The organism is Nonomuraea guangzhouensis, from assembly GCF_019396345.1.
Classification (GTDB): domain Bacteria; phylum Actinomycetota; class Actinomycetes; order Streptosporangiales; family Streptosporangiaceae; genus Nonomuraea; species Nonomuraea guangzhouensis.
This window is the reverse complement of the sequence record NZ_JAHKRM010000038.1, coordinates 1-113,627: the sequence shown is the minus strand read 5'-3', so window position 1 is coordinate 113,627 and position 113,627 is coordinate 1. Positions and strand designations below refer to the sequence as shown.

General features: G+C 70.3%; 104 protein-coding genes and 1 riboswitch (1 of these 105 running past the window's edge). Of the genes, 49 read left to right on the top strand and 55 right to left on the bottom strand.

All coding sequences use genetic code 11. The features are described from left to right. A protein-coding gene (locus KME78_RS52510; RefSeq protein ID WP_308127459.1) for an ABC transporter substrate-binding protein crosses the window boundary here: on the bottom strand, window positions 1–545 show its 5' portion. Its footprint begins 496 nt before the window's first position; only the first 545 of its 1,041 coding nucleotides appear in the window; it begins with the start codon at window positions 543–545; its stop codon lies off the left edge, out of view. 222 nt (window positions 546–767) lie between these two features. Between KME78_RS52510 and KME78_RS52505 the strand changes: the two genes are divergently transcribed. The 3 genes from KME78_RS52505 to KME78_RS52495 all read left to right on the top strand — a co-directional run bounded on the left by KME78_RS52505 (window position 768) and on the right by KME78_RS52495 (window position 5,468). Further along, window positions 768–1,514: a GntR family transcriptional regulator gene (locus KME78_RS52505; protein WP_219537548.1), complete on the top strand. Its 747-nt coding sequence runs from the start codon at window positions 768–770 to the stop codon at window positions 1,512–1,514. Window positions 1,515–1,593: 79 nt separating this feature from the next. After that, a complete protein-coding gene (locus KME78_RS52500; protein WP_219537547.1) occupies window positions 1,594–1,860 on the top strand; it encodes a DUF6504 family protein in 267 nt (88 codons plus the stop codon). Then, window positions 1,860–5,468, top strand: a complete 3,609-nt coding sequence (locus KME78_RS52495; RefSeq protein WP_219537568.1) for a DNA polymerase III subunit alpha — start codon at window positions 1,860–1,862, stop codon at window positions 5,466–5,468. Before KME78_RS52500 ends, KME78_RS52495 begins: the two co-directional genes overlap by 1 nt. A 134-nt stretch (window positions 5,469–5,602) precedes the next feature. Here the strand turns inward: KME78_RS52495 and KME78_RS52490 are convergent, their stop codons facing one another. Next, window positions 5,603–6,325 (bottom strand): DUF4328 domain-containing protein, encoded by a 723-nt coding sequence (locus KME78_RS52490; protein WP_219537546.1) that lies wholly within the window; start codon window positions 6,323–6,325, stop codon window positions 5,603–5,605. 46 nt (window positions 6,326–6,371) lie between these two features. Then, on the bottom strand, window positions 6,372–7,022 hold the full coding sequence (locus tag KME78_RS52485) for a response regulator (protein ID WP_219537545.1): 651 nt from the start codon (window positions 7,020–7,022) through the stop codon (window positions 6,372–6,374). A gap of 90 nt (window positions 7,023–7,112) precedes the next feature. On the opposite strand from KME78_RS52485, the gene KME78_RS52480 reads away from it, so the two are divergent. Both KME78_RS52480 and KME78_RS52475 read left to right on the top strand, forming a co-directional pair. Then, window positions 7,113–7,790 carry an ABC transporter ATP-binding protein gene (locus KME78_RS52480; RefSeq protein WP_219537544.1) on the top strand — a complete coding sequence of 226 codons (678 nt, stop codon included), beginning with the start codon at window positions 7,113–7,115 and terminating at the stop codon, window positions 7,788–7,790. Further along, window positions 7,787–9,721, top strand: a complete 1,935-nt coding sequence (locus tag KME78_RS52475) for an FtsX-like permease family protein (RefSeq protein ID WP_219537543.1) — start codon at window positions 7,787–7,789, stop codon at window positions 9,719–9,721. The genes KME78_RS52480 and KME78_RS52475 overlap by 4 nt, the downstream gene beginning before the upstream one ends. A 265-nt stretch (window positions 9,722–9,986) precedes the next feature. Here KME78_RS52475 and KME78_RS52470 read toward each other — a convergent pair whose 3' ends face one another. Beyond that, complete coding sequence (locus KME78_RS52470) at window positions 9,987–10,988, bottom strand: LLM class F420-dependent oxidoreductase (protein WP_219537542.1); 1,002 nt, start codon at window positions 10,986–10,988, stop codon at window positions 9,987–9,989. Between the two features lie 144 nt (window positions 10,989–11,132). On the opposite strand from KME78_RS52470, the gene KME78_RS52465 reads away from it, so the two are divergent. Further along, a complete protein-coding gene (locus tag KME78_RS52465; RefSeq protein ID WP_219537541.1) occupies window positions 11,133–12,512 on the top strand; it encodes a sulfatase family protein in 1,380 nt (459 codons plus the stop codon). On the opposite strand, the gene KME78_RS66790 is transcribed toward KME78_RS52465, so the two are convergent. Further along, window positions 12,501–13,229 (bottom strand): helix-turn-helix domain-containing protein, encoded by a 729-nt coding sequence (locus KME78_RS66790; protein ID WP_219537540.1) that lies wholly within the window; start codon window positions 13,227–13,229, stop codon window positions 12,501–12,503. The genes KME78_RS52465 and KME78_RS66790 overlap by 12 nt on opposite strands. Before the next feature lie 51 nt (window positions 13,230–13,280). Here KME78_RS66790 and KME78_RS52455 point away from each other — a divergent pair, with 51 nt between their 5' ends. Then, window positions 13,281–14,123 carry an NAD(P)H-binding protein gene (locus tag KME78_RS52455; RefSeq protein ID WP_219537539.1) on the top strand — a complete coding sequence of 281 codons (843 nt, stop codon included), beginning with the start codon at window positions 13,281–13,283 and terminating at the stop codon, window positions 14,121–14,123. Here KME78_RS52455 and KME78_RS66785 read toward each other — a convergent pair. Beyond that, a complete protein-coding gene (locus KME78_RS66785) occupies window positions 14,116–14,805 on the bottom strand; it encodes a FadR/GntR family transcriptional regulator (protein WP_308127458.1) in 690 nt (229 codons plus the stop codon). The genes KME78_RS52455 and KME78_RS66785 overlap by 8 nt on opposite strands. A 73-nt stretch (window positions 14,806–14,878) precedes the next feature. Between KME78_RS66785 and KME78_RS52445 the strand changes: the two genes are divergently transcribed. Genes KME78_RS52445 through KME78_RS52435 form a run of 3 tightly spaced genes read left to right on the top strand, consistent with a single transcriptional unit; the run spans window position 14,879 to window position 17,587 of the window. Further along, window positions 14,879–15,628 carry a (Fe-S)-binding protein gene (locus KME78_RS52445; RefSeq protein ID WP_219537537.1) on the top strand — a complete coding sequence of 250 codons (750 nt, stop codon included), beginning with the start codon at window positions 14,879–14,881 and terminating at the stop codon, window positions 15,626–15,628. Next, a complete protein-coding gene (locus KME78_RS52440) occupies window positions 15,625–17,016 on the top strand; it encodes a LutB/LldF family L-lactate oxidation iron-sulfur protein (protein WP_219537536.1) in 1,392 nt (463 codons plus the stop codon). The genes KME78_RS52445 and KME78_RS52440 overlap by 4 nt, the downstream gene beginning before the upstream one ends. After that, window positions 17,003–17,587: a LutC/YkgG family protein gene (locus tag KME78_RS52435; RefSeq protein WP_219537535.1), complete on the top strand. Its 585-nt coding sequence runs from the start codon at window positions 17,003–17,005 to the stop codon at window positions 17,585–17,587. Before KME78_RS52440 ends, KME78_RS52435 begins: the two co-directional genes overlap by 14 nt. Here KME78_RS52435 and KME78_RS52430 read toward each other — a convergent pair. Further along, entirely contained in the window at window positions 17,574–18,590 is a 1,017-nt protein-coding gene (locus tag KME78_RS52430) for a baeRF2 domain-containing protein (RefSeq protein ID WP_219537534.1), read from the bottom strand. The genes KME78_RS52435 and KME78_RS52430 overlap by 14 nt on opposite strands. Before the next feature lie 110 nt (window positions 18,591–18,700). On the opposite strand from KME78_RS52430, the gene KME78_RS52425 reads away from it, so the two are divergent. The 11 genes from KME78_RS52425 to ettA all read left to right on the top strand — a co-directional run bounded on the left by KME78_RS52425 (window position 18,701) and on the right by ettA (window position 35,360). Then, entirely contained in the window at window positions 18,701–19,765 is a 1,065-nt protein-coding gene (locus tag KME78_RS52425; RefSeq protein ID WP_219537533.1) for a GNAT family N-acetyltransferase, read from the top strand. A 98-nt stretch (window positions 19,766–19,863) separates the two neighbouring features. Beyond that, window positions 19,864–21,039: a bifunctional cobalt-precorrin-7 (C(5))-methyltransferase/cobalt-precorrin-6B (C(15))-methyltransferase gene (locus KME78_RS52420; protein WP_219537532.1), complete on the top strand. Its 1,176-nt coding sequence runs from the start codon at window positions 19,864–19,866 to the stop codon at window positions 21,037–21,039. Between the two features lie 65 nt (window positions 21,040–21,104). Beyond that, complete coding sequence (locus KME78_RS52415; protein ID WP_219537531.1) at window positions 21,105–21,947, top strand: sirohydrochlorin chelatase; 843 nt, start codon at window positions 21,105–21,107, stop codon at window positions 21,945–21,947. 20 nt (window positions 21,948–21,967) lie between these two features. Continuing rightward, window positions 21,968–23,038, top strand: a complete 1,071-nt coding sequence (cobT, locus tag KME78_RS52410; RefSeq protein WP_219537530.1) for a nicotinate-nucleotide--dimethylbenzimidazole phosphoribosyltransferase — start codon at window positions 21,968–21,970, stop codon at window positions 23,036–23,038. A gap of 10 nt (window positions 23,039–23,048) precedes the next feature. Next, window positions 23,049–24,062 (top strand): agmatinase, encoded by a 1,014-nt coding sequence (gene speB, locus KME78_RS52405; RefSeq protein WP_246654367.1) that lies wholly within the window; start codon window positions 23,049–23,051, stop codon window positions 24,060–24,062. Between the two features lie 69 nt (window positions 24,063–24,131). After that, window positions 24,132–25,364, top strand: coding sequence for a uroporphyrinogen-III C-methyltransferase (cobA, locus tag KME78_RS52400; RefSeq protein WP_219537529.1), 1,233 nt, complete (start codon window positions 24,132–24,134; stop codon window positions 25,362–25,364). Window positions 25,365–25,888: 524 nt separating this feature from the next. Then, window positions 25,889–28,183, top strand: a complete 2,295-nt coding sequence (locus tag KME78_RS52395) for a GTPase (protein WP_308127457.1) — start codon at window positions 25,889–25,891, stop codon at window positions 28,181–28,183. Then, entirely contained in the window at window positions 28,180–29,802 is a 1,623-nt protein-coding gene (locus KME78_RS52390) for a GTP-binding protein (protein ID WP_219537528.1), read from the top strand. Before KME78_RS52395 ends, KME78_RS52390 begins: the two co-directional genes overlap by 4 nt. Before the next feature lie 251 nt (window positions 29,803–30,053). Next, window positions 30,054–31,313 carry a single-stranded DNA-binding protein gene (locus KME78_RS52385; protein ID WP_219537527.1) on the top strand — a complete coding sequence of 420 codons (1,260 nt, stop codon included), beginning with the start codon at window positions 30,054–30,056 and terminating at the stop codon, window positions 31,311–31,313. Between the two features lie 384 nt (window positions 31,314–31,697). Beyond that, the gene (locus KME78_RS52380; protein ID WP_219537526.1) at window positions 31,698–32,990 is read left to right on the top strand and encodes a GGDEF domain-containing protein; all 1,293 of its coding nucleotides are present in this window, start codon (window positions 31,698–31,700) and stop codon (window positions 32,988–32,990) included. 705 nt (window positions 32,991–33,695) lie between these two features. Then, window positions 33,696–35,360 (top strand): energy-dependent translational throttle protein EttA, encoded by a 1,665-nt coding sequence (gene ettA / locus KME78_RS52375; protein WP_219537525.1) that lies wholly within the window; start codon window positions 33,696–33,698, stop codon window positions 35,358–35,360. 424 nt (window positions 35,361–35,784) lie between these two features. Here ettA and KME78_RS52370 read toward each other — a convergent pair whose 3' ends face one another. Continuing rightward, window positions 35,785–36,555: a PIG-L family deacetylase gene (locus tag KME78_RS52370; protein WP_219537524.1), complete on the bottom strand. Its 771-nt coding sequence runs from the start codon at window positions 36,553–36,555 to the stop codon at window positions 35,785–35,787. A 312-nt stretch (window positions 36,556–36,867) separates the two neighbouring features. Next, entirely contained in the window at window positions 36,868–38,184 is a 1,317-nt protein-coding gene (locus KME78_RS52365; protein WP_219537523.1) for an MFS transporter, read from the bottom strand. Window positions 38,185–38,339: 155 nt separating this feature from the next. Here KME78_RS52365 and KME78_RS52360 point away from each other — a divergent pair, with 155 nt between their 5' ends. Beyond that, on the top strand, window positions 38,340–38,849 hold the full coding sequence (locus KME78_RS52360) for a VOC family protein (RefSeq protein WP_219537522.1): 510 nt from the start codon (window positions 38,340–38,342) through the stop codon (window positions 38,847–38,849). A 264-nt stretch (window positions 38,850–39,113) separates the two neighbouring features. Here the strand turns inward: KME78_RS52360 and KME78_RS52355 are convergent, their stop codons facing one another. The 3 genes from KME78_RS52355 to KME78_RS52345 form a co-directional block, all read right to left on the bottom strand. Next, window positions 39,114–39,413: a hypothetical protein gene (locus KME78_RS52355; RefSeq protein WP_246654388.1), complete on the bottom strand. Its 300-nt coding sequence runs from the start codon at window positions 39,411–39,413 to the stop codon at window positions 39,114–39,116. Continuing rightward, entirely contained in the window at window positions 39,296–39,601 is a 306-nt protein-coding gene (locus tag KME78_RS52350; RefSeq protein WP_308127462.1) for a Rossmann-fold NAD(P)-binding domain-containing protein, read from the bottom strand. Before KME78_RS52350 ends, KME78_RS52355 begins: the two co-directional genes overlap by 118 nt. A 129-nt stretch (window positions 39,602–39,730) precedes the next feature. After that, entirely contained in the window at window positions 39,731–40,885 is a 1,155-nt protein-coding gene (locus KME78_RS52345; protein WP_219537519.1) for an acyl-CoA dehydrogenase family protein, read from the bottom strand. Between the two features lie 100 nt (window positions 40,886–40,985). On the opposite strand from KME78_RS52345, the gene KME78_RS52340 reads away from it, so the two are divergent. Beyond that, complete coding sequence (locus tag KME78_RS52340) at window positions 40,986–41,597, top strand: TetR/AcrR family transcriptional regulator (RefSeq protein WP_219537518.1); 612 nt, start codon at window positions 40,986–40,988, stop codon at window positions 41,595–41,597. 409 nt (window positions 41,598–42,006) lie between these two features. Here the strand turns inward: KME78_RS52340 and KME78_RS52335 are convergent, their stop codons facing one another. Next, a complete protein-coding gene (locus tag KME78_RS52335; protein WP_219537517.1) occupies window positions 42,007–42,312 on the bottom strand; it encodes a MaoC family protein in 306 nt (101 codons plus the stop codon). A gap of 44 nt (window positions 42,313–42,356) precedes the next feature. Next, window positions 42,357–43,253: an SDR family oxidoreductase gene (locus KME78_RS52330; RefSeq protein ID WP_219537516.1), complete on the bottom strand. Its 897-nt coding sequence runs from the start codon at window positions 43,251–43,253 to the stop codon at window positions 42,357–42,359. Between the two features lie 123 nt (window positions 43,254–43,376). Here KME78_RS52330 and KME78_RS52325 point away from each other — a divergent pair, with 123 nt between their 5' ends. Continuing rightward, window positions 43,377–43,799, top strand: coding sequence for an acyl-CoA thioesterase (locus KME78_RS52325; RefSeq protein ID WP_308127456.1), 423 nt, complete (start codon window positions 43,377–43,379; stop codon window positions 43,797–43,799). Next, on the top strand, window positions 43,796–44,995 hold the full coding sequence (locus tag KME78_RS52320; RefSeq protein WP_219537514.1) for an MFS transporter: 1,200 nt from the start codon (window positions 43,796–43,798) through the stop codon (window positions 44,993–44,995). Before KME78_RS52325 ends, KME78_RS52320 begins: the two co-directional genes overlap by 4 nt. On the opposite strand, the gene KME78_RS52315 is transcribed toward KME78_RS52320, so the two are convergent. The 3 genes from KME78_RS52315 to KME78_RS52305 are packed head-to-tail and all read right to left on the bottom strand — an operon-like array spanning window position 44,987 to window position 47,750. Beyond that, on the bottom strand, window positions 44,987–46,486 hold the full coding sequence (locus tag KME78_RS52315; protein WP_219537513.1) for a glycoside hydrolase family 13 protein: 1,500 nt from the start codon (window positions 46,484–46,486) through the stop codon (window positions 44,987–44,989). The genes KME78_RS52320 and KME78_RS52315 overlap by 9 nt on opposite strands. Window positions 46,487–46,502: 16 nt before the next feature. Then, window positions 46,503–46,883, bottom strand: coding sequence for a globin (locus KME78_RS52310; protein WP_219537512.1), 381 nt, complete (start codon window positions 46,881–46,883; stop codon window positions 46,503–46,505). A 9-nt stretch (window positions 46,884–46,892) separates the two neighbouring features. Next, a complete protein-coding gene (locus KME78_RS52305; RefSeq protein WP_308127455.1) occupies window positions 46,893–47,750 on the bottom strand; it encodes a mechanosensitive ion channel family protein in 858 nt (285 codons plus the stop codon). A gap of 1,152 nt (window positions 47,751–48,902) precedes the next feature. Between KME78_RS52305 and KME78_RS52300 the strand changes: the two genes are divergently transcribed. The 7 genes from KME78_RS52300 (at window position 48,903) to KME78_RS52270 (ending at window position 57,355) form a co-directional block, all read left to right on the top strand. After that, window positions 48,903–50,441, top strand: coding sequence for an NsdA family TPR-like regulatory protein (locus KME78_RS52300; RefSeq protein WP_246654366.1), 1,539 nt, complete (start codon window positions 48,903–48,905; stop codon window positions 50,439–50,441). Next, window positions 50,438–50,953, top strand: a complete 516-nt coding sequence (locus KME78_RS52295) for a GNAT family N-acetyltransferase (RefSeq protein ID WP_219537510.1) — start codon at window positions 50,438–50,440, stop codon at window positions 50,951–50,953. The genes KME78_RS52300 and KME78_RS52295 overlap by 4 nt, the downstream gene beginning before the upstream one ends. Before the next feature lie 307 nt (window positions 50,954–51,260). Next, on the top strand, window positions 51,261–52,469 hold the full coding sequence (locus KME78_RS52290; protein WP_219537509.1) for a DMT family transporter: 1,209 nt from the start codon (window positions 51,261–51,263) through the stop codon (window positions 52,467–52,469). Between the two features lie 197 nt (window positions 52,470–52,666). Next, the gene (locus tag KME78_RS52285; RefSeq protein ID WP_308127454.1) at window positions 52,667–54,382 is read left to right on the top strand and encodes a tetratricopeptide repeat protein; all 1,716 of its coding nucleotides are present in this window, start codon (window positions 52,667–52,669) and stop codon (window positions 54,380–54,382) included. A gap of 187 nt (window positions 54,383–54,569) precedes the next feature. After that, the gene (locus KME78_RS52280; RefSeq protein ID WP_219537508.1) at window positions 54,570–55,724 is read left to right on the top strand and encodes a pyridoxal phosphate-dependent aminotransferase; all 1,155 of its coding nucleotides are present in this window, start codon (window positions 54,570–54,572) and stop codon (window positions 55,722–55,724) included. 84 nt (window positions 55,725–55,808) lie between these two features. Next, entirely contained in the window at window positions 55,809–56,591 is a 783-nt protein-coding gene (locus KME78_RS52275) for a hypothetical protein (RefSeq protein WP_219537507.1), read from the top strand. A gap of 20 nt (window positions 56,592–56,611) precedes the next feature. Further along, window positions 56,612–57,355, top strand: coding sequence for an MBL fold metallo-hydrolase (locus KME78_RS52270; RefSeq protein WP_246654365.1), 744 nt, complete (start codon window positions 56,612–56,614; stop codon window positions 57,353–57,355). A 5-nt stretch (window positions 57,356–57,360) separates the two neighbouring features. Here KME78_RS52270 and KME78_RS52265 read toward each other — a convergent pair whose 3' ends face one another. From KME78_RS52265 to KME78_RS52255, 3 genes are read right to left on the bottom strand one after another with little or no spacing between them, the layout of a single operon-like run. After that, window positions 57,361–57,813 carry an NUDIX hydrolase gene (locus tag KME78_RS52265; protein WP_219537506.1) on the bottom strand — a complete coding sequence of 151 codons (453 nt, stop codon included), beginning with the start codon at window positions 57,811–57,813 and terminating at the stop codon, window positions 57,361–57,363. Window positions 57,814–57,832: 19 nt separating this feature from the next. Further along, window positions 57,833–58,465 (bottom strand): DUF47 domain-containing protein, encoded by a 633-nt coding sequence (locus KME78_RS52260; protein WP_219537505.1) that lies wholly within the window; start codon window positions 58,463–58,465, stop codon window positions 57,833–57,835. A gap of 19 nt (window positions 58,466–58,484) precedes the next feature. Further along, window positions 58,485–59,423: an inorganic phosphate transporter gene (locus tag KME78_RS52255; RefSeq protein WP_219537504.1), complete on the bottom strand. Its 939-nt coding sequence runs from the start codon at window positions 59,421–59,423 to the stop codon at window positions 58,485–58,487. Between the two features lie 92 nt (window positions 59,424–59,515). Here KME78_RS52255 and purU point away from each other — a divergent pair, with 92 nt between their 5' ends. Continuing rightward, window positions 59,516–60,367, top strand: coding sequence for a formyltetrahydrofolate deformylase (purU, locus tag KME78_RS52250; RefSeq protein ID WP_219537503.1), 852 nt, complete (start codon window positions 59,516–59,518; stop codon window positions 60,365–60,367). Window positions 60,368–60,377: 10 nt separating this feature from the next. On the opposite strand, the gene KME78_RS52245 is transcribed toward purU, so the two are convergent. Continuing rightward, window positions 60,378–61,370, bottom strand: coding sequence for an NADP-dependent oxidoreductase (locus KME78_RS52245; protein ID WP_219537502.1), 993 nt, complete (start codon window positions 61,368–61,370; stop codon window positions 60,378–60,380). 100 nt (window positions 61,371–61,470) lie between these two features. Between KME78_RS52245 and KME78_RS52240 the strand changes: the two genes are divergently transcribed. Further along, window positions 61,471–62,166 carry a TetR/AcrR family transcriptional regulator gene (locus tag KME78_RS52240; protein WP_219537562.1) on the top strand — a complete coding sequence of 232 codons (696 nt, stop codon included), beginning with the start codon at window positions 61,471–61,473 and terminating at the stop codon, window positions 62,164–62,166. 94 nt (window positions 62,167–62,260) lie between these two features. Here the strand turns inward: KME78_RS52240 and KME78_RS52235 are convergent, their stop codons facing one another. The 5 genes from KME78_RS52235 to KME78_RS52215 all read right to left on the bottom strand — a co-directional run bounded on the left by KME78_RS52235 (window position 62,261) and on the right by KME78_RS52215 (window position 66,664). Further along, entirely contained in the window at window positions 62,261–62,686 is a 426-nt protein-coding gene (locus tag KME78_RS52235; RefSeq protein ID WP_219537501.1) for a PPOX class F420-dependent oxidoreductase, read from the bottom strand. Then, on the bottom strand, window positions 62,683–63,372 hold the full coding sequence (locus tag KME78_RS52230) for a DsbA family oxidoreductase (RefSeq protein ID WP_219537500.1): 690 nt from the start codon (window positions 63,370–63,372) through the stop codon (window positions 62,683–62,685). The genes KME78_RS52235 and KME78_RS52230 overlap by 4 nt, the downstream gene beginning before the upstream one ends. A gap of 76 nt (window positions 63,373–63,448) precedes the next feature. Next, window positions 63,449–63,799, bottom strand: a complete 351-nt coding sequence (locus KME78_RS52225) for a VOC family protein (protein WP_219537499.1) — start codon at window positions 63,797–63,799, stop codon at window positions 63,449–63,451. Window positions 63,800–63,809: 10 nt separating this feature from the next. After that, on the bottom strand, window positions 63,810–64,595 hold the full coding sequence (locus KME78_RS52220; RefSeq protein WP_219537498.1) for a helix-turn-helix domain-containing protein: 786 nt from the start codon (window positions 64,593–64,595) through the stop codon (window positions 63,810–63,812). 8 nt (window positions 64,596–64,603) lie between these two features. Further along, a complete protein-coding gene (locus KME78_RS52215; protein ID WP_219537497.1) occupies window positions 64,604–66,664 on the bottom strand; it encodes a prolyl oligopeptidase family serine peptidase in 2,061 nt (686 codons plus the stop codon). 278 nt (window positions 66,665–66,942) lie between these two features. Here KME78_RS52215 and KME78_RS52210 point away from each other — a divergent pair, with 278 nt between their 5' ends. The 3 genes from KME78_RS52210 to KME78_RS52200 all read left to right on the top strand — a co-directional run bounded on the left by KME78_RS52210 (window position 66,943) and on the right by KME78_RS52200 (window position 68,550). Next, window positions 66,943–67,452, top strand: coding sequence for an HNH endonuclease (locus tag KME78_RS52210; protein WP_219537496.1), 510 nt, complete (start codon window positions 66,943–66,945; stop codon window positions 67,450–67,452). Between the two features lie 78 nt (window positions 67,453–67,530). Further along, on the top strand, window positions 67,531–68,343 hold the full coding sequence (locus KME78_RS52205; RefSeq protein ID WP_219537495.1) for a GNAT family N-acetyltransferase: 813 nt from the start codon (window positions 67,531–67,533) through the stop codon (window positions 68,341–68,343). Window positions 68,344–68,352: 9 nt separating this feature from the next. Further along, a complete protein-coding gene (locus tag KME78_RS52200; RefSeq protein WP_219537494.1) occupies window positions 68,353–68,550 on the top strand; it encodes an FmdB family zinc ribbon protein in 198 nt (65 codons plus the stop codon). Between the two features lie 86 nt (window positions 68,551–68,636). Here the strand turns inward: KME78_RS52200 and KME78_RS52195 are convergent, their stop codons facing one another. The 5 genes from KME78_RS52195 to KME78_RS65465 form a co-directional block, all read right to left on the bottom strand. Continuing rightward, window positions 68,637–69,572 (bottom strand): serine hydrolase, encoded by a 936-nt coding sequence (locus KME78_RS52195; protein ID WP_219537493.1) that lies wholly within the window; start codon window positions 69,570–69,572, stop codon window positions 68,637–68,639. A gap of 81 nt (window positions 69,573–69,653) precedes the next feature. After that, window positions 69,654–70,136, bottom strand: a complete 483-nt coding sequence (locus tag KME78_RS52190) for a WYL domain-containing protein (RefSeq protein WP_308127453.1) — start codon at window positions 70,134–70,136, stop codon at window positions 69,654–69,656. Between the two features lie 298 nt (window positions 70,137–70,434). After that, window positions 70,435–72,273, bottom strand: coding sequence for a dihydroxy-acid dehydratase (gene ilvD, locus KME78_RS52185; RefSeq protein WP_219537491.1), 1,839 nt, complete (start codon window positions 72,271–72,273; stop codon window positions 70,435–70,437). A gap of 26 nt (window positions 72,274–72,299) precedes the next feature. Further along, a complete protein-coding gene (locus KME78_RS52180; RefSeq protein ID WP_219537490.1) occupies window positions 72,300–72,575 on the bottom strand; it encodes a hypothetical protein in 276 nt (91 codons plus the stop codon). Between the two features lie 404 nt (window positions 72,576–72,979). Then, window positions 72,980–73,804: a nuclease-related domain-containing protein gene (locus KME78_RS65465; protein ID WP_219537489.1), complete on the bottom strand. Its 825-nt coding sequence runs from the start codon at window positions 73,802–73,804 to the stop codon at window positions 72,980–72,982. A 140-nt stretch (window positions 73,805–73,944) separates the two neighbouring features. Between KME78_RS65465 and KME78_RS52170 the strand changes: the two genes are divergently transcribed. Both KME78_RS52170 and KME78_RS52165 read left to right on the top strand, forming a co-directional pair. After that, a complete protein-coding gene (locus KME78_RS52170; protein WP_219537488.1) occupies window positions 73,945–75,351 on the top strand; it encodes an amidase in 1,407 nt (468 codons plus the stop codon). Between the two features lie 54 nt (window positions 75,352–75,405). After that, window positions 75,406–76,101, top strand: coding sequence for an FHA domain-containing protein (locus tag KME78_RS52165; RefSeq protein ID WP_219537487.1), 696 nt, complete (start codon window positions 75,406–75,408; stop codon window positions 76,099–76,101). Window positions 76,102–76,111: 10 nt separating this feature from the next. Here KME78_RS52165 and KME78_RS52160 read toward each other — a convergent pair whose 3' ends face one another. Next, window positions 76,112–77,962 (bottom strand): serine/threonine-protein kinase, encoded by a 1,851-nt coding sequence (locus KME78_RS52160; protein ID WP_219537486.1) that lies wholly within the window; start codon window positions 77,960–77,962, stop codon window positions 76,112–76,114. Window positions 77,963–78,052: 90 nt separating this feature from the next. Between KME78_RS52160 and KME78_RS52155 the strand changes: the two genes are divergently transcribed. After that, on the top strand, window positions 78,053–78,343 hold the full coding sequence (locus KME78_RS52155; RefSeq protein ID WP_219537485.1) for a hypothetical protein: 291 nt from the start codon (window positions 78,053–78,055) through the stop codon (window positions 78,341–78,343). A 5-nt stretch (window positions 78,344–78,348) separates the two neighbouring features. Further along, window positions 78,349–78,711 (top strand): DUF5130 family protein, encoded by a 363-nt coding sequence (locus KME78_RS52150; RefSeq protein ID WP_219537484.1) that lies wholly within the window; start codon window positions 78,349–78,351, stop codon window positions 78,709–78,711. Window positions 78,712–78,875: 164 nt separating this feature from the next. Here KME78_RS52150 and KME78_RS52145 read toward each other — a convergent pair whose 3' ends face one another. The 11 genes from KME78_RS52145 to pepN form a co-directional block, all read right to left on the bottom strand. Beyond that, window positions 78,876–79,823 (bottom strand): hypothetical protein, encoded by a 948-nt coding sequence (locus tag KME78_RS52145; protein ID WP_219537483.1) that lies wholly within the window; start codon window positions 79,821–79,823, stop codon window positions 78,876–78,878. A gap of 42 nt (window positions 79,824–79,865) precedes the next feature. Further along, window positions 79,866–81,287, bottom strand: a complete 1,422-nt coding sequence (locus KME78_RS52140) for a serine/threonine-protein kinase (RefSeq protein ID WP_219537482.1) — start codon at window positions 81,285–81,287, stop codon at window positions 79,866–79,868. A 49-nt stretch (window positions 81,288–81,336) separates the two neighbouring features. Next, window positions 81,337–84,165: a TIM-barrel domain-containing protein gene (locus tag KME78_RS52135; RefSeq protein WP_219537481.1), complete on the bottom strand. Its 2,829-nt coding sequence runs from the start codon at window positions 84,163–84,165 to the stop codon at window positions 81,337–81,339. Continuing rightward, window positions 84,162–87,434 (bottom strand): TIM-barrel domain-containing protein, encoded by a 3,273-nt coding sequence (locus KME78_RS52130; RefSeq protein ID WP_219537480.1) that lies wholly within the window; start codon window positions 87,432–87,434, stop codon window positions 84,162–84,164. Before KME78_RS52130 ends, KME78_RS52135 begins: the two co-directional genes overlap by 4 nt. Window positions 87,435–87,447: 13 nt before the next feature. After that, a complete protein-coding gene (locus KME78_RS52125; RefSeq protein ID WP_219537479.1) occupies window positions 87,448–89,694 on the bottom strand; it encodes a glycoside hydrolase family 31 protein in 2,247 nt (748 codons plus the stop codon). After that, window positions 89,691–90,764, bottom strand: a complete 1,074-nt coding sequence (locus KME78_RS52120; RefSeq protein ID WP_308127461.1) for a glycoside hydrolase family 15 protein — start codon at window positions 90,762–90,764, stop codon at window positions 89,691–89,693. Before KME78_RS52120 ends, KME78_RS52125 begins: the two co-directional genes overlap by 4 nt. Before the next feature lie 17 nt (window positions 90,765–90,781). After that, entirely contained in the window at window positions 90,782–92,044 is a 1,263-nt protein-coding gene (locus tag KME78_RS52115) for an ABC transporter substrate-binding protein (protein ID WP_219537477.1), read from the bottom strand. Window positions 92,045–92,054: 10 nt separating this feature from the next. Further along, window positions 92,055–92,861, bottom strand: coding sequence for a carbohydrate ABC transporter permease (locus KME78_RS52110; RefSeq protein ID WP_219537476.1), 807 nt, complete (start codon window positions 92,859–92,861; stop codon window positions 92,055–92,057). Next, window positions 92,854–93,798 carry a carbohydrate ABC transporter permease gene (locus KME78_RS52105; protein WP_219537475.1) on the bottom strand — a complete coding sequence of 315 codons (945 nt, stop codon included), beginning with the start codon at window positions 93,796–93,798 and terminating at the stop codon, window positions 92,854–92,856. Before KME78_RS52105 ends, KME78_RS52110 begins: the two co-directional genes overlap by 8 nt. After that, the gene (locus KME78_RS52100; RefSeq protein ID WP_219537474.1) at window positions 93,795–95,009 is read right to left on the bottom strand and encodes an ROK family transcriptional regulator; all 1,215 of its coding nucleotides are present in this window, start codon (window positions 95,007–95,009) and stop codon (window positions 93,795–93,797) included. The genes KME78_RS52105 and KME78_RS52100 overlap by 4 nt, the downstream gene beginning before the upstream one ends. Window positions 95,010–95,142: 133 nt before the next feature. After that, window positions 95,143–97,701: an aminopeptidase N gene (gene pepN, locus KME78_RS52095; protein WP_219537473.1), complete on the bottom strand. Its 2,559-nt coding sequence runs from the start codon at window positions 97,699–97,701 to the stop codon at window positions 95,143–95,145. Window positions 97,702–97,780: 79 nt separating this feature from the next. Between pepN and KME78_RS52090 the strand changes: the two genes are divergently transcribed. Both KME78_RS52090 and KME78_RS52085 read left to right on the top strand, forming a co-directional pair. Beyond that, window positions 97,781–98,413: a mycothiol-dependent nitroreductase Rv2466c family protein gene (locus KME78_RS52090; protein ID WP_219537472.1), complete on the top strand. Its 633-nt coding sequence runs from the start codon at window positions 97,781–97,783 to the stop codon at window positions 98,411–98,413. A 138-nt stretch (window positions 98,414–98,551) separates the two neighbouring features. Next, on the top strand, window positions 98,552–99,955 hold the full coding sequence (locus KME78_RS52085) for an aldehyde dehydrogenase family protein (protein ID WP_219537471.1): 1,404 nt from the start codon (window positions 98,552–98,554) through the stop codon (window positions 99,953–99,955). Here the strand turns inward: KME78_RS52085 and KME78_RS52080 are convergent. After that, window positions 99,952–100,680, bottom strand: coding sequence for an SDR family NAD(P)-dependent oxidoreductase (locus tag KME78_RS52080; protein ID WP_219537470.1), 729 nt, complete (start codon window positions 100,678–100,680; stop codon window positions 99,952–99,954). The two genes, KME78_RS52085 and KME78_RS52080, sit on opposite strands and share 4 nt — an antisense overlap. Window positions 100,681–100,689: 9 nt before the next feature. Next, a complete protein-coding gene (gene def / locus KME78_RS52075) occupies window positions 100,690–101,175 on the bottom strand; it encodes a peptide deformylase (protein ID WP_219537469.1) in 486 nt (161 codons plus the stop codon). Window positions 101,176–101,278: 103 nt separating this feature from the next. Between def and KME78_RS52070 the strand changes: the two genes are divergently transcribed. Continuing rightward, window positions 101,279–101,746: a ribose-5-phosphate isomerase gene (locus KME78_RS52070; RefSeq protein ID WP_219537468.1), complete on the top strand. Its 468-nt coding sequence runs from the start codon at window positions 101,279–101,281 to the stop codon at window positions 101,744–101,746. Here KME78_RS52070 and KME78_RS52065 read toward each other — a convergent pair. Together KME78_RS52065 and KME78_RS52060 are read right to left on the bottom strand one after the other, a co-directional pair. Then, a complete protein-coding gene (locus KME78_RS52065) occupies window positions 101,743–101,889 on the bottom strand; it encodes a hypothetical protein (protein WP_219537467.1) in 147 nt (48 codons plus the stop codon). The genes KME78_RS52070 and KME78_RS52065 overlap by 4 nt on opposite strands. A gap of 90 nt (window positions 101,890–101,979) precedes the next feature. Continuing rightward, window positions 101,980–103,206: a GNAT family N-acetyltransferase gene (locus KME78_RS52060; protein ID WP_219537466.1), complete on the bottom strand. Its 1,227-nt coding sequence runs from the start codon at window positions 103,204–103,206 to the stop codon at window positions 101,980–101,982. A 118-nt stretch (window positions 103,207–103,324) separates the two neighbouring features. Between KME78_RS52060 and KME78_RS52055 the strand changes: the two genes are divergently transcribed. After that, on the top strand, window positions 103,325–104,440 hold the full coding sequence (locus KME78_RS52055) for a PP2C family protein-serine/threonine phosphatase (RefSeq protein ID WP_219537465.1): 1,116 nt from the start codon (window positions 103,325–103,327) through the stop codon (window positions 104,438–104,440). A 139-nt stretch (window positions 104,441–104,579) separates the two neighbouring features. Here KME78_RS52055 and KME78_RS52050 read toward each other — a convergent pair whose 3' ends face one another. Beyond that, on the bottom strand, window positions 104,580–105,179 hold the full coding sequence (locus tag KME78_RS52050; protein WP_219537464.1) for a response regulator transcription factor: 600 nt from the start codon (window positions 105,177–105,179) through the stop codon (window positions 104,580–104,582). Between the two features lie 155 nt (window positions 105,180–105,334). Between KME78_RS52050 and KME78_RS52045 the strand changes: the two genes are divergently transcribed. Genes KME78_RS52045 through KME78_RS52035 form a run of 3 tightly spaced genes read left to right on the top strand, consistent with a single transcriptional unit; the run spans window position 105,335 to window position 107,184 of the window. After that, window positions 105,335–106,639 (top strand): M50 family metallopeptidase, encoded by a 1,305-nt coding sequence (locus KME78_RS52045; RefSeq protein WP_219537463.1) that lies wholly within the window; start codon window positions 105,335–105,337, stop codon window positions 106,637–106,639. 46 nt (window positions 106,640–106,685) lie between these two features. Beyond that, window positions 106,686–106,946 carry a M55 family metallopeptidase gene (locus KME78_RS52040; RefSeq protein WP_219537462.1) on the top strand — a complete coding sequence of 87 codons (261 nt, stop codon included), beginning with the start codon at window positions 106,686–106,688 and terminating at the stop codon, window positions 106,944–106,946. Window positions 106,947–106,992: 46 nt separating this feature from the next. Continuing rightward, a complete protein-coding gene (locus tag KME78_RS52035; protein ID WP_219537461.1) occupies window positions 106,993–107,184 on the top strand; it encodes a M55 family metallopeptidase in 192 nt (63 codons plus the stop codon). A gap of 9 nt (window positions 107,185–107,193) precedes the next feature. Here the strand turns inward: KME78_RS52035 and KME78_RS52030 are convergent, their stop codons facing one another. The 4 genes from KME78_RS52030 to KME78_RS52015 all read right to left on the bottom strand — a co-directional run bounded on the left by KME78_RS52030 (window position 107,194) and on the right by KME78_RS52015 (window position 110,860). Beyond that, window positions 107,194–107,787: a hypothetical protein gene (locus KME78_RS52030; protein WP_219537460.1), complete on the bottom strand. Its 594-nt coding sequence runs from the start codon at window positions 107,785–107,787 to the stop codon at window positions 107,194–107,196. Window positions 107,788–107,823: 36 nt separating this feature from the next. Beyond that, window positions 107,824–108,741 carry a coiled-coil domain-containing protein gene (locus tag KME78_RS52025; protein ID WP_246654364.1) on the bottom strand — a complete coding sequence of 306 codons (918 nt, stop codon included), beginning with the start codon at window positions 108,739–108,741 and terminating at the stop codon, window positions 107,824–107,826. A gap of 61 nt (window positions 108,742–108,802) precedes the next feature. Next, a riboswitch (cyclic di-AMP (ydaO/yuaA leader) is annotated at window positions 108,803–108,944 on the bottom strand. 69 nt (window positions 108,945–109,013) lie between these two features. Continuing rightward, window positions 109,014–110,084, bottom strand: coding sequence for a galactose-1-phosphate uridylyltransferase (gene galT, locus KME78_RS52020; RefSeq protein ID WP_219537458.1), 1,071 nt, complete (start codon window positions 110,082–110,084; stop codon window positions 109,014–109,016). Continuing rightward, window positions 110,081–110,860 (bottom strand): DeoR/GlpR family DNA-binding transcription regulator, encoded by a 780-nt coding sequence (locus tag KME78_RS52015; protein WP_219537457.1) that lies wholly within the window; start codon window positions 110,858–110,860, stop codon window positions 110,081–110,083. The genes galT and KME78_RS52015 overlap by 4 nt, the downstream gene beginning before the upstream one ends. A gap of 131 nt (window positions 110,861–110,991) precedes the next feature. Here KME78_RS52015 and KME78_RS68280 point away from each other — a divergent pair, with 131 nt between their 5' ends. Next, on the top strand, window positions 110,992–111,069 hold the full coding sequence (locus KME78_RS68280; protein WP_372455117.1) for a 50S ribosomal protein bL37: 78 nt from the start codon (window positions 110,992–110,994) through the stop codon (window positions 111,067–111,069). Between the two features lie 49 nt (window positions 111,070–111,118). Here KME78_RS68280 and KME78_RS52010 read toward each other — a convergent pair whose 3' ends face one another. The 3 genes from KME78_RS52010 to KME78_RS52000 are packed head-to-tail and all read right to left on the bottom strand — an operon-like array spanning window position 111,119 to window position 113,400. Next, complete coding sequence (locus tag KME78_RS52010; RefSeq protein WP_219537456.1) at window positions 111,119–112,429, bottom strand: TrpB-like pyridoxal phosphate-dependent enzyme; 1,311 nt, start codon at window positions 112,427–112,429, stop codon at window positions 111,119–111,121. Window positions 112,430–112,447: 18 nt separating this feature from the next. After that, a complete protein-coding gene (locus KME78_RS52005) occupies window positions 112,448–113,083 on the bottom strand; it encodes a nucleoside/nucleotide kinase family protein (protein ID WP_219537455.1) in 636 nt (211 codons plus the stop codon). 53 nt (window positions 113,084–113,136) lie between these two features. Continuing rightward, window positions 113,137–113,400 carry a hypothetical protein gene (locus KME78_RS52000; RefSeq protein WP_219537454.1) on the bottom strand — a complete coding sequence of 88 codons (264 nt, stop codon included), beginning with the start codon at window positions 113,398–113,400 and terminating at the stop codon, window positions 113,137–113,139. Window positions 113,401–113,627 lie beyond the last annotated feature (227 nt).

The window sequence follows — 113,627 nt, the reverse complement described above, 5'->3', positions numbered from 1 at the left end:
CCGCTCGCGATCGACGCGGCGTAGACGCCGGCGAAGGCCGAGCCGGACTTGGTCGGGTTGCCGTTCATCGCGACCTTGCCCTTGTACTCGGGCTTGAGCAGGTCGGCGAAGCTGGTCGGGCAGGTGCTGATCTTCTTGGCGTCGCAGCCGATCGAGACGTAGCCGCCGTAGTCGTTCGTCCAGAGCCCGGTCGGCTCCTTCTGCCCCTCGGGAACCTTGTCGAACGCCTGCACCTTGTAGGGCGCGAACAGGCCCTCCTTGGCGCCGCTGATCGCGAACGACTGGCCGAGGTCGAGCACGTCGGGCGCGCGGTCCTGGCCCTTGCGGGTCTTCACCGCGGTGATCTCGTCGGCGCTGGCCGCGTCGGGGTCCTCGCTCTCGATCTTGATCCCGTACTTGGCGGTGAACCCCTTGATGATCTCGCCGTAGTTGGCCCAGTCGGGCGGCAGCGCGATGACGTGGAGGTTGCCCTCCTTCTTCGCCGCCTCGACGAGTTTGTCCAGGCCACCGAACTCTGCGGCGGAGGTGGCGGTCTTCGCGTTCACCCCGCCCTCTGACGCCTTGGTCTGCTGAGTTCCTGGGGCGGCGCCGCACGCCGCCGTGGCTACGGTAAGGGCAGCGATGACGCCTGCCACACGGGCGTGAGATGCGAACACGTCGCCTCCACTCTCCTGGGGTGTTACAAGAACTTATGAGAACTTGTCCATACAAGCCAGCACAAGTAGGACGCATCAACATTGCTCTTTTATGAACACGAAGGGTCGCGGATGGTTGCGCGTTATGAACGGATCGCCGATGAGCTGCGTGACGACATCCTCACCGGCGTCCATCCGGTCGGCTCGCAGCTCCCCACGGAGGCGGAGCTGGCCGCGCGCTACCTCGCCGCCCGCGGCACGGTACGGCAGGCCATCGCGATGCTGGTCACCGAGGGTCTGGTCGGTTCCCGGCAGGGGGCCAGGCGCATCGTGCTGGGCAGGGCGCGCAGCCAGAGCTTCGCCGAACTGCACAGTTTCGCCCAGTGGGCACGCGCCAACGGCTACCGCTACGGCGGCCAGGTGATCACCCAGCGCCGCAGGGCGGCGAGCTCCGTCGAGGTCGCCAGGCTCGGCACCGACGAGGTGCTCGACGTGCTCCGGCTGCGCACACTCGAGGGCGAGCCCGTCCTGTTAGAGCGCACGGTCTACGCGAGCTGGGTGGCCGCCGCCGTCGAAGAGCTCGCGCCCGACTGTGAGTCGGTCACCGAGGCGCTGTACGACTCGATCGGGCTGGTCTTCGCCTATGGCGAGCACCTCATCGACGCCGTCTCCGCGGGCGCCCGGGACGCCCGTCTCCTGGGGGTACGGCGCGGCAGCCCGCTGCTGCGCCAGCGCCGCATCACCACCACGCACGAGGGCCGACCGGTGGAGTGGTCGGACGACCGCTACCGCGCGGGCAGCGTGGTCTTCAGCATCCGCAACTCGATCGACGCCAACCCTCTCGTACGGCAGGCGGGCGACTTGCGTTTCGGGGCCTAAGAACATATGTTCGAGTCATAAGCGCCCGCCTTCCCCCGGGTGGCTCAGCATAGGCACGAGAGCCGCGGGGAGAAGCGACTTGAGCAGACTCTATGGCGATCCGATAGAGGTGTGGACGAGGGACGGGGAGCCGACCCAGTTCGTCTGGCGCGATCGTCTCTATCTCGTCCGCCGGGTCCTCGACCACTGGGTGGTGGCCCGGGAGTGGTGGAAGACCGACGAGAACGACCCCGGTGAGCGGCAGTTCTGGCGGGTGGAGGCCAGTCCCGGGCGTGAGGTCGGTTCCTACGAGCTGCGGTTCGACACCGCCAGTGGCGGGTGGCTGCTCCTGCGGGCGTGGGACTGATGGCCCCGCCGTTCCCGCACCTGAACGTGAGCTCCGCGTACTCCATGCGCTACGGCACCGCCTTCCCCAAAGCGCTGGTGCACCGGGCGGCCGAGGACGGGATGGACATTCTCGCGCTGACCGACCGCGACGGGCTCTACGGCGCGATCAAGCACGCCCAGGCGTGCGCGGAGGCCCGGATCGCCTCGGTGTTCGGGGTCAACTTCGCGCTCGCGGGCTCCGGGTCGCGCCCGAAGACCGGGCCGGGAGCCTGGGACCAGAGCGGGCCGGGCGTTCGGAGCCGGGCCAAGGCCGGGCCGGGGGCCCAGGATCGGGTCACGGTGCTGGCCAGGGCGGGCGGCTGGGCCCAGTTGGTGCGCCTGGTCACGGCCGCCCACTACGCGGGCGAGCGCGGCGCGCCCGAGGTGACGCGTGAGCTGATCGGCTCCCTGGACGCGGGCGGGCTGTCGGTGCTGCTCGGGCCCCGTTCCGACGTGGGCCGCGCGGTGGCCGAGCGGCGTGACGAGCACGCCCGGGTGCTGCTCGACCTGTGGCTGGCCACCGTGCCCGGCGTGGTGATCGAGCTGGTCGACCAGTACGGCTTCCGCGACGCCACCACCGCCGTACGGATGCTCGCCCTGGCCGAGTCCCGGGGCGTGCCGGCCGTGCTCACCAATGCCGTCAGATACCTGGATCCCGCCGACCACCAGGTCGGCGACGTGCTCGACGCGGCGCGGCAGCTCGTCCCGCTGCACCCCCGCCACCTGGAGCGCACCACCTCGCACGCCTACCTCAAGGGCACCAAGGAGATGTGGCAGGTGGCGGCCAAGATCTGCGGGACCGACCTCGACCGCGTCGGCCGCCTCCTGCACGCCACCCGCACGCTGGCCGAGGCGTGCGCGATCGACCCGGTCGAGCTGCTCGCGCTGAAGCACGACCCACCGAACCTGCACCTGCCCGAGATCGGCCGCGACCCGGTGCCGCTGCTGCGCCACCGCGTCGAGGACGGGCTGATCTCGCGCGGGCTGGATCGCGCCGACGGCGCCAAGGAGCGCCTGCGGGCCGAGATGGACATCATCGAGCGGAAACGCCTGTCCGGATATTTCATAGCCGTGGCTGGCATCACCGACATGATCCGCGGCATGGGCATCCGCTGCGCGATCCGCGGCTCGGGGGCGGGCAGCCTGGTCAACTACCTCATCGGCATCGGCGAGGTGAACCCCCTCGAACACGGCCTGCTCATGGAGCGCTTCCTGTCGGACGGACGCGTCGGGCTGCCCGACATCGACGTGGACGTGGAGTCCGCGCGCCGGCTCGACTGCTACCGGGCCATCTTCGACAGGTACGGCGAGTCGCGGGTGGCCTGCGTCTCGATGATGGAGACCTACCGGGCACGCAGCGCGATCCGGGACGTGGCGGGGGCCATGGGGCTGCCGCCGCACGAGATCGACGCGATCGCCAAGGCGTTCCCGCACATCAGGGCCAAGCAGATCACCGCGTCGCTGAACGACCTGCCCGAGCTGCGCGACAGCCGGCTCGGCGAGGCCGGGCTGGAGCGGGTGTTCCGGCTGGCGGAGAAGCTCGACGGGCTGCCCAGGCACATCGCGCTGCACCCGTGCGGGGTCCTCATCGGCAACGCGGAGCTGCGCGACAGGACGCCGGTGGAGCGGAGCCTGCTGGAGTTCCCGATGTCGCAGTTCGACAAGGACGACGTGGAGGAGTCCGGGCTGCTCAAGCTCGACGTGCTGGGCGTGCGGATGCAGTCGGCGATGGCCTACACGCTGAGCGAGATCGAGCGGGTGGACGACGTCGTGGTCGCGCTCGACGAGCAGCACGGATCGGAGCCCGGCGTCGAGTACGTGCCCCACGACGACCAGGCCACCTACGACATGATCTGCGCCAGCCGTACGCTCGGCTGCTTCCAGATCGAGTCGCCCGGCCAGCGCGAGCTGGTCGCCAAGCTGGAGCCGCGCAAGATGCACGACCTGATCGTGGACATCTCGCTGTTCCGGCCGGGACCGGTGAACTCCGACATGGTCACCCCCTACCTGGAGGCCAGGCACGGGTGGCGCCAGCCGTACTATCCGCACGAGCGGCTGCGCGGCGCGCTGAAGGAGACGCACGGCGTCGTGGTCTTCCACGAGCAGGTGCTCAGGATCATCGAGGTGATGACGGGCCGCGACCTGTCGCACGCCGAGACGCTGCGCCGCACGCTGGCCTCGCCGGAGGGGCGCGAGCGGGTGCGCAAGCACTTCGTGCCGCTGGCCAAGTCGAACGGGTTCGGCGACGCGGCCGTGGACAAGGCGTGGAAGGTGCTCGACGCGTTCGGCGCGTTCGGGTTCTGCAAGGCGCACGCGGCGGCGTTCGCGCTGCCCACGTACCAGTCGGCCTGGCTCAAGCGGCACCACGCGGCCGCGTTCTTCGCCGGGGTGCTCACGCACGAGCCCGGCATGTACCCGCAACGCGTGATCATCGACGAGGCACGGCAGTGCGGGGTGGAGATCCTGCCGCTCGACGTGAACAGATCGGGCAAGGACTGGCGCGTGGAGCGGCTCGGCCCGCGGGTGCGGCTCAGGATCGATCCCGGCCGCTTCCAAGCTGGGGAGATCGGGAAGGGGTACGCGTTGCGCGTGCCGTTCTCCGCGATCAAGGGGGTGAGTGAGGCGGAGGTGGGGCGCATGGTGGCGGGCCAGCCGTACACCTCGCTCGCGGACTTCTGGGACCGGGCCCGGCCGTCGCGGCCCGTCATCGAGCGGATCGTCCAGGTGGGCGGCCTCGACGACCTGCACGACCTGCACCCGGGCGGGGCCCGCTGGCGTCCGGGGCGGCTGACCCGCCGCGATCTGATCGCCCAGGTCGGCGTCCTCGACCGGACCTCCGTGTCGGGCGTCAAACCGGCCACCACGAAGTCCAGGCGCTACACCCCGGCGCGTCTGGACGCCGTGCCCGCGGCGCGGACCGAGGAAGCGGCCGTGCAGCTCCCGCTGGGTTTCACCGAGCACATCGCGCCCGGCGAGCTGCCCGAGATGACCGAGACCGAGATGGTGGAGGCCGAGCTGGAGATCCTGGGCATCGACATCAGCCGCCACGTCATCAGCTTCCACGACGAGCTGCTCGACGCGATCGGGGTGGTGCGCTCGGCGGAGCTGCTGTCCCTGCGCAACGGGGCCGAGGTGCTGGTCGCGGGGGTCAAGGTGGCCACCCAGACGCCGGCCGTACGGTCGGGGCAGCGCGTCATCTTCACCACGCTGGACGACTCGACGGGGCCGATCGACCTGACGTTCTTCGAGTCGGTGCAGGGGCGGTGCGCGGCGACGGTGTTCGGGTCGTGGCTCATGGTGGCGAGGGGGGTGGTCCGGCGCACCGGGCGCCGGGCGATCTCGATGCGCGCGGTGGACTGCTGGAACCTGGTCGATCTCGACGCTCTGTGGCGATCGAGCGGGATCGAGGCGGTCAGAGAGGTTATTGCGCGAACTCCCGAGGAGTCGGCAGGGGTCGGCGGGCGGCGCATCGAATACGCCAACGGCTACAGCCTCTCTCCGTACGCGGACCTGGGGCCGGTGGTCGCGCCTCCCACCCGCCGCCTCTGGCACGCCAGCCAGGGGAGTTCGGGGCCTAGTGCGGCGTGATTTTTTCCGCTTTTACGGCACAGCCGCCCCCACCGCCACCCGCCGACCGTGGCCAGGGGTCTCCAGGAAGACGCCCGCTGACCGGCACGTGGCCGGCCGCCGTTACGGCGTTCTCCTGGCCATCTCCGGGGTCATCAACCCGTCTGCTCAAGCGGAGCGGGCTCCGTGGGTGGTGGGGTGGGGAGTTGGGTCACCGTGCCCGCGGTGCGGAGGCGGGCACGGCCCCGGCTGCGGGAAGTGGAGCACTGGATGCTGGTGATGTCGCGGACCGTGGCCGCGCACAGCAGGGCGGAGACCATCGCGCAGGTGAGCTCCGGGAGGCCGATGCCGGTCAGGCCGTCCGAGTGGCCCAGGGGGAGGCGGGTGGTCACCAGGGCGAGGGTGGCGAGCCAGGTCAGCCACCAGGCGGTCAGCAGGGTGAGCCAGCGGCGCCGGTCCTGCGGCGGGCCGGCGCCGCGCCAGACCTCGTCCACCAGGAGGAGGGGCGCGATCAGGTTGACGCCGGGGATCAGCCAGGCGGCGGCCACCGGGCCCGCGGGGGCCGAGCGGTCGTTGGCCTGCCTGGCACGGACGAGCCAGGTGACGTAGGCCGCGGCGGCGGCCATCGCCGTGCCCGCGACCAGCATCATCAGCACGGCGAACACCGTCACGGCCCCGACCACCGCGTCGGCGTCGGCGCCGTGGGGACGGCCGCCGAACGCCGCCAGCTGGGTGGCGAGGCGGCGGCCACGGCTGTGCTCGAAGATCACGAGAGCGCCCAGGGAGAGGACCTGTGCGGCAAGTGTTACGTAGACGACAGAAGCTGCCCTAGTGGGCGGTGCCTGGGCGTAGCGCACGTTGTTCTCCCCCCGGGCCATGCGCTGAGGTTCTGCTTCACTTCTATCCCGCCAGGTCACTTGTTAATCAGCTCACGACACCGGATTCCCACGCCCAAGCTGCGATTTCCACCCGATTGCGGACACGGAGCTTCCCCTGGATGCTCCCCAAATGGGTCTTTACCGTCGAAAGTGAGACAAATAGCTCGCCGGCCACTTCCTGGTTCGTCCGGCCCCTCGCCACCAGGCGTACGACGTCCAGTTCGCGATCGGTCAGCGGGTCGTTCAGCGGCGTGGCGACGCGGCGCTTGGGCTGGGCCAGGTGCTGGAGCAGTCGCACCGTCACCGAGGGCGACACCAGCGAGTCGCCGCCCGCCGCCGCCTTGACCGCCTCGATCAGCAGCGTGGGCCCGCTGTCCTTGAGCAGGAAGCCGAGGGCCCCCGCGCGCAGCGCTCCGTAGACGTACTCGTCCAGGTCGAAGGTGGTGACGATGACGACGCGCATGGGGTTCTCGACGCCGGGGCCGGCCAGGGCGCGGGTCACCTCGATGCCGTCCAGCTTGGGCATGCGGATGTCGAGCAGGCACACGTCCGGCCGGAGCCGCCTGGCCTCGGACACCGCCTCCGCGCCGTCGGCGACCGCCGCCACAACCTCCATGTCCGGTTGCGCATCTAAAATCATCTGAAATCCGGTACGGACAAGTTGCTGATCGTCGGCGATGAGTACGCGAATAGTCACGGCGACAACTCTAGGATCAGCCGTTCGGCCGAGGGGGACGGGACGTCCGGCCGATCCGCCCGATCCCTGTCCGGCGAGAGGCTCGACGGCATGAACGATGTGCTTGTTGGACGGGCCCTGGCCAAGCGGTTCGGGCAGACGGTCGCCCTGGGCGGAGTGGACCTCGCGGTCCGGGCCGGGGAGGCCGTGGCGATCATGGGCCCGAGCGGCTCCGGCAAATCAACCCTGCTGCACTGCCTGGCCGGCATCATGAAGCCCGACTCGGGCGAGGTGCACCTGCTCGGCCAGCGCATCGACAACCTGCGCGAGCGCGACCGCAGCGCGCTGCGCCGCACCCGCTTCGGCTTCGTCTTCCAGTTCGGCCAGCTCCTGCCCGAACTGCCCGCCGAGGAGAACGTGGCCCTCCCGCTGATGCTCGGCGACGTGCCGAGGGAGCGGGCCGTACGGCAGGCTCGTGACTGGTTCGGCCCCCTGGGCCTGCACGGCATGGAGACCCGGCGGCCCGGCGAGCTGTCCGGCGGCCAGGCGCAGCGCGTCGCCATCGCCAGAGCGCTGGTCAGCAAGCCCGCGGTGGTCTTCGCCGACGAGCCGACCGGCGCGCTCGACCAGACGACCGGCCAGGAGACGATGCGGCTGCTGGTCGAGGCGACCAAGCACAACGGCGCCTGCCTGATCGTGGTGACCCACGACCCCAACGTGGCCGGCTGGTGCGACCGCACGGTCGAGGTCCGCGACGGCCACCTGCTCGCCGGCGGGGTGCGCGCGTGAACCTCGACCTGACCTGGCGGCTGCTCAAGGGCGCCGGCCGCAAGGGCCTGCTGGGCACGTGGCTGACCCTGGGCGCCGTCGCCGTGTCCACGGCGCTGCTGCTGTTCGCGGTGGCCGCCAACTTCGCCTTCGAGGCCAGGGCCGACCGGAGCGCCTGGCGCAACCCGGTCGCGGCCAAGGGTGAGGCCGTGGCGATCGAGGCGGCCCGGCATGACTACGTACGTGATAAGGAGATCACCGTCATCGACCTGGCGGCGCTCGGCGCGGACGCGCCCGCGCCGCCCGGCATGGCCCGCTTCCCCGCGCCCGGCGAGGTCTGGCTCTCCCCGGCGTTGAAGGAGCTGGCCGGGCAGTTGCCCGCCGAACAGCTCGCCGGCCGCTTCCCGAGCCCCAAGGGCGTGCTCGGCGAGGAGGCGCTGCTCTACCCGGGCGAGCTCGTCGCGGTCGTCGGCCACAAGCCGGACGCGCCCGAGCTGACCAGGCCGAGGAGCGACGACTGGATCGTCGGCTACAGCCCGGTGAAGGTGGCGAGCCTGGCGGGGGAGCCGATGGACGACGCCGAGGCCTACCAGGTGCTGGCGCTCATCGCCAGTGTGCTCATGGTCGTGCCGCTGCTCGTGTTCGGGGGCGCGGCGGCCCGGCTCACCGTGGCCAGGAGGGATCAGCGCCTGGCCACGCTCAGGCTGGTCGGTGCGACGCCCGGCCAGGTGGTCGGGATGACCGTGGCCGAGGCGGTGATCGTGGCCTTCGCGGGGGCGATCACGGGCACGCTCGCCTACGCCCTGGCCGCGCCGCTGCTGGCCGGGATCCAGATCGGCGGCGGGGCGTGGTTCGTCTCCGACCTGTGGCCGAGCCCGCTGGTCCTGGGCGGGCTGCTGGTCGCGGTCCCGCTGCTGGTGGGGCTGTCGGCCGTGGTGGGGCTGCGGCGGGTCGTCGTCAGCCCGCTCGGGGTGGCCAAGCGGGAGACGCCGCCCGCCATGCGGTTCATCAGGGTCGTCGTCCTGCTCGCGGTGCTCGCCGCCGTTCCGTTCCTGAGCCGTGGCAGCGCCGTGGGCCCCATCGCGGTGGTGATCGGCCTGGCGTTCCTCTGCGTCAATCTGGTCGGCCCGTGGGTGGTCGGCATCATCGGGCGCGTCACGGCCAAGCAGGCGCGGCGGCCCGCGCGGCTGCTGGCGGGCCGCCGGCTGGTGGACGATCCGCGTTCCGCGTGGCGCACGGTGAGCGGGGTGGCCATGACCGGCTTCGTCGCCGGGTTCCTCTGCCTGCTCAGCCCGGGCGCCCTCAGTGGCTCCGCCAACGCCGGCCAGCTTCAGGTGGCCGTCCCGGCGGATCAGACGGCCACCGTGGCCGAGCAGGCGCGCACCCGGCTGAAGGCGGCGGGGATCACGGCCACGGTGAAGCCGGCGAAGAAGCTCGTCGCCGTCGCGCTCGGCACCTCGGCCGACCCCGCGACCCTCGACCGGGCCCGTACGGCCCTCGCCGGGCTCGTTCCCGGGCACACGCCCACCACGGAGGTCGACGACGAGCACTTCGGCGTCCAGATCCTGGCCGATGTCCGCGCGGGCACGGTGGTCGTGCTGTCGGTGTCGTTCCTGGTGGCCATCGCCAGTGCCGGGATCACGGCCGCCTCGTCGATCCTCGACCGCCGCCAGACGTACGGGCTGCTGCGCCTGGCGGGCACGCCGCTGGAGGTGCTCGACAAGGCGCGCAGGGCCGAGACGCTCATCCCGCTCACCGTGATGGGTGGTGGCGCGATCCTGGTCGGCGCGTTCTGCGCGGCGCCGTTCATGATCGGTGCGGTGAACGCGACCGGGGTGATCACGCTGGTGCTCTGCGTCGGGCTCGGGTTCGCCGGGGTGATCGCGGCCGGGGCGCTGAGCAGGCCGCTGCTCCAATCGGTCACCACCGACCCGGCCCCACGCCCCGACTAGCCACCTTTCCGCCCGTACCACTCCATCACCGCCACCGCGATCGCTCGCCGCCCCCGCCCCCCGGAAGGCCCCGCGCGCTCGCCGCTCCCGCTCCTCAGAGGGACCTGAGCGCTCTCGTTCCCCAGGGGGATCTCAGCGCTCCCGCCTCCCAGGGGGACCCGAGCGGTCCCGCCCCCCAGAAGGACCCCAGCGCTCCCCCTCCCCAGAAGGACCCCAGCCGAAGTACGGCGGGGAGTGCGGAAACACGGCCGTGATGACGTGCGGATCAGTTCAGTACAAGGTCACGGATGATCGTCAGCGACTTCTCGTCACGGGGCCCCATCACGAGCAGGCTGGTGACCGGGCTCTGCCGCCAGAGTTCGAGGCGTTCCTTGATCCGTCCGGGCGGCCCGACGAGCGAGATGCCGTCGGCCAGCTCGTCCGGGATCGCCCGGAACGCCTCGTCCTTCTTCCCGGCCAGGTAGAGCGCCTGGATCCGCTCGGCGGCCTCGGCGAAGCCCATCCGGCCGATGATGTCGGCGTGGAAGTTGCGGTGCCTGGCGCCCATGCCGCCGATGTAGAGCGTGAGCATCATCTTCACGCCGTCGAGCGCTGCCTGGACATCGTCGGAGATCATCACCATGACCATGGCCGCGACGTCGAAGCCGGGCGCGGCGCCCGACAGCGCCTCGCCGTACATCTCCTCGATCTTGGACGGGAAGGCGAACAGCGGGAGCCAGCCCTGACCGAGCTCGGCGGCCAGGGCCACGTTCTTGGGCCCCTCCGCGCCGAGATAGAGGGGGATGTCGGGCCGCAGCGGGTGGGTGATGAGCTTGAGCGGCTTGCCGAGGCCGTCCGGCAGGGGGAGCGGGTAGTGGGCTCCGTCGCTGGTCACCGGCTCCTCGCGGCGCCACACCTGGCGCATGATGTCGACGTACTCGCGGGTCCTGGTCAGCGGCTTGGCGAACGGCTGGCCGTACCAGCCCTCGACCACCTGGGGGCCCGAGGCGCCGATGCCGAGCAGCAGCCGTCCGCCCGTGAGATGGTCGAGCGTCATCGCGGTCATCGCCGTGGTGACCGGCGGCCGGGCCGACATCTGGGCGATCGACGTGCCGAGCTTGATGCGCGAGGTACGCGCTCCGTACCAGGCCAGGGGGGTGAAGACGTCGCTGCCGTACGCCTCCGCGGTCCATATCGAGTCGTAGCCGAGCCGTTCGGCCGTCAGGACCGTTTCGGTCGCGTCGTCCGCGTTGCGCTGCCAGTAGCCGAGCTGCAAGCCGAGCTTCATGTGACACCTCCGGAATTAAGTTCTATTACGGCTGTCGAGGTGCCGGGTGTCAATGCATGATCTTTCGGGGAAATTAGCTTCGTGGTTAACGTGCTGTGTCGTCTCGCTTGCGTTCTGCTGCTGCTGTCAGCGGCGGTGGCGCCGATGATGCGGCCGACGGTGGCCTCCGGGGCTGCCCGGCCGAACATCGTCTTCGTGGTGGCGGACGACCTGGAGAACGGGACTCTCCCGTACTTTCCCGCGATAACCCAGCAGTTGGTGCAGCAGGGCGCCTCGTTCGAGCGGTTCTTCGTGACGAACTCCTGGTGCTGCCCGTCGCGTACGTCAATCCTGCGCTCCCAGTACGTCCACAGTCATGGGGTGTGGACCAACACCGCGCCCGAAGGCGGCTTCGACCGCTTCCACACCCTGGGTCTGGAACGTTCCACGATCGGGGCCTGGATGCAGCAGGCCGGCTACCGCACGGGGCTGATGGGCAAGTTCCTCAACCACTATCCGGGCGACACCGCCGCCGAGACGTACGTGCCGCCCGGCTGGCACGAGTGGGACGTGCCCGTACGCAACCTGTACCAGGAGTACGGCTACCGACTCAACGAGAACGGGCAGCTGGTGGACCACGGCTGGGGCGAGGAGGACTACCTGGAGGACGTGCTGGCGGGCAAGGCCCGTGACTTCATCACCGCCGCCCAGCAGCCGTTCTTCCTGTACCTCGCCCCCATCGCGCCGCACAACCCGGCCAACCCCGCCATCCGGCACGTCGACGCGTTCCCCGACGCGCAGGCGCCGCGCACGCCGTCGTTCAACCAGCCGGACGTGTCGGAGGAGCCGGAGTGGCTGCGCTCGAGGCCGCCGCTCTCACGCAAGACCATCGAGGAGATCGACGAGCGCTACCGCAGGAGGCTGCGGGCCATGCTCGGCGTCGACGACCTCGTCAACTCGGTGATCGCCACCCTGCGGGCCACCGGCAAGCTCGACAACACCTACATCTTCTTCACCTCCGACAACGGCTTCCATCTCGGGACTCATCGCCTCCCGCAGGGCAAGACCACCCCGTTCGAGGAGTCCATCCACGTCCCGCTGGTGGTGCGCGGGCCGGGCATCGCGCCGGGCTCGACGATCAAGGAGCTGACGGCGACGGTGGACCTGGCGACCACCTTCGCCGCGCTCGGCGGGGCCACGGTGCCGCCGTTCGTCGAAGGGCGGTCGCTGGTGCCGCTGTTGCAGGGGCAGCACCCGTCGCCGTGGCGGCGGAACGTCCTGGTCGAGTTCAGCAGGCCGGCCGACGTGTCGTCGGCGGCGCAGACGCCGGTGCCCGGCTACGAGGCGTTGCGGACAGATACCTACACGTATGTGAGGTACGCCACCGGCGAGCTCCAGCTGTACGACCTCACCCGAGATCCGTACGAGCTGCACAACCTCGCGCGGCTCGCGGATCCGCAGCTCCTGCTGGGGCTCCAGGAACGGCTGTCGAGGATGCACGCCTGCTCGGGCGCCACCTGCCTGCAAGCCGACTCAGCCGACTGAGCAGGCGCTGGGGACGGGCAGCCGGCCCGCACGGTAGGCGTTCGGCGGCACCCCCATCACCTCACGGAACTCCGCCGTCATGTGCGACTGGTCGTAGTAGCCCGCGTCGGCGGCCAGTGACGCCGCCCCCTCGCGGAACACCCTGGACAGCACGCCACGGACCCGGTTGATGCGGGCGAACCGCTTGGGCGGGACGCCCACACCACCCGTGAACAGGTTGCGCAGGTGCCGCTCGCTCACCCCCAGCTCCCTGGCCACCTCGGTCACCGGGGGCCGGGCCGCTCCGGCCGAGAGCAGCGCCGCCGCCGCGCCCACCAGGCCGGCCCGGTCCAGGTCGGCGGACGACTGCGCGGCGAGCCGGTCGCGGAAGGCCGCCTCCAGCCGCGCCATCACCCGCTCCGCCCAGTCACCTCCCGTCACCAGGCCCGCCAGCTCGTCCGCCAGCCGGTCCGCGCGCGTCCCCCAAAGGTCCCGGAGGGGGATGATCTCGTCCACGAGCTCGCTCATCGGCGCTCCGAGCAGAGGCCGCGCGATCTCCGGGCGCAGCCGTACCGTGACACAGTGCGGCACGTCCTTGGGCGCCAGGTACGACGCCCGCGTGCGCGGCCCCATTACGTACAGGCGCCCATCCGCGTCCACCGTGCGGAAGGCCACCATCGGCGCGGTGTCGGGCTCCCGGACGTGGATCCGTCCGGCTCTCGGAAGTGCGGTGCTCATGGTGCCGATTCTTCCTATAACCGAGGGGAGGTGCGCTGTCAGCCTCGATGCATGATCCTGATCACCGGTGCCACGGGCACCATAGGCAGTCTGACCGCCCGCCTCCTCATCGAGCGCGGTGAAGCCGTTCGCTCCATGACCCGGGACCTCTCCCGCGCGCCCGGCGGCGAAGCCGTCCAGGCCGACTTCGAAGACCCGCGATCGCTGCGGCAGGCGTTCGAGGGCGTGTCGGCCGCCCTCCTGCTGACCGGATTCGGCCAGAAGCTGAAGGAACACGACCAGGCCATGATCGAGGCGGCCAGGGCGGCGGGCGTCAAGAAGGTGGTGAAGCTCTCGGCCGTCGGCACGGGCGACACCGACGACCCCGGCGACGTCAGATCGTGGCACGTGCCGGGCGAGGAGGCCATCAAGGCGAGCGGCATGTCGTGGACCATGCTCCGCCCGGCCGGCTTCGCCTCCAACTCGCTGGGCTGGGCGGAAGCCGTCAAGGCGGGCGGCCCGATCCCCAACTTCACCGGCGACGGCGCGCAGCCCATCATCGATCCGCGCGACATCGCGGCCGTGGCGGCGGCCGTTCTCACCACGAGCACGCACGACTCGCGGACCTACGAGCTCACGGGCCCGGAACTGCTCAGCGTCCCCGCCCAGGTGGCGATCCTGGCCGAGGTGCTCGGCCGCCCGCTTGCGACCGTCGAGATCCCCATCGAGACGGCCAAGGAGCAGATGCTCGCCTCGGGCGCCGACCCCACCCTGGCCGAAGTCGCGGCCACGGGCTGGACCATGCTCAAGGAGGTGGGCTGGCCGCGGGTCTCGGACGACGTCCGGTCGGTGCTGGGCCGCCCGGCCGCCTCCTACGAGTCCTGGGTCCGGGACCACCGGGCCGCTTTCAGCTGAGCGACGGGTAGGCGTGGGCCAGATGCTCGGCGACCGCGGTCGCGGCCTCGTCGGCATCGCCCGCCCGTACGGCCGCGAGGATGCGCTCGTGGTCGGCCCGCAGCACGGACGTGTCGCCGAGCCGCGTCACCGCCTCCACCGCGTAGCGCCTCATCGAGTCGCGCAGCGACCGCATGATGGCCGAGATCAGCCGGTTCCCCGACGCGTCCGCCAGCGCGCAGTGGAAGGCGGTGTCGTGCTCGACGAACTCCTCCGCCGACCGCGCCGCGTCCATGCCCGCCAGGGCGGCGACGAGGCCGGAGGTGTCGGACCCGGCCGTGGCCGCACGGGTGGCCGCCCAGCGTTCGATCATCAGCCGGGTGTCGATCACCTCGCGCAGCTCCAGGCTGGCCAGCCCCAGATGCAGCCGGAGCAGGTCGGTGAGCGCCGTGTCGGGGCGGGACGTCAGCACCGCCCCGGCGTCCGGCCCCCGCCCCACCTGCGACGACACCACGCCGAGCGTCTCCAGCACACGCATGGCCTCCCGCACCGACGAGCGGCTGACCCCCAGTTGCTCGGCCAGGCTGCGCTCGGCGGGCAGCCGGTCGCCGACGGTGAGACCGTCCTCGGCGATGCGCCGTTCGATCTGCGCGAGTACGTCCTCGAAGGTGCGGGTCCGCCGGACGGGACGCCAGTCGGTCACCGCTGTCCTCCTGGGTGTGGATTCGATATGGTCTGACCATACTGTGGTCAGACCATACATCGGAAGGAGAGTTGTGCGAGTCGCCCTGTTCATCACGTGCGTGAACGACACGCTCTTCCCCGGCACCGGCAAGGCCGTCGTGTCGCTCCTGCGCAGGCTCGGCTGCGAGGTGGACTTCCCCACCGCCCAGACGTGCTGCGGCCAGATGCACGTCAACACGGGCTACCGCGAGGAGGGCGTACGACTGGCGCGCCGCTTCACCGAGGTGTTCGCCGGATACGACGCGGTCGTCGCGCCGTCCGGATCGTGCGCCGCCATGGTGCGCGAGCAGTACCCCAAGCTGGTCCGGCCGGGCAGCAGGGGAGCGGCGGCGGTCGCCGAGGTCGCGCCCAAGGTCTACGAGCTCTCCGAGTTCCTGCTGGACGTCCTGAAAGTCGACGACGTTGGCGCATATTTCCCGCATCGGGTGACCTATCACCCGACGTGCCACTCGCTGCGCGGCCTGCACCTCGGCGACCGCCCGACCAGGCTCCTGCAGAACGTCCGGGGCCTGGAGCTGGTCCCGCTCCCGGCGGCCGACGAGTGCTGCGGCTTCGGCGGCACGTTCTCCGTCAAGAACCCGGCCGTCTCCGCCGCCATGGGCGCCGACAAGGCACGCAGCGTGCTCGACACGGGCGCCGAGGTGCTGTGCGCGGCCGACAACTCGTGCCTGATGCACATCGGCGGCACGCTCGGCCGCCAGCGGACCGGGGTCCGGGTCATGCACCTCGCCGAGATCCTCGCCTCGACCGAAGCTTCCACCAAAGGCGGCGAAGCCCAATGAGCGCGACATTCATCGGCATGCCAGGAAATTTCCCGAAGAATGCGGCGCAGGCCGTACAGAACTCTCAGCTCCGCTACAACCTCCGCAAGGCCACGCACACCATCCGGGGCAAGCGCGCGAACGTCGTCAACGAGCTCCCCGACTGGCAGGAGCTCCGCGCGGCCGGTAAGGCGATCAAGGACGACACCCTGCGCCACCTCGACCGCTACCTCGTCCAGCTGGAGGAGGCCGTGACCAGGGCGGGCGGCCACGTCCACTGGGCCCGCGACGCCGACGAGGCCAACCGCATCGTCACCCGGCTCGTCCAGGCCACCGGCGAGACCGAGGTGGTCAAGGTCAAGTCGATGGCCACCCAGGAGATCGGCCTCAACGAGGCGCTGGCCGCGCAGGGCATCACCGCCTACGAGACCGACCTGGCAGAGCTGATCGTCCAGCTCGGCGACGACTTCCCGAGCCACATCCTGGTCCCCGCGATCCACCGCAACCGGGCCGAGATCCGCGAGATCTTCCTCGACAAGATGCGCCCGGTCCCGGAGGACCTCACCGACGAGCCGCGCGCGCTGGCCGAGGCCGCCCGGCTGCACCTGCGCGAACGCTTCCTCAAGAGCAAGGTCGCCGTCTCGGGCGCCAACTTCATGATCGCCGAGACCGGCACGCTGGTGGTGCTGGAGTCCGAGGGCAACGGCCGGATGTGCCTCACGCTGCCGGAGACCCTGATCAGCGTGGTCGGCATCGAGAAGCTGCTGCCCTCCTGGCGCGACCTGGAGGTCTTCCTGCAGCTGCTGCCACGCAGCTCCACCGGCGAGCGCATGAACCCCTACACCAGCATGTGGACCGGCTCGACCGAGGGCCAGGACTTCCATCTGGTGCTGCTCGACAACGGCCGCACGGACGTGCTCGCCGACGAGGTGGGCCGCCAGGCGCTGCGCTGCATCCGCTGCTCGGCCTGCCTGAACGTCTGCCCGGTCTACGAACGCGCGGGCGGCCACGCCTACGGCTCGGTCTACCCGGGCCCGATCGGCGCGATCCTCACCCCGCAGCTCAGGGGCATGTCGTCAGAGCTCGACGCCTCGCTGCCGTACGCCTCCAGCCTCTGCGGCGCCTGCTACGAGGTGTGCCCGGTCGCGATCGACATCCCCGAGGTGCTCGTGGACCTGCGCGCCAAGGTCCGCCACGCGCCGGCCGAGCGCGCGGGCATGCGCGTGGCGGGCTGGATACTCAACGACGAGGTACGCCTGACGAAGGCGCAACGCCTGGCCACCCGCTTCCGCAAGGTGGTGCCGAAACGCCTGCCGGGCCCGCTGTCGGCCTGGACCGACACCCGGGACCTGCCGGAGATCCCGGAAGAATCGTTCAGAGACTGGTGGGAGCGTAATGAGCGCGCGTGACGAGATCCTGGCCAGGGTCCGCCGGGCCGTGGAAGGCGCGCCCGAGGTGGCGATCCCCCGCGGCTACCGCACGGCGGCGCCGGTGGAGGACCTGGTGGGGCTGTTCGCCGAGCGGGTGGACGACTACCGCGCGGTCGTGCACGTGCTGTCTTCGGCCGAGGTGCCCGGCGAGATAGCCGAGCTGGTGGCCGGCCGCCGGATGGTCGTGCCGGACGGGCTGCCGCCGGAGTGGCGGGTGCCCGGCGGCGTCGCGGGCGGCACGGTGGCCGAGCTGGACGGCGCCGACGGGGTGGTCACCGGCTGCGCGGTGGCGATCGCCGAGACCGGCACGATCGTCCTCGACGCCGGCCCCGGCCAGGGCCGCAGGGCGCAGACCCTGGTGCCCGACTATCACCTGTGCGTGGTCCGCGCGGACCAGATCGTGGCCGGCGTCCCCGAAGCGGTGGCCAGGCTCGACCCGGTCCGCCCGCTGACCTGGATCAGCGGGCCGTCGGCCACCAGCGACATCGAGCTCAACCGGGTGGAGGGCGTGCACGGGCCCAGGACGCTGGAAGTGATCATAAGTACCTGATGACCGCCGCCACGTCCGCGACCTCCGGCGTGAACCACAGCTCGGCGTCCGTCATGGTCGCGGCCCTGGCCAGCGCGGAGTCCGCGCGCTCCGGCCGCGGCTCGTCGACCCCCCAGCGGCGTAGCTCCCCGGCGTCGGGGGCCAGTTGCGTGCCGCCGCCGCCGATCCACATGGGCTGCGGCAGCTCGCCCGGCATGAGCACCGCGTGCACCCTGCCCTCCCGCAGGGCGTGCGCGACGTCGGCCCGTCCGGTGGGGCCGCCGGTCTCGCGGTGCCGGTCGAGCAGCTCCGTCCGCCGGCGCTCGAGGTAGGCGTCGAGCGCGGTCTCGGCGTCGCGGACGAACTGCCGGTGGTCGGCCCGGTTGCCGTGCTCGACCATCATCACGCGGTCCGCGGACTTGGTGCCGAGATGGTTGCAGAGCAGCGAGCGTGACTTCGGCTCGCCGGCCAGCACGATCAGTTCGACGCCGAGCCGCCGGACCTGCTCGTCGATCTCGTGCGCGACGGCCACCGCGTGCTGCTCCGGCGCCTCTTCCACGGCGCGCTCGTACCGTCTCTGCGACCAGCCGCCCTGCGCGGTCTTCGGCAGCGGCCACGAGGTGGCCTTGACAGTGGATCGGCGTGGCGAGCCGCCGTCGAAGGCGGTCAGCTCGGTCCCCGCCTGGTCGGCGATGACCCGCAGATGCGGCACGTTCTCCCCGCGCAGCATCAGCATGGGCGTGACCAGCGGCAACGGCGAGTACGCTGCCAGCGCGGCCGGCTCCTCGGCGAACGTCTCCGCCAGCACCACGTCGCCGTGGGTGGCGAACATCGCCCGCCCGGCCGCCGCTTCGATCGTCTCGGCCTCCAGGGCGTCGAGCGTTGCCGGGTCCGCCTCGCCACGGAGCCGTTGGCGCAGTCCCTGCCAGTGCCGCTCGCGGTCGCGCTGGGTGAGCCCGGCCAGATAGACCGACGCGTACGGCCCGCGGCGCTCAAAGAGCGGCCGGATGAAGTCGAGCCGCACCGCTCACCACCTCCACTTCTCCGACATCACTCCTCTCTCTTGCGCCCTACCCCCGCTTTCATGAGCAAACATCGCGAGTGTGTACCCTGCCGAGGGTGTTCGATCCCGGCGTGAGAATCATCACCGCGCGGCTCGTGCTCCGGCCTTTCAGCAGCGGGGACGCCGACCGGATCCGCTCGATCGTGCAGTCCGGTGTCCGGTTCCTGCCGCCCGGCACGCCCGCCAAGGTGTCGGGCATCGCGCAGTGGCTCAAGACCGGCGTGCACGAGCTGTACCGCTCCGGGCGGGGCGTGCACCTGGCGATGGCCGACGCCGACGACCGCGTTATCGGCGCCATCAGCCTGTTCAAGACCTCGTGGGGCGCGGGCACGACCGAGGTCGGCTACGGTGTGCACCCCCTCTACCGGGGCCGCGGCTTCGCGCCCGAAGCCGTGCGCGGGCTGGTCGACTGGGTGTTCGCCACCACCGAGCTGCGCAGGGTCGACCTGACGGCCAACCTCGACAACCTGGCCTCGCTGCGCGTCGCGCAGAAAGCGGGCTTCACCTGGGAAGGCGTGCTCCGTGACGCGGCCGTGGAGGACGACGGGCCGCACGATCTGGTGATCTTCGGCCTGCTGCGCGGCGACAGCCGTGTCCCCTTCGAAACGCTGCCCCGGACCGAGCTGCGTACCCAGCGGCTGCTGCTCAGACCGCTGGCCGAGGCGGACGTGACGGACCTGGCGGCCACGGGCGCCGACCCGCTCACCCAGGCCGAGACCGGGCTGCCGCGCGGCTACACCGCGGCGGACGCCCGCGCGTTCATCGGCGCCGCCGAGCGGTCGCGGACCAGGGGACACGGGATCGCCTTCGCCGTGGCGGAGCTGGCCGGCGGCCGTTTCGCGGCGAACGTGGACCTCAGGGACGCCGACTGGATCAACAGGACGGTGGAGGTCGGCTACATGACCGCGCCCTGGGCCCGCGGCAAGGGGTACGCGGGGGAGGCGGTGCTGGCGGTGGCCCGCTGGCTGTTCGTCACGCAGGGTTTCGGGCGGCTGCAACTGCGCGCCGCGGTCTCCAACGTGGCCTCGCAGCGCGTCGCGGAGAAGGCGGGCTTCGTCCGCGAGGGCGTCGTACGCAACGCGCTCCACGGCCGGGACCTGGTCGTCTACAGCCTCATCCCGGCCGATCTGAGCTGAGGGCTGTTTCGTGCGGACAGGCAGGCCGGACTGGCCTTCCTGCCCCTTTGTGAAAGTCCTCGGCAACAGTCACCCTTAGTGGTGAGGTGGTGAGGCGCATGATCACAGTGGTCGGGTGGGACGGATCAGAGCTGTCGGCCAGGGCGGTCGAGCGGCTGCGCGGAGCGACGCTCGTGGTGGGGCCCGACGCCATCATCGGGCAGCTCAAGCTGACCGCGCCGGTCGTGGCCGACGGATCGCTGCTCCAGACCCTCGACAGCCACTTCGAGCAGGGCGAGGGCGCCGCCGTGGTCGTCGCCGAGGGTGACCCCGGCTTCTTCGGCGTCGTACGCAGGCTGCGTGCCCACGGGCTCAAGCCCGACGTGCTCCCCGCCACCTCGCTGGTCACCCGCGCCTTCGCCCGCGCCGGGCTCAACTGGGAGGACGCCCTGGTCGTCGCCCCGGCCGGTCCGCACCAGCTCAACCGCGTGGTCAACGCCTGCAGGGCGCACCCCAAGGTGGCCCTGCTGGTCGCGCCCGGCGTCGGGCCCGGTGACATCGCCCGTGAGCTGGCGCCCACCACCCCGCGCGAGCTCATCGTCTGCGAGGACATCGGCGGGCCCGACGAGCGGATCACGCACAGCCGCATGGGTGAGGCCACCACCCGGCCGTGGAAGGACCCCGACGTGGTGCTCGTCATCGACCCCCTCCACCAGGCCAGAGAGCCCGGCTGGGTGGCGGGTGCGCAGCCGGGGCCGGCCGAGTGGGCGCTGCCGTTCGCGACCGCGATCCCGGCCGAGGTCAGGGCGTACATCCTGGCCAAGCTCGGCCCCAGGCTCGGCGACCTGGTGTGGGACGTGGGCGCCGGCTCCGGTGAGATCGCCGTCGAGTGCGCCAGGCTCGGCGCGGCCGTCGTGGCCGTCGAGCGTGACGACGCGGCCTGCGCCCGGCTGCGCGCCGCGGTGCTCGAACACGGCGTCAAGGTGGCGCTGGCCAGGGGCCAGGCGCCACCCGCGCTCGAACCGCTGCCCGATCCCGACGCGGTGTTCGTCGGCGGGGGCGGGGCCGACGTCATCGTCGCCTGCGCCGCCCGCCACCCCCGTACGCTGGTCTGCGCGCTCAAGTCGGTCGAACGGGTCGCCGCGGTGCTCGACCGGCTCCGCGAGCACGGCTATCGTGCCGAGGGCACGCAGATAATCGCCTCAAAGCTCACCATTCAGCCGGACGGATCGCATAGCCTGACCGCGGCCGACCCAGTCTTCGTCGTGCACGCGACCCCCTCGCGTGTGGCGTGACCTGTCCCAACCGGCACGCATCGGTTATCCTCGCGTGTCTTGCCTACGCACCGGAGAATCCCTCAATGAAGCCCCCGCTCCTGCTCATCGGGCAGGGCTCGAACGATGACGCCGACTCCGCAGAGTTCGGCAGGTTCGTCCACAGGCTCCGATGCCGTCTGGACCAGCGGGCCGCCGACGTCTCCGGCGGCTATCTCGAGCGCGCCACGCCACGGGTGAGCGAGTCCGTCGCCTCCCTGGTCGCCCGGGGACACCACCGCCTGGTGGCGTTGCCGCTGAGCCTCAACCGGGTGGGCACGGAGTTCCCCGCCGAGATGGCGCGGGTGCAGGAACGCCACCCGACGCTGATGTGCGACTACGGCCGCCCGCTCGGGCCCGACCCGCGCGTGCTCGCGCTGCTGGCCGAGCGGCTCAACGACGCCGCCACCGAGATGCCCAAACTGCGCCCGCTGGAGCTGGTCGGCGGCCGGCCGCGGCTGCGGTCCGTCGACTCGGCGGCCATCGAGCTGCCCGCCCACATCGAGCCGGGAGAGACCGCGGTCGTCCTGGTCGGCGAGGGTTCCACCGACCCGGCGGGCAACGCCGAGATCCACCGCGTCTCGCGGCTGTTCTGGGAGACGCACGCCTATGACTTCATGACGGTCGAGACCGCCTTCGTCTCGGTCACGCCGCCCGGGGTCCCCGGCGGGCTCGAACGCTGCCGCCGCCTGGGTGCCAAGCGCGTGATCGTCGTGCCGTACCTGCTGTTCGCGGGCGGGATGCTGGAGCGCGTGTGGGCGCAGGCGCTGGCCTATGGCGCCGGCCACCCCGAGCTCGACATCCGCTGCGCCGAGGTGATCGGTGACTGCGAGACCCTGGCCGATGTCGTCATCGACCGTTACGAGGAAGCGCTCCAACTGGTCCCCTGACCCCTACCCGGAGGTAAGCCGTGCTCGCTGAGACGCTCGCCGCGATTCGCCCCGCCGACCCGCGCGCCATCGCCGACGCCCGGGCCTACCAGGACCGTCTCACCAAGCCGCGCGGCTCGCTCGGCGCGCTGGAAGAGGTCGCGGTACGTCTGTCGGGCGCCGCGGGCGCCACCCCGCCGCCCATCCCGGAGCCGGCGGCCCTGGCCATCTTCGCCGCCGACCACGGCGTCCACGCCCGGAACGTCACCCCGTGGCCGCAGGAGGTCACGGTCCAGATGGTGGCCAACTTCCTGGCGGGCGGCGCGGTGGCCAACGCCTTCGCCAAGCAGGTGGGCGCGACGGTGACCGTGGTCGACATCGGTGTCGCGGCGGACCTGCCCGACGCGCCGGGCCTGGTCAAGCGCAAGATCGGCTACGGCACCGACGATCTGTCCGTGGGTCCGGCCATGACGGTGGATCAGGCCGTACAAGCTTTGGAAGCCGGCATCTCGGTGGCCCGCGAGCTGGTGGCGGGCGGCGCCCGCTGCCTGATCACCGGCGACATGGGCATCGCCAACACCACCGCCTCCGCCGCGCTGATCTCCGCCTTCACCGGCCGGGACCCCGTCGAGGTCACGGGCCGGGGCACCGGGATCGACGACGAGACCCACGCCCGCAAGGTGGAGGTGATCCGCGAGGCGCTCCGGGTGAACGGCGTCAACTCCGTCATGACCCTGCCCACCGACGCCCTGCGGGCGCTGGCCGCCGTGGGCGGCTTCGAACACGCGGCGCTGGTGGGCTTCATCCTCGGCGGCGCCGCGGCCCGCGTGCCGCTGATCCTCGACGGGGTCATCGCCGGGGCGGCCGCCCTCGTCGCGGCGGCGCTCGACCCCGCCGCCCTGGACCACTGCGTCGCCGGGCACCGCTCGGCCGAGGTCGGCCACACCGCCGCCCTCGAACACCTCGGCCTGCGCCCCCTGGTGGACCTGGAGCTACGGCTCGGGGAGGGCACCGGCGGGCTGCTGGCCTACCCGATCGTCTGCGCCGCCGTACGCGTCATGCACGAGGTCGCCACCTTCGACTCGGCGGGAGTGACGGAAAAACCCGTGTGATGATGGGGCTATGTCGAGATACGGCCCCATGTACGGGCCCGATATCACCTTCCTTGGCGTCGATCGGTGCGACGTCGGCGATCCGGCGACCTACGCGGGCGCCGACGTAGTGATCATCGGGGCTCCGTTCGACGGTGGGACCTCCAACCGTCCCGGGGCCAGGTTCGGCCCGATGGCCCTGCGGCAGGCCTGCTACCTGCCGCACGACGGCTCCAGGCCCAGCCTGGCGCTGCGCGTGGACGCGCTCAAGGACCTGCGCGTGCTCGACGCGGGCGACGTCGAGTGCTACTCCGGCGACGTCGAGTCCTCACTGGCCGCCATCGAGGACGCGGTCCACCGCGTCGCCGCCTCCGGTGCCGTGCCGCTCGTCCTGGGCGGCGACCACACGGTCGCGCTGCCCGACGCCAGGGGCACCTCCAGGGCGTACGAGCCGGGCCGCACCTCGATGATCCACTTCGACGCGCACGCCGACACGGGCAACATCGCCTTCGGCCACCTGTACGGCCACGGCCAGCCGATGCGCCGGCTGATCGAGTCCGGTGCCATCCGCGGTGACCGGTTCCTGCAGATCGGCCTGCGCGGCTACTGGCCAGAGCCCGAGACGCTCGGCTGGATGGCCGAGCAGCACATGCGCTCGTACGAGATGACCGAGATCGTCGCCCGGGGGCTGGAGGAGTGCCTGACCGAGGCGTTCGGCATCGCGCTCGACGAGTGCGACCAGATCTTCCTGTCCGTCGACATCGACGTCTGCGACCCCGGGCACGCGCCCGGCACCGGCACACCGGAGCCGGGCGGGCTGTCGGCCAGGCAGCTCCTCGACTCGGTCCGGCGGATCTGTTACGAACTGCCGGTGGCCGGCATGGAGGTGGTCGAGGTGGCTCCGCCGTACGATCATGCGGACATCACCGCGTTCCTCGGGAACCGGGTTATCCTTGAGGCGCTGTCAGCGATGGCCAGACGCCGGAAAGACGATAATGGCGGGCCCCGCTGGGATCCTCACCAGCCGCTTCTTGACGGCCGATAAATCTCTCGGTAAGACCCGGTAGGTTTACCTCTTAACACACCAAGCTTCGCGAACGGGAGATTCCCCAGCATGGGCCCCTACCTCCTTGGCCTGCGGCTTTCCGGGCGCCGGGTCCTCGTCGTGGGCGGCGGGCGTGTCGCCCAGCGAAGAGTTCCGGCACTGTTGGAGGCCGGTGCCGAGGTCACCGTGGTGTCCACGAGCGTCACGCCGGCTCTCGACGACCTGATCGCCACCGGCCGGATCACCTGGCACGCCCGGCCCTACGAGGTCGGCGACTGCGACGGAGCCTGGCTCGTCCAGGCCTGCACCGACGACAGGTCCGTCAACACCGCCGTCGCCGCCGAGGCCGAGGCCAAGCGGATCTGGTGCGTGCGCGCCGACGACAAGGACGCCTCCGCCGCCTGGACTCCCGCCTCCGGGCGGGTCGACGAGATCACGGTGGCGGTGACCGCCGGCGGCGACCCGCGCCGGGCGGCCGGCATCAGGGACGCGGTCGTGGGCGCGCTGCGCGACGGCACGGTCGACGCCCGCCGCAGCCGCACCAAACCCGTCGGCGTGGCCCTGGTCGGCGGCGGCCCCGGCGATCCCGGCCTGATCACCGTGCGGGGGCGGCAGCTCCTCGCGCAGGCCGACGTGGTGGTCGCCGACCGGCTCGCGCCCCGGGCCCTCCTCGACGAGCTCGCGCCCGACGTCGAGCTCATCGACGCGGCCAAGGTGCCCTATGGCAGGTCGCTCTCGCAGGAGTCCATCAACGAGTTGCTCATCGACCGGGCCAGACAGGGCAAGTTCGTGGTCCGGCTCAAGGGCGGCGACCCGTTCGTGTTCGGGCGCGGCGGCGAAGAGATGATCGCCTGTGCCCGCGCGGGCATCCCGGTCCTCGTGGTTCCCGGCATCACCAGCGCCGTGGCGGTGCCCGCCGCGGCCGGGGTTCCGGTGACGCATCGCGGGGTCAGCCAGGAGTTTCACGTGATCTCCGTGCACGTCGCGCCGGACGACCCCCAGTCGACCGTCGACTGGCCGGGGCTGGCCCGCTCGCGGGGCACGCTGGTGCTGATGATGGCCGTCGAGAGGCTGGCGAAGGTGGCCGAGGCACTCCTGAGAGATGGACGCCCTCCGGAGACTCCCGTAATGGTGGTACAGGACGGTACTCTTCCGACCCAGCGGGCGGTTGTGGCTCCACTTTCCACCGTGGCCGACCGCGTGTCCGCGGCTGGTATACGGCCGCCGGCGATCGTCATCGTCGGCGACGTCGTAAGGGTCGGCCAGGAGGTCGAGATGGTTCGAGCGGGGCGTCTGCCGTGAGCGCGGCCATGGATGACGGGCGCCAGGAGTCGCCTGGGGAGCAGACGTTGAGCTTCCGCGCCATCACGGACGAGTCCGCGGCGCCACGATCGGCCACTGCGGCCGATGATGAGCCACGATCGGCCACTGCGGCCGATGATGAGCCACGATCGGCCACTGCGGCCGATGATGAGTCCGCGCTGCCACGATCGGCCGCTGCGGCCGAAGCTGAGTCTGCGGCGTCACCATCGGTCTCTGCTGCCGAAGACGAGTCCGCGGTGCCACCGCCGGCCGCCGAGGACGAGGACGAAGACGAGTCTGCGGTGCCGCCAGCGGCCGCTGCGGCCGAGGACGAGTCTGCGGCGTCATCGTCGGACTCTGCGGCCGAGGGGGAGGCCCCGGCTTCGGCCGGAGAGTCTCCCGGCGAACCGGCGGAGCTTGAGGCGTCGTCCGAGGAGCCGTCTGACGGGCCTGAAACGTCGTCTGATGTCGGCGATGCGGACGATGCCGGAGCGTCGGACTCCGAAGAGCCGGAGGAGCTTGACGTGTCGTCCGGCGAGTCGGCGGAGCTTGAGGCATCGTCCGAAGATCCCTCTGACGGGCCTGAGGCGTCGTCTGATGTCGGCGCATCGGACCCCGAAGAGCCGGAGGCATGGGCCGAGTTGGACGATCCGGCTGACGAGGAGCCTGACGTGCGGGCGGAGCTGGAGGAGCCCGAGGCTCCGTCTGACGAGGAGCCTGCGGAATCGGCCGAGCCTGCGGAATCGGCCGAGTTGGTGGAACCGGCCGAGCCTGCGGAGTCGGCCGAGTTCGTGGAACCGGCCGAGCTCGCGGAGCTCGACGAGCCCGCGGAGCCGGCCTGGCTCAGGGAGCTCGACGAGGCGGAGGCGCGGGCGAAGCTCGCGGAGCAGCAGGCGCGGGCGGCGCTTGCGGAGGCCGACGAGCCTCAGCAACCGGCCGGGTTCCTGACACTCGATGAGCCCCAGGCGCGGGTCGAGCCCGCCGAGACCGACGAGTCCGCCGAGGACGAGCCCGAGGGATCGGCGGACGCCGCCCCGGAGCCGTCCGCCTGGCACTTCCCGGACCCGCAGCAAGACTCGGGCCCGCAGGCCGTACCTGACGCGGGGGCCGTACCCGATGAGGCTGCGGAGGCGGGAAAGCCCGCTGGTGGGAGGCCCCCCGCACCGCGGATCGAGCCGCTACCTCCCGAGATGGTCGCGGCGCTGACGGCGGCGCTCAACGCGCTTCGCGAGAGCGTGTCCGACCTGCGGTTCGGCCTGGACCTGCCGGGCGCGGCCGAGGCCAGGCAGGCCCGCGCCGACCTGCTCGCCCAGCTCCAGGACTACGTGCTCCCGAGAGTACGGACGAACACCGCGCCCGCCCTCATAGTGGTCGCGGGCTCGACCGGCGCGGGCAAGTCCACCCTGGTCAACTCCCTCGCCGAGAAGAACATCTCCCGCACCGGCGTACGGCGGCCCACCACCGGCATCCCCGTGCTGGTCTGCCACCCGGACGACCGGCAGTGGTTCACCAAGGGTGATGTGCTCGGCGGTCTGCGGCGGATCGACAAGCCGTCGCCCGAAGCCGGTCTCGGCAGCCTGGTCGTGGTCGCGACCGAGAAGCTGCCGCAGGGCGTCGCGCTGCTCGACACCCCCGACATCGACTCGGTCGTCGAGGAGCACCACGAGATCGCGCACCGCATGCTCGACGCCGCGGACCTGTGGATCTTCGTCACCACCGCCGCCCGCTACGCCGACGCCCCCGCCTGGAACCTCCTTCGCCTGGCCAAGGAACGCGGCGCCCGGCTGGCCATCGTGCTCTCGCGCGTCCAGCCCAAGGCACGTGAGGTCGTGCTGAAGCACTTCGTCCGGATGCTCACCGAATACGGCTTGGGCGAGGTCGACAGGTTCGTCATCGGCGAGGCGAAGGTGGTCGACGGCAGGCTGCCCGACCACGAGATGACCGATCTGCGCCTCTGGCTGGCCGAGCTCTCCGTCGACGAGGACCGCCGCGCGCAGGCCGTACACGAGACGCTCAACGGTGTGCTCGACAGCTTCCGCACCCGCGTCCCCGCGCTGGCCAGGCACCTGGAGGGGCAGGTCGCGTTCCGTACGGAGCTCCGCGCGGACGTGGAAGCCGCCTACATGAGCGCGCTCGCCGAGATCGACAAGGCGACCAGAAACGGCATGCTGGTCCACGGTGAGGTGCTGGCTCGCTGGCAGGACTTCGCCGGGTCCGGCGACCTCATGCGCACCATCCAGTTCCGCAAGCGGGGCAGGTCGGGCAGGCAGGCGCCCGAGCGCGTCACGGCGTTCCGAACGGCGCTGCGTGCCGGCCTGGAGTCGTTGATCGTCGCCGCCGCCAACCGCGCCGCCGAGGAGGTGGTCGCCCGCTGGCGGCACCGCTCGGAGCTGGGCGGCACGATCGGCGCCGGCCTCGACGGCCCTTCCGACGAGCTCGTACGTCATGCCGCCAGGGCCATCGCCGCCTGGCAGGAGCACGTCACGGAGCTCGTACGTACGGAGGGCGTGGCCAAGCGATCGGTGTCCAAATTCGTATCGTTTGACGCCGACTCGCTATCGTTGATCTTCATGGTCGCGATGTTCAGCGGCGGCACCGTCGAGGGCGTCCCGCACCGGCTGGTCAACGCGCTGCTCGGTGCCGAGTCGTTGCGCGGCATCGGCGCCAAGGCGCTCAGTGACCTTCGAGCCAGGATCGGCATGCTGTTCGACGAGGAATCCATGCGTTACGTGCAAGCGCTCGATTCGGCCGGGATACCGGACGAATCCATCGCGACCCGCCTCTACCAGGCGACGTACAACCTCGAGGTCGCTCGATGACCGCCGTCACCACCAGGCCGGGCCTGGCTCCGCGGCTGACCGCGCTGACCAAGATCGTCGAGCTCGGGCCCGGGCGGCTCGACCAGAAGCTGCTCTCCGAGGCGAGCACGTTGCTGACGCGGGCCGGCGACCGGCTCAAGCTGTCGTCGGAGCACACCGTCGTCGCCCTTGCCGGGGGCACCGGCAGCGGCAAGTCGTCGCTGTTCAACGCGATCTCCGGGCTGGAGCTGTCGCCCACGGGCGTGCGCCGGCCCACCACCGCCCGTACCCACGCCTGCGTGTGGGGCCTGGAGGGTGCCGCGCCGCTGCTCGACTGGCTGCAGATCCAGTGGCGCCACCGCTTCGCCCGCGCCAGCGCGCTGGACAAGGGCGAGAGCCAGCTCCACGGGCTGATCCTGCTCGACCTGCCCGACCACGACTCGATCAGGGCACTCACCGACACCGAGGCCGACCGGCTCATCGGCCTGGCCGACCTCGTGGTGTGGGTGCTCGACCCGCAGAAATACGCCGACGCCTCCACGCACCGGCGCTACGTCGCCGAACTGGCCGGGCACGAGGCGGTGACCGTGTTCGCGCTCAACCAGGCCGACCGGCTCAGCCCCGAAGAGCTCGCCGAGCTGGTCATCGACCTCAACGACCTGCTCCGCCGCGAAGGCGTCGAACATCCCAGCGTGGTGCCCACCTCAGCGGTCAGCGGCCGGGGCGTCGACAGCCTCAAGAGCGTCATCTCGAGCGCGGTCAGCCGGCGGCGGGCGGCCATCCACAAGATCGAAGCCGACCTGCGCCGACTGGAGCAGCGCCTGTCCCAGACCATGCCGGTCGGCCAGGCGCTCTCCGCGCCGGCGACGGTCGACGAGGCCCGCAGGCTCGGCCTGACGGACGCGCTCTGCGACGCCGTGGGTGTTCCGGCCGTGGGCGAGGCCATGGAGAACGTCTACGCCGAACGGTCGAGCCGCTGGGTGGGCTGGCCGTACCCGCGCTGGCTGGCCAAGTTCCGTCCGGATCCGCTCAAATCGCTACGCCTGGACGATGTCAGCGACGAGATCCGCGGCATCACCACCGGGTCGGTGAGCGCGCAGGCCGCCGAGGTGTCCAACGCCGTGCAGGCGCTGGCCGACGGGCTGACGGCCGGGATGCACCCGGTGTGGCGCACTGCCGTGCACCGCGCGGCCCGCTCCCGTTCCAGCCAGCTGCCCAAGGCGCTGACCGAGGACCTCACGGAGGTCGCGCCCGAGCTCGACCGGGTTCCTGGCTGGTGGCGGCTGCTGAAGATCTGGCAGTACTTCCTGGTCGGAGCCTTCGTCGGCGGAGTGGCCTGGCTGGCGGTGGGGCTGACCGTCCCCGGCCAGCTGCCTGCGGCTCTCCAACTGCTCGGCGACAGCGCCGCGCTGCCCTGGGTGGGGCTGATGATGGCCTCCGTACTGGGGCTGGGGGCGTTGTCAGGCATCGCGTCGCGCAACTTCGTCGTGCTCGGAGCGTCGAGGGAACGCGAACGGCTGGAGCGGGAGATGCGCCGCCGGGTGGCCGCGGTGTCGGAGAACATGGTGGTGGAGCCGGTCGAACGCGAACTCGGCCGCCACCACGCCTTCTACAGCGCCATGCGCGGCTTGTCCGGCTGACTTCGCTGCTTGTTCTGTATGTAGTCGGTTCTGTATGGAGTCGGTTCGCTGTGTGTGGTCGGCTTCTTCTCCGTAAGGGGTCGGCTTCCGCGGTGCTGTACGCGGTCGATCCGGGCGCCACCGTCCACAGGCCACCGCCCCAGCGGCGGCCTTATCCACAGAACCCCGTTCGCCTCCTCCCGCTCATGCCCTCCTGAGGCACCGTATTCCCAGGTCGCGGGCACTCCGCCCGCCACAGGGGAGGCAACGGGATGAACGACATCTACATCACGCTCACCGGCAACGTCGCAGCAGAGCCACGGCAATACAGCTTCGACGACGGGGCCAGGGTGACCTCGCTCCGCGTGCTCACCACCCACCGTTATTTCGACAAGAAGACCGGGCAGTGGGCCGACGGGGAGCGGGTGTGCTTCGCGGTCCGCTGCTGGCGCGCGCTCGGCGACAATGTCGCCAAATCTGTGCAGGTAGGGCAGCCTGTGGTCGTCTCCGGCAAGCTCCGCATCAGGGAGTTCGGCCCCGAGGGCGACCGGCGCTTCATGCCCGAGGTGGAGGCCAGCGCGGTGGGCCACGACCTGCGCTGGGGCACGGGCGTCTTCGCCAAGCCGGAGCGCGGCGGCGGCACCGTCTCGGTGAGCAAGGAGATGCGCGACCGCCTGGACGAGGAAACCCAGGACTGGGCCCTGGGCGCCAAACCCACCCCCGACCGCCACGCGGCAACCCGGCTGGACACTCGATCGGATGCCAGGGCGGATGCTCAGGCCGTTACTCAGGTGGATGCGCGGATGGATGGGCGGGCCGACGAGCGGGCGGATGCTCAGGCCGTCATTAGGGCGGACGTGCGGGCGGACGCGCGGATGGATGAAGGTGCCGTAGTTCGCGTCGCAGAGGAGCAGAAGCGCGCGCCCGACCACCTGGCGGAGACGCGAGCTCTCGCGGACGGGGTCGCGGCCTCGCCGGACCGCCCGATCTCGCAGCAGGATCGCTCGACTTCACAGACGCACACGTTCGGGGAGAGCGGCCCGGTCGGAGAAGGGCGTGCACTGGCCGGCAGCGCCAAGGAGCAGACATCCGCCAGCGTGCTCGGCACCGGCTCCCGCCGCAGCCGCACCCTCGAAGGCACCAGCGCCACCAAGCAGAGCGGCGGCACCTCAGCCACCAAGCAGCCCAGCACCAAGCGATCCGCCTCGCCGGCAACGGGTGCCGCGTCAACCGGCCCTTCGCCGACGGATGCTTCGCCAACCGGTGCCGCGCCCACCGGTCCTACGCCAATCGGTGCCGCGCCAACCAATCCTGCGCCAACCGCCTATACGCCTACGGGTGCTTCATCTACCGGTGGTCTGTCAGCCGGTCGTTCGTCGGCCGGTGGTTCGTCACAGGGGTCTCCGTCCGCAGCCACTCTCACCCACACAGACAGGAGCAGCAGCGCAACCGTACGGATCTTGGGCGCTGACGACAACGAGGCCGAGGCAGAGGACGCCGGTTGGCCGACGGAGGAGCGGGCGGCAGCGTAGCGGGCTCTGTGGCACGACGGCTCACGCATGAGCGGAGCATCGGTCGATCAAGCCGGTGCCCGCTCATGCGCCCGCAAGGAGAGAGAGCGGGAGGGAGGGGTGCACCGGCCGTACGCGGTGATGCCATGGAGCCCCGAAGGACCTGGCACCGAAACTCGGCCGATGGCGTTGCCGGTTTCAGATGACTAGAGCGTCATTCAGGTCCAGGTCACGCCCTGCACCATGGCTGCTCCTTTCCGAGCACGGTCCGCTCGCGGAGTGAGCGGTGTCATTCGCCGACTACAGCACGTATGTGGTCACAACGTCAAACGTAGTGGGTTCCCATCGCGCAACGCACACTCCGCAATTAATGTGTTACACATCGTTAGTCAGGGAGGGGACGAGATGGCGGCGACCAGTCACACCTCGGTCAAGCCTCGCAACGGTGTGTCAACACTGGCCGACCGCTGGCCGCTGCTCGGACAGCGCCGCACGCTTCTGTACTACCTGGGCGGAATTGTCATCCTCAATCTCGCCGCGACCGTCTATTTCATGACGACAACCGTGCTTCGATGGCCGGAACTACTGACGTTCGCCGCCCTCATGGGGTGCGGGGCAGTCTGCATCGAGGCCACCAGACGCCTGGGCATGCCCGCCGGTGTGTCCCGTGACCTGCTGTCAGCGTGGTGGTTGCCGGTGGCGTTGCTGCTGCCGCCGGTCTACTCCCTGTTCGCCCCGATCGTGCTCCAGGTCCTGCTGCAATGGCGGGTCCGTGCGACGGTCCTCTATCGCCGGGTGTGCAGCGCGGCGGTCATCGGGCTGGCGGCCTGCACGGCGTCCATGACGTTCCACTGGCTCGTGCCCAACTCGGCGGTGCTCTCGCGGGGCAGCGGCCCCCCGATCGCCTTCGCGGTCGCCGCCGCCACGATCTTCGCCCTGCTCAACACCATCCTCATCGCGATCGCCGCGCATACCGCCAACCCCGACATCTCCTGGCGCGAGGTGCTCTGGGACAGGGAGAGCGTGCTCCTCGACGTCGTGGAGCTCTGCCTCGGAGTCACGGTCGCGATCGCCTGCGGGCTCAACCTCGCCCTGCTGATCCTCGCCCTGCCGCCGGTCGTCCTCCTCCAGCGCAGCCTCCTGCACGCCCAGCTTCAGGCGGCGGCCCGCACCGACTCCAAGACCGGCCTGCTGAACGCCGCCGCCTGGCAGCGGGAGGCCGACACCGAGATCGTCCGCGCCCGCCGCACCGGCGAGACGCTCGCCCTCCTGATCATCGACATCGACCACTTCAAACAAGTCAACGACAAGCACGGCCACCTCGCCGGAGACCAGGTTCTCGTCGGCGTCGCGGCCACCCTCCGCAGCCAACTGCGTGACTACGACGTGGTGGGCCGCTTCGGCGGGGAGGAGTTCGTGGTCCTCCTGCCACGCGCCGACGTCCACGAGGCCCGCCGAGTGGCCGAACGCCTCCGCTACTGCATCGGCCGCATGGCCGTCCCGGCCGATGACGCGATGATCAGCGTCACCGTCTCGGCGGGCGTGGCCCTGATGAGCGTCCACGGCGACGACCTGATCGAACTCCTGGCCGCCGCCGACCTGGCCCTGTACCGGGCGAAAGAACTCGGCCGCGACCGCGTCTGCATCCCCGCCGTCCAACCATCCCCACCCGCCCTCCCCGAAGACCCCGCCGCCTGACGCCGCATCCGATTTCCTCGCTCTTGTAGAGCTTCGGCGGCCTGTGGCCGTACTTGGTTTCCGCGTCCTTGCGGAGGCTCGGCGGCCTGAGGGTGTGCCTGGTTTCCTCGTGCTCCCCGAAGACCCCGCCGCCTGATGTCGCACCCGATTTCCTCGTGTTCCCCGATGTTCGGCTGCCTGGGGTTGGCCGTACCTGGTTTTCCTGTATCTAAGGGAGGGTCGATCGTCTGGCGCCGTTCCTGATTTCGGCGTGCTCGCCGATGTTCGGCCGTCTGGGGTCCGCCGTACCTGGTTTCCCAGAACTCAACGCCGCCTTGGCCACGTCAACGACCGCTGCCAACGCCTGTACGCCAACCCACCCGACGACAGCCCTGCCGACTACGTCGAAGAACTATGAGCACGAGGCAGACGAGCGGGTCGAGAGAGGGCGCGAACCCGGCAACGGCCCTTCGACCACAGGGGCTCCAGCCGTCAGGACCGGCAACGACGAATAACGATCCCCATTCACGTCATCAAGCGGTCCACGTCACCGGAGAGGTGGCCGCCCGACGAGCCGCAGCGGGATCGTCCCACGCGACGAGACCTCCACCACCATGCCCATGCGCATCACCGTCCCCCCGCAAGACGCGCCTGTCCGGCCGGTTATATCGCAGTTGGGCGGTGGAGCGGCGGAAGCCCGGGTCGAGAGCCCCTAAGCTAGATGCCATGCCGGAGTACATCTATACGCTGCAGCGCGTGCGCAAGGCGCACGGCGACAAGGTTGTCCTTGACGACGTCACGCTGTCGTTCCTGCCGGGAGCCAAGATCGGCGTCCTCGGCCCGAACGGCACCGGAAAGTCGACGCTGCTCCGGATGATGGCCGGCCTGGAGCAGCCGTCCAATGGCGAGGCCAAGCTCATGCCGGGTTTCACCGTGGGCATGCTCCAGCAGGAGCCCCCGCTCAATGAGGAGAAGACCGTCCTCGGCAACGTGCAGGAGGGGGTCGCCGAGACGCTGGCGATGCTCGAGCGCTACAACGCGATCGCCGAGGAGATGGCCACCGACTACAGTGACGAGCTCCTCGCCGAGATGGGCAAGCTGCAGGACCAGCTTGAGCACCGTAACGCGTGGGACGTCGACAGCCAGCTCGAACAGGCCATGGACGCCCTGCGCTGCCCGCCCCCGGACGCCGACGTGACCACGCTGTCCGGTGGCGAGCGCCGCCGCGTCGCCCTGTGCAAGCTGCTGCTGGAGGCCCCCGACCTCCTGCTGCTCGACGAGCCCACCAACCACCTCGACGCCGAGAGTGTGCAGTGGCTGGAGCAGCACCTGGAGAAGTACGCGGGCACCGTTCTGGCCGTCACCCACGACCGCTACTTCCTCGACAACGTCGCCGGGTGGATCCTCGAGCTCGACCGCGGCCGCGCCTACGCCTACGAGGGCAACTACTCCACCTACCTCGAGGCCAAGACGCAGCGCCTCAAGGTCGAGGGCCAGAAGGACGTCAAGCGCAAGAAGCGCCTCGAAGACGAGCTGGAGTGGGTTCGCTCCAACCCGAAGGCCCGCCAGACCAAGAGCAAGGCGCGTCTGCAGCGCTACGAGGAGATGGCGGCCGAGGCCGACAAGCACCGCAAGCTCGACTTCGACGAGATCCAGATCCCGCCGGGCCCCCGTCTGGGCACCACGGTGATCAGGTCCGAAGACCTCACCAAGGGCTTCGAGGACCGGCTGCTCATGGAGAAGCTGACGTTCGACCTGCCGCGCAACGGCATCGTCGGCGTCATCGGCCCCAACGGCGTCGGCAAGACCACGCTGTTCCGCATGATCACCGGCGGTGAGACGCCCGACAGCGGTTCGATCACCGTCGGCGACACCGTCAAGATCTCCTACGCCGACCAGAGCCGCGGCGGCATCGACTCCAACAAGAACGTCTGGGAGGTCGTCTCCGACGGGCTCGACCACATCAAGGTCGGCAACGTCGAGATGCCGTCCCGCGCCTACATCGCGGCGTTCGGCTTCAGAGGGCCCGACCAGCAGAAGAAGGCCGGCGTCCTGTCGGGCGGCGAGCGTAACCGCCTCAACCTGGCGCTCACCCTCAAGCAGGGCGGCAACGTCCTCCTGCTCGACGAGCCCACCAACGACCTCGACACCGAGACGCTCTCCTCGCTGGAGAACGCGCTGCTCGACTTCCCGGGCTGCGCGGTCATCACCTCCCACGACCGGTGGTTCCTCGACCGCATCGCCACGCACATCCTGGCGTGGGAGGAAGGGTCGAACTGGTTCTGGTTCGAGGGCAACTTCGCCGACTACGAGAAGAACAAGATCGAGCGCCTGGGCGCGGATGCCGCTCGCCCCCACCGCATCACCTACCGCAAGCTCCACCGCGACTGATCTCCCTCGGTGGAGGCGGTTGGGCGTTTCATGTCCGTGTACGGTCGGCCGCCCTCCGTACGACAGACACCGTTGGCGAGATAGTTGAAAGCAGCGGCCCCGTGATCACGGGGCCGCTGTCGTTGTTCTTGGGAGTCGTGGGTGTCGCCGCGTTCAACAGGCTCAGACCAGATTCGGGCAGCCACCCTGGCGGTGGCTCGTCCCGAGAGGGTGGTTCGTCCCGAGGGGGTGGCTCGCCCCAAGGGGATGGCTCGCCCGGAGGGGGTGGCTCGTCCCGAGGGGATCGGCTCGCCTAAAGAGGGTGGCTCCCCCTGGGGGTGACTCCTCCCCCTGGGGGTGACTCCTCCCCCTGGGGGTAACTCCTCCCTCAGGGGGTGGCGATCTGGGCTTGGCGGTGCCTCGCCGCAAACTCAAAGAGGCAAGATCAAGGCCCTGTGAGGGTGGTCTCCCGGGTACCGGTGTAGGAGACGCGTCGATACCACTCGTTCGCCAGCATCTGGGCGCGGGCCTGCTCCGGCAGTGAAGTGAGCAAGGTCATCGACGCGCCACGTCCGACCTCGGACTCGTGCGCGTGCATGGCCGCCCACTTGCGCTCAGCCCACCGTTCGACGTCGAGGTGGGTGGTGACCTGCTCATCGGAGACGCCCGGCAGTGTCTGGCCCGCCTCTGGAGGCGTTCCGAACACCGCCTGCCAGTGTGAGATCACGACCGATCGCGGAATGGTCGCCAGATAGAGGGCACGCGGTCGCCAGGGATCGCCCGCGTCCGGGTAGAGCTGGTCGTAGCCGGCCGCTTCGACCGCGGCCATGGTCACCCGATGCACATGCACGTGGTCGGGATGTCCGGAAGACCCGTACCCATCGAAGGTGAGCACGACGTCGGGCCTGAACTCCCTGATGTGCTCGACCACCCGTCCCACCGCCTCGTCGAGGGGCACGTCCACGAAGCGGGGGCTGCCTGGCGCGGACTCGGCCTTGCCCGCGTCGGCGTAGCCGAGCAGCCGTGGTTCGCCCGCGCCGAGGATGTCCAGAGAACGCGCCAGTTCACCGGCCCGTTGGGTGCCCGCTGCCCAGGTGCAGGTGACGACGGCGGTTCTCGCCCCCTCGTCGGCGTATTTGGCCAGGGTCCCACCCGTCCAGATCGCCTCGTCGTCCGGATGCGCATGTACGCCCAGCACCCCGAAATCCACTGACATGCCCTCCTGGATGAGCTGATCAATTGGCCGCCCATCGTAGCGCCGAGCAGTGTTTCGTTGTGGCAGAGTCTCGCGAGCCGACCACCTCCGTGGAGATGGTCGGCAGCCGTGACCTGCGCATAGTTGCCCGTCTGGATGCTCAGCCCGCCATCCGGCGCGACCGGCGTATCAACGGCAGACCCTCGCGGGCACGCGCCGGTGGACGACGTCTGGGACGAAGGCGAGCATGTCGTCGATGTCGAGATGCTCCGACGCCGCGACGGAGCATCTCGACATCGACATGCTCCGACGCCGCGACGGCGGGCAGCTCGGTCACCCTTCGGCCTCCCCGAGGGCGACGGTGACAGGGGTGCGGGCGGTGCGCCGCCACGGCCCGTTGAACATGACGATCGCCGGGATGAACAGGATCAGACAGCCGAGCGCGATGAACAGCCAGGTCTGCCAGTTCGTGGCCTTGACCACGTACGGGATGACGAGCAGGCCGATCACCGCGATGCCCTTGGTGAGGAACCCGAACAGCCCCCAGGCCGTACCCTGCAGGCGCGGGTCGGCGTCCTCCGCGTCCTCGGAGTAGTTGGCCATCCAGGGCGCGTACGCCACGCCCAGCGAGCCGCCGAGCAGGGCGCCCACCAGCATGAGCGTGCCCGTCGAGACGCCTTCCTGGCCGAGCGCGACGGCGAGGTAGGCGGTGACGAGCACCGCGGCGATCGTGCCGCCCAGCGAGAACGGCTTGCGCAGTTGCGTACGGTCCGAGAGGCGCCCGGTGATGATCAGCGTGATCAGGTTCAGGCTCCAGAACGCCGCCATGATGGTGGACGCCTGGGCGGTGCTGATGCCGAGTGACTGGACGAGCATCGTCGGCCCGAACAGCGACAGCGTGAGGTAGAGCACCAGCCAGAGCGAGATGCCCACCACGTGCGCCCAGATGTTGCGCCTGGCGAACAGCGACCGGAGGCGGGCCGGCTCGCTCAGATCGACGACCTGGGTGGCGGCCTGTTCGGTGTGCTGGATCCTGGCTCGCAGTTCGGGGGAGAGGTCGGCGATGTTGACGGCGATGACGAGCGAGATCACCAGCGAGAAGCAGCCCATGATGACGAACTGCGAGCGCCACGAGTCGTTGAAGATCGGCAGTGTCCAGCCCGCGATGGCCGCGGCGAGGAAGTTGGCGCCGACCGGCCCCCAGGTCCAGAAGCCGAACGCCTGCGCCCGGCCCAGCCGCGGCGAGAAGTCGCGGACCAGGGGCGCGGTGCTGGCCATGGCGACGCCGTCCACGAACGCCAGCAGGATGCGGGCGAGCAGCAGGTCGCGCGAGCTGTGCACGAGCGTCATGGCGAAGCAGCACACGGCGGTCAGCATCATCAGGGGCACCAGCAGCCGCACCCGGCCGAGCCGGTCGGTGAGCCGGCCGCCCAGGATGGAGGCGATCGCCCCGGCGACGGCTGCGGCGCCCGACACGGCGCCGTAGGCGGCCAGCGTCATGTGCAGGTCCTTGAGCAGCAGCGGGACCACGGGGGCGATCTGCCCCTCGTACGAACCGATGAGGATGGCGAGCACGGCCATCGCGAGGATCTTCATGCGTCGGGCGCCGGTGGGGTACTCGTCGAGTTCGCGAACGTAGGACAGCCTCATGACTCGCCTTTCTCGTCGTGCAGGCCCCTCGCCACGAGTTCTAGAAGTTAGCTCTAGAATCCGTTTCCGAAATGCTGCGCCTCACAACGCCCCACGTCAAGAGTGCGGTGCGCTCCGCTAAGATTTAGAATCAGATTCTAGGAAGGGAGTCGGGTATGGACCTGGAACTGGACGGGCTAGAGGTGACCTTCGACCACACAGCCGTGGCGGCGCCCCGTATCCGGGACCTGCTGCCGCTCTATCGCGACCTGCTCGGGGGTCGGCATCTCGGCGGAGGTGGCGACAACCGGCGGAGTGGCTACCGCACCCTGCAGCTCACGTACGAGGGCGGCGGCAAGGTCGAGTTGATGGAGCCGCTGGCCGGGTCGGACTTCTTCGACAGCTTCTTCGAGCTGACCCGCGGCAGGGGCGGCGTCCACCACCTCAACTTCCACGTCAACGACCTCGACGCCGCCGTGGCCAGGCTGACCGGGCGCGGCTACCGGCTCCACGGCCTGAACGTCCGCGACCAGCGCTGGCGTGAGGTGTTCCTGCACCCCAAGGAGGCGCACGGCGTACTGATCCAGCTCGCCCAGGTGGGTCCCCGAGGCGCGGAGCCCCGGCCGTCGCTGGACGACGTGCTCGCCGGTCGCGGCCGCAACGGCAACGGAGTCCCCAGCCCCTAGGCGCGCCGACCAACACCGACTCTTCGGGCGCGGGCTGAGATTCCCCACCCGCGCCGACCAAGGCCGACCCTTCGGGCGGGCCGGGGCCGACTCGCCGCTTGCGCCGGTCGAGGCCGGCTTATTAGGCGCGCCGACCAAGATCGACTCTTCGGGCGCGGGCTGAGGAGAGGCGGGCGCCGACCGAGCCAGCGGACAGCTCCTGTCAGCCCCCCACCCGCGCCGGTCGAGGCAGGCTATCCGGGCGGCTCGGCCGACGGTGCCTCGTCAGGTGCGGCCGGCAAGGCACCAGAGGCGCGCGCCTCCAGGTCGGCGAGAGCGCGAGCGCGCGAACTCGGCCGGATCCCTGATCGTCTCCAGGGACAGCGCGATCACCTTCGTGGCGGGGTCGATGACGAGATGGTCGACCACGTCGGTGACGGTCACGACCGCCTCGTTGCCCATCGAGGTCAGCAGGCTGATGCCGACGTTGCGGGCCTGCGCGAAGCCGAGCACGGAGCCGGCCGGCGCCCCGCTCTGCAGCACGACCCCCACCGATCCGCGCAGCAGGGACTGGGGGATGGGCAGCACGTACGGAGTGATGCCGGCGGCGGCGTTGATGTAGCGTCCGCCGTGAGGATCACGTAACTCCGGATCCCCAGCTTGGCCCCCTCCCGCAGCACCCCCAGCACCGCGGACGTCGGCACCATGACGTAGGCCAGATCGACCGGCCCGGGAACGGCGGCCAGACTCCGATGGGCAGGCGAGCCGTGCACGGTCCCGCCGCGCGGGTTGACCAGGTGAACGGGCCCCGCGAAACCGGCAGGTTGACCAGCGTGCTGATCGACCACCCCGACTGGTCCAGCGCGATGGACCCCGGGTTGAACAGTGCCTCGACCGACACGTCACTCCCCGATGGTGCCCAGACGGGCGTGGCCCTTGATCAGGTTGCGGGCGATCGTGCGGCGCTGGATCTCGTCGGTGCCCTCGAAGATGCGCAGCAGGCGCAGCTCGCGATACCAGCGTTCGATCGGCAACTCCTTGGTGTAGCCCATGCCGCCGTGGATCTGCAGCACCCGGTCCACGACCTGGTTGGCCATGATCGCGCCGTTGAGCTTGGCGATCGACGCGGCGTGCCGGGCGTCCAGGCCCTCCTGCACCCGCCAGGCCGCGTACAGCGTCAGCCACTTGGCCGCCTCGATCTCCACCTGCGAGTCGGCGATCATCCACTGGATCGCCTGGTACTCGGAGATCGTCTGCCCCATCGACTTGCGGATCTTGGCGTAGTCGATGGCCATCCCCAGCATGCGCTCGGCCGAGCCGATGGCCCGCGCCGGGATCATGTAGCGACCCTGGCCGATCCACTGCATGGCCAGCTCGAAGCCCTTGCCCAACTCGCCGAGGATGTTCGCCTCCGGGACCCGGACGTTCTGGAACACCAGCGACGCCGGACCCCATTCGCCCATGGTCATGATCGGCTCGGATGTCCAGCCCATGTCGCGGTCGACGAGGAAGCAGGTCACGCCGTACGGCTCGGCCACGGCGAACACCATGACGAAGTCGGCCTCGCTGCCGCCGGTGATGAACGTCTTCTCCCCGTTGATGATCCACTCGGCGCCGTCACGTACCGCGCGGGTGCGGATGTTACGCGCGTCGGAGCCCGCGCCCGGCTCGGTGATCGCGAAGCAGGAGCGGCGCTCGCCCTCGATCGTCGGGAGCAGGTATCGCGCCTGCTGCTCGGCGGTGCCCGCGTAGAGGATGTTGTCGGCGCTGCCGCCGAACATGAACGGGACGAAACTCCTGCCCAGCTCCATGACGATGATCGCGGACATGACCGGGCCCAGCGCGGCTCCGCCGTACTCCTCGGGGGTGTTGATGCCCCAGAAGCCCATCTTCCGCGCCCTGTCCCGCAGGTCGCGGAGGACCTCCGGGGCGAGCGCCGGGCGGCCCTCGCGCTCGTTGCGCAGGACCTCGGGCTCCAGCGGCATGATCTCCTTCTGGACGAAGGAGCGGACGGTGTCGCGGATCTGACGTTCCTCGGCGCTGAGCGAGAAGTCCATGACCGCCTCCCCAATTTCTAGAACGTTCCTCTAGGAAGCCAGTCGGGGCGCGCTCTGTCAAGAATCAAATTCTAGAATTGATCCCGCTACGATGGGACGCATGGCAAGGAAGTCGTCGTGGGAGTGGAGCCGTACGGCTCAGACCCGCCAGAGCATGCTGATGGCGGCCCGCGAGGTCTTCGGCGAGCACGGTTTCGCCGAGGCCAACGTCTCCGAGGTCGTGGCCCGCGCCGGCTCCAGCGTCGGCAGCCTCTACCACCACTTCGGCGGCAAGACCGAGCTGTTCCTCGCCCTCTACGAGGACCACCAGGCGGCCCACGAGGAGGCTGCGGCCGCCAGCGTGTCGCGGGCCAAGCAGGCGGGCGTCGGCGACCCCGTCGAGCTGCTCATCGCCGGGGCGCGGGCCTACCTCGCGGGCGCGTGGGAGCGGCGCGACCTGGTCAGGCTGTTCATCGACGGCGATGGGCCGCCGGGGTTCGAGCTGGTCCGCCGCACCCGGGGCCGGGAGTGGGTACGCCAGAACGCCGTGCTGCTCGGCGCCGGCGCCGACCCCCTCGACCGGTTCACCGTCGCCGCGCTGACCAGCATCATCGGCGAGGCGGCCCGCGAGGTCGCCACCAGCGACACCGAGAACGACGCCCATGAGGTGATCGAGGCGGCGATGACGCTGATCCGCCGCCTCGACCCCCTCAGGGTGCTGGCCGAGGGCTGATCACCGCCCGACCCCTTGTCGATCACCACGGTCACCCTCGCCTTCGCGTTGGTCTGTACGCCATCCGACGCCGAGGGCTCCCGGTGCAACTCGAAAGCGTCTTCGGCTCTCTGTGTTTACCTGAGTAAAACGGACATCGGCGTAGCCTCATCGCCTGCCGACCGTGGTTGGGTGGCGATCTGGTGGAAGCCGATGCCGCGTCCGTCCGGCGAGCCGGGCGGACCGTGGTTGAGAACCGCGTTGTCGGGGCCTGACTCCGCATTCCTGGAGGGAGTGCGGCTCTTGGGCCACCGCCCCGCCGGACGCTGTCCCGTCGGTGTGGACACCAGTGGGGGCGGGGACCGAGCGCGCAGTCAGGCACCCGGCTATTACCGAACATTACCGTCTGATCACTGTAAGTCGCAGTCGATCAGCCCAGAGAAACCACGGTTCTTTGGGCAACCACAGGTTCGCACGGCGAGCGCCGGCAACAGTTCATACCCTGCTCGGCGTGGACCAGCAGGGCGGGGTCGAAGTCGCCGAGCCGCCGCCCGGACGGCGCCTGCGCGGCCAGCACCGCGAACGTCGGCAGCACCCGCTGCCCCTTCTCCGTGGTGAAGGCCAGTTCCGACACTCCCGCGCCCACGCCGAGCGCGTACAGCATGGTGTCCTTGGCCGACCACACGCGGTCGTATGGCGGGCTCTCGACGCCGATCAGGTCGTGGTCGAGCGCCATGTCAGTCCTCCTGTCCGGGGCCCAGGTCGTGGTCGAGCGCCATGTCAGTCCTCCTGTCCGGGGATCCGGCCGTTGGTCAGCGCGTTGGGCGCGGCCTTGTCGACCAGGGCCGGGATGACCGCGCCCAGCTCGGCCGGGTCCCACCGGCCGGCCTTGTCGACGCCGGGACCGGCGTGCCAGCCCTCGGCCACGCTGATCACCCCCGCTCGCACGTTGAACACCCGCCCGGTGATGCCCCTGGCCTCGGCGCTGGACAGCCAGACCACCAGCGGGGCGATGTCGTCGGGATCGGCGCCGGTGCCGCCCGGGGCGAGGTTCTCGGTCATCCGGGTGAGCGCGGCGGGGGCGATCGCGTTCACGGTCACGCCGTACCGCTCCAGCTCCTTGGCCGCGATGACCGTCAGACCCGCGATGCCGGCCTTCGCGGCGCCGTAGTTGCCCTGGCCCGGGTTGCCGTAGATGCCGGAGGAGGAGGTGGTGTTGATGATCCGCGCGTCCACCGGCTCGCCGGCCTTGGACCTGGCCCGCCAGTAGGCCGCCGCGTGGCGCAGCGGCGCGAACGTGCCGCGCAGGTGCACCCTGATGACCGCGTCCCACTCGTCGGCCGTCATGTTGACCAGCATCCGGTCGCGCAGGATGCCCGCGTTGTTGACCAGCACGTGCAGGTCGCCGAAGCGGTCGACGGCCGCCTGGACCAGCCGGGCCGCCCCGTCGAAGTCGGAGACGTCCTCGCCGTTGACGATCGCCTCTCCGCCCAGCGCCTCGATCTCCTCGACCACCGCGGCCGCCGCGTCGGACGAGCCCGTGCCGTCGACCGCGGCGCCCAGGTCGTTGACCACGACCTTCGCACCTTGCCGGGCGAACTCGAGCGCGTGGCCGCGCCCGATGCCCCTGGCCGCGCCCGTGACGATCACCACGCGACCCTCGACGATCCCGCTCATGTGGCACCTCGCTCCTCGACTGCCCTGACGATGCGAAGCGAATTCTAGTATCGAAATCTAGAAATGACAGGCCCCGACGGCCCGGAGCGAGGCCATCTGACCGGGACGGGTACGGTGGCCACCGTGGTTGAACATTCCCTGGCCCAGCGGCACATCTTCCCCCGAATGGTGAGATTTGCGGACATCGATTCTCTCGGGCATGTGAACAACGTCCGCTTCTTCGACTATCTGGAGGACGCCCGCCTGGGGATGCTCCACATCGATCCGTACAAGGCCGGTGACGCCCCCTTCAAAGGGCTCGTCGTCTCCCGTCACGAGATCGACTACCTGCGCCCGCTGGGCTTCCGCGCCGAGCCGGTCCGGGTGGAGACCTGGGTGACGGACCTCCGAGCGGTCCGGTTCACGCTGGAGCACGAGATCCGCGACGACGACGAGCTGTTCGTCCGGGCCACCTCGGTGATCGTCGCCTACGACGTGGAACGTGCCGGGCCGCGCCGCCTCGCCTCCGATGAACGCGCCTACCTACGGCGGTTCATGACGGTATGAAGCGCTGGGTGATGCTCGCTCTGGGGGTCAACGCGCACGCCAGCGTCACGCTGGGACTGTTCGGGCTGCCGCTCGTCATGCCGGACATCCAGCGCTACTTCGAGGTCTCGCTGCCCGTCGCCGGGATCATCGGCAACGCCCCCGGCATCGGCCTCCTGTTCTCCCTGGTCGCCTGGGGCATGCTGGCCGACCGGCGGGGCGAGCGGCTGGTGCTCGGCATCGGCGTCGGGCTGGCCGCCGCGCTGCTGGCCGCCGCGGCCTTCGTGACCGAGATCTGGGCGATGATCCCGCTGCTCGCCCTGGCCGGGGCCATGGGGTCCGCGGCCATGGTCGGCGGCGGCCGGATCGTGCTGCGCTGGTTTGAGCCGCCGGAGCGCGGCGTCGCGATGGGCCTGCGCCAGGTCTCCTACACGCTCGGCATGGCGGTCGCGGCGTTCGTCCTGCCGCCGATCGCGCGGGCCCACGGCATCTCGGGCGTGTTCTTCGTCTGCGCCGGTGTCAGCCTGCTCGCCGCCGTGCTGGCCGCCCTCTTCCTGGCCGAGCCGCCACACGCGCTCTCAGGCCCGCGGACGGCGCCCGCCGCCTCGCCGTACCGGCAGCCCGCGCTGTGGCGGGTGCACGCGACCAGCGCGCTGCACGTGGTGCCTCAGGTCGTCGTCAGCACGTACGGGGTGGCTTGTCTGGTCGGCGTCTACGGCTGGGACGGCGTACGGGCGGGACAGCTGTTCGGCGTGGCGGCGATCGGTGGCGCGGTGGTGCGCATCGCGGCCGGACGCTGGTCCGACAGGACCGGCCTGCGCATGGCGCCGCTGCGGCTGCTGACGCTCGGCTCGCTGGCCGTGCTGGCCCTGCTGGTGCTGGGCACGGTCACCGAATCCTGGCTCGGCCCGGTCATGCTGGCGCTGGCCGCGGTGATCACCGTGGCGGGCAACGGCCTCGCCTACCTCTCGGCGGGCGAGCTGGCCGGTCCCGCTTCGGCTGGGCGCGTACTCGGCACCCACAACACCATCCAGAACATCGTGTCCCTCGGCGTCACGCCGCTGGCCGGGGTGCTGATCACGGCCACCGGCTACTGGGCCGGGTTCGCGGCGGGGCTGGCGTGCGCGCTGATCTCGCTGCCCGTCATCCCCGCCCGCGGCGAGCGGCACGCCACCGAGGAACAAGGCGCGCCTCAAGGGGAGGACGCGTCAGCGTAGCCAGACGGCGGTGTCAGGCGGCAGCAGGTCTCCGTCGAGCGCCCCGCTGGCCAGCAGGACGCCGTCGTGCGGCGGCAGCCGCACCGGCTCGGTGCCGCAGTTGACGGCGCAGATCAGCGACCCACGGGTGAAGAAGAGCGCGCCTTCGGGGGAGTCCAGCCATTCCAGCGTGTACGGGATCGAGCGCACCAACTCTCGACGGCAGGCCAGGGCCCGGCGGTAGAAGGCCAGTGTCGAGGCGGAGTCGGCGCTCTGGGCCGCCACGCTGAGTGCCGAGAAGCCGGCCGGCTGCGGCAGCCACGGCGCCACCCCATCGGGGGAGAACCCGAGCGACCCGCCGTCGGCCGACCACGGCAGCGGCACCCGGCAGCCGTCACGGCCGGCCAGCTCGCCCTTCGACTGGATGAAGACCGGGTCCTGCCGCGCCTCCGGGGGAAGATCCTTCACCTCGGGGAGGCCAAGTTCCTCCCCCTGGTAGAGATATGCCGACCCGGGGAGCGCCAGCATCGTCAGCAGCGCCGCCTTGGCCCTCATCAGTCCCGTGCCCGGGTCGGCGGTCTCGTAGCGGGTGCGGTGCCGTACGACATCGTGGTTGGACAGCACCCAGGTGGCGAACGGCACCGCGGCCAGCGTGTCGTCGATGACCTTCTTGAACGCGGTCGGCGACCAGGGCGCCTGCAGCCAGGCGAAGTTGAAGCTCTGGTGCAGCTCGTCGGGGCGCACGTAGAGCGCCAGGTCCTCGGAGCTGTCCGTCCACACCTCGCCCACGGCCATCCGCTCGCCGGGGTAGCCGTCGAGCAGCTTGCGCCAGTCCCGGTAGACCTCGTGCACTTCGGGCTGGCCCCATACCGGGGAGACCGCCTTGAACGACTGGTCCTTGACGTCGGGCAGCCCCTTCGCCTTGTAGAGGCCCATCGCCACGTCGATGCGGAACCCGTCGACACCCCGGTCGAGCCAGAACCGCAGGACGTCGAGGAACTCCCGGTGGATCTCGGGGTTGCGCCAGTTGAAGTCGGGCTGGCCGGGGGCGAACAGATGCAGGTAGTACTGGCCGTCCGGCAGCTTCGTCCAGGCCGGCCCGCTGAAGGTGGACTGCCAGTTGTTCGGCCGGTCGCGGAAGATGTAGCGGTCGCGGTGCTCGCCGCGTAGTGCGGCCTGGAACCAGGGATGCTCGGACGAGCTGTGGTTCGGCACCACGTCGACGAGGACCTTCAGCCCGAGCTCGTGCGCCTCCGAGACCAGCGACTCGAAGTCGCCCAACGTCCCGAACAGCGGATCGACACCGCGGTAGTGGGCCACGTCGTAGCCGCCGTCGGCCATCGGGGAGGGATAGAAGGGGGTCAGCCAGATCGCGTCGACGCCGAGCTCCGCCAGGTACGGCAGGCGCTCGCGTACTCCCGCGAGATCGCCGACGCCGTCTCCCGAGGCGTCGGCGAAGCTGCGAACATAGATCTCGTAGACGACGGCGTCACGCCACCAGGGGATGTCCATGGGGCCGTCATGCCCGCTATGTCGGGGAGTTCACCATGCTGTGGGCCGCGTAGACCAGGTAGTCCCAGAGCTTGGTCTCCAGCTCCTGCGGCAACTCCAGCGACTCGACGGCCTCGTGCATGTGCCGCAGCCAGGCGTCGCGCTCGGCCTCGCCGATGACGAACGGGTTGTGCCGCATCCGCAGCCGCGGATGGCCACGCTCCTGGCTGTAGGTGGTGGGGCCGCCCCAGTATTGGATGAGGAACCCCCGCAACCGGTCTTCGGCCCCGGTGAGGTCTTCCTCCGGGTAGAGCGGGAGCAGCAGCGGATCCTGCTTGATCCCCTCATAGAAGCGGTGGACGAGTCGCCGGAAGGTCTCCTCGCCCCCGACAGCCTCGTAAAAGGAGGTTTCAGTCACCGTACAAGCCTATGCGGTGGCGACCATGGGAATGCCCGCGCTGTCGAGCGCGGTCTTGACCCGGAGCCTGAGCTCCCGCGCGACCTGCGCCTGCTTGGCCGGGAGCGTCTTGGCGGAGATCCGGAACACCAGCGAGCTGTCGGAGAGCTGCTCCACGCCGAACACGTCGGGCTCCTGCACGATGAGTGTCTCGCGGAAGTCGGCGTCGGCCCAGATCTCCTCGGCCACGTGCTCCAGGATGGCCCGGACGGTGGTGACGTCGGTGTTCCAGGCGACCGGGACGTCGAGGTAGGCCCGTGACCAGCCCTGCGACTCGTTGCCGACCCTGGTGATGGTGCCGTTGCGGACGTACCAGACGCGGCCGTCGGCGTCACGCAGCCTGGTGACCCGCAGGGTGACCGCCTCGACGGTGCCGACCGCGGCGCCCGCGTCGATCACGTCGCCCACGCCGTACTGGTCCTCCAGCAGCATGAACATGCCCGCGATGAAGTCCTTGACCAGCTCCTGCGCGCCGAAGCCGATCGCCACGCCGAGGATGCCGACGCTGGTGAGCAGGGGAGCGATGGGGATCGTCAGCCGGTCGAGCACGGTCAGCACGGCGGTGCCCATGATGACGACCGAGGAGATGTGCTTGAGCACCGACCCCATGGTCTCGGCGCGCTGCTTGCGGCGCTCGTTGAGGAGGGCGTCGATGCCCTCGGTCGCGGCGCCGGACCTGCGGAACCGGCCGGTGATCGAGCTGCCGGTCGAAGCGCTGCTGACCACTCGGGTGATCAGGCGCTTGGCGATGTTCCGCACGATGAGGGCGATGACCAGGATCAGGGCGACCGTGATGATCGTTGCGATGATCGGTGCGAACGCACCCACGGGTAGCCAGTCCTGCAGGAACCCACAGAGGAATGTGTCATTCTCGCAGGCCTTGCTCACCTGATTGGCGAGCTGCGTAGGGTCGAACGGACCCGACGTAAGGACAGGCGTTGCCAGCAGGAGCACTGGTTGGATCCCCTTCCGGAAGCAGTTCGGTCGGCGGTCTTTTCGAGCGGATCGCTCCAAAAGATACCGCCGACCGAACCGGCCGCAGTCACATCACGCCGGGGAAGACGGGGTCATCAGGCCCCCTGGGCCGCGGAGGGCGGGGCCTGACGCTCCGGTGACGTACGGCTCGGCTGGGACACACACCCGGAAGCATGTCCCGCGCCGTTTCCGGGAGGGGTCCCCCGAACACCCTCCAGGCGGACCTGGAGGGCATCTCCTGTGTACGGCTGGCTGGCCGTACAAGCACGAGTCCCGCAAGAAGCGGAACCGGCGGGATGGCCAGAGCCCCTGCGGTCTAGGCAGGAGACCCTCCGCACCGACCACCCCGCCGGCCCCGAGGAGCCGCCGTGGGTGCGGTGAGCCGTGGTGGCTGCGCTCCACCCGGATCACCGCTGGATCACTCGCCCACAGCGGCGAGTACGCGTGCGACCTTGGTCGCCGCACCAGCCGGGTCATCGGCCGTGTGCATTCGCTCGCCCCAGGACCAGCAGTACCACCAGTCCGGAAGCTCGGCGACCGCAGTAGGCCGGCAGGTGACGTTCTCGGTAAGGCTTGTCGCGTTCGGGTTGATTACCCGGACGAACACCCGCCCGCTTTGGGTTCGAACCACTCGTGCGAGCAACCCCCGAGCGTCGAGTTCCGACACTAAACGCTCCAGGTGCCCAAAGTTGTCGTCCCCCACCTTTCGTCCCTCCCTTGAATCGTTGCTGGTGGGCCAAAGATGACTCAAGTCGGCGGAGCGCGCAACGACGCGTTTCCGTTCACGGGGAGCCGCTTCTACCTCGTGGGTTGTAAGAAACAGTCCGCCGGAGGACGATCCTTAACCACAACCTCCAAGAAGGCGTTTCCAAGCCGTCAGCAATGGTCCATAGTCATTGGTAGGCACAGCGCGACCTGAAGGCTACGCTCGGTTAGCAGTTGCGGACCGACGGGACATGCGTGAGAGGGGCCGGGATGTCCGGCAGGCAGCACAGAGAGACGGAGATGGCGCGGCGCATCCGGGCCAAAGGGCTCGCCGCCGGGCGCACCTCCGCTCAGATCGCTGAGGAGATCCACGAAAACTGTGGGCCCCAGTTCGGCACCACCAAGATCAAAGGGCATCGTCTCGCGCACGGCATCGCGCTGGCTGACGTCATCGAGCAGGTCAGAGCCCTGTTCGATCGGGACGCCAAGGCCCCGCCCGGCATCGGCGAGACCCTGCTGTCCGCCTACGAGAGCGGGCTGAAACGGCCGGGTCCCGAATATCTCCACTACCTCTGCTCGGTCTACCGGGTCGAGCCGGGCGCCCTCGGCTATGACGGTCCGTGCATCTGCGGCCATGGCCACCGGATGCCCGGGGTGCTCGGAGCCGATGCCAAGGAGCGCGCCCACATCGGGAGCAGTTCTCCGCGCGAGCTGCTGGTCCACCAGCAACCGGAGACGATCCCGACCCCCTCCGACGAGGAGGACGAGAACATCCTGCGCCGCACGCTGCTGAAACTGCTGTCCAACAGCACCCAGACCGCCAAGTTCGACGGCGAGGTGCTGGGCGCCGCCGAGGGCATCAGGCGGCGGATGGACAACATCCTCGTGTCGGCCACCGTCTCTCCCGCCATGCTCGACCAGTGGGAGGAGGCGACCGTCGCCTTCGGCCGGCAATACACCACCACCGCGCCGCTGCGGCTGCTGTGCGACGTGCTGCTCGAACTCAGCGCCGTGCGCAGCGCCATGTCCTTCCGCCAGCCCATCGACCTGCAGGAGCGCCTGTGCCGCATGGCCGCGCAGCTCGCCGGGCTGAGCGGCATGATCATGATCAACCTCGGCGACCACCGGCTGGCCCGCGCGTTCTTCCGTACCGGCCGCACCGCGGCCGACGAGACCGGCGACCGCGCGCTGCGCGCCTGGGTGACGGCCCGCGAGGCGCTCGTCCCGCTCTACTACGGCGACGCCCGCGAGGCGCTCAACCTGGCCAAGAAGAGCCGCGACCTGGCCGGCCAGACACCGTGCGCCGCGCAGGCCATGGCCCCGGTCGTCGAGGCCCGCGCGCTGGCCATGATCTCGGGCACCGACAGCAAGAAAGAGGTCGTCGACCAGGCCAAACGCGCGCTGGCGCGGGCCCGCAACGCTTTCTCGCACATGAAGTCACACGAACGCGAGGACATGGCCTTCGGCTACACCGAACGCCAGCTGTACTTCTACCAGGGCGACGTGCTCACGAAGCTCGGCCAGACCCTGGAGGCCGAGGTCGTACTCGATCAGGCCCTCGACAAATACCAGGATCACATCATCGACCAGACGCTGATCAGGCTCGACCGCGCGCAATGCCGCCTGATCGAAGGGGAGGTCGGGGAGGCGATCCGGATGGGCATCGAGGCGATGAAGCTCCTCGGTCCCGAATACCGCACCGATTTCATCATGCGCCCGGCTGTCGCGCTCGAACAGTCGATCAAGGCGCGGGACGCGAATCATCCCGACCTGGCAGCGTTCCAGGAGGAACTGCGTCCTTCTGAGCTGGCCATCGGGGAAGGGAATGGCGGTGCATGAAGCTGAAGATCCGGCGCTATCGCTGGTCTGACCTTGACACCATCCTCGCCCTGCATCAGATCTGCCTCGCTGAGGTGGGACTGGCGCCGGGCGACGGTGTTTACTACGACGACGACTTCCCCCGCATCCAGGAGCTCTACCTGGCGTGCGGTGGCGACTTCCTCGTCGGCGAGCTCCGCTCGCGGGTCGTGGCCATGGGCGGCCTGAGACCCATCGACTCGGAGACGGCCGAGGTGTGCCGGCTGCGGGTCCATCCAGGTTTCCAGAGGCGCGGTTTCGGCGCCACCATGCTGCTGGCTCTGGAGGAACGAGCGGTGGAGCTGGGATTCCACCGTGTACGCGGCGACACCACGCTCAACCAGGAAGCCGCCCTGGCACTGTACGAGCGGCACGGTTGGCGGGAGATCTCCCGGCGGCAGGTCGGAGACCTGGTCGTCGTCTATGGCGAGAAACGCCTCCGGCCGGGCGGTGACCGGCTGGCCGTCGAGTCGGCGGACGCGCTGGAGTCGTAGCGCCGCACTCGCCCCCTCCTCGCTCTCTCATTTTCGGACGTGCCCTTACCCGGACGCGCCTGCCCGTGCCTATGCACGGGCGGGCACGCTCCGTAGTCATGCCGTGGGGGCAGGTGAGCGGATGTGGCGGAAATAGTGCACTGAACACTCCTGCGGATACGGATGTACGCAACTGCGGGTGAGGCTCGTTCCTCTCGGTGGTAGAGGAACATCACCGGCTGCTGCCTGTACACCGACGGCTGCTGATTGTAGTGAGATGCTTTTTGACATGGCAGTCGTGCCCGCTCCCCGACCCCTCACGGGAGCCGTGCTTCTGTTGTTCGTCAGCGCCGCATGGGGGTCGGCGTTCCCGCTGATGAAAGATCTCATCCTGCGGTTACCCGTCGAGGACCTGCTCGCCGAGCGATACGTCCTCGCGGCGTTGACGCTCTTTCTGATCCGGCCGCGCAGCGTGTGGCGCCTGTCGCGGGACACCTGGATCAACGGGGTCATCCTGGGCATCATGTTCGGGGTCGGACAGTGTGCTCAGGCCATCGCGCTCGACAGCCTCCCCTCGGCCGTATCCGGATTCGCCGTCGGCTGCAACGTGGTCATCACCCCGATCCTGGCCCTGGTGATGTTTCGCGCCAAGGTGCCCCGCCGGGTCTGGGCGGGGGTGGGGCTGGCCCTGGCCGGCATGACCGTTTTCACGCTGATGCGCGGCACGGAGGGCCGGGAGATCTCCGTGCTCGCGCTCGGGGTGACGCTCGCCGCCGCCGCGCTCTACTCCGGCCACACGCTGATGCTCGCGCGGCTCTCGCGGGCCGAGAAGGCATTCGACGCGTACGCGCTCACCGTCATCCAGCTCGCCACCATCGGCGCCATGAGCGGCGTGCTGGCCGTGCGCGGCGGGTTCGCCGTGCCGGCCACCCTGCCCGACTGGGGGATACTCGCCCACCTCTCCGTCGTCTCGTGCGCTCTGGGCTTCCTGGCCCGCTCGTACGGCCAGGCGCACGTCCCGGCCGTCCCCAGCGCCGTGCTGATGTCGTCGCAGCCACTCTGGGTGACGGCGATCGCGGTGATCTGGTTCCACGAGCAGGTGGGGCCGAGCATGATCGTGGGCGGCGGGCTGATGGCGGTCGCGATGCTCCTGGCGGTGCCCGGCAGGGGCTCGCCCGGAGGCGGGCCCGACCGGTCGCTGGTCATGGCCAGCCGGAAGGCCAGGAGGGTGCTGGCCGACCTGAAGGTCAAGCGGGACGACCCGCTGAAGTTAGAGCGGTCCGCGGTGTCGTACCCCACGAAGAGCGCATGTGTACGCCCTGAGGCGTGCCCGTGGAACGCGCATTCGCACAAGGGGACAAGGGAGCCCAGTCTCGATCGGTTGATCGAACAGGCCATCAACATCGTCAAAGCGAAGAATCTCTCTCACGAAGGCTGCCAGTCGATCGACCTCTCCGGCCGTTGTCTGTGCGCGTTGGTCGAAGAATCTGGACACAAGAGGACGATGTCAATCTCCCGCTGGTTTCGGTCCCAATAGGCCACTAATTGCAGTCAAAAAACAAGAGGTTCTTATTGATGCACCGACCACTTATTCGCCATAAATCTTGATATTCGCTGGAGTGTCCGATAGTGGTGAATATCAACCCACAGTGGAAGGTGCATCATGAAGCGCATAGCCGTCCGCAAGCCGGGCACCGCGAGGCTCGCTGGGACCTCCAGCGTCATCCATAAGGGGTGATCGAGCATCTCAGGGCTCGGGGGGCGCCGCCCGCCCAATGGGAGGCCGTAGAGCTGCTGGTGCCGGTGATCAACGGGCACAGACGACCGCTCGGTCCCTACACCGTCGGATCCGCGCTGCTGCACCACCTGGTCCCGGCCGCCTTGGACAGCTCCAAGGATCTCGTGGCGGCCCATGACATCGAGATCCGCGCGGCGGCACCCGGTCTACGCGACCGGGTGCCGGCTCGCAGGATGTCTTTGGACGCGGACCTGGCCGATGACGAGCGCATCCTGGTGCCCGCGCCGCGCCGGTCGCTGCGGCTGGCCAACGGGATCGCGGAGTTCGTCCGCGCGGTGGTGCCGCCCGGCAGCGCGCTGGCGGTGAGCAACGCCGCCGAGGCCGACCCCACCGACACCGAACTGCTCGACGTGATGATGCGCCGGATCCCGCCGGACATCCTGATGATCATGGTCTACTCCGACGGCCCGGAGCCTCCTGAGGATTCACGTGACGCCGATGAACTGCGCGAACTCGTCGACCACTGCACGCGGGAGGGCTTCCTGCACGCGCTGGCCGAGCTGGGGCAGCGCGGGCTCGCACTCACCGAGCCCGGCAGCGAGCGTTGGTGGTTCTTCGCGCAGCGCACCGCGACCGCGCTCGGCGCGCTCGGCCAGACCCTCGAGGCCCGCATCCTGTGGGAGGCCGCCCGCCGGTCGAGCCAGGATCCCGCCGTCCACTCGGCCAGCGCGTACGGCACCGCCATGCTCGACGCCCGCCACCCCGACGCCGCCCAGCGCGACCTGGGCCGGGCCGCGGGCTGGATGAACCAGGCGATCGCCATCTCCAGCCTGCTGCACGACCCCGTGGAACGCGCCTTCAAACTCGGCTTCGACCGCAACGGGCTCGCCCTGATCGAGCTGCGGCGCGGCCGGCCCGACGCGGCGCTCGCCCTGGTGGAGTCGGCCCTCCACCTGGCCGGCGAGCTGGGGGAACGGCATCCGGTGCACCGGATGGTGCTGCTGGCCAACCGCGCCCAGCTGCTGGCCACGCTCGGGCGGGACAAGGAGGCGCTGGACGAGTACGGCGCGGCCATCGCGATCGACCCGGGGTTCCCCGACTACTACCTCGACCGCGGCAACCTGCTCTACCGGCTCGGGCGGCACGGGGAGGCGCTGGCCGACTACGAGCGGGCCATCCTGACCGGACCGCCGCTGCCCGAGGCGTACTACAACCGGGCCGAGCTGCGCATCGTGCGCGAGGACTTCACCGGTGCCCTCACGGACCTCGGCCGGGTGATCGAGCTGGACCCGGCCTACCTCGACGCCTACATCAACCGGGCGGGCCTGCTGGCCATGCTGAAGCGGGACGAGGAGGCCAGGGCCGACGTGACGATCGGGCTGGACCAGTCGCCCGGCAATCCGTACCTGCTGGTCGTGCTGGGCCAGGTGGAGACCGCGGCCGGACGGCTGAGCGAGGCGCGCCGGGCGCTGGACCTGGCCGTCGGGGCGGCTCCCGAGCTGGCGGCGGCCTGGGGCAACCGGGGCGTCCTGCGCTACGAGGCGGGAGACTGGGCGGGTGCGCTGTCCGACCTGACGCGGGCCATCGCGCTGGAACCCGGCCAGCCCGCCCTCTACGAGAACCGCGCCGTCGTCCATCGCGCCCTCGGCCACCCGGCCAAAGCGGCGACCGACGACGAGCAGGCGGCCCGTCTCCGGTCGACCAGTATGTAGGCATGCCGAAGCAACGGGCGGCGGCACCCTCCTGGTGATCACCGTGGGCACGTTCGCCTTGTCGGTCGTGGCGCTCGATCGGGTGGAGGTACGGGTGGCCTGGGTGACGGCGGCGGTGGCGCGGCCCTTGACATGGTGACCGGCCTGAGAGAGCGTCGTTCCATATACGGAACAGTGGAGGTGTGTCATGCGACCGAACTCCCGCTTCGCCCAGGTCCAGCCCATCGGCCTCGACGAGGTCGCCGCCGCGGCCGGGACAGATCCCGACGTACTCCGCCTGGAGAACCTCGACACCGACGTCCCACCCCCACCCGTCGCCGTGGCCGCGACCACGCGGGCGCTCGCGGAGGGGACGGGCAACAGCTGGCTGCCGCTCACCGGCCTGCCCGTGCTGTGCGAGGCGGTGGCGGCCGAGCTGCACCGGCGCACCGGCCTCGAGCACGACCCGCTGAGCCAGGTGGTCATCACCTCCGGCGGCACGTCGGCGGTCATGCCGACGCTGCTGGCCACGACGGAGCCGGGCGACCCCGTCGTCCTCACCGACCCCACCTACGCCGGCCTGTTCCAGCGCGTACGGCTGTCCGGCGCGCGCCCGCGCCTCGTCCCCCTGACGGTCGACGGCGGCCGCTGGCGGCTCGACAGGGACGCACTCGGCCAGGTACGCGAGGCGGCGGCGCTGCTGCTGATGAGCCCTTCGATGCCGTCCGGCGTGATCTTCTCCCTGGAGGACTGGCAGGCGATCGCGGAGACCTGCGCCCGCACCGGGGCGTACCTCATCTACGACGCGGCCATGGAGCGGATCGTCTTCGACGGGCAGCCCCGGATCAACCCGTGCCAGGTGGACGGCCTGGCGGAGCGGACGATCACGATCGGGTCGGTGTCGAAGGAATACCGCATGATCGGCTGGCGGATCGGCTGGATCGCCGGCCCGGCCGACATCATGGCCCGCATCAGGGTGGCGGCCATCTACAACACGACGGTGGCGGGCGGCTACGCGCAGCTCGGCGCGGCGGCGGCGCTCGCCGACCCGGCCGGAGCGGGCGTCGACGAGGCGGTGGCCGAATACCAGGCCCGCCACGACACCGTGCTCGCCCAGCTGTCCGGCCTGCCCGTGGTGCGGGCCGGTGGCGGCTGGTCGTGCCTGTTCGACGCGGCGGCCGTGGGCCTGACGGCGCCGGAGCTGTCCGCCCGGCTGCTGGAGAAGGGCCGGATCGCCGCAACGCCGATGACCGCGTGGGGCGAGGCGGTGGCGGGCCGGCACGTCCGGCTCGTCTTCAGCGCCGAGCCGGTCAAACGCCTGTCCGACCTCCGCGCCCGCTTCGACGCCGCACTGGAGGGTTAGACACCGAGCGCCCTGCGACCCGCCGGACACGGAGTGGTACGAAAGGGCGCTGGGAGGTCACCCACTACGACTACGGTTGAACCTGTGTCCTTCGACGAGCTGTTGCGTGACCTCCAAGAAGGAGCCAGCGCCCAGGCGGCGGGCATCAGGCGTGGCTACGGCGGCCCGCCCGCCCGCGCCGTGAGCGTCCGCTCCGGCCTGGCCCGGCTGCGCTGCGCCTCGCTGCTCAAGCCGCTATACGCGTGGGTGACGGCCGCGCACTACCCCGACTACGAACGCTGGCGCCGCCACGCCGAGCCGGCCGTGGTCGTCTCCTCCAACGCCGACACACTCAACCTCTGGCTCGCGGTCGGGCCCGGGGTCATCCTGGACGACATCTACCGGCGCACGGGCGTCGGCTGGGCGCTGCCCAACGGGGACCTGTCGAGGTTCGGCTCGGTGGAGGTGGCCGCCGACGAGGTCGCCACCGCCTACGCCGCGCTCGCCCAGACCGCCGCCGCCGGCGACCCGGTGGCGGGCACGATCCTCGGGTGGATGCGCGAGGTGACGGGCGAGCAGCAGTTCGGCGCGCGTGAGGCGCTCCGCTCGTCGGAGGCCGGGATCAAGTGCGGCTGGTACGGCGCCCCGGACGAGGCCGTCCTGCGCACGCATGCCGTGGCCGTGCTGCCCAGGGGCGGCACCCGGGTGACGGTCGTGGTGGGGATGACGGCGCAGCCCTACACCGACCCGCGCGAGCGGGAGATCTACCGGGCCCGGGTGACGGAGGGGCTGCCGGTGGAGGGCGAACACGAGAAGGTGGCGGGCGGCCTGCTGCGCGGGCTGATGCTGAACACGCTGACGGAGCTGGGCCACCGCCGCGCGTCCTGAAACCGCTATGTTTCCTGACCATGGTGAGAATCACGGTGCTTGGCGGCTGCGGAGCGTGGCCCGCGGCCGGGCAGGCGTGCAGCGGCTACCTGGTCGAGCATGAGGGGTTCCGGGTGCTCATCGACCCCGGTTACGCCACGCTGCCCAGGCTGCTGGCCTCGACGGCCGCCGAGGAGATCGACGCGGTGCTGGTCACGCACGGCCACCCCGACCACTGCGCCGACCTCAACCCGCTGCTCCGGGCCCGCGCCCTGGGCGACGCGCCGCCGGCCGCCCTGCCGGTGTACGCGCCGCCTGACGCTCTCACCGCCGTGCTCGCGCTGGACAAGGCTCGCATGCTGGCCAGTAGTTTCCGCCTGTACGACTTGGCTCCCGGCAGGCCGTACGAGATCGGGCCCTTCCGTCTGGACACCTGGTCGCTTCCGCATCATGTGCCCAACGCGGGACTCCGGCTGACCGGCGGCGGCCGGGTGGTCGCGTACACGGGCGACACCGGGCCCGCCCCCGAGCTGGCCGAGCTGGCGCGGGACGCCGACGTGCTGCTGGCCGAGGCGACCTATCCGGAACGGGTGCCCGACGAGGACGCGCCCTATCTGTCGAGCGCCCTCGACGCGGGCCGTACGGCGGCTCGTGCCGGTGTGGCCCGGCTGGTGCTCACCCACCTGTGGCCGGACACCCTGCCCGAGCCCGCGCTGGCTGCGGCCGCCAAGACGTATGACGGCGAACTCGCCGTGGCGACGGGCGGCCTCACCCTGGAACTGTGACCGCCTCAGGCCGGGGCGGTGAGCTCGGCGATCACCTCGGCCAGTTCGGGCGGCTCGACGCCGTGCGGCAGCTCGTCGGTGGCGAACCACCGGTAGCCGAGGTAGGCCCGCGCCTCCTCCTCGGTGAGCTCACCTGGATCCACCTCGGGGGTTCGCCTGGTGAAACAGGCCAGGTAGAACGGCTCGGTCTTCACGTACCGGACGCCGAGCCAGGTGAAGTCCCGACGGACGGGCACCCACCGATCGGACACCGCCGCCCCCGGCAGGCCGGTCTCCTCGGTCAGCTCCCGGGCGGCCGCTTCCAAGGGCGTCTCGCCGGGGTCGATCCCGCCACCCGGCGGCTCCCAGATCGCCTCGCCACTGACGTGGTCACGCCACCGCAGGAGCAGTATCCGGCCGTCGGCGTCCACGCAGACCACCCGCGCGGCGGGACGGTCACTGTTGGTCTGGGCCTCCACGTGTCCTCCTGTCCAGGGGTCAGCGTTTCATGGCGCCGTCCGCGATGGCGTCGGCGGCCTCGCCGATGGCCATGCCGACGATCTCCAGGCGGCGCACCAGCTCGCGTTCCTTCATCGCGTTCGCCGTCAGCTCGCCCGAGAAGATGCGGGCGATCTCGTACTGGTACATGCGCCTGATGGAGCCACCCGTCTTCTTCGCCGCCAGCGCGTCGTGGACCACGGCGGAGGGGTGGGAGGTGAGGACGCGTACGGCGTTCTCCAGGGCGTCGATGCCCTCGATGACCTGGTCGAGGAGCGGTGTGAAGCGGATCTGGTCCGGCACCCGATACAGGTAGGACTCCCGGACGAAGTCGCGCAGCGAGTCCAGCACGTCGTCGATCGAGCGGGACAGGCGGAACAGGTCCTCCCGGTCGATCGGCGTGACCAGGGCCGACTTGAGCTCCTCCACCAGGTGGCGCCGCTCCTCGTCGCCGAGGTGCTCGATCACGCGCATCTTCTCGTGCGCGCCCGTCCGGCCCACCTCTCCGCCGATCATGGCCATCGCCAGCCAGGCGCCCTCCTTGGTCGCCGCCAGCTGGCCGAGCAGGGCCTCGCTCAGCGCGCTGTCCATGTGTCCCGACATCAGCGCCCGGATCCGCCGCAACCGCTTCACGCCCAGCCCCCTCTCTGGCTCACGCCGTCACCGCCCGCACCACGTACGCCGCGACCCCGGCCAGCAGCGCGCTCGCCGGTAGCGTCAGCAGCCAGGCAATGACGATCTTGACGGCCGCGTACCAGCGGACCCGGCCGGCGCCCTGCGCCACGCCGGCACCGATCAGGCCGCCGGCGATGGCCTGGGTCATGCTCACCGGCATACCCAGTGCCGAGCAGGCGATCACCGCGCTGCCCGAGGCCAGTTCGGCCGTCACGCCGTGCAGGGGCCGGGAGACGATGATCTCCCGGCTGAGCGTGCGTCCCGCCCGGGGCAGGCCGTACACGGTGCCGAGCCCGAACAGCAGCGCCCCCAGCGAGGTGTAGGTGAGTGGCGCGTTCGAGAAGCCGATCGCGATCATGAAGATGGCGAGCATCTTCTGGCCGTCGTTGGTGGCGTAGGCGATGGTCTGCAGCAGGAAGCCCGCCCAGTGCCAGCGCGGCAGCCCGCCGCTGGTCGTCACCTTGACCAGCAGCTTGATCACCCCCCAGGCCAGCAGGCCGCCCACGACGGGCGCGGCCAGGCCGAAGGCCAGCACCAGGCAGACCGACCCGGCCGAGACCGGCAGCCCCCAGCCCAGGCCGGCCCCGGTGAGGCCGCCGACGATGGCCAGGGTGAGGCTGGTCGGGCGGCCTTTCGCGCTGAGCGTCATGACCACGATCAGCGCGGCGACCACCGCGACCGACATCGCGATCTTCGCCCCCGCCCCCTGGAACGTGGCCAGCCGATTCACGAACGTCAGCGCCACCCGATGGGTGACCAGCGGCACCAACGCCACCAGCACGACCAGGGTGAGGATGCCGATCACGGGACGGATCGCCGGCAGCTTCAGCCCGGTCGCGAGCAGAGCGCCGCCGTCGTTCATCCCGGACACGAACGCGAACAGGCACGCGATCGCGATCAGTACGGCGGATTCCAACGTCGGTCGCTCCATGGGTAGGCCGGCGAGAGGTACTCTGCCCAGGTCAGCCAGTAGCCACCCCACGATCCCCTGCCCGCGAGAGTGAAATCATGACCTCTGCCGAGTACACCCTGACCCTGTCCTGCCCCGACCGCCCCGGTGTGGTGGCCGCCGTCTCCGGCCTGCTGGCCGGGCGTGGCTGCAACATCATCGAGAGCCAGCAGTTCGGGGATCAGCGGGCGCAGCGGTTCTTCATGCGGGTCCAGTTCGCGGGGCCGCTGCCGGCGGACGACCTGCGTACGGCCTTCGCCGCCCTGGCGCCGGAGTTCGGCATGGAGGTCAAGCTGCGTGAGGTGGCCAGGAAGCCGCGCGTGCTCATCATGGTCAGCAAGTTCGACCACTGCCTGAACGATCTGCTCTACCGCGTGCGCGCCAAGTCCCTGGACATCGAGATCGTCGCCGTCGCGTCCAACCATCCCGACCTCCGCCCCCTGACCCAGTCGTACGGCATCGACTACCACCACCTGCCCGTCACGCCCGAGACCAAGGCCAGGCAGGAGGCGGAGGTGCTGGCGCTGGTCGAGCACTATCAGGTGGACCTGGTGGTGCTGGCGCGATACATGCAGGTGCTGTCGGAGGATCTCTGCGAGAAGCTGGCGGGCCGGGCCATCAACATCCACCACTCGTTCCTGCCGTCGTTCAAGGGCGCCAGGCCGTACCACCAGGCGCATGACCGGGGCGTCAAGCTGATCGGCGCGACCGCGCACTATGTCACGTCGGACCTGGACGAAGGCCCGATCATCGAGCAGGAGGTGGCGCGCGTGAACCACAGCCACTCCCCGCAGGACCTGGTGGCGATGGGCCGGGACGTGGAGTGCGTCGCGCTCGCGCGGGCCGTGAAGTGGCACGCCGAGCAGCGGGTGCTGCTCGACGGCCACAAGACGGTCATCTTCCCCCGCTGACCCTGCGGCCTTATGGCCACATGACGACGAGCTTGCCGATCGTGTGGCTGTTCGCGAGGTCTGCATAGGCTCGCGTGGCTTCTGCTGGTTGGTAGCGGTGGGTGATGGTGTTCGGCAGGGTTCCGCGTACGGCGAGCGCGGCCAGTTCGTCCAGGTCGCCGGGGGCGGCCCGGGTGTAGACGGTGTCCACCCGAACGCCGGCGAAGGCCGCGGGGTCGGGGCTGGGGAAAGCGATGTTCAGCAGCCGCCCGCCCGGCCGGATGGCGCGGGCCGTGCCGACCAGGGCGGGGCCCGACTGGGCCAGGTTGACCAGGGTGTCCACGCCGTCCGGGTGGCGGCGCAGGGTTGCCGCGCCCGGATCGGCCGAACGGTAGTCGATCACCTCGGCGGCTCCCAGCGCGCGAACGTACTGCTCGTCGTCGGGTATCGCGGTGGCGATCACATGGACGCCGCGCGCGGCCAGCAGTGGGACCACCACGCCGCCGACCCCGCCGGCCGCGCCGATCACGAGCGCCTTCGTGCCGCGCGTGAACGTTCCGGCGCGCAGCAGGGGCAGAGCCGTCAGGCCGGCGATCGGGAGAGTGGCGGCGTGGTCGGCGGGCAGGTCCGGCGGGCGGTGGGCCAGGGCCGGCGTGTCGGCGTCGAAGAGCGCGTATTCGGCCATGGTGCCCGTGGTCAGGGAAGGCGGTGTGGCGGCGAGGTCCGCCATGGCCTTGGCCGCGTAGGGGAGGCCGAAGCCGAATATTTCATCCTTCGGGGTGAATCGGGTGACTCCTTCGCCGACGCCGGTGACCGTACCGGCGAAGTCGCTGCCCGGAACGTGCGGGAACACCAGTGGAGCCGACTCTCGCATCACCCCGCTCAGAGTGCGGAGATCGGCCGGGTTCAGTCCCGCGGCGGTGATGCGCACCCTTACCTGGCCGGGGCCCGGCTCCGGTGCCGGGATGTCTTCGATCTCCAGTACGTCCGCCGAGCCGTACTGCCTTGCCACCAATGCCCGCATGGGTGCCTCCTTCGCGTAACCGGACCGGTTGGTCATGTTATGGGCGTCAGCATAATATGACCGGGCGGTCCGGTTGGGATAGGGTTGGCTTGTGGGGACGATGCGAGCCGATGCCATGCGTAACAGGCGGTTGCTGCTCGACGCGGCTGCCGCGGAGTTCGCGGAGCATGGGATGGACGTTTCGGTGGCGCAGATCGCGGTACGGGCCGGGATCGGCAAGGGGACCGTGTTCCGCCACTTCGCCACCAAGGATCAGCTCATCACGGCGATCTTCGCCGACCAACTCGACGACCTCGCCACCACGGGCGAGGCGCTCCTGCGGGGGACCGCAGTGGCGGTGGGTGTGGATACGGGCGCTGGTATCGATGCGGGCGCGGGCGCGGGTGTTGGTGGGGGGCCCGCGGTGGCGCATGGCGCGGACGCGTTGCTGGCGTTCATGAGCGCGGGCGTGGCGGCGCAGGTCAGCGATCGGGCCTTCTGCCAGGCGGCGGGGGCGATCGCGCGGGCCGATCCGCAGGTGCGGCGGGCCAGTCAGCGGCTGGCGGCCGTCGCGGAGGCGCTCACGGCCGAGGCCCGGTGCGACGGATCCGTGCGCGACGACGTCACCGGGCACGACATCGTGCTGCTGATCAACGCCGCCTCGCAGGCCACCGCGCCACTCGGTGACACGGTGCCGGGGCTCTGGCGGCGCTATCTCAGCATGATGTTCGATGGGCTGCGTCCCGAGGCCGCCCACCCGCTGCCGATCCCCGCTCCCGAGGAGACGCACTTCACGGCGGCTGCGCACCGCGCCTGAGCGACCGTTGAGGACGCGTCGGGTGTTGAGGGCGCGGTCCGGCGTACGCGGTCGCTCAGAGCGCATTGGGCGTGGGTGGAGGGCTCTTGCGCCGTCAGACGTCGCGGGCGGAGAGGGCGTACGTGTCGCCGTCGAGGCCCCAGGTCAGGACGCGTCGCGGTCGGATGCCGATCCACGCGGCGTCGAACGGGAACCCCGCTCCCAGCCGCTCACCCAGCTTCTCGCCGCCGTCGAGGTGCGTCTCCGCGAGGCCGCGGATCTCGATGCCCCGAGGCGTCCACGGATCGACGGACGCCAGGTCGTCGACCACGAGCGCCACGTCCGGCCGAGCCCTGGCATCGCGGAACTTCTTGCTCGCCACCATGTCCGCGACACTGCCGATCACGATGACCTCGGTCTCGGGATCGTAGAAGACACCCACCGGCGTCACGTGCGGCCCACCCCCGGCACCGACCGTGGCGAAGCGGCCCAACGGCTGGCTGGTCAGATACGAGATCTCCGCCTCGGTGAACGCGGTCACGCCCCCTCCCGAGATCCGCGAGAGCCGGTGCGGGCGGCGGCAGACGACGTGCCGGCTGACCGCCGCAGAGCAGCTAGCAGGGTGGCGGTGTCGGGCGAGCCGCTGAGCGGCTCGGCGCCGGGGAAGACGAAGGTCGGCACCGCCGTGATCCCGGCCGCCCGCGCCGCGGCGACCTGCTCGCGTACCTCGGTGACGCCTTCCGCCGAGGCGAGGATCTCCCCGGCCCCCTGTACGCCGGCCCGCGCCGCCGCCTCGCTCAGCACGGCGTGGTCGCCGAGATCGCCGCCGTCACGGAAGTACGACTCGTACGGCGCCGTGGCGAGCCTCGCCTGAGCCCCCGCGCCGTACTCCCGCAGCGTGAACCAGAGCAGCCGATGCGCGGCGAACGTGTTGACCGCCACCGCCCGATCGAAGCGATACTCCACCCCCTCACCCGCCCCCAACTCGGTCATGCCCGAGGTCATCAAGGCCGCCTGCTCACGGCCGAACATCTCGGCCATCGCCTCCATCAGCGGCCGAGCCTCCTGTGGCGCGTCGGCGGCGAGCTGGTACGGCAGGTGGACGAGCTCGGCGGCACCACCGAACGCCTCCACCGCACGGTGGAAGCGGTGCGTGCCCAGTCGGCACCAGGGGCACGCCAGGTCGGCGTACACCTCAACCCGTATGGGTGTTGTTTCACTGGTCATACGCCCAACCTGCCGGTCCCGGCGCGGGTGAGGAAGGCCGCGTGAAGACGGGCACCGGCAGGGCCACCCAAAGGGCTTAGGGGCGGTAAGTCCCGAAGTACCAGACGTTCCCCTCGGGATCCTGGCAGGCGTACTCGCGCGACCCGTAAGGCTGATCGGTGAGCTCCATCGTGATCGTGGCCCCGGCGGCCTGGGCGCGGGCCAGGTGCGTGTCGGGGTCGTCGACGGCGATGTACATGCCGGGACCGCCCGGACTGCCCTCCCCGAGCATGATCAGATCGTCCTCGACGAGGAGTTCGGCGTGGGTGACCACGCCCTGGTCGTTCTTGGACGCCTCGTGCACCCGGAATCCGAAGGCGGCGGTCAGGAAGTCGATGGCCGTCGCGCAGTTCTGATAGCGGGCCAGGGCGTAAACGGTTCGTGTCATGCGGTCAGTATCAGACGGGGGCAGCCGCCGGTCTTGGACGAATCTGACCGGGCGTCGTGTCGCCCAGCACCCTGAACTCGCGGTTCATGTGCGCCTGGTCGTAGAAGCCGCAGTCGGCGGCGACGCCGGCGATCGCCCGGCCGGAGTGGAGCAGGCGCAGCGCGGACTGGAAGCGGATCACCCGGGCGGCCGTCTTCGGCGTTAGGCCGACCTGGTCGTGGAAGCGGGCGACGAGATGGCGGTGGCTCCAGCCGAGCGACGAGGCCAGCCACGATGGCCCCACGCCACCGCCCGAGGCGAGAAGCCGCGCCCACGCCCACGGCACCTCCGGGCCGAGCTCCGGCCCGGCCAGGATGCGCTCCGTCAGCAGCCGGTCGGTCAGGGCCAGCCGCTCGGGCCAGGACGCCGTCTCGCCCAGCCGCTCGACGGCCGTGCGGGCCCAGGCGCCGAGCAGGTCCTCGATCGGGACCACGAGGTTCGTCAGCTCCCGCATCGGCACCCCGAACAGCCGCCGCGCCCCGAACGGGGTGAGGGATACCTGTACGCCCTCGGCCGGGCCGAGCGTGCGGGTCACGGTGAAGCGGTCACTGAGCCCGCCGGTGAACGACGTGACGCGCGCCTCGCCCACCCCCATCGCCGCGCCGAACCCGAGGATCAGCACCGCACCCGGCATCGCCGCCTCGGACCGCGTCAACGGCGCGGCGTAGTGCTCCCGGTACGCGGTCAGCCGCGTCACGTACGGCCGCAGCGCACTGCTGGGGACGGCCCCCACCATGGCCAGCCCCAGCATGCTCATATTTCCGACTATAGGCCGGTGTGCCGGGCCAGGAACGTCAGCGTGTCAGCCGACAACTCGACCGACCGGCTGACCGAACGGGCGCCATGGCCCACCTCGGTCTCGTTGCGCAGCACGATCGGCCCCGCACCCGTGGACGCGTGCTGGAGCGCCGCGCACATCTTCCACGCGTGCAGCGGATGCACCCGCGTGTCCGACTGGAAGACCGTGAACAGCGTCGCGGGGTACGCCACACCCTCGCGAACATGGTGATACGGCGAGTATCCCAGCAACCAGCCGAACCCTTCGGGATCGGCGGCGGAACCGTACTCGACGTTCCAGGTCGCCCCGAGCCCGAACTGCTCGTAACGGATCATGTCGAGCAGCGGAGCGGAGCAGGAGACGGCCGCGTACAGCTCGGGACGCTGCGTCAGCGCCGCGCCCACCAGCAGCCCGCCGTTGGAGCCGCCGGAGATCGCCAGCTGCTCGGGCGTCGTCACTCCGGTCGCGATGAGGTGCTCGGCCGCGGCGTGGAAGTCGTCGAAGACGTTCTGCTTGTTGCCGAGCATGCCGGCGCGGTGCCAGTCCTCGCCTTCCTCGCCGCCGCCGCGCAGGTTGGCGATCGCGTAGACGCCGCCCGCCTCCACCCAGGCGAGCACCGAGGCGGAGTAGCCGGGGGTCATCGACAGCCCGAAGCCGCCGTAGCCGTACAGGATGGTCGGACGCGGCCCGTCGCCGTCGACCGGCGAGATGACCAGCATGCGGACGTCGGTGCCGTCCTTCGACCGGTAGACGACCTGGGACGTGCGCACCGGCGGCACGTCCACCGCGCCCGGTGAGGCGGCCCAGAGCGTGGTCTCGCCGGTCCTGGCGTCATAGCGCTGGATGGTCGGCGGCGTGGTGTTGTCGGTGTAGCCGAACCACGCCTCGTAGCCGCCTTCAGGACGTTCGGCGATGCCGCCGATCGAGCCGAGGCCGGGCGCGGGCACCTCGCCGATCCGTTCGCCGGTGGCCAGGTCGTGCACGGTGATCTCGCTGATCGCGTGGCGCGTCCAGCCCACCAGCATGACCGGGCGGTCGAGGTCGTCGAGGATCGCGAAGTCGGACAGCACCGCCTCGGCGTCCTCGGGGATCAGGTCGCGCCAGGCCTCGGCACCGGGCGTCGCCGGGTCGGTGACGCAGATCCGGGCGCGCGGCGCGTCGCGGTCGGTGTGGACGTACAGCTTGCCGTCGCGGCCGAACGAGAGCCCCGTCTGGGCGTCCACGCCCTCCTGCACGACCTGGAGATCGGGCCGGTCGGGCGGGGAGGCGGTCAGGTCGGCCACCCACAGGTCGTTGCGCGGCGCCGTGCCCTCGCTGGCGGAGATCTGCAGCCAGTGGCCGTCACGCGAGACCGAGACGCCGTAGTAGTTGGTCATCTTCAGGCCTTCACCGAAGATCATCACATCGTCCTCGGTGGACGTGCCGACGCGGTGCAGGTAGACGCGGCGGTGGAACTGCGACTCGCCCTCCGGCAGCTCCGTGCTCGGCAGCCGGCGCACGTAGTAGAACGCCTCGCCGCCGGGCAGCCAGGCGATGGGGGAGTAGCGGCACCGGTCGATCGGGCCCTCCACCTGGGCGCCGGTTGCCACGTCCATGACGTAGAGGACCGACTCCTCGTTGCCGCCCACCGAGATCTGGTAGGCGAGCAGGCGGCCCTCCTTGTCGGGTTGCACGGCGTCGAGCGTGGTCAGGCCCGACGGGTCGAGCGCCATGGGGTCGATCAGCGCCCGCTCCGTGCCGCCGGCTCCGTCGTCGGCGACGTAGTAGACCGCGTGCTCCTGGTCCGGCGTGCGGCGGCTGAAGAAGTGACGCGTGCCGCGCCACGCGGGCACCCCCACGGAACCCGACCTGAGCAGCTCGGCGATGCGGTCCCTGAACCGCTGCGGCTCGCTCTGCCGCTTGAACAGGTCGGCCTGCCCGAGCAGCCATCCCTGTGTCTCCGGGCTGTCGGGATCCTCAAGCCAGCGATAGGGGTCCGCGACGGGAGTGTCGTGCAAAATCTCGTCGCTTTCCGCGCGGCGTGCTGTGGGGTAGGGCTCTCGCGTCATGCCCGAACCCTACTGCCATGCAGCGTGCGTAAAGCCCTGGTGAAGTGGGCATAAAACGTACCGTGCGTCCCTCTGGTCATTCCGGCTGGGGGTTATGGGGTGGCGGGGAGCATGCGGTAAACGTCAGACTTGGTGATAGGACGGTGCCGTGGTGACCATCCGCTGGACCGTCCGGCGGAGGTCCACGTGACGGAAGCACCAGTGCCCCAGGAGGGGCCGACAGCCGGGACATGCCATGGCATGTCCCCCTTGATACCCATGCAGCAGGGAGAGGCCCGATGACGCGCCAAGTCCTGCTGCTCAACGCCACTTACGAGCCACTCACCACCCTCTCGCTGCATCGGGCCATCGTGCTGGTGCTGCGGGACAAGGCCGACATCGTCCATCGTGACGGCCGGGGCGCGGTCCTGCGCTCCGCGACCTGCACGCTGGAAGTCCCGTCGGTGATCCGGCTCCGCAGATACGTCCGTATTCCCTACCGGTCTCGCATCCCCCTGACCAGGGCCGCGCTCATGCGGCGCGACGACTACCGCTGCGCCTACTGCGGCATGCGGGCCGAGACCATCGACCACGTCGTCCCCCGGTCCAGGGGCGGCCCCCACACCTGGGAGAACTGCGTCGCCTCGTGCACGCCGTGCAACCACCGGAAAGCCGACAAGTTCCTGGAGGAGCTGGGGTGGACGCTACGCGTCGCCCCGGCGGTGCCACGGGGCGCTCACTGGCGGCTCATCGGCGCTTCGCTCGTCGGCGACCCCCAATGGGCGCCCTACCTGGAAGCGGCTGCCTGACCTTCGGGCCCGGATCCCTCGGATCCGGGCCTGAAATGTCTTTGTCCGGCTCCGCAGCTCCTGGCAGGATCCCAGGACATGTGGACCTTCACCACCGACGTCGAGGAGTACGCGGCCGTCGCCGAGGCGTTCCTGCTCGCCGACCCCGTGGGCAACACGGTGCCGCTGACCGTGCTGGCGAGCATCCGCGCCGGAATGCCGGTCGACGACGCCTACTTCGGCTGGTGGACCAGCGACGGCGAGGTACGCGGGGCGGCGTTCCGCACCCCGCCGCATCCGGTCGGGCTGGCCCGCATGCCGGTCGAGTCCATCGCGCCGCTGGTCGAAGCCTTGAAGGGCGAGATCCCCGAGGTCATGGGCCCGCTGGAGCTGACCGAAGCGCTCGTCGAGGCGCTCGGCGAACCCAGCTCCGTGCTGTCGGAGCGCCTCTACCGCCTCGGCACCCTGACCATCCCCTCCGACACGGCAGGCCATGGCCGTCTGGCGGGGGTCGCCGACTTTCCCCTGCTGGTCGCCTGGTTCCTGGCGTTCGGCGACGAGGCGGGGCTGGGCATCGGCCGGGATCCCGCTCGGGACGTCCAGCACCGGCTGGCCGGCCGGCAGCTCTTCCTGTGGGAGGCGGACGGGGCCCCGGTGTCGCTGGCCGCCCTGTCGCCCGCCGCGGGCGGGGTCTGCCGCATCGGGCCGGTGTACACGCCGCCGACATGTCGCAGGCGTGGGTACGGTGCCGCGGTCACCGCGTTCGCCAGCCAGGTCGCGCTGGAGACGCGCTGCGAGCAGGTGGTGCTCTTCACCGACCTGGCCAACCCGACGAGCAACAGCGTCTACCGGTCGATCGGCTACGAACCCGTCTCCGACTACGCCCAGGTGAGCTTCGGATCTTTGCCGTAGTCTTTGGGCATGCCGCGCTATGACTTCCGCTGCCGGGCCTGCGGGTCGACCTTCGAGGTGACCCGCCCGATGTCCGCCTCCGACGAGGCGGCCGCGTGCCCCGAGGGGCACGACGACACCGTCAGGTTGCTCTCCACGGTCGCCATGACCGGCGGCGCCGCAGCCCCGCCCTCGGGCGGCTGCTGTGGTGGGGGGTGCTGTAGTTAATCAGAGGCTCTTTTTTTTACGGCCGGCCCGGTGAGCCCCACCCGCCGCACAGGGCTGGGCTCTGTCCAGGGGCACGCTCCTCCGGTTCACCGGCCGAGCGCCGTGACGTGCGCACGTGCACCGGTGAATCCCTTGACCGCCAGGCCGGCCACGCGTTCGACTGTCGCGATACCCGTGGGCATGTCCGGGCTCCGTTCCGACAGGACGGCGATCAGAAGTTCGTGGTCCGCCACGAGCACACGGCCCACACTGTTGATCGTCCACAGGCCGCCGTGCGCCTCGGCGGGCAGCCAGCCGTTCTTCAGGGCCACCTTGCCGCCCGCGGCGCTGACACCCCAAACCTGGCCCGGGGTCACGGACGACATCAGGCCGAGCGCGTAACGGCGGTTGACCGCCGAGACCGGACCGGTGGGGTCGGTGAGCAGGTCGAGCACCTTCACCTGATCTGACGGGTTGCTGCGCGTCGCGCCCCAGAACCGTCCGCCGCCGGGATACGTGTCGCGCACGCCGAGCCGGTGGAGGGTTCTGGTGAGGCCCGCCTGGCGGCCGATCGCCACGTAGAGGTCGTGCGCGCTGTCGTTGTCGCTGTAGCGGATCATGCGGTCGGCCAGCGCGCGCTGGTGGGCGTTCAGTTGCCGGTGCTCGCGCTGCGCCTGCAGCAGCAGTGCCAGCAGGATGTCGACCTTGGCCACGCTGGCCAGCATGAACGGCTGCCCCTCGTGGAAGGCGTATTGGACGCCGGTGGTCCTGTCCTGCACCGAGACCGCCGTCCGGCCCGGCCGCCCCCGCAGGTAGCGATCCAGCGCCAGATCGAGCTCCTGCCGCGCGGCCTTCGGCAACTGGGCGGCGTTGGACACCTGGATGGCCGCGGCACCCGACGCTCCATCCCCGGGCAGCCGCTCAGGAGCGGCCGCCAAGGCGGGAGGGGCGGCGGCCATCGCGGGAGGAGCGCCGGCCGCGCCGCCATTGCCGCAGCCGGACACCCCGGCCACCAGAGCCAGCAGGATCCCTCGAAGAAGCATGAGCGGGAGCCTGCCACCCGCCGCGCCAACGGCTGGGGCGCGGAGGGTCAAGGCTCGCCCAGTTTCCCGGCAGGGAGCTTCTTAGGCGGCGCGAGCCCGCTTGCGCCGCTGGAACGGCAGGAACCGGTCGGCCAGGTGCGGCCGCGAAGGAGTCAGCGTCGGCTCGACCGCGAGGATCCGATCGAACCGGAACGCCCGGATGGCCCGCCGCATCCGGCAGACCCCGACGAGATACCAGTATTCGCGATGCACCAGACACGTCACGGGCTCCACATCCCGAGCCGTGACATGTCCGGAGGCATCCTGATAGTGCAGGCGAACCATCAGGCGGCTGGTGATGGCATCCGCGATGAGCCTGGCCCGCGACGCGACGTCCACGGGCAACGGTTCGGTGAGCGTCGTGAGCGTGGTGGCGATGACGTCGTCGTCGAGCTCCAGATGCTCGAACGCGTGTTGCAGACCGCGCCTGGCGGTGACGGCCTGCGGACCGGATCCCAGATGAGCGAGGGACAGGGCGAGGGCAGCGATCTCGGCGGTGGTCAGCGGGCGAGTGTGAGAGTTCACGCCTGTAGCCATACCCCCACAATAGAGACGACCACCGACAGTTTTCGAAAGCCTGTACGCCTGGTAAGCACCCTGTATCGCCCGGATAAGGGCTGAAAAGCCGCCTGCCACCACGGCCCGCCGTCACCCGGCATCACGGACAGGTCCGACTGGCGCCACCAGTATGACCATACGGAAGCCATGGCCAAGAAGACGCACGTCACGGCGCCCCGCCCGCTCCACCGGAGGAGCGTGGCCCTGGACAGGCACCAGCCCCGCACGGTGGGTGGGGCCCACCGTGCTTGGCCGTAAAGAAGACTTATCTCGACAGCTGGGTGAGGTCGCGCGACGCGCCCGTGGAGGCCGACGTGGTCATGGCCGCGTACGCCTGGAGTGCGGCGCTGACGGGGCGGTTGCGGTCGCGGGGACGGTAGCCGCCCAGGTCGGCGAGGAGGCGCTCGCGGCGGGCCGCCAGCTCGGCCTCGGGGACGCGGAGCTCCAGCGACCGGTTGGGGATGTCGATCTCGATCGTGTCGCCGTCCTCGACCAGCGCGATCGCGCCGCCCTCGGCCGCCTCCGGAGAGGCGTGCCCGATCGACAGCCCGGACGTGCCGCCGGAGAAGCGGCCGTCGGTGACCAGCGCGCAGGCCTTGCCCAGGCCCCTGCCCTTGAGGAACGACGTCGGGTAGAGCATCTCCTGCATGCCCGGCCCGCCCTTCGGCCCCTCGTAGCGGATGACGACCACGTCGCCCTCCTTCACCTGGCCGCCCAGGATGCCCTCGACCGCCTGCTCCTGCGACTCGAACACCACCGCCGGCCCGCTGAACTTCCAGATCGACTCGTCGACCCCGGCCGTCTTCACCACGGCGCCGTCACGCGAGATGTTGCCGTAGAGGACCGCGAGCCCGCCGTCCACGGAGTAGGCGTGCTCCAGGTCGCGCACGCAGCCCTCGGCCCGGTCGAGGTCGAGGGTGTCCCAGCGGTTGTCCTGGGCGTAGGGCTTGACCGTGCGGACGTTGCCGGGCGCCGCGTGCCACAGCGCGACGGCCTCGGGCCGCACCGTGGGCGACTGGGGGTCCCAGGCGGCGATCGTCTCGCCGAGCGTGCCGCCGTTGACCGTCGGCACGTCGCGGTGGAGCAGCCCGGCGCGGTCGAGCTCGCCCAGGATGGCCGGGATGCCGCCCGCGCGGTGCACGTCCTCGACGTGGTACTTGTTCGTCGCCGGAGCCACCTTGCACAGGCACGGCACCCGCAGGGAGATCTCGTTGATCTCCTTGAGCCCGAAGTCGACCTCGGCCTCGCGGGCCGCGGCCAGGATGTGCAGGATCGTGTTGGTCGAGCCGCCCATCGCCACGTCCAGCGTCATCGCGTTCTCGAACGCGTCGCTGGTGGCGATCGAGCGCGGCAGCACCGACTCGTCGTCCTCTTCGTAGTAGCGGCGGGTGATCTCCACGAGCTGGCGGCCGGCGTCCTCGAACAGCTTCTTGCGGTCCTTGTGCGTGGCCAGGATCGTGCCGTTGCCCGGCAGCGCGAGGCCGAGCGCCTCGGTCAGGCAGTTCATGGAGTTGGCGGTGAACATGCCCGAGCACGACCCGCAGGTCGGGCAGGCGTTCTCCTCCATCTCCAGCAGATCTGCGTCGGAGACGCTGCTGTCGGCGGCGGCGACCATCGGGTCGACCAGGTCCAGCTTGCGGCCCGGCGTCTTGCCGGCCTCCATCGGCCCACCGGAGACGAAGATCGTCGGGATGTTCAGCCGGAAGGCGGCCAGCAGCATGCCCGGCGTGATCTTGTCGCAGTTGGAGACGCAGATCATCGCGTCGGCGCAGTGGGCCTGGACCATGTACTCGACGGCGTCGGCGATCAGCTCGCGCGACGGCAGCGAGTAGAGCATGCCGCCGTGGCCCATCGCGATGCCGTCGTCGACCGCGATTGTGTTGAACTCACGCGGGATCGCCCCCGCCTCGCGGATCGCGGCGGACACCACGTCGCCGACGTCACGCAGATGAACATGGCCGGGGACGAACTGCGTGAAGCTGTTGGCCACGGCGATGATGGGCTTGCCGAAATCGCTCCCGGCTACGCCGGTCGCCCGGAGGAGGGCGCGGGCGCCGACCATGTTCCTGCCGTGGGTGACCGTACGTGACCTGAGGGCGGGCATTGGACTTCTCCCATCGTTGCGAGTCTTCACATGGTACGACCATTGCCCGGGTGTTGAGACAACTGTCCATCGATCGGAACGCGTACGGTGACGAACCGCGTGGACCTGGCCACGAGTCGGCCCTTATCGTCCCAGGCGCCGGCCGTCTCGTCGATGCGGTCGCCGCCCACCTTCCAGGGCCGCAGCCGGACCCGGGCCGGACGTGGCGCGGGCCCAGGCTCGGGCGGTCCGATCACGTCGGCGGTGCCAGGCTCGGGCGGCCTGATCACGTCGGCCGTGCCCGGCTCAGGCGGCCCGATCACGTCCGCTGGGCCCCGCTCGGGCGGCTCGACCACGTCCGGCGGGCCCGGGCTCGGGGCGCCCGATCGTGTCGGCCCGGCTCGGCTGGCTCAACCACGTCGGCCCGGCTTGGGCGGCTTGACGAACGCGCTGCTGGCGGCGGTCACGTGTGGATGGCCGACCTACGCGCCTTTGGCGCGGCAGGCACTCGCGCCCTTGGCGCGGCACGCCTTCGCGGCGCGTCGTCAGGAAGAGCACGCCTTCAGTGCCGCCGGCGGATCGCCCGACCCTCGCCGCCCGACCGCCGCTGGCCGACCGCCCGGCGTTGGCCGGGGCAGGTCGGAGTGCAAGCGGCGGGCGCTGGTCAAGTGCTGGCGGCGGGCGCGCGGCAGCGAGGCCGGGCCTCGCCGGTGACGTGCTTTCCCGCTCAGTCCTCGCCGTATCGGGCGGGCAGGACCTGGGCCGCGATCTCGTGCAGGCGATCGATCTCGGCCTTGGTCAGCGCCCGCTCCCGCTTGGTGATCCACTTGCGGGCACGGCCGCCCTCATAGACGTCCACACCGCGGATCGTCATGATCTTCCACGGCACCGGTGGCCCGTAGATGGCCAGCGAGGGCACGACCGAGATCTCCTTGCCGTAGGCCTCGCTGATCAGCTCGCTGGCCCGCGACGCCTCCCACTTGGCCTCGGTGAGACGCGGCTTCATGTCGAACGGCCCGTGGAAGAGCTTCTTGCCCATCTGGACGCGTACGGGCAGCCGCTTGTCCCACTTCTCGGAGTCGACCGCGTACACGCCTGTCGGGCCCACCACGAGGTGGTCGATCTGGGCCTCGCTGTCCGGGATCGCCCTGGCGTGCAGCGTGCGGTAGCCGTTGCGTTCGAGCTTGCGCAGCTGGGCCTCGGTACGGCGCTCCGCGATGGAGGAACGGCGCCAGGCCGGCACGGTCGACTTGGACCGCGCTCGGTAGACGGTGTCGAGGATGGCCGCGAGCACGCCTGCGGTCACGCCTACCCGCCAGTCGCCCACGAGGAAGCCCACGACCAGGCCGACCGGGATCGCCAGCAGCGCGCGATTGCGCAGGCGGCGGACACGCGGTTGCTGGAGCAGACTGCCCAGGGACGCGCGCTCTACAGGCGCGTAGGTTGACGTGGGCGCCGAGTGCTTGGCGGGGGTTGGCTCGCCTTCGGGTCGGTCACTCACCCAGATGGGTGACGAGGTGTGACCGTCTTCTCGCTGATGATCGGAGTCCACGTAACTCACCGTAGCCCGAGGGTCTTGTCGTTTCCTAGTGTTGCCTTGTCCATAGTTTTATGGCCCAGCTCACCGTGTTCTACGCCCGTTTTCCGGGTATCTATTACGTTCTTCTCTAGAGAAGCCTAGTGTGCGGTAGCGTGCGAGAACTTCACGAGCTGTCGGCGCTCGAGCAGGCGCAAGCCATCCGTGACCAGGAGATTTCGCCGGTCGAACTCACTCAGCACTACCTCGATCGGATCGAGCGCATCGACCCGCGAGTGGGCGCGTATGTGACCGTGACCGCGGAGAGAGCACTCGAACAGGCGCGTCGACTGGCGGAGGAGCTGCCAGACGGACCGCTCGCCGGAGTGCCGATCCCTGTGAAGGATCTTAACCTGGTGAAGGACGTCCCGATCATGTTCGGGTCCTCGACATACCAGGGATTCGTCGCACCCGTGGACGACACGGTGGTCGAGCGCCTGCGTGACGCGGGCACGGTGATGCTGGGGAAGACCGCGACGCCGGAGTTCGGGCTGCCCTGCTACACGGAGACCTACCTCTCGCCGCCCGCCCGCTCGCCATGGGATCTGAACACCTCCGCGGGCGGGTCCAGCGGTGGCGCCGCCGCGGCCGTGGCCGCCGGGCTGGCCCCGGCCGCGCAGGGCAGCGACGGGGCGGGTTCGATCCGTATCCCGGCGTCGGTGTGCGGACTGTTCGGCATCAAGCCGACCCGCGGCCGGATCAGCTTCGCGCCGATCATCCCCGACCTCGCGGGCCTGTCGACGAACGGCCCCCTCGCCCGCAACGTCGCCGACGCCGCGGCGCTGCTCGACGTGATGGCGCACAACAGCCCCGGCGACCTCTACCTCGCACCGCCGCACGAGGGCACGTTCCTGGAGTGCGCCACGCGCGAGCCAGGACGCCTGCGCATCGCCCGCTATGCCCAGCCGGTCGTGCCCGGCGCCGACGTCGCTCCGGAGGTGCTGGCCGCCTACGAGGCCGCCGCCGCGACGCTGGCCGCGCTCGGCCACGAGGTCGTCGAGATAGACCCGCCGTTCAGGGCCGAGACCGTGTCGGAGTTCACCGTCATGTGGTACGCCTTCGCCTGCATGCACCCCGTGGCCGACGACCAGGTCGAGCTGCTCCGGCCACTCACCAGGCGGCTGCGCGAGCACGGCTTCGCCACCTCCGCCCCGGCGTTCCTGCAGGCCCAGGCCGCCCTGCAACTGGCCACCAGGGCGGCGCTCGCGGTGACCAACGCCTATGACGCGGTGCTCACGCCGACCGTCACCCAGCCGCCGCGGCCGGTGGGCTGGTTCGAGGACGTGGACGACGTCGAGGAGACGTTCGAGCGGATGAAGCGGTTCGCCGCCTTCCCCGCGATCTACAACGTCACCGGCCAGCCCGCCGTGAACCTGCCCCTGCACTGGACCGAAGACGGGCTGCCGATCGGCGTCATGCTGGCGGGCCGCCTGGGCGGCGAAGGCACGCTGATCTCGCTGTCGGCCCAGGTCGAGTCGGCCAGAGGTGGCTTCTGGGGCGACCGGCGACCACCCGTCTGGTAGCCCCTGGAACCTTATAGCTGGTGGGATTGCCGACAAAGGCGTACAACCATCCGCATGCGTACCGTACTCATCCAGACCGACACGGCCGTGGCGGCCGACCTCAAGCCAGGCGAGACCGCCACGTTCGGTCGCGGCGCCGACGATGTCCCGGTCGACATCGTGGTGGCCGACCGGGCCGTGTCGCGGCTGGCGGGGCGGATCCAGGCGGTCGAGGACTACTGGCTCATCAGCAACCTCAGCGCCGAACGTACCTATGTGGTGGAGAACCCGGAGGGCGGCGGCGAGTTCGTCAAGGTGCCGCCGCTGCGGATGGGGATGCCGGTGCCGTTCGAGTTCTCGCGGGTGATCCTGCCGGCCGAGCACGGTACGACCGGCTTCCTGGTGTTCGCGCCCGAGCACGTGTACGGCATGTCGGCGGTGGTTCCCGGCACGGGCGCGACGACGAGGGGCGTCTTCCCGCTGGACCGGACGGCCAAGTACTTCCTCATCCTGGTCGCGCTCTGCGAGGCACGGCTGCACGACCCGTCGAGCACGGTCGTCCCGACGGTGCCGCAGCTGATCGAGCGGCTGGCGGGACACGAACTGACCAGGAGCGGAGTGAACTTCCACATCGACTACCTGGCCGGGACCAAACTCAGGGTCAAGCACCCGGACGAGGGCGGCAAGGCCGACTGGCAGCGGGCCGCGCTGATCAACCTGGCCCTCCGGTTCGACCTGGTCACGGACGCGGACCTGCGACTGCTGCCGTGACTACCTGTTGTCAGGACTGATACTGGTCCCGATATTTCAGGACCTGCTGCACGTGCGTCTTCCACTTGGCCGGTACGCCCTGATCCCGCCGCACCGGCACCACGCCGGAGACGTAGAGCGCGGCCAGCTTGGCGGCCGGATCCGCCGGCACATTGGCCACCTGAGGGCCGAGCCCGCAGAAGAAGCGGCCTATGGCGGGAATGGACAACTCGGGGGAGAAGGGCGGCTTGGGCATCGGGTCGTTGCTGCCGTTGGGCTGCCAGTACTGGAGGACTCTGGGGGTCCATCTGGCGATGCCGTACTCGTCGGCGGTGGGGTCGCTCAGGTCGGGGTCGAAGTCGCTGGCCATCTTGAGCACGCCGGCGACCAGCGCCGGCGACAGCCCCTCGACGTCGTCGCACCAGGTGCCCGCCTGGATGATCAGCTTCCGGTACTTCTGAGGGATGTCCGAGTCGGCTCGCAACCCCATACCCGCCCGCAGAACCCCTTTCCCGGTCGGCTGCCCCGTCCCGGCCGGCGCCGCGGATCCGGTCGGTCCTGCGGATCCGGTCGGTCGTACGGGGCCGGTTGTTCCTGCTGTCCCGGACGAGCCTGGCGATCCGGACGGTGAGCCGAGCGCCGTGGACGGCTGGTCGACAGGACGCAGCGTGAGCACCGCGACGACCAGCGCCAGAGCAAGACCCACAGCTCCCACCCCGGCCACCACCCCCTTGGCCCGCCCCGCGCCCGCGTCCGGACCCGTGCCCGCGTCCGCGTCCGGACCCGTGCCCGCGTCCGCACCTGCGTCGGCGACAGCACCCGCACCGGCGCCAGCTTGCGCGCTTGCGTCTGCGCCCGCGTTCGCTCCTGGGCCCGCGCTGACACCCGCGTCCGCGACTTCCGCCGCTCCTGGGCCAGCTTGCGCGCCTGCGCCGATACCCGCGCCTGCGTCTGCCTCGGCATCCGCGCCTGCGCCGACACCCGCGTCATCGCTCACCACGATGCCTGCACCGGCGCGGTCGCTTCTGTGGACCGTCGCCCCGTCGTCCGTGGGGTCGGCGTCCGCGGCCATCGGTTGCCGCTCGGAGTCCGGCTCCGGGAGCCCGTCGGCAGGGGACGAAAGGGCGGTGGCGAAGGCGGCGATGTTCTGCCAGCGGCGGTCCGGGTCCGGGTCGATGGCCTTCATGACGGCCGCCCCCACCCGTACCGGCACCTCCGGCCGCAGCCGGTGCGGTGCCAGGCGTACCGGGCCCGAGGCGGGCAGTTGGCCGGTGAGCAGGTGGTAGGCCATGGCGCCCAGCCCGTGCACGTCGGCCCGCTCGTCCGGTGCGCCGTCGAGGCGCATCTGTTCCGGCGCCATGTAGCCGGGCGAGCCCGCCGCGATGGTGTGGCTGGTGGCGTCGGCCAGCGATCGGGCGACGCCGAGGTCGGCCACCATGAGGCGCTCGCCACCGCCCGGAAGCGAGCGGAACAGCACGTTCGACGGCTTGAGGTCGCGGTGCACGATGCCGAGCCGGTGCAGCACCGCCACGCCCTCGGCGATCTCGCCGAGGATGCGGAGCGCCTCGGGAACCGGCAGCGGGCCGTCGAGGACACGCCCCGCCAACGACCCCATGTCGGCATAAGTCATGACGAAGTATGGGCGGCTGTCCGGGAGTTCGCCGATGTCGTAGACCTGGACGATGCGCGGCGAGTCGGCCTGCCGCAGCAGCCGGGCCTCCTTGACGAACCGCTCGCGCACGGCCGGTTCGGCGGACCAATTGTCGGCCAGCACCTTGATCGCCACATAGGAGTCGAGCCGGTCGTCACGGCCGAGCCACACCGACGCGAACGCGCCCGAGCCGAGAACGCGCTCGACGGGATACCTTCCGATCGCATCCACAGTTAAGTTGACCTCGTCTGGGGGATCTTGAGTCAGACTCTCTCACGACCGGGTCTGGCCGGACAGCCGAACCGGGATTACGTTCGTGGTGTGGACAGCGCGCTGGAGATTCTGGCTTTTCTCTTGGGGGTTTCGCTCGGTCTGTTCGTGCTGATCAGCCTGGTCGTCATGGTGCCCGGGCGGGGTTCGACACGCAGGACGGAGACGGGCCCGGTGTGGCTGGGCGGTCCGTCCGGCAGCGAGCACGGCGTGAGCACCTCGGGCCTGGTGCTGGCCGACCAGGTCCCGCGGTGGGCGCCGGTGCCCGAGTCCGACTGGGTCGCGATGGCGGCGACGGCCGAGCCCGGCAGGCGCGTCGGCGGCGCCTCGGCGGGGTGGTGATGGCGATGCGTGGACTGACCTCGGCGCAGGCCGACGACATCAGGCAGGCGCTCGCCCTGGCCGAGCGGCGCAGCGGCCTGCGTTTCGGCGCCTTCCTCGGCGCGCCGGTCGGCGGTCGGCGGCACTTCGCCGAGCGGCTGCACGCCGCGCTCGGCGACGAGGCCGACAAGGCGGTGGTGATCTTCGTGGACGTCGCCGGCCGGGCGCTGGAGATCGTGACCGGCGAGAGCGCCCGGCGCAGGCTGCCCGACAGCGCGTGCCGGATGACCGCGATGTCCATGGCCACCGCGTTCAGCGTCGGCGACCTGGTGGGCGGGCTGTTGTACGGCATCGGCACGCTGGGCGAGCAGGCCATCGCCCGGCGGTAGAGCGGGCCACCGTCCGAGCAATCGCCCGGCGATAGAGCGGGCCACCGTCCGGGCCGTTGCCGGGCGATAGAGCGGGCGTCGCCTGCGCCCCCGCGGTAGGCGACGCCCACCCCGCCTTTCTAAGCGAGGCGGGCGGCGCGGTCAGCCTGGAGGCTTCCAGGGTGTCAGCGGAGCAGCAGGCCGGCGACGTGCTCGCTGACGCCGGCCAGCAGCGTGGCGGGCGCGATCGGGGCCCGGGCGACGGCCGAGAACAGCGCGGGCAGGCCGGGCAGCGGAAACCCGTCGTCCTCCAGCGCGGCCGAGCCGATCTCGTTCTTGTCGAGCACGGACCGGCTGCGCTCCCAGGCGTCGAGCACCTCTTCCGGCGAGGGGACGCCGAAGCCGTGGCCGACGGGCGCCGCGTGCCGCAGGCGTACGAGCGGGGTCTCCGCGAACGCCAGCGCGGTGCGGGCCCGCACGTGCAGGTCGGCGCGCTCCTCCGGCTCGATCCAGTCCATCGCCGTGCACGGGTTGCGGCAGGTCGCGATGCAGACGGCCAGCGCGCCCGCCACCTGGCTGTGCTGCCGGTCGAAGTACGCGCGCCAGCCCTCGGGTGGTTCGCTCGCCACCCGCAGGGTCCGGTTGGTGGCCGACTGCTCGGACTTGGTGTGGTCGCACTCGCGGTCGCCGATCACGCCGAACCTGCTGCCCGGCGCGCTCAGCCCCGCGGGCCAGCGCGCCGGGTCGCCCGCGTGGCCGAGGTGGGGCTCGTAGGCCAGCAGCGGCAGGTATTCGCTGGCGATGTGGACGGCGGCGATCATCGGGCTCAGCTCGCGGCGGTGCCAGCGGATGGCGATGACCTCCAGCAGCAGCCCGTAGGCGGGCCGCAGCGACTCCAGGGCGCCGCGTGGCTGCTCACGCGCGGTCTGCGGCATGTGGCAGGCCCGTGCCCGCCGCCGCAGCTCCGCGGGCACGGCCTTCGCCTCGGCCGCGAAGTCCTCCGCGTCCAGCGAGAGCAACCGCTGACCGAACTCGCACACGCCGGCGATCTCTTCGGACGGGGCCAGCGCCCCGAGGTCGGCGAAGGCGTAGCGACGGGCCAGCGCTACGAGCAGATCGCGAGTCGTATCCACCCGATTACCTTCTCATGACCGAAAGACCGCCTGGCCGGAAGGCTAGCTGGGGCAGGGCGCCTTGATGCACTGGATGTCGCTCGGCGGCTCGCTGACCGGGGGCTCGATCGTGGGCTCCGTCGGCTGGGGCGTGGTGGGCTTGTCGGTCGGCTCGGGGTCGTCGGGGGTCGGGGTGGTCGTCGGTTTGGTCGCGGTCGGGCGGGGCGTGGACGTCGTCGCGGTGGCGGTCGGCGTCTGGGAGACGATCGGCCGGACGGTGGGGGAGTGCTTGGACGGAGGCGCCAGCGGCTTCTTGCTCGGCGTGGCGGAGGTCGGGTGGGTGCTCGAGGCGGGCGTGACGGGGGGCAGGACGCTGCCGCTCTGCTCGGTCGCCTGATCGCTGCGGATCCAGACCGACCCGGCGACCGCCAGGGTCACCATGACCGCGACGGCCACGGCCAGTGCGGCGGCCAGCGCGCGGCGGCCACGTGGCGTGGGCGGCGAATCCACTAAATCCGGCGAGTCCGGCAAGTCTGGCGTGGGTGGCAGGTCCGGTGAGTCCGCCGAGCCCAGCGTGCCCAGCGACGCCAGCGAGCTCAGCGAGGCTCGCGAGCCCAATGAGCCCAGTGAGTCAGGCGAGGCCAGCGAGCCCAGTGAGTCAGGCGCGTCGAAGGCCTTCCGCGCCGCCTCGGCCATCACCGCGGCCGTCGGCCAGCGCCGCTCCGGCGCCTTCTCCAGCGCCCTCGTCACGATCTGGCGCGGCCCCGGCGGCACGTCGGCGGGCAGGTCCGGGACGGGGGCGTGCAGGTGCTTGTAGATGATCTGGACCGGGGTGTCGCCGTCGAACGGCAGGTGCCCGGTCAGGCACTGGTAGGCGACCACGCCGAGCGCGTAGACGTCGACGGCCGGGGTGACGTCGCTGGCCGTGGCCATCTCGGGGGCGCAGTAGCCGGCCGAGCAGAGCATGGCGCCCGTGGCCGTGAGCTGGACCGCGGAGACCGAGTGGGCGATGCCGAAGTCGGTGAGCGCGACGCTGCCGTCCGGACGGACCATCAGGTTGGCCGGTTTGACGTCGCGGTGCACGATGCCCTGCGCGTGGGCGGCGGCCAGCGCGTCACCGACCTCGGCGATCAGCCGCATGGTGGTCGCCGGGTCGAGCGCCTCGCGGCGCAGCACGCGGTCGAGCGACTCGCCCTCGACGAACTGCATCACCAGGAAGCTCACCCGGCGCCCGTCGACCTCGCAGGTGCCGTAGTCGTAGACGTCGACCACGCCGGGATGGTGCAGCGTGGCCATCGCCCTGGCCTCGTTCTGGAAGCGCTGGGCGAATTTCGGATCCTCGGTCAGCGCGGGAATCAGCACCTTGACCGCCACGGTCCGGCCGAGCACCGTGTCGGAGGCCCGCCAGACCTCGCCCATGCCACCGCCGCCCACGCGGCTGACCAGCGTGTAGCGATCGTTGAGTGTGGTCCCGGATCCGAGCACGTCTTCGAGGCTAACATCGCGACCTCGATGGACGCGCCGGATCCGGCGCTCAGAAGGCCCCTGTGGTAGTGCCTCCGGTTCCCGTGGCGGGGCTGGTGAAGGTGTTGTTGGCGCCGGGCTGCCACTGATCGGCGGTGTCGGGGAAGTTCGCCTCCTGGCGCTTGACGCACTTCCACTCGACGGGGGTGTTCGGCGGCAGCTTGGCGATCGTTCCCGTCCAGGTCGGGTACGCGGTCGGCGACAGCTTGACCGCGCTCGCCACCGACCAGTCGCCGAGCTGCGGGACGCTGCCCACGGCGTAGACGGACTGGCCCGCGGTGGTCGTGCCGTTGTCGCACCTGAACGTCATCGACGCCGGCGCCTGCCCGAGCGTGAACACGAACGTCTTGGCCGTCGTGACGCCCGTGCTCGCCGACTTGGCGACGATCAGGTTGCCACCGGCGTTGTACCAGCCGCTGGTGGCGGCGTCGAAGGCCGCTTTGGTGGCGTGCTGGGTGAGCGCGGTGCCGTTGAGCGTGACGGCGGACGCCTGGGTGCCCGAGACCAGCTCGACCACGTTCGTCCGGCTCGCGGGCGCGCCGGTGTAGGTGCCGCTGGACGCGGCCACCGTGACGGTCGCCGTGCTGCCGCTGAGCTGCTGGCTCAGCTGTGTCGTCCGTACGGCCCCGCTCTGGTAGCCGGTCGTGGCGCCGTCGTCCTCGTACAGGGTGAAGGTCGAGGCCGTCGTGTCGGCGTAGACCCGGGCCACCAGCTCGTTCCTGGTGGTGGCGTCGGTCCGTTTGCCCACCACGTTCATCGTCTTGTCGTCCACGTACATCTTCGGGATGATCGCCCCTGCCCTGGCGAACGCCGGCAGCCGGAACGCGCCGCCGACCCAGAGCGGCCGGTCGGTGAACCATTGGCCGGTGCTGGTGAGTTTCTCGCCCGTGGCGTAGTCGAACCAGGAGCCCGCGGGCAGGTACACGTCCCGCTTGCGCTCGTTCGCGCCCGCGACGACGCCTACGAGCAGGTCGCGGCCGATGAGCTTCTCATGTCCCATCTCGCGGACGTTCGCGTCGTTCTGGTACTGGTACACCAGCGGTGGCACCACCGGCTCGCCGTACAGGTAGGCCCGGTGGGCCAGGGAGTAGTAGTACGGCGCGAGCTCGTACCGCTGCCGGAGGTTGGCCAGGTTGCTGGCCGTGTGGCCGATCGAGTCCGGAGAGGTCTGCGCGCAGTTGCACAGGTTCTCGGTGTGCGGCCTGATCGGCACCTCGAACCAGGCGCCGTCGGCGAACCACTGCGTGTAGAGCTCGTTCAGGTCCGAGTCGAGCATCTCGCGGCGGAAGCCGCCGATGTCGGAGCCGTAGTAGTCGATGCCCGACATCGACATGTGCAGTTGCGCGTTCTGCTGCTGGGCGAGCGCGGTCAGCTTGGAGCCGATGTCGGCCGACCACATGGCCACGCCGTACCGCTGCATCCCGGCGGCGCCTGAGCGGGCCAGGACGAACGGCCGCTTGGTGCTCGAGGCGTAGCCCCTGGCGATGCTCTCGGCCCACTTGAGGTTGTAGACGTTGTGGTAGTCGGCGTGGGCGTGCTTGCCGGGCAGGACGCCGGACGTCCAGTCGGCGGCGTCGTACATCTCCGGCTCGCCGAGGTCCAGCCAGTGGCCCATGACGCCCTGGTCGATGAGCGGCTGGCGCTTGGTCGTCTGCCAGTAGTCGGCCGCGGCGTCCTGCGTCCAGTCGATCATGCCGCCGCGGCCCCACCAGTCGTTGGCGGTGAGGTAGACGGGCGAGCAGGTCGCGCAGCCGGCCCTGACGAGGTAGCCGCGGGTGGCGAGGTCGGCGTGCTCGGGGAGGTTCTTGCCGACGTACGACTCCTCGATGGTCATCAGCCCGATGCCCTTTGTCGCCTGATAGTCGGAAATAGTGGTTGTTGGGTTGGGGAAGTTGGTCGTGTCCCAGGAAAGCGTGCCCATGCGGGTGTTGTCGGACCCGGCCGTCACGCCGCCGAACCAGGGCAGGTCCAGCACGAACCCGTCCACGGGGAACTTCGCCGCCCGCAGCCCGTTCAGCCGGCTGTCGATCTCGGCCCAGTTGTCGTAGCCGAACTCCGACACCCACATGCCGAACGCCTTCTTCGGCGGCACCGGCGGCCGGCCGGTCAGCTCCATGTAGTCCTTGCGCAGATCGGGCAGGTCCGGCCCGGTCATCGTGTACCACCTGAGCTGGTCGCCCCAGGTGTCGACGGTCCACGGGTCGCCGGTCAGGTTCCACTCCTGCTTGTAGACCTGGTCGAGCAGCAGCCCGTAGTTCAGGTTCGACGCGCCGACCCCGAACAGCACGGGGATCTGCGCGTTGCCCACCGGCCCGTTGTCGGTGTCGTAGGCCATCGCGTTGCCGTACGTGCCTCCGGGGGTACGGCTGCGCCCGACCCAGTCGCCGTCGGAGCTGCCGCCCATGAAGAACTGCTCGCCCAGCCCGTACGCGTTCTGGATCGAGCCCTTGGTGATCGTCAGCCCCTTCCACGCCTGGGTCAGGTTGCGCGGGCACGCCTCGTACAGCAGCCTGGCCGGGTCCGAGACCCGTACGCACAGCGTGCCTGACGTGACCTCGACCTTCATCGAGGCCGTGGTCATGGTGTTGCCGTTCTGACTGAAGGTGGACGGTCCGGTGTAGTCCTTCTTCGCCACCTGCGGCGTGGTGAACAGCGCCGATCCGGTGCCGGGGCCGGTCCCCGCGGCCAGCTCGAAGTGGACGAGGTCGTCGTCGAGGAACTCGACGATCAGGTACGTCGATCCGCTGGTGAACTGCACCCGCTGGACGGCCGCCTGTGCCTCGCCCGCGACGAGGAAGGTGCCGAGCAGGACCGCGAGCATGACCAATGCGCGTTTCATGGCCTTGCCACCACCAGGTTGTCGAGGTTGATGCCGCCGGTGTCGCCCCCGTCATAGGCGATCTTGACGGTGTGCGCGCCCGCAGTGAGGGTCGTGGTGAGTGTGGCGGTGGCCCAGGTATCCCAGTTCGCCTGGGCGGGCAACGTGAGCGTGCCCGCCGAGACGCCGTCGACGTAGACGGTCCTGGTGCTCGCGACCGTGGTCGAGTAGCGGAACTTGAGCTGGTGGCTGCCCGCCGCGTCCGCCTTGACCTGGAAACTCACCGCGTCGCCCGAGCTTGCGAAGCCGTCCGCGAAGCCGGTGCCGGTGAACCCGGCGTGGTCGGTGTTGGTCGTCGTGCCGGTGCCCGTGCCGAACTCCGCCTCGTACGCCGCCTTGTCCACGCCGTTGAGCGTGACGGTCCTGCTCGACGCACTGCCGGCCAGCTTGACGTAGGTGAGCTGCCGCACCGGGTCCCACCACCAGCCCTCGGCCGCCGCCTGGAGCGCCGCCAGCGTGGCCCGCGCGGTCGCGCCGGTCACCGAGGTGGGCTTCGTGCTCGCCACCTGCAGCGTGCTGGTCGTGGTGAGGGCGGGCACGGTCACGGCCACCTGGTGCCCGGCCCAGTTCTCGGCTGAGCTGATCGTCCGGTTCGTGTTCGCCGAGTCCTCGAAGTAGGAGTACGAGGAGCTGCCCGACGGGTAGATCCGGAAGACCAGGTTCGGATAGCTGGTGACGCTGTTGCCGATCTCGCCGCCGAGCTCGTAGTTCGTGTTGAGGTTGAGCGGGATGATCGCGCCCGGCTTGGCGTAGACCGGGATCGTGTCGAGGGCCGTGGCGTAGGACTTGGTGCCGGGGCCGGTGAAGCGGCCGCCGTTCCACAGGTCGTACCACTCGCCGGCGGGCAGGTAGACGTTCCTCGACGTCGCGCCCTGCGTGGTGACCGGCGCGACGAGCAGTTGCGAGCCGAACAGATACTGCTGGTCCTGCGCCGCGGCCGTTGCGTCGCCGGGGAAGGCGAAGCTCATCGCCCGCATCATCGGCGCCCCGGTGGTCGAGCTGGCCTTGGCCTCGGTGTAGAGGTAGGGGATCAGGTTCATCCGGACGTCGGCGAACTTGCGGAAGGTCGGCACGACCGTCGTGTCGCCGCTGCGCGCCTGCACGTTCCACGGCGTGCGGGCCTCGGACGTGCCCGGGTTCGACTTCTCGGAGTGATACTGCATGACCGGCGAGAACGTCGCCTGCGCCGCCGCCCGCAGGTAGAGCTCGGCGCTGGGGAAGTCACCGGTGAAGCCCGCCAGGTCCCAGGCCGTGTACGGCACCCCGGACTGCCCGGCGCTGAGCTGGGCCCTGACCGCCTCCTGGAAGGCTGAGAAGCTGGAGTTCTGGTCGCCGGCCCAGAAGATCGAGTTCTGCTGGCCGCCGGACGTGGCCGCCCTGCTGAAGATGACGTTGTCCGCGTTCTCGGCCTTGACGTAGTCGCGGTACGCCTTGGTGTAGCTGTTCGGATAGGCGTTGTGCATCGCGTCGCCCTTGCGGCCGTCGGCGAACGCGACGCCCCTGCCGAAGATCGCCTCGCTGCCGTCGGTCTTGAAGCCGTCGATGCCGACGTCGTTCATCAGATAGTCGCGCTTGCTCATCCACCAGCTCGTCGCCGCCGCGCTGGTGAAGTCGGGGACCATGCTGTCGCCGAACCATTGCCCGGTCGGAATCCGATACGGCGCGTTGGACGGATTTTTCGCGACATATCCCTGTGCCTGGGCGTAGCTCTTGTCGTTGAGATGCTGCTGCGGCGCGGTCGGGGGATTGGTGTCGAAGTTCTCCTTGAACACCGGGATCTGCCAGAGGATCATCTTGATCCCCTTACTGTGGGCGTTGGCGACCATGGCCCTCGGGTCCTGCCACTCGCCGCCCGCCGGGAACGTCAGGTCGCTGTAGGCGAGTTTCCCGCTGCCGGCGCTGGGCGTGTACGTGGCGCCGTGCCACAGGTAGAACGTGGCCTCGTCGCTCCACTGCTCCAGCACCATCGCCGTGTGCGGGATCCTGTTCGTGCCGACCTTGTCCAGCTCGCTCTCCACCTCGGCCTGGGTGTTCCACTCGTTGGCCGACATCCACACGCCGAACGCCCACTTGGGCGGCAGCTCCGGCCGGCCGCTGACCGCGGTGTAGTCGTCCACGATCTCCGCGGGCGTGCCGGCGAAGAAGTGGTAGTCCAGCGTCGAGTCGAGCGCGCCGCCCGTGTCGACGGTGAAGCCCGCCAGGTCGCTGAGGTGGGTGTTGAGGTTGAAGATGGCGTACCGGGTGCTGGGGATGTAGACCCCGTAACCTGCCGAATTCAGGAAGAACGGCACGCTCAGGTAGGTGCGCCGGGTGCTGCCCTGGTCGCGGTACTGGTTGTAGACGTAGTTGTGCACGTCGGTGCCGCGCTGGTCGAGGCGGTCGTAGCGCTCGCCGAAGCCCTCGAACCGCTCGCCCGACGGCGACATGAAGTGGTCCTCGATCTTGGTGACCGTGGTGGCGCCGTCGCTGGCCCAGCCGATGTTCCTGAAGGTGGCCGGGTCGTACTGGCGGGTGATCAGCGTCGTCCCGTCGCCCTTGTAGACCGACAGCCGGTAGGGCGACTTCTGGATCTTCAACACCAGGCTCGTGGTCGAGAGGGTGAGGGTGCTCGCCGAATCCGTCACCGTGTAGCCGGTCACACCGGAAATATTCAGACCCTGCCCGCTGGGGGCGATCTGCGTGCGGAAGCGGTCGAGTGCCGGGAAGGCGAAGCGGATCTTCGGCGTGAAGCTCCCCGCGCTGTCGCCGGTCGTGACATCTACTGACGTGCTGTTGTTCGTGTAGCCGGTCACGTTCGTCACCGTGCTCCATGAGGTGACCGTGAACGCGAACGGGCCCGTGCTCTTCTGCCCGCCCCCGTTCACGTCCGCGTTGACCGTGTAGGAGATCTTGTCACCCCGGGCGAAGGAGCCCAGGTTGATCTTCCAGTAGCTGTTGTTGCCGCTGTTGTGGTCCCAGGCGGCGCCGATCGGGGTCTGGGCCGTTCCGTTCTTGGTCCAGGTCACCCAGACGGTCTGGCCGGTCTCGATGGGCCAGGTGGTGGCGTTGATCTGGACCGCGTCCCCGGCCATCGGGTCCCGGGGCGCGCGTTCCGTCGGCTCGCTGGAGTAGAGGTCGTCGATTCCGGTCGGGTTGTGGAAGATGCCGTCGAGCGCGTACGCGGGGACGGTCACGAGGGAGGCCAGCAGGGCGATCACCGCGACGATGACGCCCGACCGTAACCGGATCACGGGGGAGCTCCTATCAGGTCGTGAACACGGGGGAGAGGTGTGGCCAGTGCTCCGCCGTACAGAGGACCGGCGGATGGTCGAGCGGCGCGGGCAGCGTGACCTCGCGCCCGCCGCGATGGTTGTGGCCGGTCCAGACGTCGACCCATTCGCCCCGTGGCAGGTAGACCGGCAGTTCCGTGACGCCGGGCGCCGTCACTGGCGCCACCAGCAGCGCGTCGCCCAGCTTGTACTGCAGCGGGCGTTCCCACACCCGCGGGTCGTCCGGGTGGTCGAAGAACAGCCCGCGCATCAGCGGCGCCCCGCCGCCGACCGCCTGGCGGGCCTGTCCCGTCAGATACGGCACGAGCCGCTCGCGTACCTTGGCCAGCCGCCGGAAGAGCGGCAGCACCCGGTCGTCGCCGGTCTGCTCGGCCACGTTCCACGGGGTGCGGTCCCTGATGGGCGCGCGGTGGTGGTTGAACTCCGAGTGGTACTGCATGATCGGCATGAACGCCGACGCCCCGGCCGCCCGCAGGTAGAGCTCGGCGTCGGGCAGGTCACCGGAGAACCCGGCCAGGTCCCAGCCCCAGTAGACGATCCCGCAGGCCGAGGCGGTGATCCCGGCCCTCACCGACGAACGGAACGCCTCCCACGTCGAGTCCTCGTCCCCCGCCCAGAACGCGCCGTGCGGCTGGGATCCGGCGAAGCCGGCCCGGCTGAACGTCACGGGCGCCTTGCCGTAGCGCTCCAGCAACTCGCCGAACGCCCGCGCGTAGTGCACGGGGAAGAGGCCGTTGCCGTCGTCGCCCCTGCGCCCGTCGGCGTAACGCAGGTCGTGGCCCCACGCGTGCTCGCCGCCGTCGGTCTTGAACCCGTCCACGCCCACCTCGTCCACCAGGTAGGCCCGCTTGGCCGTCCACCAGTCGCGGACCTCGGGCGACGACAGGTCGGGCATGAGCGCCAGCGGGAACCACCAGCCCCGGTTCCGGTACGGCCGGCCGTCGGCCTGTCTGACCCCGTAGCCGTTCTCGACGAGCTGCCGGGCGTCCACGGCGGCCTGGTGCCGCGGGTGCGGGCGCATCTTCTGCAGCGGGATCTGCCAGAGCAGCACCTTGATGTCCCGCTGGTGCAGCTCGTCCACCATGCCCTTGGGGTCCGGCCACGGCCCGTCCGGCGGGAAGGCGTAGTCCGCCAGCCGGTGCGGCTCCTCCGACGGCTCGTACGCGGCCCCGCGGAAGGCGGTGAACGTCGTCTCGTCGCTCCACGCCTCGATGACCAGCGCGCCCACCGGGATGTCGTGCTCGCGGTGCCGGTCCATCTCGGCCAGCACGCGCTCCTGCGTGTTCCACTCGTTGCCGCTGGCCCACAGCCGGAACACCCACGAGGGCAGCTCCGTCGGCCGCCCCACCTCGTCCAGGAAGTCCCGCAGCACGCCGGCCGGGGTCTCGCCGTCGTACAGCCGCACCGAGGGCTCGCCGTCCGGCCCCACCTCGGCCTCCACGACCAGCCGGTCCGGCCGGGACGCGCCGACGTCGTACCAGGTCCGCCGGGACGTCTCGACGTGGAACCCCCAGCTCGCCGCCCCGCCGACCACGAGCGCGAACGGCATCGGCAGGTACGTCCTGCCGTGCGCCCCCTGCGCCTTGTACTGCTCGAACACCACCGCGTCCAGCCGCCGCCCGCGCTGGTCCACCGCGTCGAACCGCTCGCCGAACCCCACCACGTGCTCACCCTCGGCCAGCGCCAGCTCGAACCGCACCCGCCGCGCGCCGTCCCCGCCGACCAGCCACCGCACGCTCCCCGGCACCACCCGGTCGGCACCGCGCACGACGAGCTTCCCGCCCGCCGGGCCCCACGCCGCCGCCGTCACCTCGAACCACCGGCTGGTACGGCTCGCACCGCCGTCCATCGCGGCCCGGAACCGGTAGGCGTACCGCTGCCCGGCGCGCAGCACGGGCGAGCACGTCACCCACGACCCGGCGGCGGCCCGCGCGGCCCTGGCCTGCGCCGCGGCCAGATGCCCGCCGTCAACGGTCTCCGCCGCTTCCTCCGCCTCCGCTGTTTCCGCCGCGTCCGGCTCCGGTGCGGCACCCGCCCTGGTCAGCGGCAGTTCGACGGGCGCCGCCCCGTCGGCGGCCCACTCGCACACCAACGAGACGACCTTCGCCGAAGCCCGCACCCGCAGCTCCACCGCCTCGCCGTCCACCGGCCAGGCCGGTACGCGCTGGTCCTCGCTCGTGGCGTACGGATGCCCGGACCCGTACGGCCGATGCCGGATCATGCCCGCACCCCCAGCTCGTCGGCGAGAATCAGGTACATCCCGTGCGACCACAGCAGCGGCGTGGCCACGGTGCCCCACCGGTCCAGCCACTCCTGGAGTCGTTCGGGCGCCAGCAGCCGGTCGGACACCTGCTCGGGCAGGTCACCTTCGGCGGTCGCCTGGGCCGCCATCCAGTCCAGGTACCTCAGGGCCTCCTCGCGCCGCCCGGCCCGCGCGTGGTTCCAGCCGAGGAAACCGGCCAGCAGCACCCACCGCCCGCCGCCGTAGAAGGTGTCGGCCAGGTACCGGTACACCCCGCCGTCCACGGCCAGTTGCCGCTCCACCTCGGCCACCGTCGCCGCGCCGACCGGATGATCGGCCGCGTAGAGCCCGAACGGCTCGACGCAGGCGAGCAGGCTGGCATCCACGGCGTCACTGCCCAGCCACTTCGTGAGACGCCCGCCGACCAGCCCCTCGGCGGCCACGAGGGCGGCGATGCCCTCCACCGCGCGCCCGGCCGCCGCCGACTCCGGCCCGCTCAGCACGCCCAGCGCGATGGCCGCCCGCAACCCCGCGTGCACCGCCCCCAGCGTCGCCACGTGCCGCTGCTCGACGTGCTCCTCCCACCAGTCGTAACACGGCATCTCCCAGAACGAGGTGAGATACCGGGCCGCCGTCCGCACCCCCTTCTCCACCCCCGGAACCGCACGGCCCTGCCGGAAGGAGTGCTCTCGCAGCGCCCACAGCCACGTGCCGTAGCCGTCGAGCTGGAAGTCCCACCAGTCGACGTCCCCGTCCACGCCGTCGAGCGTGAACCGGGTCGGCAGCATCTCGGCGGGCGAGACCGGCTCACCGCGCCCCGCCCGCGAGACGAGCGAGTCGACCTGCCCCGCCCGGTCGCCGATCACCCGGGCGCACCAGGTGTGGAAGGCGTCCGCACCGGCGGCGTCGCCGTGCCTGCTCACCCCCTCGGCGATGAACGCCCCGTCACGCAGCCACGAGTAGCCGCGGTAGGCGGAGAAGGTGGGCGACGCCGGATAGGCGCCGGTGGGGGACTGGAGCCTCTGGATCACATCGAGGCTGTGCGACACGAGGGACAACGAATCTCCTAAGACAGCAGGGCGTCTACGTCGGCGGCGGCGGTCTTGAGCGCCTCCTCCACCGGCTTGCGCCCGGCGGCGGCCTCGGTGAGCTGCTTGGTCACGGCGTCCTGCATCTCCTGCTGGCGCTTGATGACCGGCGGCAGCGCGATCGACTTCAGCGAGTCGAACACCGCCTGGCGATTGGCGGGCTTGGGGTCCTTGAGGTAGCCGGACAGCACCGCCTGGTCGGCGACCGGCGGCAGCTCCCAGGACGACTCGACGCGGGTGGTCGCCGCGGTGTTCGACGACGACAGGAACCGGGCCCAGGCCCACGCCTCCTTGCCGTGCTTGGTGCCCGAGGAGGCGGCGACGGCGTTGTGGAAGACGGCGCTGGCCTTGGCGGCGTCACCGGGCTCGACGACCACGTCCCAGGTGAACGGCGCGTCCTTCAGCCCGGCGAACTGCCAGATGCCGTTGTGCCACATGGCGAGCTTGCCGGACTTGAAGAGGTTCGTGTCGTAGTCGGCGGTGCCGCCGATCTCCGCCTCGGTCGGCATCGTCTTACCCACCTTGGAAACCAGCCACTGCGCCGCCTTGACCCCGGCCGGACTGTTGAAGGCCGACTTCTTGCCGTCGGCCGACAGGAACTCGCCGCCCGCCTGCTTGAGCGTCTTGTAGAACTCGAAGAACTGCACCGGCTGGAAGTCGCCGAAGACGCCCTTCTTCTTGTCGGTCAGCTTCGCGGCGGCGGCCTGCTCGTCGGCCCAGGTCCACTCGGCCGTCGGCGGGGCCACTCCGGCCTTGTCGAACAGGTCCTTGTTGTAGAAGAGCACGACCGTGGAGAACGACGCGGGCAGCGCGTACTGCTTGCCGTCGCGCTGGAAGGCGTCGAGCGACTCCTTGGCGTACACCGACGGGTCGCCGTCGCCCTTCACCGTGTCGAGGTCGAGCAGCGAGCCCGCGCTGGCGTAGGTGACGAAGTTCTCGTAGTTGAGCTCGAAGGTGTCAGGTGCGGTGCCGCCCGCGATGCTGGTCTGGAGCTTGGTGAAGTACTCGTCGAAGGGCGCGGTCTCCACGACCACGTCGATCTTCGGGTTCTCCTTCTCGAAGGCTTTCTCGATCTTGTCCAGGTCCTTCACGTGGTCGGGCGCGGCCGAGAACGTGAAGTACCGCAGCGTCACCTTGCCGCCCTCACCGGACGGGGCCTTCGTCGCCGAGCCCTGGGAGCAGGCGGTGGCGAGCAGCGCGGCGGCCGCCAGGGAAGCGGCGACCCTGATTCTCTGTGACATGGTGGTTCCTTTACTTGAGCCCGCTCTGCGCGACGCTGGCGATGACGTGCTTCTGCGCGAAGACGTACAGGATGAGGATCGGCACCACGCTGATCACCGAGCCCGCCATGACCACGTCCCACTCGGTGGTGAACTGGCCGTGCAGCGTGGCCAGGCCCAGCGGCAGTGTCATGAACTCGGGCGACTTGATGATGATCAGCGGCCAGAGGTAGCTGTTCCAGCTGGCCATGAAGCCGAAGATGGCGAACGTCGCCAGCGCCGGCCTGATCAGCGGCAGCACCACATACAGAAAAATGCGGAAATGTCCGGCGCCGTCCAGCACGGCCGCCTCGTCGAACTCCTTCGGCACCTGGTTGATGGCCTGCCGCAGCAGGAACACCCCGAACGCCGACGCGATGGTCGGCGCCAGCAGCGCGAAGTAGGTGTCGACCAGGTTGAACGTCCGCATCTCGATGAACAGCGGCACGACCAGCACGGGCAGCGGCATCATCAGCGTCGCCAGGTAGACGGAGAACAGCGCCCCCCGGCCCGGGAACGGCAGCCTGGCGAACGCGTAGGCGGCCATCGCGCTGGTGACGAGCTGCAGCATGGTGGAGGCCGCCCCGATCCAGGCGCTGTTCGCCACGATCCGCCAGAAGGGCAGCGTGTCGAGCAGCTTGCCGTACGCGTCGAGGCTCGCGTCGTCCGGCGTGAAGTCCGGTGGCACGGCCAGCACCGCGTCGCCCGGTGTGATCGACGTGATCACCGCCCAGGCGAACGGGAACAGCATGACCACCGCGCCGAGGCCCACCAGCAGGTAGCGGAGTGCCTTACCCATAGGTCACCCACCGCCTCTGCCCCCGGATCTGCACGATCGTCACGAGCAGCACCAGGGCGAACAGCAGCCACGACAGCGCCGAGGCCGCGCCCGCCCGGCCGTACCTGAAGGTGAGGTCGTAGATCTGCGACACGACGACCTGCGTCGCGCCGCCGGGCCCGCCACCCGTCATGATCTTCACCTGGTCGAAGACCTGGAAGCCGTTGATCAGCGAGATCACCACCACGAAGAACGACGACGGCGACAGCAGCGGCAGCGTGATGTGCCGGAACCGGCGGAAGGGCGTCGCCCCGTCGACCATGGCGGCCTCCTGGAACTCCTTCGGGATCGCCTGCAGCCCCGCCAGCAGGATGATCATCACGAAGCCCAGGTCCTTCCAGGCCGAGGCGAAGATGATCGACGGCATCGCCCAGTCGGGATCGGTCCACCAGCCGGGCCCGCTGACGCCCAACAGCCCCAGCGCCCAGTTGACCACCCCGCTGGCCGGGTTGAGCAGCCACTTCCACATCAGCGCCACGACGACCCAGCTGGTGATGACGGGCAGGAAGTAGACGCCGCGCAGCAGCCCGCGCCCCGGCATCGCCCGGTTCAGCAGCAGCGCCAGCCCCAGCCCGCCCAGGTAGACGAGCGGCAGGTAACCGGCGATGAAGTACAGCGTGTGCAGGAACGCGGCCCGGGTCCCGGCGTCGCCGAGCAGTTCGAGGTAGTTGCCGAGGCCGACCCAGCGCATCTCGGTGATGAGGTCCCATTCGTGGAGGCTCGTCCAGAACGAGGCGACCATCGGGATCAGCGTGTACAGGGTCAGCGGGATCAGGCTGGGCAGCAGGAACACGGCCACGGTCCCGGCGTACCGCCACCGTCGCCGCGGCGCGGCCATTGCGTGTGTACGGAGGGCGTGCCGGGAGTCCGTGCGGGCGTCCGTGCGGCTGGCGGTCATGGCGTCGTCCCGATCAGACGGGCCCGCACCAGGCGGCCCTGCTCCCCGGCGGCCCCGGCGGCGTCGAAGGGCGTGGCCAGCACGAGGGCCGCCGCGCCCTGGGCCCAGCTGGTGTCGTCCCAGCTCTCCACCTCGATCGAGATGTCCCGCCGCCCCGGGTACAACTGCGCCCTGAGGGCCGGATCGAACCCGGCCCGCCACAGCGGCCAGTCGGCCGTACCCTCGCCGAGCACCACCACGACCTCCGGATCCACCACGTTGATCAGCCCCGCCGCGGCCCGCCCGAGCACGGCCCCCGCCTCGGCGAACACCTCCTGGGCCACCGGATCGCCCGCCACCAGCCTCGCCGTGCCGCCGCTCTTGGCGCGGGCTGCGGCCAGCAGGCCCGCCGAGCCGACGTACGCCTCCAGGCATCCGCGCGCCCCGCACCCGCACACCGGCCCCGCCGGATCGACGGGCACGTGCCCGAACTCCCCGGCCCCGCCCCTGGCACCCCGGTACACCCGCCCGTCGGCCACGATCGCCGCGCCGACGCCGCGCCCGATGGTCAGCACCAGGAAGTCCCGATGGGTCCGCCCTCTGCCGTACAGCCGCTCGGCCGCCGCCAGGGCGTTGACGTCGTTCTCCACCAGCACGGGCAGCTTGAGCCGCCGCCGCAGCCGCTCGCCCACCGGCATGGCCTGCCACCCCAGGGTCGGCGCGTTGACCGTGCCGACCGCCTGGTCCTCCACGCTGCCGGGCACCCCGACCCCGATCCCGAGCAGCGGCGGCACCTGCCCGTCGCCGGTCGAGGCGGGCGTACGCGCCGTCAGCCCGTGCCCGGTGCCCGAGACCACCGACTCGACGGCGTCGGCCAGCCGGTCCAGCGCCTCGGGGGACGACGGGTCGAACGGGCACTCCCAGGCCCCGAGCACCTCGCCGTCGAGCCGCACGTCGACCAGCACCAGATGGTCGGCCGTCACCTTCACGCCGAGCGCCCGGCCCGCGCTGCCCACCAGCCCGAGCCGCTGGGCGGGCCGCCCGCCGCGCGACGGCTTGAGGTCGAGCTCCTCGAGCATGCCGTAGCCCATGAGCTCGCGGGTGAGCTGCGTGACGCTCGCCGGGCTCAGATCCAGCTCGCGCGCTATCTCGGTACGGCTCAGCGGCCCGACGGTGCCGAGCAGCGCGAGGATCGCCGTCCTCGTGAGATCACCGCGATCAGTACCTGCCATGTGATGAGAACGACTTTCTTTAGAAATAAAGTTAGTGGTGAAAATATGAAGCCATGGCAGGCCCGTGTCAAGAGTCCGGGAACACGAAAAGGGGGCCTCCGTCACCGGAGACCCCCTTCTCAAGAGCTACGCGCTAGGACGCGTCCTTCGCGCGGTTGCGCAGCGCCCGGCTGACGCCGTCGGCGCCCTCCAGGATCATCCGGCGCAGCGCCTGCGGCGGCTGCTCCTTGGCCAGGTAGTCCTCCGCCGCCCGCACGGTCTCGGGCTCGATGAGCAGCGCGGGGAAGCAGCCGACCGTGAACGTCTGCGCCTGGTCGAACGTCCACTCCCGGTAGATCCGGCCGATCTCCGCGAAGTACTTCTCCCGGTAGGGGGCCAGCAGCTCCGGGTGGTGCGGATCCTGGAAGCCGTTGACCGTCGTACGGGCGATGTGGTTGGCCAGCTTGCCCCCCACGATCGCGGCCCACGCGGCGGCCTTGCCCTCGGCCGTCGGGATGGCCGCCCGGCACAGCGCGGCGGACCGCTCGCCGGTGGCGGTGGCGTCGCGCGCCAGCTCGGCGTCGATGTCGGCACCGCTCAGCTTGCCGCCGACGACCAGCGCCTGGATGAGCGTCCAGCGCAGGTCGGCGTCGACGGTCAGCCCCTCGGGCACGGCCGAGCCGTCGAGGATGCCCGACAGGATCGCCAGATCGGCGTCGGACGTGGCCGTGGGCGCGAACGCCTGCAGGAAGGCGAGCTGCGGGTCGGAGCCCGGCGCCGCCGTGGCGAGCAGCGAGCGCAGCTCGGCGGCCAGCAGCGACAGGCCCTCGGCCCGCCACGCCGGGTCGGCGTACTGCTGCACGGCCATCCGCGCCTGCCGGAGCACGGTCTGGAGGACCGTGATGTCCTTGACCGTGCCGATGCCGGAGATGACCAGCTTGACGTAGTCGCGGGTGGACATCTCGCCGTCGCGGGTCATGTCCCACGCGGCCGACCAGCACAGAGCCCGGGGCAGCGACTCGGTGAAGGCGGCGATGCCGCCGTCGACCAGCGTCCGCAGCGACCGCTCGTCCAGGCGGATCTTGGCGTAGGTCAGGTCGTCGTCGTTGACCAGGACCAGGTCGGGCTGCTCCTCCCCGACCAGCTCCGCGACGCTCGTCTTGGCGCCCACCACGTCCAGCTCGACCCGCTTGGTCCGCGTCAGCACGCCGTCGGCCAGCGAGTACAGGCCGATCGCGACGCGGTGCGAGCGCAGCGTCGGGTAGTCGGCGGGCGCCTCCTGCAGCACCTCGAAGGTCTCGAAGCGGCCGTCGGCGACCGTGAACGACGGACGCAGCGTGTTGACCCAGGAGGTCTCCAGCCACTCCTTCGACCACGACGACAGGTCGCGCCCCGAGGTCCGCTCCAGTGCGCCGAGCAGGTCCTTCAGCTCGGTGTTGCCCCAGGCGTGCTCGCCGAAGTAGTCGCGCACCCCGGCCAGGAAGTTGTCCAGCCCGACGTAGGCGACCAGCTGCTTGAGCACCGAGGCGCCCTTGGCGTACGTGATGCCGTCGAAGTTGACCTCGACCGCCTGCATGTCGGGGATGTCCGCGGCGATCGGGTGCGTGGACGGCAGCTGGTCCTGGCGGTAGGCCCAGGACTTCTCCACGTTCGCGAACGTCGTCCAGGCGCCCTTGCCCCACCGGGTCGCCTCGGCCTGGGCGAGCACCGACATGTAGGTGGCGAACGACTCGTTCAGCCACAGGTCGTCCCACCAGCGCATGGTCACGAGGTCGCCGAACCACATGTGCGCCATCTCGTGCAGGATCGTCTCCGCGCGCCGCTCGACGACGGCGTCGGTGACCCTGGACCGGAAGACGTAGTCCTCCAGGAAGGTCACGCAGCCCGCGTTCTCCATCGCGCCGGCGTTGAACTCGGGCACGAACAGCTGGTCGTACTTGCCGAACGGGTAGCGGACGCCGAACACCTCGTGGAAGAAGTCGAAGCCCTGCCGGGTGACCTCCAGGATGTTGTCGGCGTCCAGGTGCTCGGCGAGCGAGGCGCGGCAGTAGATGCCCAGCGGGATGCCGTCGTGCTCGGAGGTCACCTTGTGGTACGGGCCGGCCACCAGCGCCGTGATGTAGGTCGACATGACCGCGGTGGCCGGGAACAGCCAGCGCTTGGCCGCCGGCACCGCGCCGTGCTTGCCGACCTGCTCGGGCAGCCGCTCGACCGAGGTGGCCGCCGCGTTGGAGACGACCTCCCAGTCGGCCGGGGCCAGCACGGTGAGCTGGAAGGTGGCCTTGAGGTCGGGCTGGTCGAAACAGGCGTACATGCGGTGCGCGTCGGCCGTCTCGAACTGGCTGTGCAGATAGATCTTCTGGTCCACCGGGTCGACGAAGCGGTGCAGCCCCTCGCCGCTGCGCATGTAGACGCAGTCGGCGTCGACGCGCAGCTCGTTCGACTCGGCCAGGGAGGGGAGCGGGAAGCGCCCCTTCTCGGCGTCGTAGGTGGAGACGTCGAGATCGTCACCGTTGAACGTGACCTTGCGGACGTGCGCGCCGTGGAGATCGATGAACGTGGCCGACCCCGGCTGGGTGCTGCTGAACCGGACGGTCGTGACACTCTCGAAGCGCTCGTCTCCCTCGGTCAGGTCGAGTGCGACCTCATACGACTCGACCTTCAACAGCCGGGCGCGCTCGCGAGCCTCGTCCCGGGTCAGGTTGCCTGCCAAGTTCCACTCCTTTTCGCAACTTCGTCATATTTTGTCGGTATCCTGCCACGCAAGGAATAGGACATCGATACCCCAGGTTATGGCCCCCGTGACAGACACGACCCCCGTAGAGCTTTGGTTCGATCCTTTCTGCCCATTTGCCTGGGTAACGTCACGATGGCTACTCGAAGTCGAGAAGGTCCGTCCGATTGATCCACGTTGGCGCATTATGAGTCTGTTCGTTCTCAACGAGGATAAGGACGTCTCCGACGAGTACCGGGCGTCGAGCGCCAGGGGCCTCAAGCTCGTCCGCGTCATCGCGGCCGCCGCCGACCGGCACGGCGAGGAGTACATCGGCCGCCTGTACACCGAGTTCGGCACCCGCCTGCACAACGAGGGCCGCGACCGCGAGCTCGACACCCTGCGCGCCATCGCCGAGGAGTCCCTCGAGGCCGTGGGCCTCGACAAGGGCCTCGCGGCCGAGGCCATGGACTCGACGGAGTACGACGAGGCCATCCGCAAGTCGCACAACGAGGGCATCACCCTGGTCGGCCAGGAGGTCGGCACCCCTGTCATCCGCGTCGGCGCCAACGCCTTCTTCGGGCCGGTGGTCACCACCATCCCGCGGGGCGAGGACGCGGGCCGGCTCTGGGACGGCGTGCTGCTGGTCACCGAGTTCGACGACTTCTTCGAGCTCAAGCGTTCGCGCACCCGGCGGCCGAGCTTCGACTGACTTTTCAGCTCGTGGTGGCTGAACTGTAGCGGCGCAATCCGCATCCATCCTTGGCGCCCGGCCGTACTCTCCTTTGGAGGAGCCGCACGAGGCGCCACGCCCTCGCTTTGCGACGGCGGGCGCGCAAGGATGGGGGCTATGCGTCAGCTGTACATCGGCGGTGCCTGGACCGCTTCGGTCTCCGGCGAGCCCATCGAGGTCGTCAACCCGGCCACGGAGCAGATCATCGACCGGGTGCCGGCCGGCGCCCCCGAGGACGTGGAGGCGGCCGTACGCGCCGCGCGTGGCGCTTTCCCCTCGTGGTCGGCCACGCCCGCCGCCGAGCGCGGCAAGCTGCTGGCCGCCGTCGCCGAGCTGCTGACCGAGCGGGCCGGTGACATCGCCAAGACCATCGCGACCGACATGGGCTCACCCCTGGGCTTCGCGCTCAAGGTGCAGACGCTGATGCCCGCGGGCGTGCTGTCCGCCTACGCCCGGCTGGCCGAGAGCCATCCGCGCGAGTCGCGCGTCGGCAACTCGCTGGTGGTCAAGGAGCCGGTCGGCGTGGTCGCCGCGATCACCCCGTGGAACTACCCGCTGCACCAGATCATCTGCAAGGTCGCCCCGGCTCTGGCCGCCGGCTGTACGGTCGTGCTCAAGCCGTCGGAGGTGGCGCCGCTGGCGGCGTACGCGCTGACCGAGATCTTCCACGAGGTGGGCCTGCCTGCCGGCGTGTTCAACCTGGTCAGCGGGCGCGGCCCGGTGGTGGGCGAGGCCATGGCCGCGCACCCGGAGGTCGACATGATCTCCTTCACCGGCTCGACGGCCGCCGGGCGCCGGGTGGCTTCACTGGCGGCCGAGTCGGTCAAGCGGGTGGCGCTGGAGCTCGGCGGCAAGTCCGCCAACCTGATCCTGCCCGACGCCGACCTGGGCGCCGCGGTCAAGGTCGGCGTGGCCAACTGCTTCGTCAACGCCGGCCAGACCTGCTCGGCCTGGACCCGCATGATCGTCCACCGCGACCAGTACGACGACGCGGTCCACCTGGCCGTCGACACGGCGCGCCGCTACACCGTGGGCGACCCGTTCGACGAGACCAGCCGGATCGGCCCGCTCGTCTCCGCGGCCCAGCGCGACCGCGTGGTTCGCTACATCAACCGCGGCGAGGAAGAGGGCGCCAGGCTGGTGACCGGTGGCACCGAGGCCCCGCACCCGCACGGCTTCTACGTCGAGCCGACCGTCTTCGCCGCGGTCGAGCCGGGCATGACGATCGAGCAGGAGGAGATCTTCGGCCCGGTCTTGACGATCATCCCGTACACCAGCGAGGAGCAGGCCGTACGCATCGCCAACGACACTCCCTACGGCCTGGCCGGCGCGGTGTGGGCGGGCACCCAGGAACGCGCGGTCGCGGTGGCCCGCAGGCTGCGCACCGGGCAGGTGGCGATCAACGGGGGCGCCTTCAACCCGCTCGCCCCGTTCGGCGGCTACAAGCAGTCGGGCATCGGCCGCGAACTGGGCGAACACGGGCTGGAGGAGTTCCTCGAGGTCAAATCCTTGCAGCTCTAGATGAGCATCCCGCCGGTCGCCAGCAGGTTCTGGCCGGTGATCCACCGTCCGTCGGGTCCGGCCAGGAACGCGACCACGGCCGCGATGTCGTCGGGCTGCCCCAGCCGCTGCAACGCGGTGAACCCGGGCATCTGCTGCAGCGCCTCGGGCGGGTTGCTGCCGCGCAGCATGTCGGTGTCGGTCGCGCCGGGCGAGACGATGTTGGCCGTGATGCCGCGCCCGCCCAGCTCGCGCGCCGCGACCTTGGTGAACTGCTCGATCGCCGCCTTGCTCGCCGCGTAGAGGGAGATCCCCGGGCCGGGCACCTGGGTGTTGAGCGTCGAGAGGTTGATGATCCGCCCCCCGTCGCGCATCACCCGCCCCGCCCACTGGATGGCCAGGAACGTCGAGCGCGTGTTGACCGCGAACAGCCGCTCGTAGGTCTCGTCCGTGATATCGGCGATGAGCCCCTGGCCGGTCTGCGCCGCGTTGCAGACCAGGATGTCGAGCCCGGGCAACCGCTCCTCCGCCTCGGCGAACAGCCGGTCCAGATCGGCCCTGTTCCCCTGGTCGGCCTGTACGGCATGCGCCCCGGTCGCCGCGGCCACCTGCTTGGCCGCCTCGGAGTCGCTGCGATAGGTGAAGATCACCTCGGCCCCGTCACCGGCCAGCCGTTCGACGATGGCCCGGCCGATGCCCCGGGAGCCCCCTGTTACCAGTGCGCCCTTGCCCGAAAAATCGCTCATGCCGTCAACCTACGTCCTGATCATGATCTTGCGGGACTCCGTTTTCGGCAGCCGGTCGACGTACAGCTTCCCGTCGAGGTGATCGCTCTCGTGCTGGAAGCAGCGGGCCAGTGAGCCACGCGCCTTGACCCGCTGCGGGCGGCCGAGCCGGTCGAACCCCTCGACGGTCACGCCCGAGGCCCGCGCCACCGGGGCGTAGATCGGCGTGCCCGTCTGCCGGTCGGGCACCGACAGGCAGCCCTCCTCGTCCAGCGCCTCCTCCGGATCGTCCACGGTCAGGATGGGATTGACCATGTGCCCCTTGCGTCCGCTGATGTCATAGACGAACAGCCGCCGCGACACCCCGATCTGCGGTCCGGCCAGGCCGACGCCGTCCACCGCGTACATCGCCTGGAACATCTCGTCGATGAGGCGGCGCAGCTCGCGGTCGAAGCCCTCGACGGGCTCGGCGGGCGTGCGCAGCACAGGATCGCCGACGACGCGGATCTCGCGCATGATGGTCTGCTTCCGTAAGGACTGGATTACCGATGGGTCCTTACTCTAGCCAGCGGACGCGCTGGTGCGAGGGACGCGGTCGGCGCTGTGGAAGACTGTTCGCGTGCGTGTCTACATCGGTGCCGACCATGCCGGCTATGAGCTCAAGAACCATCTCGTGTCCTGGCTCAAGGACCACGGCCACGAGGTGACCGACTGCGGTCCGTTCGTCTATGACGCCGAGGACGACTATCCGGCGTTCTGCCTGCGGGCCGCCGAGGGCGTCGCCGGCGATCCCGGCAGCCTGGGCATCGTCATCGGGGGGTCGGGCAACGGCGAGCAGATGGCCGCCAACAAGGTGCGGGGCATCCGGGCCGCCCTGGCCTGGAGCGAGGAGACGGCCAGCCTCGCCCGCGAGCACAACAACGCCAACGTGATCTCCCTCGGCGCGCGCATGCACTCCGCCGACGAGGCGACGGGCTTCGTGGAGACCTTCCTCGCCACGCAGTTCTCCGGCTCGGAGCGGCACGCCCGCCGCATCGCGCAGGTGGCCACCTACGAGACGATCGGCCAGCTGCCCTCTCTGCCCTAAGCCCGCCGCTTGGGTTCGCGCTTGGGCATCTCGTCACGCAGGGGCCGCCGGTCGGCGGCCTCCTGCTGCTCCTTGGAGGGCCGCGACACGTCGCGGGCCCGCATCGCGGTGATCGCGGTGATCTGCAAGCTCTGCAGCGCCATGCCCGCGAGCCTACGTCAGAAGCGCTGACGTCAGAAGCGCTGACGTCAGAAGCGCTGACGTCAGAAGCGCTGACGTCAGAAGCGCTGACGTCAGAAGGTCAGTCCCGCCCACGGCTTCGGGCTCCACGCCATAGCCGCGTCGAGCCTGCGCACCGAGCCCGCCGAGTGCTCGCGCAGCAGCCCCGCGTCGAGCTGGGCCGCGAGCAGGCCGTCGCCCATGTACGCCGAGCCGAGCGAGGAGACCGGCAGCGACATGTCGGGCTCGTCCTCCACCGGCTTGCACTCGGCGCCGGAGGCGTCGGCGCTGAGCCGCCAGCGGCGGGCGTTCCACGGGCACACGTCGTCCTCGACCTCGATCACCACGTCGACGGCCGACGCGTACGCCCGCGAGGTCAGCGCCTTGTCCACCTCCACGAGGCGTACCCACAGCTCGTCCGCGCAGCTCGCCCGGAGCTGCCGCGGGTCGGCGAGCAGCGCGATGAGCGCGTCGTCCACCGGCCTGGCGCCCTCCACCCGGGAGATCAGGTCGCGGTCTAGCACGCTGCGCCACAGCAGCGCGCGGGCGGCGGGGTCGGCCGCCTCCAGCTCCTGCAGCTTCAGCAGTCCGTTGGGCACGCCGTCGTCGTCCCAGTTCGCCTTGATCCTGAACAGCGCGTAACCGCGTACGCCCCGGTCATCCTCGGCGATCACCGAGCGGAGCGTCCCGTTGCCGTGGCGGTCGAACTCCTCGTCGGCCAGTACGGCGCCCCAGAACTGCTCGTTACGGAGATAACGCCCGGGGCGCGCGGACACGACGGAGGCGAACAGCCGCTCGAACTCGACTCGGGCCTCGGCCGGCTTGGCCACCCTGATGCGGAGTGAAGGGTCCGTGGGGGCGTTCGCGACGAAGGCCGAGCCGTGCTTGGCGAGGCTGAACCCCATCTCGCTCGACGCTCTGCCGTAGCCGAACCTGCCGTAGATGGCGGACTCGGAGGCGTACAGGGCGGCGACGGACTCGCCGCGCTCGCGCACGTCCGACAGCTGCCTGCGCATCAGGCTCGACAGCACGCCGCGACGGCGATGGGAGGGGAGCACGCTGACGGCCGTCACGCCCGCGACCGGGATCTGCGCGCCAGGGACTGTCATGGTGAAGGAGAAGACGGCGGTGACCCCCGCCATGACGTCGCCGTCGAACGCGGCGAGCGTCCGATCGAACTCGGTCTGCGCCTTGAATCGTTCTGATTCCTGAGGATGCGGCGTCCAGCCGAACCCCTCGGAGAGCACATCGGCGAACGCCGGCCACTCGGCCTCATTCACCGGACGGATCGGATACGTCATCCGTCCAAGGTAGGAGCGGGCAAAGGGGGAGGGCCACCCAATATACGTCCTTAATGATCAAGGCCTTGGTCAAGTGGGCTGCCCAAAGGGAGGCCAGACCGATACAGTCAGGCGCATCATGAGTTCCCGTCCGGCGCCGCTGATTCCGCCACGGCTCCGCGCAATCCTTGTGCGGGTGCCGTTTCTGGTGTCCGCGGTCCGGTTCATCAGAAGAGGCTCCTTGGCCCGAGACCGCAACCTGATGGTCACGTTGACGATGCTGACGCTCGTCATCGGACTGCTGGCTGCGCAGATCTCGACCGAGTGGTTCTCGCCCTCGCTGCTCATCCTCATCCTCCTCGTGGGCGGGTTGCAGCTCCGGCTGGCCAGTCTGGTCAAGCTGCTCGTCGCGGTGGTCATCTCGCTCGGCTACATCGCCGGGACGCTCGGGATCGGCCGGATCGGCATGGGGCTCATGGTGACGATCGGCTTCACCACGGTGCTGGCGGTGCTGATGGCCCGCACCCGCGGCAAGCTCGGCGTGCAGGGGCTGCGCGGCGACGCCATGCTGCTGGAGCTGCGCGACCGGCTCAAGAGCCAGGGCGAGCTGCCCCCGCTGCCCAAGGACTGGGGCGGCAAGGTCGTGCTCAAACAGGCGGGCGGCTCCTCCTTCGGCGGCGACTTCCTGGTCTCCATGCGCGACGGGGACAAGGTGGAGATCGCGCTCGTCGACGTGTCGGGCAAGGGCGTCGACGCGGGCACCAGGGCGCTGCTGCTGTCCGGCACGTTCGGCGGGCTGCTCGGCTCAGGCGTCGACTTCCTGCCGGCCTGCAACACCTACCTGCACCGCCAGCGCGGTGACGAGGGCTTCGTGACGGCCGTGCACGTACGCCTCGACCTGGCGACGGGCGACTACACGATCACCTCGGCCGGCCACCCGCCGGTGGTCAAGTTCGACGCGGGCGCCGGCACCTGGCAGGTCGCCACGGCCAAGGGCGTCGTCCTCGGTGTGGTCCCCGACCTGCACTGCGAGCCCGACAGCGGCACCCTGCGCAAGGGTGAGGCGCTGCTGCTCTACACCGACGGGCTGATCGAGCAGCCGGGACGCGACATCGACGCCGGGCTCGACAAGCTGCTCGGGGAAGCCGAGCGGCTGCTCACCTCGGGATTCCGCGACGGCGCTCGCGCCCTGGTCAACGCCATGGCCTCGGGCCACAACGACGACTGCGCGCTGGTCCTCATCTGGCGCCCGTGACGAATCACACGGGTCAAGCGATGAACGCGGTCACTGGCAGCGCCTGATCGATCTTGAGATCCTCGAAGGGTTCACCGCTCCGGGTCCCGGTGGAGCGGCGCGGCTTCACCGGGACCCGGTCTCCACAGCCGGTGGGTCCTCACAGCCAGCCAGAGTCGCTCGCGATGCGTACGGCGTCGATGCGATTGCGGGCCCCGGTCTTGCACATGATCCGCGACAGGTGGTTGCGTACGGTGCCGACCGACAGGAAGAGCTGATCGGCGATCTCCGTCGAACGGGCCCCGCCCGCCGCGATCCGCAGCACGTCGAGCTCGCGCCTGGTCAGCGGGTTGGTGGCCGACTGGAGCGCGGCGATCGCCAGGTCGGAGTCGACGGCGCGGCGCCCGGCGGCGACCAGCCGCAGGCTCGCGGCGAGCTGCTCGGGCGCGACGTCGAGGCTCATGAAGCCGAGCGCGTGCGTGGCGAGCGCCCTGCGCACCTGACCGGGCTTGGCCTGCGCCGACAGGATGAGCACGTGGCATCCCTGCTCGCGCAGCCGGGCCGCGGGAAACAGGCCGCCCCCGCCGGGCAGGTCCAGATCGATGACCGCGGTGTGGGGCGCGCACGCCGCCGCCGCGGGCAGGACGCCTTCCGCGTCCGCCACCTCGGCGACCACCTTCAGGTCGGGCTCCGCGTCGAGCGAAGCGACCAGTCCGCGCCGGACCAGCGGCAGATGCTCGGCGACCAGAATCCGGATCAAGGCTCCACCTCCGTCATCTCCCAGAGTGATCGCTTGATCGCGTACTGTCAACGTAATCTGCCGGGTCCGCAAAGGGTGCGCAAGCCATCGAGGTGTGAGGACTTCGACTACTCTGGGGCTGTCGAGACCTTCCGTCTGCCCTGGAGCGGGACTAGATGAACTGGCTTTACCTCGCGGGGATCATCGTCTTCCTGATCGGGCTGATGGCGTCCGTCGGGTTGCACGAGCTCGGCCACCTGGTGCCTGCCAAGATCTTCGGCGTCAGGGTGCCCCAGTACATGGTCGGCTTCGGCACGACCGCCTGGTCCATCCGGCGGGGCGAGACCGAGTACGGCATCAAGTGGATCCCGCTGGGCGGCTACATCCGCATGATCGGCATGCTCCCGCCACGGCCCGGCGACGATCCGACCAGACTGAGGAGCAGCTCCACGGGCCCGTTCCAGGGTCTGATCGAGAGCGCCCGCGACGTGGCGCAGGAAGAGGTGCGACCGGGCGACGAGGACCGGGTGTTCTACCGGAAGAAGTGGTGGCAGAAGGTCATCATCATGTCCGGCGGCCCGTTCATGAACTTCGTGCTGTCGTTCATCCTCTTCTCCATCCTGCTCGTCGGCATCGGCATCCCCGCGCTGACCCCCGTGGTGTCGCCGAAGACCAACACCTGCGTGATCCCGATCAGCGAGCAGCGGACCGACTGCCGTGCCACCGACCAGCCGACTCCCGCCGTCAAGGCGGGCATGAAGCCCGGGGACCGGATCGTCTCCTTCGGCGGCCAGAAGATCAACTCCTGGGACGACGCCACCCGCCTGATCCGCTCGCACGGCGCCGGCCCCGTCGCCGTCGGCATCGTCCGCGACGGCAAGCCGATGACGCTCAACGTCACGCTCATCGCCCAGGACCGGCCGTCGACCACCGACCCGAAGAAGATCGACAAGGGCGTCGGCTTCCTCGGCGTCATGCCCACCGAGGTCATGCAGCAGCAGAGCCTCGGCGTCGTCGTCGGTTACATGGGCCAGCTCACCGGCCGGGTCGCCGAATCACTGCTGAACCTGCCGCAGAAGATGGTCGGCGTGTGGCACGCCGCGTTCTCCGGCGACAAGCGCGACCCCGAGGGCCCGGTCGGCGTCGTGGGCGCCGGGCGCATGGGCGGTGAGATCCTCTCCTCCGACCTGTCGGGCAAGCAGAAGGTCGCCTTCCTGGTGAACCTGCTGGCCGGGTTCAACCTGGCGATCGGCATGTTCAACCTCATCCCGCTGCTGCCGCTCGACGGCGGCCACATCGCGGGCGGCCTCTGGGAGGGCCTCAAGCGCGCTTACGCCCGCGTCAGGCGCCGCCCCGAGCCCGGCTACGTGGACATCGCCAAGGTGCTCCCGCTCACCTACGCCCTGGCCTTCGTCATGATCATCATGGCCGGCCTGCTCGTCTACGCCGACCTGATCAACCCGCTCACCCTCACCGGCTGACCCGCCTTCCGGCAGGTACGGCGTACCCGCGAAGGCGAGGTTCCTGGTGGACGTGCTGATATCGGTGGACTTGGAAGGCGTGGCGGGCATCGCCACGAAGCAGCAGATCCACCCAGGCGGACACGATTACCCGATCGCGCGGGCACTGATGACCGCGGAGGCGAACGCCGCGGTGGCCGGCGCCTTCGACGGCGGCGCCACGTCGGTGGTGGTCAACGACAGCCACGGTCCCGCCGACAACCTGCTCGGCGAGCAGCTCGACTCAACGGCCGCTCCATCGGCGAAGCCGAACTCAATGCCCTGGTGACCGCGGCCGTGGGCGTCCCGGGGCCGTCTCGGGCGCCATTCGGCCGGTGGCCATCCCCGGCGAGTTGGCCATCGAGGCCGAACTACGGCCCAATGGCGCCGCGGAGCTGGCCGCCCTGGTCCCGGGGACCGAGCGGACCGGCGCGCGTACGGTCCGCTGTCAGGCGGCCAGTCCCAGGGCGGCGTTGGACGTGCTCATCGTCTGGTCCGCGCTGACCAGCCACTATCTCAGCCGCTGAATCACCGCCTCAGGCGCCGGCCGGCGCCAGGGGCTGTATGGGGATCGGCAGCGCTGAATGAGGCTTGTGCATCAGGTCCTCGTCAAGGCGAACACCGCTCTCCAGCTCCACCACGGCCAGGCAGGCCGCCGTGATGTCCACTGATGCCTCCGCGCCCTCGCTGTCATAACCGCCGGCGAGGACCTTGGTGAAGGGCATCAGCGGGCCGAGGAGGTCGGTCCATGGCGTGGAGGGCAAGGAGGCCGGCTCGGGATGGTCGAGGTATCCCTCGGCGATCCCGTACCGGACGTACATGCTGGTGCTGCCGTGGATGTCGAAGGACACGTACCAGTGCCGGAAGCCGTCGCCGGCGAGCCGCTGGATCATCTGCTCACGGTCACCGAGGTTGACCCAGTCCAGGGTGACGACCCCGGGACCGACCTGATAGAGGTGCAGGGCGCCCCTGCGGTGTGGCTCATTGGGGGGCTGGTCGAGGTGGAGCCGCCGCACGGCATCCTCGACGGACAGAACTCCCGAGTCGGGGACCGTCACCGTGTACGCGAAGGTGTCGAGTCCGAGGTAATCCAGCATGTTGTGGTAACGAGCGACGATGTCATCGAACATGAGGTGATCAACCTTTCTCGGCCGCGGATCCCCTTGTCAGAACATCGAGATGTGTACATGGTCGAAGTGGTTCTCGGTGATGCTGCCGCGGTCGGACATCGGGCTCCAGCCCGATCCCTGATTGATCCGCTGCTTCCAGATGACGTACTTGACCCCGAGCTTGTCCTTGTTCTCGATCGCCCAGGCCGCGATGCGGTTGCCGAGTGCCTGGTTGGCCTCGCTGGGCATGGTGCCGCCGGTGCTCATCATGAAGTCGCACGCGCGCCCCAGCGGGTGCTCGCCGCCGCCGCCCGAGCGGAAGCAGCCGACCTCGAACGGCAGTGAGAAGTCCTTCTGGATCAGCCCGCGGATCACCCGCATGCGGGCGGTGATGTTGTCGGTGCCGGACGGGAGTTCGGGCGCCCAGCTGCCGTCCGAGCGGCGGCCGGGGCCGAACGGGATGAGGCCCTTCAGCTTCTTCTGGATGTCCTTGATGAGGTCCTGCGCGTCGTCGCGCTGCTTGGCCACGTTGGCCGCGTCATCGCGGATCTTCGACTCCAGGGCGGTCGCCTGGTCCGAGGCCGCCTTCTTCAGGTTCCTCAGGGTGGCCACGCTCTGCACGATCGCCTGCTGCGAGGCCGTGAGCTGCTCCAGCACCGCCGCGCTGGAGCTGTCGCTCGGGAACGTGAGGTTCGGCAGCGAGCCGGTGCCGTTCTGGTACTGCAGCTGCGCGAGCTCGGCGACGCGCTTCTGGGCGGTGACGAGGCTGGCATTCGCCGCTGCGAGCCGCTTCTTGGTGGTTTTCGAGTCCTCTTTCGCCTTGGCGAGTTCGACGCGCTTGAGGTTGTAGGTCTCGATGAGCTTGTCGACCTTCTGGTCGAGCTCCTTCAGCTCCGCGCGGAGCTTGGCTTCGCTGGGCTTGGGCGCGGCCGGCGCGGCCGAAGCCGGTACGGCCGTGAAGGCTCCGAAGGTCACACAGGTGGCGGTGATGAGACCGATGGCAAGACCCGTGGGGGACGCAGTCGCCACGTGAGGGGGTTCCTCTCCCTGACTGCCGACCGGGTTAGCTGACGGGTTCGGGCAGGGAGATGCCGCCTTACCACCGAAGTGGATTCACCCCAAGTGCGATGGGTCCCCGGTTCCCAGGTCACGCACCCGGGATTAGGCCAACACCGACCATTTCGGTCGGCGCTTCAGGGGATATTAGTGGTAAACCCAAGGTCATGGCGACTTCAAGCAGAAATCAATTAGAGATCTACCTGTGATCGGAGCATGCGCGCGGCCTCCTCCGGCAGGACATCGTTGACGAACGCGCCCATGGCCGACTCCGAGCCCGCCAGATACTTGAGTTTCCCGGGCGCCCGCCTGATGCTGAACAGCTCCAGGTGCAGATAGGCCAGGTCACGGTCCTGCCGCACCGGCGCCTGGTGCCAGGCCGAGATGTACGGCATGGCGACCCCGAACAGCCCGTCGAGCGCCCGCAGCACGGAGGTGTAGAGCGGCGCGAAGGCGGCGCGTTCCTCCTCCGTCAGCGCGGCCAGGTCCGGCGTCTGCCTGTGCGGATACACGTGCACCTCGAACGGCCAGCGGGCGGCGGCCGGTACGAACGCCGTCCACAGCTCGTTGGCCGCCACCACGCGCACCCCGGCGGCCCGCTCGGCCGCCAGCACGTCGGCGAACAGGTTGCCGCCCCGGTGCCGTGACGCCGCACCGAGCTGGAGCTTGGTCCGCGGGGTCACGTACGGGTAGGCGTAGATCTGCCCGTGCGGGTGCGGCAGCGTGATGCCGATCTCCTCGCCCCGGTTCTCGAAGCAGAACACCTGCTCCACGCCCTCGATCGCCGACAGTTCGGCCGTACGGTCGGCCCACGCCTCCATGACCAGGCCCACCTGCTCGTCGGAGAGCCGCGAGAACGACGACGAGTGCTCGGAGGTGAAGCACACCACCTCGCACCTCCCCACGCCCGGCCGGACCTCACTGAGCCCCCCAGCTTCCCCGTAAGTCCCGAAATTTCCGGAAAAAGAGGGGAAGCGGTTCTCGAAGACCACCACGTCATAGTCGGGTGCCGGGATCTCCGAAGACCGGGTCTCAGTCGACGGGCACAGCGGGCACTCGTCGGCCGGAGGCAGGAACGTACGCGTCTGGCGGTGTCCCGCCATCGCGATCCACTCCTCGGTGAGCGGGTCGTAGCGCAGCTCCGACGCCACCGGCCTGGGGTCGAGCGCCCGCCGGTCGATCGCGCTCCGGTCGGCGTCGTCGCGCCGGTCGAAGTAGATCAGCTCTCGGCCGTCGGCCAGGTGGGTGATGGTGCGTTTCACTGCGAGTCCTCCGCGATGATCAGTTCGCCGGCGCGTTCGCCCAGCTCCATGCGTGCTTCCTCGGGCAGCCCCGAGTCGCTGATGACCACGTCGGCCTCCGTCAGCTCGGCGATCGTGCTGATGCCGACGGTGTTCCACTTGGTGTGGTCGGCGGGGATGACCAGCCGGTGCGCCGCGGTCACCAGCTCCCGGTCGGTCTCCGACTCCAGCAGGTTGGGCGTGGTGAACCCGGCCCGTACGCTCATCCCGTGCACCCCGAGGAACAACGTGTCCACGTGCAGCCGGCGGATCGCGGCCACCGCGACCGGGCCGACGAGGGCGTCGGACGGGGTGCGTACGCCGCCGGTCAGCACGACCGTGCGGTCGGCGCGCGGGCTGCGGTGGAAGACGTCGGCCACGGGGATCGAATTGGTGATGACGGTGAGCTCGGGCACCGAGACGAGGTGGTGGGCCAGGGCCCAGGTCGTGGTCCCGGCAGAGAGCGCCACCGCGGTGCCGGGCCGTACGAGCTGGGCGGCGCGGCGCGCGATGGCCTCCTTCTCCTGCTGCTGGCGGGCGGACTTGGCGGTGAAGCCCGGCTCCTCGGTCGAGCCGGGACCCAGCGCGGTCGCGCCGCCGTGCACCTTCTCCAGCAGCCCGCGCTCGGCGAGCACTTCGAGGTCGCGACGGACCGTCATGTCAGAGACGCCGAGCTCGCGAACGAGGTCGGCCACCCGAACGCCGCCGCTGCTGCGCACGCGTTCGAGGATCGCCTGCTGGCGCTGCTGTGCGAGCACGCCCCCGCTCCTTCCAACAGATTCCACCAAATTATGACACGGATATGTTGGGGAATGTTAGGTCGCACGGGTTGTGCGGTAGACCGTGGCACGAGAGGTTGAGAACGCGGACCCGATCATTGGAGGCATCCATGGCCAAGCGATCTCGCAAGACCAAGGCACGCAAGAAGAAGAAGGCCAACCACGGCAAGCGCCCCAACGCGAACTGACGGCGGACCGGCCGCGGTGAGCTCCCTTCACCCCGGCCGGTGCAGCGGTCTAGCCGGGCAGGTCGTGCAGGGCCTCATCGATGCGCTCCTGTGGGAGGGCGTAGTCCCGCATGCGCCCGGACAGGTAACGATCATAGGCGGCCAGGTCGAAGTGGCCGTGCCCGCACAGCGCGGTCAGGATCACCTTCTCCTCGCCGCTCTCCCTGCACCGCAGCGCCTCGGCGATGGTCTCGGCCAGCGCGTGCGTCGGCTCGGGCGCCGGGACGATGCCCTCGGTACGCGCGAAGCGCACACCTGCCTCGAAGCACTCGGTCTGTGACTTGGTCACCGCCTCGAACAGCCCCAGTTCGTACATGTGCGACAGCAACGGCGACATGCCGTGATAGCGCAGCCCGCCCGCGTGGATCGGATCGGGCACGAACCCGTGGCCCAGCGTGTGCATCTTGAGCAGCGGCGTGAAGCCCGCCGTGTCGCCGAAGTCGTAGGCGTAGACGCCCCGCGTGAACGACGGGCAGGCCTCGGGCTCGACGGCGCGCAGCGTCACGTCGAGGTTCCCGGCCAGCTTCTCGCGCAGGAACGGGAAGGTGAGCCCGGCGAAGTTCGAGCCGCCACCGGTGCAGCCGATGATCAGATCGGGCATCTCCTCCAGTTGGGCCAGCGCCTCCTCACCGATCACGGTCTGGTGCATGAGCACGTGATTCAGCACCGAACCGAGTGCGTAGCGGGCGTCGGGGTTCGCGCCCGCCACCTCGACCGCCTCACTGATCGCGATGCCGAGGCTGCCCGGTGAGTCGGGGTCGTCCGCCAGTATCTTGCTGCCCGCCCCGGTCACGGTCGACGGGCTGGCGTGCACCGTCGCGCCGTACACCTGCATGAGCGAGCGCCGGTAGGGCTTCTGATCATAGGAAGCGCGGACCATCCAGATCCGACACTCCAGATCGAACTGCGCGCAGGCGAAGGCCAGCGCCGAGCCCCACTGTCCCGCGCCGGTCTCCGTGGTGAGCAGCCGTACGCCTTCGCGGGCGTTGTAGTAGGCCTGCGGGACGGCGGTGTTCGGCTTGTGCGACCCGGCGGGGGAGACGCCCTCGTACTTGTAGTAGATCCGGGCGGGCGTGCCGAGCGCCTTCTCCAGCCGGCGCGCCCGGAGCAGCGGGGTCGGCCGCCAGAGCCGGTAGACGTCGAGCACCTCCCGCGGGATGGCGACATACCGCTCGGTGCTCACCTCCTGGCCGATCAGCTCCATCGGGAACAGCGGCGCCAGATCGTCGGGTCCCACCGGCTGCCGCGTGCCCGGATGCAGCGGCGGAGGCGGCGGCACGGGCAGATCGGGAACGATGTTGTACCAGTTGCTGGGAGTCACCGACTCAGTGTGCGCCGGTTACCGCGCTCCCTCAATCAGCACCGCCATACGCGCGGGATGATCAGCGCGCACCGCCACGTCGGCGCTCCGCAGCGGATCGCCCTCCCGTTCGTAGCGCGCGTAGGCAGGCAGCCGCCACCGCTCGTCCTCCCCGGTCATCCGCCCCAGCGCCCCCTCGGACAGCCACAGATGCACGCTCACCTCGAACGGCAGCCCCCGGCCCAGCAGCAGCGTCCCGTCGAGCAGCAGCACAGCCCCTTCAGGCAGCGTCTGGTACGGCAGGCGGTACGCGCGGTCGGCCCGGCTGTCCCAGAGCGCCGGCAGCACCTTGCCGGACCCCCGGGGGCCTAGCGGCCCGAGCACCTCCCGGGTCAGCGCTCCCGTGTCGAGCCAGTCGTCGTAGAAGGCGTCGGGGTTCGTCCGGCCGTACTCGAGCCTGAGGGACGCGGGCCGCAGGAAATCGGCGGCCGACACCCGCAACACGGCCCTGCCACGCATCCTGAGCGGCGCGACCAGCTCGTCCGCCAGCCGTTCGGGGTGAGCGGGCGGCGCCCCGTCGACGGCGACCCGCGCGTAGGACCCGCGCGGCAGACCCGCGATCCGCTCGGCCAGCTCCTCGACCAGGGCTTCTCGGGAGATCGCTCGCGCACGCATCGATCCGAGCCTACGCGGTCATACCGCGGCTCAGCGCGGCTCAGCGCGGTCGATCAGGCGGTGCCGCGCGGCCACGTGGACCCGTCGTCCTGCCTGGCCCGCTCGGCCCTGCGCACACAGTCGGGGCAGACGGGTACGTGCCTCGACCGGGCCAGCGCCTCCGGCGTGGGTTCGCGCGTTGTGCCCTGCGGGGTCATGTTCGGCGGAAGCGCGGTATCGGGGTCGACCAGGAACATGGTCACGCGTTCCGGGTCGTAGCCGAAGGTACGTTTGCAGCCGTAGCACCGGCCGATCGTCGTGATCCCTTTGTCCGCCATACGGCCTCCCTATCGGGCACGCCCCGTTTTCCGAGATCATGAGCGTAACCGAGCTGGGCTCACGAGGCGCGAAAACAGGCGAAAACGACAGCGATGACGCCTAAGAGGTCCTAACAGAAAGATCAGCGGACGAGGCGGCGCCAGCAGATGATCGCGGCGGCGAGGGTCATGAACGCTTCGTGGATGTCGTCGCGGATCTCCCAGCGGATGCGCAGGCGGCGGAACCA

What these genes read in the sequence shown, in the direction of transcription:
- KME78_RS52165 (WP_219537487.1), top strand. Translation starts at nt 75,406, where the DNA reads ATGCGTACCGTACTCATCCAGACCGACACGGCCGTGGCGGCCGACCTC.
- purU (WP_219537503.1), top strand. Translation starts at nt 59,516, where the DNA reads ATGACCTCTGCCGAGTACACCCTGACCCTGTCCTGCCCCGACCGCCCC.
- KME78_RS52340 (WP_219537518.1), top strand. Translation starts at nt 40,986, where the DNA reads ATGGCAAGGAAGTCGTCGTGGGAGTGGAGCCGTACGGCTCAGACCCGC.
- KME78_RS52360 (WP_219537522.1), top strand. Translation starts at nt 38,340, where the DNA reads ATGGACCTGGAACTGGACGGGCTAGAGGTGACCTTCGACCACACAGCC.
- KME78_RS52380 (WP_219537526.1), top strand. Translation starts at nt 31,698, where the DNA reads ATGGCGGCGACCAGTCACACCTCGGTCAAGCCTCGCAACGGTGTGTCA.
- KME78_RS52055 (WP_219537465.1), top strand. Translation starts at nt 103,325, where the DNA reads ATGAGTTCCCGTCCGGCGCCGCTGATTCCGCCACGGCTCCGCGCAATC.
- KME78_RS52105 (WP_219537475.1), bottom strand. Translation starts at nt 93,798, where the DNA reads ATGACCGCCAGCCGCACGGACGCCCGCACGGACTCCCGGCACGCCCTC.
- KME78_RS52495 (WP_219537568.1), top strand. Translation starts at nt 1,860, where the DNA reads ATGGCCCCGCCGTTCCCGCACCTGAACGTGAGCTCCGCGTACTCCATG.
- KME78_RS52215 (WP_219537497.1), bottom strand. Translation starts at nt 66,664, where the DNA reads ATGACGCGAGAGCCCTACCCCACAGCACGCCGCGCGGAAAGCGACGAG.
- KME78_RS52415 (WP_219537531.1), top strand. Translation starts at nt 21,105, where the DNA reads ATGAAGCCCCCGCTCCTGCTCATCGGGCAGGGCTCGAACGATGACGCC.
- KME78_RS52505 (WP_219537548.1), top strand. Translation starts at nt 768, where the DNA reads ATGGTTGCGCGTTATGAACGGATCGCCGATGAGCTGCGTGACGACATC.
- KME78_RS52455 (WP_219537539.1), top strand. Translation starts at nt 13,281, where the DNA reads ATGATCCTGATCACCGGTGCCACGGGCACCATAGGCAGTCTGACCGCC.
- KME78_RS52335 (WP_219537517.1), bottom strand. Translation starts at nt 42,312, where the DNA reads ATGGCGCTCGACCACGACCTGATCGGCGTCGAGAGCCCGCCATACGAC.
- KME78_RS52330 (WP_219537516.1), bottom strand. Translation starts at nt 43,253, where the DNA reads ATGAGCGGGATCGTCGAGGGTCGCGTGGTGATCGTCACGGGCGCGGCC.
- cobA (WP_219537529.1), top strand. Translation starts at nt 24,132, where the DNA reads ATGGGCCCCTACCTCCTTGGCCTGCGGCTTTCCGGGCGCCGGGTCCTC.
- KME78_RS52230 (WP_219537500.1), bottom strand. Translation starts at nt 63,372, where the DNA reads ATGACCAGTGAAACAACACCCATACGGGTTGAGGTGTACGCCGACCTG.
- speB (WP_246654367.1), top strand. Translation starts at nt 23,049, where the DNA reads ATGTCGAGATACGGCCCCATGTACGGGCCCGATATCACCTTCCTTGGC.
- KME78_RS52030 (WP_219537460.1), bottom strand. Translation starts at nt 107,787, where the DNA reads ATGTTCGATGACATCGTCGCTCGTTACCACAACATGCTGGATTACCTC.
- KME78_RS52000 (WP_219537454.1), bottom strand. Translation starts at nt 113,400, where the DNA reads ATGGCGGACAAAGGGATCACGACGATCGGCCGGTGCTACGGCTGCAAA.
- KME78_RS52135 (WP_219537481.1), bottom strand. Translation starts at nt 84,165, where the DNA reads ATGAAACGCGCATTGGTCATGCTCGCGGTCCTGCTCGGCACCTTCCTC.
- KME78_RS52045 (WP_219537463.1), top strand. Translation starts at nt 105,335, where the DNA reads ATGAACTGGCTTTACCTCGCGGGGATCATCGTCTTCCTGATCGGGCTG.
- KME78_RS52480 (WP_219537544.1), top strand. Translation starts at nt 7,113, where the DNA reads ATGAACGATGTGCTTGTTGGACGGGCCCTGGCCAAGCGGTTCGGGCAG.
- KME78_RS52005 (WP_219537455.1), bottom strand. Translation starts at nt 113,083, where the DNA reads ATGCGTGCGCGAGCGATCTCCCGAGAAGCCCTGGTCGAGGAGCTGGCC.
- KME78_RS52065 (WP_219537467.1), bottom strand. Translation starts at nt 101,889, where the DNA reads ATGGCGCTGCAGAGCTTGCAGATCACCGCGATCACCGCGATGCGGGCC.
- KME78_RS52300 (WP_246654366.1), top strand. Translation starts at nt 48,903, where the DNA reads ATGGCGCGGCGCATCCGGGCCAAAGGGCTCGCCGCCGGGCGCACCTCC.
- KME78_RS52270 (WP_246654365.1), top strand. Translation starts at nt 56,612, where the DNA reads ATGGTGAGAATCACGGTGCTTGGCGGCTGCGGAGCGTGGCCCGCGGCC.
- KME78_RS52085 (WP_219537471.1), top strand. Translation starts at nt 98,552, where the DNA reads ATGCGTCAGCTGTACATCGGCGGTGCCTGGACCGCTTCGGTCTCCGGC.
- KME78_RS52390 (WP_219537528.1), top strand. Translation starts at nt 28,180, where the DNA reads ATGACCGCCGTCACCACCAGGCCGGGCCTGGCTCCGCGGCTGACCGCG.
- KME78_RS52200 (WP_219537494.1), top strand. Translation starts at nt 68,353, where the DNA reads ATGCCGCGCTATGACTTCCGCTGCCGGGCCTGCGGGTCGACCTTCGAG.
- KME78_RS52370 (WP_219537524.1), bottom strand. Translation starts at nt 36,555, where the DNA reads ATGTCAGTGGATTTCGGGGTGCTGGGCGTACATGCGCATCCGGACGAC.
- KME78_RS52150 (WP_219537484.1), top strand. Translation starts at nt 78,349, where the DNA reads ATGCGTGGACTGACCTCGGCGCAGGCCGACGACATCAGGCAGGCGCTC.
- def (WP_219537469.1), bottom strand. Translation starts at nt 101,175, where the DNA reads ATGCGCGAGATCCGCGTCGTCGGCGATCCTGTGCTGCGCACGCCCGCC.
- KME78_RS52245 (WP_219537502.1), bottom strand. Translation starts at nt 61,370, where the DNA reads ATGCGGGCATTGGTGGCAAGGCAGTACGGCTCGGCGGACGTACTGGAG.
- KME78_RS52490 (WP_219537546.1), bottom strand. Translation starts at nt 6,325, where the DNA reads ATGGCCCGGGGGGAGAACAACGTGCGCTACGCCCAGGCACCGCCCACT.
- KME78_RS52385 (WP_219537527.1), top strand. Translation starts at nt 30,054, where the DNA reads ATGAACGACATCTACATCACGCTCACCGGCAACGTCGCAGCAGAGCCA.
- KME78_RS52320 (WP_219537514.1), top strand. Translation starts at nt 43,796, where the DNA reads ATGAAGCGCTGGGTGATGCTCGCTCTGGGGGTCAACGCGCACGCCAGC.
- KME78_RS52205 (WP_219537495.1), top strand. Translation starts at nt 67,531, where the DNA reads ATGTGGACCTTCACCACCGACGTCGAGGAGTACGCGGCCGTCGCCGAG.
- KME78_RS52195 (WP_219537493.1), bottom strand. Translation starts at nt 69,572, where the DNA reads ATGCTTCTTCGAGGGATCCTGCTGGCTCTGGTGGCCGGGGTGTCCGGC.
- KME78_RS52365 (WP_219537523.1), bottom strand. Translation starts at nt 38,184, where the DNA reads ATGAGGCTGTCCTACGTTCGCGAACTCGACGAGTACCCCACCGGCGCC.
- ilvD (WP_219537491.1), bottom strand. Translation starts at nt 72,273, where the DNA reads ATGCCCGCCCTCAGGTCACGTACGGTCACCCACGGCAGGAACATGGTC.
- KME78_RS52060 (WP_219537466.1), bottom strand. Translation starts at nt 103,206, where the DNA reads ATGACGTATCCGATCCGTCCGGTGAATGAGGCCGAGTGGCCGGCGTTC.
- KME78_RS52420 (WP_219537532.1), top strand. Translation starts at nt 19,864, where the DNA reads ATGATCACAGTGGTCGGGTGGGACGGATCAGAGCTGTCGGCCAGGGCG.
- KME78_RS52080 (WP_219537470.1), bottom strand. Translation starts at nt 100,680, where the DNA reads ATGAGCGATTTTTCGGGCAAGGGCGCACTGGTAACAGGGGGCTCCCGG.
- KME78_RS52315 (WP_219537513.1), bottom strand. Translation starts at nt 46,486, where the DNA reads ATGGACATCCCCTGGTGGCGTGACGCCGTCGTCTACGAGATCTATGTT.
- KME78_RS52220 (WP_219537498.1), bottom strand. Translation starts at nt 64,595, where the DNA reads ATGAGCATGCTGGGGCTGGCCATGGTGGGGGCCGTCCCCAGCAGTGCG.
- KME78_RS52435 (WP_219537535.1), top strand. Translation starts at nt 17,003, where the DNA reads ATGAGCGCGCGTGACGAGATCCTGGCCAGGGTCCGCCGGGCCGTGGAA.
- KME78_RS52210 (WP_219537496.1), top strand. Translation starts at nt 66,943, where the DNA reads ATGACGCGCCAAGTCCTGCTGCTCAACGCCACTTACGAGCCACTCACC.
- KME78_RS52345 (WP_219537519.1), bottom strand. Translation starts at nt 40,885, where the DNA reads ATGGACTTCTCGCTCAGCGCCGAGGAACGTCAGATCCGCGACACCGTC.
- KME78_RS52115 (WP_219537477.1), bottom strand. Translation starts at nt 92,044, where the DNA reads ATGTCACAGAGAATCAGGGTCGCCGCTTCCCTGGCGGCCGCCGCGCTG.
- KME78_RS52280 (WP_219537508.1), top strand. Translation starts at nt 54,570, where the DNA reads ATGCGACCGAACTCCCGCTTCGCCCAGGTCCAGCCCATCGGCCTCGAC.
- KME78_RS66790 (WP_219537540.1), bottom strand. Translation starts at nt 13,229, where the DNA reads ATGAGCACCGCACTTCCGAGAGCCGGACGGATCCACGTCCGGGAGCCC.
- KME78_RS68280 (WP_372455117.1), top strand. Translation starts at nt 110,992, where the DNA reads ATGGCCAAGCGATCTCGCAAGACCAAGGCACGCAAGAAGAAGAAGGCC.
- KME78_RS52465 (WP_219537541.1), top strand. Translation starts at nt 11,133, where the DNA reads ATGATGCGGCCGACGGTGGCCTCCGGGGCTGCCCGGCCGAACATCGTC.
- ettA (WP_219537525.1), top strand. Translation starts at nt 33,696, where the DNA reads ATGCCGGAGTACATCTATACGCTGCAGCGCGTGCGCAAGGCGCACGGC.
- KME78_RS52295 (WP_219537510.1), top strand. Translation starts at nt 50,438, where the DNA reads ATGAAGCTGAAGATCCGGCGCTATCGCTGGTCTGACCTTGACACCATC.
- KME78_RS52110 (WP_219537476.1), bottom strand. Translation starts at nt 92,861, where the DNA reads ATGGGTAAGGCACTCCGCTACCTGCTGGTGGGCCTCGGCGCGGTGGTC.
- KME78_RS52090 (WP_219537472.1), top strand. Translation starts at nt 97,781, where the DNA reads ATGGCCCCCGTGACAGACACGACCCCCGTAGAGCTTTGGTTCGATCCT.
- KME78_RS52440 (WP_219537536.1), top strand. Translation starts at nt 15,625, where the DNA reads ATGAGCGCGACATTCATCGGCATGCCAGGAAATTTCCCGAAGAATGCG.
- KME78_RS52125 (WP_219537479.1), bottom strand. Translation starts at nt 89,694, where the DNA reads ATGATCCGGCATCGGCCGTACGGGTCCGGGCATCCGTACGCCACGAGC.
- KME78_RS52470 (WP_219537542.1), bottom strand. Translation starts at nt 10,988, where the DNA reads ATGAAGCTCGGCTTGCAGCTCGGCTACTGGCAGCGCAACGCGGACGAC.
- KME78_RS52225 (WP_219537499.1), bottom strand. Translation starts at nt 63,799, where the DNA reads ATGACACGAACCGTTTACGCCCTGGCCCGCTATCAGAACTGCGCGACG.
- KME78_RS52100 (WP_219537474.1), bottom strand. Translation starts at nt 95,009, where the DNA reads ATGGCAGGTACTGATCGCGGTGATCTCACGAGGACGGCGATCCTCGCG.
- KME78_RS52240 (WP_219537562.1), top strand. Translation starts at nt 61,471, where the DNA reads ATGCGAGCCGATGCCATGCGTAACAGGCGGTTGCTGCTCGACGCGGCT.